Origin of the sequence: Pseudoalteromonas sp. Ld20, assembly GCF_045064175.1 — a bacterium.
GTDB classification, from domain to species: Bacteria; Pseudomonadota; Gammaproteobacteria; order Enterobacterales; family Alteromonadaceae; genus Pseudoalteromonas; species Pseudoalteromonas neustonica.
This window is the reverse complement of record NZ_JBISHB010000043.1, coordinates 346,029-443,942: the sequence shown is the minus strand read 5'-3', so window position 1 is coordinate 443,942 and position 97,914 is coordinate 346,029. Positions and strand designations below refer to the sequence as shown.

At 39.8% G+C, this 97,914-nt stretch carries 88 protein-coding genes, 1 tRNA gene, 1 other RNA gene and 1 pseudogene (1 of these 91 cut by a window edge); 62 read left to right on the top strand and 29 right to left on the bottom strand.

Annotation, left to right across the window (positions count from 1 at the left end; genetic code table 11):
* Nucleotides 1-179 precede the first annotated feature (179 nt).
* The 11 genes from trmJ to nagP all read left to right on the top strand — a co-directional run bounded on the left by trmJ (nt 180) and on the right by nagP (nt 12,579).
* Nucleotides 180-902: a tRNA (cytosine(32)/uridine(32)-2'-O)-methyltransferase TrmJ gene (trmJ, locus tag ACJJVX_RS19115; RefSeq protein ID WP_054204461.1), complete on the top strand. Its 723-nt coding sequence runs from the start codon at nt 180-182 to the stop codon at nt 900-902.
* 204 nt (nt 903-1,106) lie between these two features.
* On the top strand, nt 1,107-1,598 hold the full coding sequence (gene iscR / locus ACJJVX_RS19110) for a Fe-S cluster assembly transcriptional regulator IscR (protein WP_054204460.1): 492 nt from the start codon (nt 1,107-1,109) through the stop codon (nt 1,596-1,598).
* Nucleotides 1,599-1,621: 23 nt separating this feature from the next.
* The gene (locus ACJJVX_RS19105; protein WP_054204459.1) at nt 1,622-2,839 is read left to right on the top strand and encodes an IscS subfamily cysteine desulfurase; all 1,218 of its coding nucleotides are present in this window, start codon (nt 1,622-1,624) and stop codon (nt 2,837-2,839) included.
* A 40-nt stretch (nt 2,840-2,879) separates the two neighbouring features.
* Nucleotides 2,880-3,263: a Fe-S cluster assembly scaffold IscU gene (gene iscU, locus ACJJVX_RS19100; protein WP_054204458.1), complete on the top strand. Its 384-nt coding sequence runs from the start codon at nt 2,880-2,882 to the stop codon at nt 3,261-3,263.
* A gap of 10 nt (nt 3,264-3,273) precedes the next feature.
* Nucleotides 3,274-3,597, top strand: a complete 324-nt coding sequence (gene iscA / locus ACJJVX_RS19095) for an iron-sulfur cluster assembly protein IscA (protein ID WP_054204457.1) — start codon at nt 3,274-3,276, stop codon at nt 3,595-3,597.
* Nucleotides 3,598-3,691: 94 nt separating this feature from the next.
* Entirely contained in the window at nt 3,692-4,219 is a 528-nt protein-coding gene (gene hscB, locus ACJJVX_RS19090) for a co-chaperone HscB (RefSeq protein ID WP_054452812.1), read from the top strand.
* 51 nt (nt 4,220-4,270) lie between these two features.
* On the top strand, nt 4,271-6,133 hold the full coding sequence (gene hscA, locus ACJJVX_RS19085; protein WP_054204455.1) for a Fe-S protein assembly chaperone HscA: 1,863 nt from the start codon (nt 4,271-4,273) through the stop codon (nt 6,131-6,133).
* Between the two features lie 11 nt (nt 6,134-6,144).
* Nucleotides 6,145-6,483 carry an ISC system 2Fe-2S type ferredoxin gene (gene fdx / locus ACJJVX_RS19080; protein WP_054204454.1) on the top strand — a complete coding sequence of 113 codons (339 nt, stop codon included), beginning with the start codon at nt 6,145-6,147 and terminating at the stop codon, nt 6,481-6,483.
* Between the two features lie 329 nt (nt 6,484-6,812).
* Nucleotides 6,813-8,240 carry an NAD-dependent succinate-semialdehyde dehydrogenase gene (locus ACJJVX_RS19075; protein ID WP_405632972.1) on the top strand — a complete coding sequence of 476 codons (1,428 nt, stop codon included), beginning with the start codon at nt 6,813-6,815 and terminating at the stop codon, nt 8,238-8,240.
* Nucleotides 8,241-8,400: 160 nt separating this feature from the next.
* Complete coding sequence (locus ACJJVX_RS19070; RefSeq protein ID WP_405632969.1) at nt 8,401-11,049, top strand: family 20 glycosylhydrolase; 2,649 nt, start codon at nt 8,401-8,403, stop codon at nt 11,047-11,049.
* 234 nt (nt 11,050-11,283) lie between these two features.
* The gene (gene nagP, locus ACJJVX_RS19065; RefSeq protein WP_054204557.1) at nt 11,284-12,579 is read left to right on the top strand and encodes an N-acetylglucosamine MFS transporter NagP; all 1,296 of its coding nucleotides are present in this window, start codon (nt 11,284-11,286) and stop codon (nt 12,577-12,579) included.
* Between the two features lie 766 nt (nt 12,580-13,345).
* Here nagP and ACJJVX_RS19060 read toward each other — a convergent pair.
* Complete coding sequence (locus tag ACJJVX_RS19060) at nt 13,346-13,810, bottom strand: REP-associated tyrosine transposase (protein ID WP_405632967.1); 465 nt, start codon at nt 13,808-13,810, stop codon at nt 13,346-13,348.
* 1,138 nt (nt 13,811-14,948) lie between these two features.
* Nucleotides 14,949-15,024, bottom strand: a tRNA-His gene (locus tag ACJJVX_RS19055).
* Between the two features lie 283 nt (nt 15,025-15,307).
* Between ACJJVX_RS19055 and ACJJVX_RS19050 the strand changes: the two genes are divergently transcribed.
* From ACJJVX_RS19050 to galU, 24 genes and pseudogenes are all read left to right on the top strand, one after another.
* Complete coding sequence (locus tag ACJJVX_RS19050; protein WP_054452804.1) at nt 15,308-16,126, top strand: mechanosensitive ion channel family protein; 819 nt, start codon at nt 15,308-15,310, stop codon at nt 16,124-16,126.
* A gap of 32 nt (nt 16,127-16,158) precedes the next feature.
* On the top strand, nt 16,159-16,935 hold the full coding sequence (locus tag ACJJVX_RS19045; RefSeq protein ID WP_054204449.1) for a YdiY family protein: 777 nt from the start codon (nt 16,159-16,161) through the stop codon (nt 16,933-16,935).
* A 260-nt stretch (nt 16,936-17,195) separates the two neighbouring features.
* The gene (gene rfaH, locus ACJJVX_RS19040) at nt 17,196-17,693 is read left to right on the top strand and encodes a transcription/translation regulatory transformer protein RfaH (RefSeq protein WP_405632959.1); all 498 of its coding nucleotides are present in this window, start codon (nt 17,196-17,198) and stop codon (nt 17,691-17,693) included.
* 798 nt (nt 17,694-18,491) lie between these two features.
* On the top strand, nt 18,492-19,610 hold the full coding sequence (locus ACJJVX_RS19035) for a polysaccharide export protein (protein ID WP_054204447.1): 1,119 nt from the start codon (nt 18,492-18,494) through the stop codon (nt 19,608-19,610).
* Nucleotides 19,611-19,620: 10 nt separating this feature from the next.
* Nucleotides 19,621-20,055, top strand: a complete 435-nt coding sequence (locus tag ACJJVX_RS19030; RefSeq protein WP_169327916.1) for a low molecular weight protein-tyrosine-phosphatase — start codon at nt 19,621-19,623, stop codon at nt 20,053-20,055.
* Between the two features lie 14 nt (nt 20,056-20,069).
* Nucleotides 20,070-22,307 (top strand): polysaccharide biosynthesis tyrosine autokinase, encoded by a 2,238-nt coding sequence (locus ACJJVX_RS19025; RefSeq protein WP_405632956.1) that lies wholly within the window; start codon nt 20,070-20,072, stop codon nt 22,305-22,307.
* A gap of 618 nt (nt 22,308-22,925) precedes the next feature.
* Entirely contained in the window at nt 22,926-24,206 is a 1,281-nt protein-coding gene (gene tviB, locus ACJJVX_RS19020) for a Vi polysaccharide biosynthesis UDP-N-acetylglucosamine C-6 dehydrogenase TviB (RefSeq protein WP_405632953.1), read from the top strand.
* Nucleotides 24,207-24,220: 14 nt separating this feature from the next.
* A complete protein-coding gene (locus ACJJVX_RS19015) occupies nt 24,221-25,177 on the top strand; it encodes a Gfo/Idh/MocA family oxidoreductase (protein ID WP_405632950.1) in 957 nt (318 codons plus the stop codon).
* Between the two features lie 2 nt (nt 25,178-25,179).
* On the top strand, nt 25,180-25,755 hold the full coding sequence (locus tag ACJJVX_RS19010; RefSeq protein WP_405632947.1) for an acyltransferase: 576 nt from the start codon (nt 25,180-25,182) through the stop codon (nt 25,753-25,755).
* A 136-nt stretch (nt 25,756-25,891) separates the two neighbouring features.
* Nucleotides 25,892-26,956, top strand: a complete 1,065-nt coding sequence (locus ACJJVX_RS19005) for a DegT/DnrJ/EryC1/StrS family aminotransferase (protein ID WP_405633002.1) — start codon at nt 25,892-25,894, stop codon at nt 26,954-26,956.
* Nucleotides 26,957-26,973: 17 nt separating this feature from the next.
* The gene (locus tag ACJJVX_RS19000) at nt 26,974-28,209 is read left to right on the top strand and encodes a lipopolysaccharide biosynthesis protein (RefSeq protein ID WP_405632945.1); all 1,236 of its coding nucleotides are present in this window, start codon (nt 26,974-26,976) and stop codon (nt 28,207-28,209) included.
* Nucleotides 28,210-28,232: 23 nt separating this feature from the next.
* Entirely contained in the window at nt 28,233-29,429 is a 1,197-nt protein-coding gene (locus tag ACJJVX_RS18995; protein ID WP_405632942.1) for a hypothetical protein, read from the top strand.
* Entirely contained in the window at nt 29,390-29,890 is a 501-nt protein-coding gene (locus tag ACJJVX_RS18990) for an acyltransferase (protein ID WP_405632940.1), read from the top strand. The genes ACJJVX_RS18995 and ACJJVX_RS18990 overlap by 40 nt, the downstream gene beginning before the upstream one ends.
* Nucleotides 29,884-31,251 (top strand): polysaccharide deacetylase family protein, encoded by a 1,368-nt coding sequence (locus ACJJVX_RS18985; RefSeq protein ID WP_405632937.1) that lies wholly within the window; start codon nt 29,884-29,886, stop codon nt 31,249-31,251. Before ACJJVX_RS18990 ends, ACJJVX_RS18985 begins: the two co-directional genes overlap by 7 nt.
* 14 nt (nt 31,252-31,265) lie before the next feature.
* On the top strand, nt 31,266-32,375 hold the full coding sequence (locus ACJJVX_RS18980; protein WP_405632935.1) for a glycosyltransferase family 4 protein: 1,110 nt from the start codon (nt 31,266-31,268) through the stop codon (nt 32,373-32,375).
* Nucleotides 32,376-32,453: 78 nt separating this feature from the next.
* Complete coding sequence (locus tag ACJJVX_RS18975) at nt 32,454-33,689, top strand: O-antigen polymerase (RefSeq protein WP_405632932.1); 1,236 nt, start codon at nt 32,454-32,456, stop codon at nt 33,687-33,689.
* Between the two features lie 26 nt (nt 33,690-33,715).
* Nucleotides 33,716-34,864 carry a glycosyltransferase family 4 protein gene (locus ACJJVX_RS18970; RefSeq protein ID WP_405632929.1) on the top strand — a complete coding sequence of 383 codons (1,149 nt, stop codon included), beginning with the start codon at nt 33,716-33,718 and terminating at the stop codon, nt 34,862-34,864.
* Nucleotides 34,848-35,444 carry a sugar transferase gene (locus ACJJVX_RS18965; protein WP_405632926.1) on the top strand — a complete coding sequence of 199 codons (597 nt, stop codon included), beginning with the start codon at nt 34,848-34,850 and terminating at the stop codon, nt 35,442-35,444. The genes ACJJVX_RS18970 and ACJJVX_RS18965 overlap by 17 nt, the downstream gene beginning before the upstream one ends.
* Nucleotides 35,437-36,063, top strand: a complete 627-nt coding sequence (locus tag ACJJVX_RS18960; protein ID WP_405632924.1) for an acetyltransferase — start codon at nt 35,437-35,439, stop codon at nt 36,061-36,063. Before ACJJVX_RS18965 ends, ACJJVX_RS18960 begins: the two co-directional genes overlap by 8 nt.
* Nucleotides 36,064-36,101: 38 nt before the next feature.
* Nucleotides 36,102-37,277 carry a DegT/DnrJ/EryC1/StrS family aminotransferase gene (locus ACJJVX_RS18955; protein WP_405632921.1) on the top strand — a complete coding sequence of 392 codons (1,176 nt, stop codon included), beginning with the start codon at nt 36,102-36,104 and terminating at the stop codon, nt 37,275-37,277.
* A gap of 90 nt (nt 37,278-37,367) precedes the next feature.
* Nucleotides 37,368-37,749, top strand: a pseudogene (locus ACJJVX_RS18950) (four helix bundle protein).
* A 193-nt stretch (nt 37,750-37,942) separates the two neighbouring features.
* A complete protein-coding gene (locus ACJJVX_RS18945; protein WP_405632920.1) occupies nt 37,943-39,895 on the top strand; it encodes a nucleoside-diphosphate sugar epimerase/dehydratase in 1,953 nt (650 codons plus the stop codon).
* Between the two features lie 1,447 nt (nt 39,896-41,342).
* On the top strand, nt 41,343-42,509 hold the full coding sequence (locus ACJJVX_RS18940; RefSeq protein WP_405632999.1) for a nucleotide sugar dehydrogenase: 1,167 nt from the start codon (nt 41,343-41,345) through the stop codon (nt 42,507-42,509).
* A gap of 20 nt (nt 42,510-42,529) precedes the next feature.
* The gene (gene galU, locus ACJJVX_RS18935) at nt 42,530-43,438 is read left to right on the top strand and encodes a UTP--glucose-1-phosphate uridylyltransferase GalU (protein ID WP_054452753.1); all 909 of its coding nucleotides are present in this window, start codon (nt 42,530-42,532) and stop codon (nt 43,436-43,438) included.
* Between the two features lie 1,089 nt (nt 43,439-44,527).
* Here galU and ACJJVX_RS18930 read toward each other — a convergent pair.
* The gene (locus ACJJVX_RS18930) at nt 44,528-46,600 is read right to left on the bottom strand and encodes a M13 family metallopeptidase (RefSeq protein ID WP_054452750.1); all 2,073 of its coding nucleotides are present in this window, start codon (nt 46,598-46,600) and stop codon (nt 44,528-44,530) included.
* Nucleotides 46,601-47,263: 663 nt separating this feature from the next.
* Here ACJJVX_RS18930 and ACJJVX_RS18925 point away from each other — a divergent pair.
* Entirely contained in the window at nt 47,264-47,716 is a 453-nt protein-coding gene (locus tag ACJJVX_RS18925) for an REP-associated tyrosine transposase (RefSeq protein WP_082355584.1), read from the top strand.
* 109 nt (nt 47,717-47,825) lie between these two features.
* Here ACJJVX_RS18925 and mutT read toward each other — a convergent pair whose 3' ends face one another.
* The 3 genes from mutT to ACJJVX_RS18910 all read right to left on the bottom strand — a co-directional run bounded on the left by mutT (nt 47,826) and on the right by ACJJVX_RS18910 (nt 51,935).
* Nucleotides 47,826-48,221 (bottom strand): 8-oxo-dGTP diphosphatase MutT, encoded by a 396-nt coding sequence (gene mutT / locus ACJJVX_RS18920; protein WP_054452747.1) that lies wholly within the window; start codon nt 48,219-48,221, stop codon nt 47,826-47,828.
* A 159-nt stretch (nt 48,222-48,380) separates the two neighbouring features.
* Complete coding sequence (gene secA / locus ACJJVX_RS18915; RefSeq protein WP_054204426.1) at nt 48,381-51,089, bottom strand: preprotein translocase subunit SecA; 2,709 nt, start codon at nt 51,087-51,089, stop codon at nt 48,381-48,383.
* Between the two features lie 363 nt (nt 51,090-51,452).
* Complete coding sequence (locus tag ACJJVX_RS18910; protein ID WP_405632915.1) at nt 51,453-51,935, bottom strand: DUF721 domain-containing protein; 483 nt, start codon at nt 51,933-51,935, stop codon at nt 51,453-51,455.
* A 314-nt stretch (nt 51,936-52,249) separates the two neighbouring features.
* On the opposite strand from ACJJVX_RS18910, the gene ACJJVX_RS18905 reads away from it, so the two are divergent.
* The 4 genes from ACJJVX_RS18905 (at nt 52,250) to ACJJVX_RS18890 (ending at nt 58,662) form a co-directional block, all read left to right on the top strand.
* Complete coding sequence (locus ACJJVX_RS18905) at nt 52,250-53,623, top strand: MBL fold metallo-hydrolase RNA specificity domain-containing protein (RefSeq protein WP_405632912.1); 1,374 nt, start codon at nt 52,250-52,252, stop codon at nt 53,621-53,623.
* A gap of 95 nt (nt 53,624-53,718) precedes the next feature.
* Nucleotides 53,719-54,600, top strand: coding sequence for an NDP-sugar synthase (locus tag ACJJVX_RS18900; protein WP_405632909.1), 882 nt, complete (start codon nt 53,719-53,721; stop codon nt 54,598-54,600).
* A gap of 49 nt (nt 54,601-54,649) precedes the next feature.
* Nucleotides 54,650-55,723, top strand: a complete 1,074-nt coding sequence (locus ACJJVX_RS18895; RefSeq protein ID WP_054452932.1) for a phosphotransferase enzyme family protein — start codon at nt 54,650-54,652, stop codon at nt 55,721-55,723.
* A 1,568-nt stretch (nt 55,724-57,291) separates the two neighbouring features.
* Nucleotides 57,292-58,662, top strand: a complete 1,371-nt coding sequence (locus ACJJVX_RS18890) for a Gfo/Idh/MocA family protein (protein WP_169328066.1) — start codon at nt 57,292-57,294, stop codon at nt 58,660-58,662.
* Between the two features lie 95 nt (nt 58,663-58,757).
* On the opposite strand, the gene yjgA is transcribed toward ACJJVX_RS18890, so the two are convergent.
* Nucleotides 58,758-59,285 (bottom strand): ribosome biogenesis factor YjgA, encoded by a 528-nt coding sequence (gene yjgA / locus ACJJVX_RS18885; protein ID WP_054204422.1) that lies wholly within the window; start codon nt 59,283-59,285, stop codon nt 58,758-58,760.
* Between the two features lie 134 nt (nt 59,286-59,419).
* On the opposite strand from yjgA, the gene pmbA reads away from it, so the two are divergent.
* Both pmbA and ACJJVX_RS18875 read left to right on the top strand, forming a co-directional pair.
* Nucleotides 59,420-60,769: a metalloprotease PmbA gene (pmbA, locus tag ACJJVX_RS18880; RefSeq protein ID WP_054204421.1), complete on the top strand. Its 1,350-nt coding sequence runs from the start codon at nt 59,420-59,422 to the stop codon at nt 60,767-60,769.
* A 344-nt stretch (nt 60,770-61,113) separates the two neighbouring features.
* Nucleotides 61,114-61,530 carry a VOC family protein gene (locus tag ACJJVX_RS18875; protein WP_054204420.1) on the top strand — a complete coding sequence of 139 codons (417 nt, stop codon included), beginning with the start codon at nt 61,114-61,116 and terminating at the stop codon, nt 61,528-61,530.
* A gap of 834 nt (nt 61,531-62,364) precedes the next feature.
* Here the strand turns inward: ACJJVX_RS18875 and ACJJVX_RS18870 are convergent.
* Complete coding sequence (locus ACJJVX_RS18870; RefSeq protein ID WP_054204419.1) at nt 62,365-63,021, bottom strand: LiaF domain-containing protein; 657 nt, start codon at nt 63,019-63,021, stop codon at nt 62,365-62,367.
* A gap of 326 nt (nt 63,022-63,347) precedes the next feature.
* Between ACJJVX_RS18870 and ACJJVX_RS18865 the strand changes: the two genes are divergently transcribed.
* Together ACJJVX_RS18865 and ACJJVX_RS18860 are read left to right on the top strand one after the other, a co-directional pair.
* Complete coding sequence (locus ACJJVX_RS18865; protein ID WP_054204418.1) at nt 63,348-63,905, top strand: BON domain-containing protein; 558 nt, start codon at nt 63,348-63,350, stop codon at nt 63,903-63,905.
* A gap of 61 nt (nt 63,906-63,966) precedes the next feature.
* Nucleotides 63,967-64,125 carry a YqaE/Pmp3 family membrane protein gene (locus tag ACJJVX_RS18860; protein WP_064485887.1) on the top strand — a complete coding sequence of 53 codons (159 nt, stop codon included), beginning with the start codon at nt 63,967-63,969 and terminating at the stop codon, nt 64,123-64,125.
* A 566-nt stretch (nt 64,126-64,691) separates the two neighbouring features.
* Here the strand turns inward: ACJJVX_RS18860 and mgtE are convergent.
* The 12 genes from mgtE to ACJJVX_RS18800 all read right to left on the bottom strand — a co-directional run bounded on the left by mgtE (nt 64,692) and on the right by ACJJVX_RS18800 (nt 73,974).
* Entirely contained in the window at nt 64,692-66,050 is a 1,359-nt protein-coding gene (gene mgtE, locus ACJJVX_RS18855; protein WP_054204417.1) for a magnesium transporter, read from the bottom strand.
* A gap of 121 nt (nt 66,051-66,171) precedes the next feature.
* Nucleotides 66,172-66,444, bottom strand: a complete 273-nt coding sequence (locus tag ACJJVX_RS18850; RefSeq protein ID WP_054204416.1) for an HPr family phosphocarrier protein — start codon at nt 66,442-66,444, stop codon at nt 66,172-66,174.
* Nucleotides 66,445-66,458: 14 nt separating this feature from the next.
* Nucleotides 66,459-67,301 (bottom strand): RNase adapter RapZ, encoded by an 843-nt coding sequence (gene rapZ / locus ACJJVX_RS18845; protein WP_054204415.1) that lies wholly within the window; start codon nt 67,299-67,301, stop codon nt 66,459-66,461.
* A gap of 20 nt (nt 67,302-67,321) precedes the next feature.
* Nucleotides 67,322-67,774 (bottom strand): PTS sugar transporter subunit IIA, encoded by a 453-nt coding sequence (locus ACJJVX_RS18840; RefSeq protein ID WP_054204414.1) that lies wholly within the window; start codon nt 67,772-67,774, stop codon nt 67,322-67,324.
* A 4-nt stretch (nt 67,775-67,778) separates the two neighbouring features.
* A complete protein-coding gene (hpf, locus tag ACJJVX_RS18835) occupies nt 67,779-68,066 on the bottom strand; it encodes a ribosome hibernation promoting factor (protein ID WP_054204413.1) in 288 nt (95 codons plus the stop codon).
* Nucleotides 68,067-68,095: 29 nt separating this feature from the next.
* Complete coding sequence (locus ACJJVX_RS18830; RefSeq protein ID WP_054204412.1) at nt 68,096-69,592, bottom strand: RNA polymerase factor sigma-54; 1,497 nt, start codon at nt 69,590-69,592, stop codon at nt 68,096-68,098.
* A gap of 66 nt (nt 69,593-69,658) precedes the next feature.
* On the bottom strand, nt 69,659-70,384 hold the full coding sequence (gene lptB, locus ACJJVX_RS18825) for an LPS export ABC transporter ATP-binding protein (protein WP_054204411.1): 726 nt from the start codon (nt 70,382-70,384) through the stop codon (nt 69,659-69,661).
* Nucleotides 70,381-70,914, bottom strand: a complete 534-nt coding sequence (lptA, locus tag ACJJVX_RS18820; RefSeq protein ID WP_054452733.1) for a lipopolysaccharide transport periplasmic protein LptA — start codon at nt 70,912-70,914, stop codon at nt 70,381-70,383. Before lptA ends, lptB begins: the two co-directional genes overlap by 4 nt.
* On the bottom strand, nt 70,904-71,458 hold the full coding sequence (lptC, locus tag ACJJVX_RS18815; protein WP_054204409.1) for an LPS export ABC transporter periplasmic protein LptC: 555 nt from the start codon (nt 71,456-71,458) through the stop codon (nt 70,904-70,906). Before lptC ends, lptA begins: the two co-directional genes overlap by 11 nt.
* Nucleotides 71,455-72,006 carry a 3-deoxy-manno-octulosonate-8-phosphatase KdsC gene (gene kdsC, locus ACJJVX_RS18810; RefSeq protein ID WP_054204408.1) on the bottom strand — a complete coding sequence of 184 codons (552 nt, stop codon included), beginning with the start codon at nt 72,004-72,006 and terminating at the stop codon, nt 71,455-71,457. The genes lptC and kdsC overlap by 4 nt, the downstream gene beginning before the upstream one ends.
* Nucleotides 72,006-72,977, bottom strand: a complete 972-nt coding sequence (locus ACJJVX_RS18805) for a KpsF/GutQ family sugar-phosphate isomerase (protein ID WP_054204407.1) — start codon at nt 72,975-72,977, stop codon at nt 72,006-72,008. Before ACJJVX_RS18805 ends, kdsC begins: the two co-directional genes overlap by 1 nt.
* Before the next feature lie 25 nt (nt 72,978-73,002).
* Nucleotides 73,003-73,974 carry a calcium/sodium antiporter gene (locus ACJJVX_RS18800; RefSeq protein WP_405632899.1) on the bottom strand — a complete coding sequence of 324 codons (972 nt, stop codon included), beginning with the start codon at nt 73,972-73,974 and terminating at the stop codon, nt 73,003-73,005.
* Nucleotides 73,975-74,217: 243 nt separating this feature from the next.
* On the opposite strand from ACJJVX_RS18800, the gene mlaF reads away from it, so the two are divergent.
* From mlaF to murA, 7 genes are read left to right on the top strand one after another with little or no spacing between them, the layout of a single operon-like run.
* Nucleotides 74,218-75,033, top strand: a complete 816-nt coding sequence (mlaF, locus tag ACJJVX_RS18795; RefSeq protein ID WP_054204405.1) for a phospholipid ABC transporter ATP-binding protein MlaF — start codon at nt 74,218-74,220, stop codon at nt 75,031-75,033.
* The gene (gene mlaE / locus ACJJVX_RS18790; protein ID WP_054204404.1) at nt 75,033-75,812 is read left to right on the top strand and encodes a lipid asymmetry maintenance ABC transporter permease subunit MlaE; all 780 of its coding nucleotides are present in this window, start codon (nt 75,033-75,035) and stop codon (nt 75,810-75,812) included. The genes mlaF and mlaE overlap by 1 nt, the downstream gene beginning before the upstream one ends.
* Before the next feature lie 14 nt (nt 75,813-75,826).
* A complete protein-coding gene (gene mlaD / locus ACJJVX_RS18785; protein WP_054204403.1) occupies nt 75,827-76,375 on the top strand; it encodes an outer membrane lipid asymmetry maintenance protein MlaD in 549 nt (182 codons plus the stop codon).
* A 6-nt stretch (nt 76,376-76,381) separates the two neighbouring features.
* Entirely contained in the window at nt 76,382-77,056 is a 675-nt protein-coding gene (locus ACJJVX_RS18780; protein WP_054204402.1) for a phospholipid-binding protein MlaC, read from the top strand.
* Nucleotides 77,049-77,342, top strand: coding sequence for a lipid asymmetry maintenance protein MlaB (locus ACJJVX_RS18775; protein ID WP_054204401.1), 294 nt, complete (start codon nt 77,049-77,051; stop codon nt 77,340-77,342). Before ACJJVX_RS18780 ends, ACJJVX_RS18775 begins: the two co-directional genes overlap by 8 nt.
* A gap of 5 nt (nt 77,343-77,347) precedes the next feature.
* Nucleotides 77,348-77,605, top strand: a complete 258-nt coding sequence (locus ACJJVX_RS18770) for a BolA family protein (RefSeq protein WP_007378312.1) — start codon at nt 77,348-77,350, stop codon at nt 77,603-77,605.
* Between the two features lie 12 nt (nt 77,606-77,617).
* Nucleotides 77,618-78,877: a UDP-N-acetylglucosamine 1-carboxyvinyltransferase gene (gene murA / locus ACJJVX_RS18765; RefSeq protein ID WP_054204400.1), complete on the top strand. Its 1,260-nt coding sequence runs from the start codon at nt 77,618-77,620 to the stop codon at nt 78,875-78,877.
* Nucleotides 78,878-78,914: 37 nt separating this feature from the next.
* Here the strand turns inward: murA and ACJJVX_RS18760 are convergent, their stop codons facing one another.
* The 3 genes from ACJJVX_RS18760 to ACJJVX_RS18750 all read right to left on the bottom strand — a co-directional run bounded on the left by ACJJVX_RS18760 (nt 78,915) and on the right by ACJJVX_RS18750 (nt 82,361).
* Nucleotides 78,915-79,997, bottom strand: a complete 1,083-nt coding sequence (locus ACJJVX_RS18760; RefSeq protein ID WP_054204553.1) for a trypsin-like peptidase domain-containing protein — start codon at nt 79,995-79,997, stop codon at nt 78,915-78,917.
* Between the two features lie 102 nt (nt 79,998-80,099).
* A complete protein-coding gene (locus ACJJVX_RS18755; RefSeq protein WP_054204399.1) occupies nt 80,100-81,452 on the bottom strand; it encodes a DegQ family serine endoprotease in 1,353 nt (450 codons plus the stop codon).
* Nucleotides 81,453-81,917: 465 nt separating this feature from the next.
* A complete protein-coding gene (locus ACJJVX_RS18750; RefSeq protein WP_054204398.1) occupies nt 81,918-82,361 on the bottom strand; it encodes a YhcB family protein in 444 nt (147 codons plus the stop codon).
* A 143-nt stretch (nt 82,362-82,504) separates the two neighbouring features.
* Here ACJJVX_RS18750 and zapE point away from each other — a divergent pair, with 143 nt between their 5' ends.
* From zapE to ACJJVX_RS18710, 8 genes are all read left to right on the top strand, one after another.
* Nucleotides 82,505-83,593 (top strand): cell division protein ZapE, encoded by a 1,089-nt coding sequence (gene zapE, locus ACJJVX_RS18745; RefSeq protein ID WP_054204397.1) that lies wholly within the window; start codon nt 82,505-82,507, stop codon nt 83,591-83,593.
* 408 nt (nt 83,594-84,001) lie between these two features.
* Nucleotides 84,002-84,430 carry a 50S ribosomal protein L13 gene (rplM, locus tag ACJJVX_RS18740; RefSeq protein WP_007378318.1) on the top strand — a complete coding sequence of 143 codons (429 nt, stop codon included), beginning with the start codon at nt 84,002-84,004 and terminating at the stop codon, nt 84,428-84,430.
* 11 nt (nt 84,431-84,441) lie between these two features.
* Complete coding sequence (rpsI, locus tag ACJJVX_RS18735; RefSeq protein WP_054204396.1) at nt 84,442-84,831, top strand: 30S ribosomal protein S9; 390 nt, start codon at nt 84,442-84,444, stop codon at nt 84,829-84,831.
* Nucleotides 84,832-85,514: 683 nt separating this feature from the next.
* Nucleotides 85,515-86,105 (top strand): ubiquinol-cytochrome c reductase iron-sulfur subunit, encoded by a 591-nt coding sequence (gene petA, locus ACJJVX_RS18730; protein ID WP_054204395.1) that lies wholly within the window; start codon nt 85,515-85,517, stop codon nt 86,103-86,105.
* Complete coding sequence (locus ACJJVX_RS18725; RefSeq protein ID WP_054204394.1) at nt 86,105-87,370, top strand: cytochrome b N-terminal domain-containing protein; 1,266 nt, start codon at nt 86,105-86,107, stop codon at nt 87,368-87,370. The genes petA and ACJJVX_RS18725 overlap by 1 nt, the downstream gene beginning before the upstream one ends.
* Entirely contained in the window at nt 87,367-88,110 is a 744-nt protein-coding gene (locus tag ACJJVX_RS18720; protein ID WP_054204393.1) for a cytochrome c1, read from the top strand. The genes ACJJVX_RS18725 and ACJJVX_RS18720 overlap by 4 nt, the downstream gene beginning before the upstream one ends.
* Nucleotides 88,111-88,189: 79 nt before the next feature.
* Complete coding sequence (sspA, locus tag ACJJVX_RS18715) at nt 88,190-88,816, top strand: stringent starvation protein SspA (protein WP_054204392.1); 627 nt, start codon at nt 88,190-88,192, stop codon at nt 88,814-88,816.
* Nucleotides 88,816-89,259: a ClpXP protease specificity-enhancing factor gene (locus ACJJVX_RS18710; RefSeq protein ID WP_054204391.1), complete on the top strand. Its 444-nt coding sequence runs from the start codon at nt 88,816-88,818 to the stop codon at nt 89,257-89,259. The genes sspA and ACJJVX_RS18710 overlap by 1 nt, the downstream gene beginning before the upstream one ends.
* Nucleotides 89,260-89,595: 336 nt before the next feature.
* Here ACJJVX_RS18710 and dolP read toward each other — a convergent pair whose 3' ends face one another.
* The 4 genes from dolP to ACJJVX_RS18690 are packed head-to-tail and all read right to left on the bottom strand — an operon-like array spanning nt 89,596 to nt 93,041.
* Nucleotides 89,596-90,162 (bottom strand): division/outer membrane stress-associated lipid-binding lipoprotein, encoded by a 567-nt coding sequence (gene dolP, locus ACJJVX_RS18705; RefSeq protein WP_405632890.1) that lies wholly within the window; start codon nt 90,160-90,162, stop codon nt 89,596-89,598.
* Nucleotides 90,162-90,749 (bottom strand): SIS domain-containing protein, encoded by a 588-nt coding sequence (locus ACJJVX_RS18700; protein ID WP_054204389.1) that lies wholly within the window; start codon nt 90,747-90,749, stop codon nt 90,162-90,164. Before ACJJVX_RS18700 ends, dolP begins: the two co-directional genes overlap by 1 nt.
* Nucleotide 90,750: 1 nt before the next feature.
* Entirely contained in the window at nt 90,751-91,122 is a 372-nt protein-coding gene (locus tag ACJJVX_RS18695) for a YraN family protein (protein ID WP_054204388.1), read from the bottom strand.
* A gap of 41 nt (nt 91,123-91,163) precedes the next feature.
* Complete coding sequence (locus tag ACJJVX_RS18690; protein WP_405632887.1) at nt 91,164-93,041, bottom strand: penicillin-binding protein activator; 1,878 nt, start codon at nt 93,039-93,041, stop codon at nt 91,164-91,166.
* A 61-nt stretch (nt 93,042-93,102) separates the two neighbouring features.
* On the opposite strand from ACJJVX_RS18690, the gene rsmI reads away from it, so the two are divergent.
* The 3 genes from rsmI to ACJJVX_RS18675 all read left to right on the top strand — a co-directional run bounded on the left by rsmI (nt 93,103) and on the right by ACJJVX_RS18675 (nt 96,401).
* Nucleotides 93,103-93,960, top strand: a complete 858-nt coding sequence (gene rsmI, locus ACJJVX_RS18685; RefSeq protein WP_405632886.1) for a 16S rRNA (cytidine(1402)-2'-O)-methyltransferase — start codon at nt 93,103-93,105, stop codon at nt 93,958-93,960.
* Between the two features lie 41 nt (nt 93,961-94,001).
* Nucleotides 94,002-94,381: RNase P RNA component class A (gene rnpB, locus ACJJVX_RS18680), an RNA gene on the top strand.
* A 127-nt stretch (nt 94,382-94,508) separates the two neighbouring features.
* The gene (locus ACJJVX_RS18675; RefSeq protein WP_405632883.1) at nt 94,509-96,401 is read left to right on the top strand and encodes a DUF3258 domain-containing protein; all 1,893 of its coding nucleotides are present in this window, start codon (nt 94,509-94,511) and stop codon (nt 96,399-96,401) included.
* Between the two features lie 22 nt (nt 96,402-96,423).
* Here ACJJVX_RS18675 and ACJJVX_RS18670 read toward each other — a convergent pair whose 3' ends face one another.
* Together ACJJVX_RS18670 and ACJJVX_RS18665 are read right to left on the bottom strand one after the other, a co-directional pair.
* The gene (locus tag ACJJVX_RS18670) at nt 96,424-97,017 is read right to left on the bottom strand and encodes an SLATT domain-containing protein (RefSeq protein ID WP_405632880.1); all 594 of its coding nucleotides are present in this window, start codon (nt 97,015-97,017) and stop codon (nt 96,424-96,426) included.
* A gap of 159 nt (nt 97,018-97,176) precedes the next feature.
* A protein-coding gene (locus ACJJVX_RS18665) for a reverse transcriptase domain-containing protein (protein ID WP_405632878.1) crosses the window boundary here: on the bottom strand, nt 97,177-97,914 show its 3' portion. The gene runs 651 nt beyond the window's last position; 738 of the gene's 1,389 nt are visible here — the last part of the coding sequence; its start codon lies off the right edge, out of view; its stop codon occupies nt 97,177-97,179.

The following is a 97,914-nucleotide window of genomic DNA, read 5'->3' as shown; positions in this document are numbered from 1 at the left end:
TGATAGCTGATAGCTGATAGCTGATAGCTGATAGCTGATAGCTGATAGCTGATAGCTGATAGCTGATAGCTGATAGCTGATAGCTGATAGCTGATAGCTGATAGCTGATAGCTGATAGCTGATAGCTTTTCTCTATGTTATAATCCGCGCAATTTTGGTATGAGTTAAGTGGCATAGTAATGATCTTAGATGACATCCGTATTGTTTTAGTAAACACCTCACATGCTGGTAATATCGGCTCAGCGGCACGCGCAATGAAAACCATGGGTTTATCAAAACTTTATTTAGTTGACCCAGCGTGTGAAGTCGATAGTCATGCCAGTGCATTGGCTGCAGGTGCAACAGATGTACTTGGTAACGCTGTGATTGTTGATACGGTTGCAGATGCAATTGCGGGTTGTGCACTAACGATTGGCACGAGTGCGCGTTCGCGTACATTATCTTGGCCGATGGTAGAGCCACGCGAGTGTGGAGAAAAGTTAGTTGCAGAAGCCGTAAATGGTCCTGTAGCACTTGTCTTTGGTCGTGAAAACAGTGGTCTAAGTAATGAAGAACTGCAAATGTGTAATTATCATGTATGCATTCCCGCTAACCCAGAATACAGTTCACTTAACCTTGCAATGGCCGTTCAAACGCTATGTTATGAAACACGCATGGCATTTTTAAATGAGCAGCCAAAAAAAGTCGAGCAAGATGACGCAGTATACCCAAGTTCAAAGCAAACAGAGTTGTTCTACGATCATTTAGAGTCAACATTGTTGGATACTGGTTTTATTATCAAGCAGCATCCTGGCATGGTGATGACGAAATTACGTCGTTTATTTAACCGTGCTCGCCCAGAGGATGCAGAACTAAATATTCTACGCGGTATTTTAACTTCAATAAATAAGTCTACTAAATAAGCGAAAGTTATAAGGCAATATACCCACTAATACTTGACTAAATTACTCAAGTAATTACAATGAGCACAATACCTGACTAAAACAGTCGGGTATTGAAGAATATTGAAGGCTCTAAGCTCACGGCTCTATAGCTGATTCGATATAATACTTGATTATTTTACTCTGGTAATTAAAATTTGCACTCTTTAGTAGTGCGGGGGCTCTATGAAGTTAACATCAAAAGGCAGATATGCCGTCACAGCGATGCTAGATGTTGCACTACATACAAGTGTAGGGCCAGTTCCCCTTGCCGATATTTCAGAACGACAAGAAATTTCGTTGTCGTATCTTGAACAATTATTTGCCCGATTACGTAAAAATGGTTTAGTAAGCTCAGTGCGCGGTCCAGGTGGAGGTTATCTACTTGGTCGAGATCCAAGTGCAATCTCGGTGGGCGATGTAATAAGCGCCGTCGACGAATCAGTTGATGTAACGCGCTGTCATGGCGCAACAGGCGGTTGTCAAAGCGGTATGCGTTGTTTGACACACACTTTGTGGTCAGATTTAAGTGCCCGCATAGAAGATTTTTTAAATGGTATTACCCTTGCTGAATTGGTGGAAAAGTCAGATGTGAAAGAAGTCGCATCTCGCCAAGATAACAGCGTTAATAATGCAATTAAGCAATTGGAAAATATTCAAGTAAGCTGTCAACTTTAGGTTGGCGTCCAGCGGAGAAAGAAATGAAGTTACCGATTTATTTAGATTACGCAGCAACCACGCCAGTTGACGAGCGTGTTGCAAAAGAAATGATGCAATGCCTAACAATGGACGGCAATTTTGGTAACCCTGCATCACGTTCACACCGTTTTGGTTGGCAAGCTGAAGAAGCGATCGATCAAGCACGTACTGATATCGCAGATTTAATTAACGCAGACCCACGTGAAATCGTTTTCACATCGGGTGCGACAGAATCAAACAACCTTGCAATCAAAGGTGCAGCACAGTTTTATAAAAAGAAAGGTAAGCATATTATTACCGCTAAAACTGAGCATAAAGCGGTTATAGATACATGTCGTGAATTAGAGCGTCAAGGTTTTGAAGTCACTTATATGGACGTTGAAGAAAACGGCCTACTTGATCTGCAAAAACTAGCTGACACAATGCGTGATGACACCGTATTAGTGAGCATTATGCACGTTAACAACGAGCTAGGCGTAATTCAAGATATCGCAACGATTGGCGAAATGTGCCGTGAACGTAAAATTATGTTTCATGTTGATGCAGCGCAAAGTGCAGGTAAAGTATTAATCGATATTCAACAGCTTAAAGTTGATTTCATGTCGTTCTCAGCACATAAAATGTATGGCCCTAAAGGTATTGGCGCATTATATGTACGTCGTAAACCACGTGCACGCCTTGAAGCGCAAATGCACGGTGGCGGCCATGAGCGCGGTATGCGCTCTGGAACTCTAGCGACTCACCAACTTGTTGGCATGGGTGCTGCGTTTAGAATCGCAAAACAAGATTTCGAAAAAGATTACGCCCATATCGCAGCGCTACGTAAGCGTTTGATTGATGGCATTATGGCTGATATGGAAGAAGTGTACTTCAACGGTACACCTGATCAATCAGTACCAGGAATTGTTAACATCAGCTTTAATTTTGTTGAAGGTGAATCGTTATTGATGGCTGTTAAAGATATTGCTGTGTCATCAGGTTCTGCCTGTACATCAGCAAGCTTAGAGCCTTCTTATGTATTACGTGCGCTTGGTCGTAACGATGAATTAGCACACAGCTCAATTCGTTTTAGTATTGGCCGTTTTACCACCGAAGAAGAGATTGATTATACCGTCAATTTAATGAAAAACTCTATCGGTCGCTTACGTGAGATGTCGCCTCTTTGGGAAATGCATCAAGAAGGTGTTGATTTGGATTCAGTTGAATGGGCACATCATTAATTGATGTGCACATCCGCTAGCAGGTAGTGAGGATAGTATTATGGCGTATAGTAATAAAGTAATCGATCATGTTGAAAACCCACGTAACGTAGGTGTTTTAGACAAAAATGACCCATCAGTAGCAACGGGTATGGTTGGCGCACCAGCATGTGGTGACGTTATGAAGCTGCAAATTAAAGTATCAGCTGAGGGCGTAATTGAAGACGCTAAATTTAAAACATACGGTTGTGGTAGCGCAATAGCTTCATCATCACTTGTAACAGAGTGGGTTAAAGGTAAGACGTTAGATGAAGCATCTATGATCAAAAACACTGATATCAGTGCTGAGCTTGAATTACCACCAGTGAAAATTCACTGTTCAATTTTAGCTGAAGATGCAATCCAAGCGGCAATTGCAGATTACAAAAGTAAACAAGCGAAGTAAGAGATAAATCATGGCAGTGACATTGACAGAAGCGGCAGTAAACCGCGTAGAATCATTTTTAGCAAATCGCGGAAAAGGCCTTGGCTTACGCGTAGGCATTAAAACGACGGGCTGTTCAGGTCTTGCATATGTTCTTGAGTTTGTAGACGAGTTATCTGATGGCGATGAAGTATTTGAATCCCAAGGGGTTAAAGTAATCGTTGATGCTAAAAGTTTAGTTTATATCGATGGTACTGAGCTTGATTACACCAAAGAAGGTTTGAACGAAGGGTTTAAATTTATTAACCCAAATCAAGCTGACGAGTGTGGTTGTGGCGAAAGTTTCACAGTATAAACAATAAAGTGATTGTATTTTTAAGCCCTGCACCTGTAGGGCTTTGTTCTATCTGAATTTTAAGCCAATATGTTAATTTGGCATGGTTGGAATTATGCGCTATTTTGAGTTATTTGCGATACCGGTTGATTACAATGTGGATTTGGTAAAAGTCAGTAAAAATTACCTAGATCTTCAGCGTGCTGTTCACCCTGATCGTCATGCTAATGCCAGCAGTCGTGATAAGTTATTAGCTGTCCAAAATGCCGCAGAAATTAATGACGCACTACAAATTTTAAAGCATCCGGTAAAACGTGCCGAGTACATGCTCAGTGAATTAGGTGTTGATATTCGTGCTGAGCAGCAAACACTGCAAGATCCGCTGTTTTTAATGCAGCAAATGGAATTACGCGAAGAGCTTGAAGAGTTAAGCACAAGTCACGATCCTGATACCGCGATTGCCCATTTTGAACAACAAATAAAACAACTTGATAGCCAATATAGTGCGCAGCTTGCGGAGCAACTAGCAAGTAATGATGAACAGCAATGGCAGCTTGCCGCGGATAACATTCGTAAATTAAAGTTCGTGTATAAATTGCGTGATGAATTAGAACGTATTGAAGACAGTTTATTCGACGATTAATTATCTAACTTACTGAACCATTGGTAAGTCAAACAAGAGTTAAAGAGCATTATGGCATTATTGCAGATTGCTGAGCCGGGGCAGAGCGCGGCACCACATGAACATAAGTTAGCAATAGGTATTGACCTTGGTACGACCAACTCATTAGTTGCGACAGTACAAAGTGGCGAAGCCCGTACATTAACCGATGTTAATGGCGCAGCCATGTTACCGTCTGTTGTACGTTATACCGCTGATGGTATCACAGTGGGCGAACTTGCTGCTCAAGCTGCAACACAAGACCCTGTAAATACTTTAATTTCAGTTAAGCGTTTTTTAGGTAAAACTCAAGCTGAAATAGAGCAAAGCTACGGTCAATTGCCGTATGATTTTTGTCAGCACGATGGCGCATTAGCGATTACCACCGCAGCTGGCAACATCAGCCCAATTACAGCTTCAAGCGACATACTAAAAGCATTAAAGCAACGCGCCGAAGAAAGCTTTGCAGGGCAAGATATTTTAGGTGCGGTGATCACGGTGCCAGCTTATTTTGATGATGCACAGCGCCAAAGCACCAAGGATGCCGCAGAACTTGCTGGCATTAATGTACTGCGATTATTAAATGAACCAACAGCCGCCGCGGTTGCTTATGGTTTAGATTCTGGCCAAGAAGGCATTATCGCTGTTTATGATTTAGGCGGCGGTACGTTTGATATTTCAATCCTGCGTTTAAACCAAGGTGTGTTTGAAGTATTAGCAACGGGTGGAGATTCAAGCCTCGGTGGCGATGATTTTGACTCATTATTAGTCGATCACTTTAAGCGTGAAACTGGTGTGATGACGTTATCTCCATCAGTGTTGCGCTTGTTCATTAATAAAGCAAAAGCCTGTAAAGAAGCGCTCAGTAAATATGCCAAGGTAAATGTTGGGCTAGAGTTTGACGATGAAAAACACATGGTTGAAGTCACTCGCGAAAAGTTTGAAGAACTAGCCATGGTACTGGTTAAAAAAACGCTTCGTTCGTGTCGCAGAGCAGTTAAAGATGCTGGCATTACAAATGATGAAGTACTGCAAGTCGTGATGGTGGGTGGTTCAACCCGTATGCCAATTGTACGCAGTCAAGTTGCCGAGTTTTTTAATAAAGAGCCACTGACTTCTATCGACCCTGATCGCGTAGTTGCACTGGGCGCGGCATTACAAGCTGATGTATTAGTAGGTAATAAGCCTGATTCAGACATGTTATTACTTGATGTATTACCATTGTCCCTAGGCTTAGAAACAATGGGTGGTTTAGTCGAAAAAATCATTCCACGTAATACCACAATACCGGTTGCTCGCGCACAAGAATTTACGACCTTTAAAGATGGTCAAACGGCGATGTCGTTGCATGTATTACAAGGCGAACGTGAGCTGGTTGATGATTGCCGTTCTTTAGCTAAATTTAGCTTAAAAGGTATTCCACCAATGGCAGCCGGTGCTGCGCATATTCGTGTTACCTTCAAAGTAGACGCCGATGGTTTACTTAGCGTATCAGCCATGGAAAAATCAACGGGCGTACAAGCTGAAATTCAAGTTAAACCATCGTTTGGCTTGTCAGATGACCAAGTTGCTAACATGCTTAAAGAGTCAATGACCAATGCTAAAGGTGATATGCAAGCGCGTATGCTCAAAGAGCAGCAAGTTGAAGCATTACGTGTTATTGAAGCACTTTATGCATCATTGGCAACCGATAGCGCTTTACTTGATGAAAAAGAATTAACTAACTTGAATGCTGAAATTGCTAAACTGGTAACAGTTCGTGAGACAGCCATCGAGCCAAATGAAATAAAAGCAGCCATTGAGAAAGTTGATAACGCCAGTAGTAAATTTGCTGAGTTAAGAATGGATGCATCGATTAAAAAAGCACTGCAAGGGCAGTCAGTAGACAACGTTTAAAAGAGGTTAGAATGCCACAAATTATTTTTCTTCCCCATCCGGAATTATGTCCTGACGGCGCTGCAATTGATGCACCAAGTGGTGAAACAGTACTTAATGTTGCACTTAAAAACGGGATCAGTATTCCGCACGCGTGCGAAAAGTCATGCGCATGTACCACTTGCCATTTAGTTATCCGTGAAGGGTTTGACTCACTTGATGAAAGTGACGAGCTTGAAGACGACATGCTAGATAAAGCATGGGGCTTAGAGCCTGAATCACGCTTAGGTTGCCAAGCAATCATCCGTGATGAAGACTTAATAGTTGAAATACCAAAGTACAACCTCAATATTGTTAATGAAGATCATTGATTTTGAGCTCAGCTATAAGCTGTAAGCCTTAAGCTGTATAGAAAACACCGCGCTCAATTTGAACGCGGTGTTTTTGTTTCTAGATATGAAAAACCAGCGCGAGATAAATGCCCGCCTACGGGTTGGCATTGGTGTTTGGACTCGCTTAGGCGGGGCTTTACGCCGCGCGGTTTAGGTCCTTGCAATGCCAAGAGCTGCGCGAGGTGCTGTGGTTAAGTAATTCCGCCTACGGGTTGGCATTGGACGGGGTGTTTAACTACTTATAACTTACAACTTACAACTTATAACTTATAACTCAATTTTTATAGCTAATTACCGGAGAGATTTCTATGTCACATCTACTATTTAACGACTCTTTCATTAACGGTGAATTTTACTCCACCGATAAAAACTTCAGTGTTGATGACCCCGCCACACAGCAAAGCATCATCATGGTGAGTGACGTAGATGATATTGGGGTTCATAAAGCAATTAATACCGCTCACGATGCATTTATTAAACTCAAATTAACCAATGCAACAACGCGTAGCAATGTGCTAATGCGTTGGTATGATCTAGTAATGCAAAATAAACAAACGCTTGCTGAGTTAATGACTAAAGAGCAAGGCAAGCCTCTAAAAGAAGCACTTGGTGAAGTTGACTACGGGGCTGCGTTTATCAAATGGTACGCTGAGCAAGCTAAGCGTAGTTATGGTGATGTCATACCTGCAACAGATAATAACCACCGTTTAACCAGTTTTAAGCAACCAGTTGGTGTAGTTGCAGGAATAACACCATGGAACTTCCCGATTGCAATGGTGACACGTAAAGTAGCACCAGCCTACGCAGCTGGTTGTAGCTTTGTTCTAAAACCTTCAGAACACACGCCTTTATGTGCACTCGCATTAGCATATTTAGCTGATCAAGCTGGTTTTGAAAAAGGTGCATTTAATGTATTACTAAGCGAAGGTGCGCCGCGTGTTGGTAAAATTATGACGGAATCAAACATCGTGCGTAAGTTCACTTTTACCGGCTCAACCGGTGTTGGTAAGCAGTTGCTTACTCAGTGCGCCTCTACAGTCAAACGCACATCAATGGAGTTAGGCGGTAATGCACCCTTTATTATTTTTGATAATGCCGATTTAGATGAAGCCGTAACAGGTTTGATGGGCGCTAAATTTAGAAATGGCGGGCAAACCTGCGTTGCCGCTAATCGTATTTTTGTACAGCGCAGCATACTAGATCAAGTTGTCGATAAATTAGCTAAAAAAGTTGCAACATTAAAAGTGGGCAACGGCTTTGACGAAAATACCAACATTGGCCCACTTATTTACCCTAAAGCCAAACAAAAAGTGCAAGAGTTAGTGGCTGATGCAAAAGCAAAAGGCGCAATTCAAATAAGTGATGATGTGCAGCTAGTGGGTAGTTTTCAAGCGCCACTTATTTTAACTGGCGTTAATCCAAAGATGGATATTTATCACCAAGAAGTATTTGGCCCCGTAGTTAGTATTATTGTATTTGATGAAGAGGCTGAAGTGCTCGCACTTGCCAATGATGTTCCTTATGGTCTTGCCGCGTATTTTTATAGTCAAAACATCAAGCAAATTTATCGTGTAAGTGAAGCGCTGGAATACGGAATGGTTGGTATTAACGAAGGACTAATTTCAAACCCTGTGGCTCCATTCGGTGGTGTAAAACAGTCAGGCCTTGGGCGTGAAGGGGGGTATCAAGGGTTAGACGAATACCTCGAAGAAAAATATGTGTGCATCAAGCTCTAAGCTGCAATTTACGCTATATTTTTCTGAAGAAAACCTGATTAAGTTAATTATTGATAGCGCTGTCATTGCGGTTTTTATATGATGGTGTTGAATAAATAACAAAAAGAAGGGCTACGCTGGGGACAATACGTAGCCTTAAGGTTTAAACGAGGAGAGAGCAATGGATTTCAAAAAGCGCGCTTTAGCCAGTCTAATCGCTGCACTGCCACTTATGGCCCAGGCCCAGTTTTCACAAAACGACGTTAATAGTTTTGCAAAAGAAACCACACTGACATTTGCAGTGGTTGATAACTTTCACAATAAAGATGCGGGCTTTTTAGGTAAAATCATACTTAATAACCAATCTGATGTTGCACTTGCTGCAGGTGAAAGCGATTGGCAGCTTTATATTCACTCCGTACGTAAAATAAATACTGAGCATGTTGCAGGTTTAAACATTGAACATGTGAATGGTGATTTACACCGCATAGTACCAACCAAAGACTTTAAAGGTTTGCCTGCAGGTAAAAGTTTAGAGATAGAATTTGATGCTCAAGTATGGGTTGTTGCTTATACCGACTTTATGCCGCGTGCCTTTTTTGTGTCAGGTGATCACAAACCGGCTATTTTCGCTAACACAGATAGCGAAGACATGAGCCAGTTTGTAGCCCCGTTTGACCGTGAAAACCAACTTCGCCGTTATAACGAGCCAAAAGACCGTACAGTACTAATCACGCCAGAAGTGCGTTTTGAACGAAACCAACAAACAACTACAAAAGTATCTCAAGAAGATGCGCTAAAACGCATCATTCCAAAGCCACAAAAAGTTGAGTTTAACCGTGGTGTTGCCAAGCTGGATAATAGCTGGCAAATACGTTTTCAAGGTCAGTTAAAAAATGAAACCATGGTTTTCATGCAAGACCTACAAAATGATTATGGCTTAACCTTAAAAGCAGAGCCTGATCACATAAAAGCAAATAAAGAAAAGCTGATCAGCCTAAAGGTAAACCCACAATTAGCTAACGGTAAAAGCGAAAGCTATACCTTAGAAATTGATGACGACCGTATAGATATTGTTGGTAGTGACAATGCCGGTGTGTTTTATGCAATGCAAAGCCTGCTTAATTTATTACCAGCAAACAGCCAAGGTGCGATTGAAGTTCCGCAGCTAGAGCTTGAAGATAGTCCGCGTTATGGCTGGCGTGGTATGCATTACGATAATGGTCGTAACTACCATGGTAAAGACGCAATGTTCAAACTTGTTGAACAAATGGCGCGTTATAAAATGAACAAACTACACTGGCATTTTTCTGAAGATGAAGGCTGGCGTTTAGAAATTCCAGGCCTACCAGAGCTAACAGATATTGGTGGTTATCGCTGTTTTGATCTTGAAGAAAAAGAATGTCTATTAACTCAGCTAGGTACCGGGCCATTTAAATCAGGCTCAGGTAACGGCTACCTTACACGCAGCGAGTTTGTTGAACTGCTCACATTTGCCAGAGACCGTCATATTCAAATCATTCCTGAAATTGAAGGTCCAGGCCATGCGCGTGCATCAATAAAAGCAATGGAAGCGCGTTACCATAAGCTTGCCGATGAAGCTCAAAAAGTAGCTAAAAATAATCTTATTAATAAAAAGAATACTAAAAAAGAAGCGCAGCAAGTTGATATTAGCGCCGCAACACAGTATTTGCTAAGCGATCCAAACGACACGTCAGTTTATATGACGGTGCAAAACTACAAAGATAACTCAATGAATGTGTGTATGGATTCAACTTACGCATTTTTAGATAAAGTAACCTACGAGCTACAACAAATGTACCGTGAAGCGGGGGTTCAACTTACTAACCTTCACTTTGGTGGTGATGAAGTAGGTGCGGGGTCTTGGGTAGATTCACCAATATGCCAAGCGATGTTTGCCGACCCTAACAACGGCGTTGCAGGCGCAGGTGATTTAAAGCCTTACTTTACCCAGCGCGTTGCCAAACTACTTGAAAAGCGCGGTATTTCACCAGGGGCATGGGAAGATGGGTTAATGTATGATCGCACAAACCCATTTAAGCGTGATGAATTTCCAAATAAAACCTTTACAGCAAATGTATGGGATAATATTTGGGAGTGGGGCGTAGCTGATAGAGCCTATCGCCTAGCAAATGCAGGTTACCAAGTGATTTTATCGCACGGTACACACCTATACTTTGATCACCCTTATGAGGCTCATCCAGAAGAGCGTGGTTACTACTGGGCAACGCGTTATACCGATACCAAAAAAGCATTTAACTATATGCCTGATGATGTGTATGCGAATGCCGATTACACACGCACGCGTGAGCCAATTGAAAATCTAGAAGCGTTAGTTGGTCGCCCGTTACCACAACTTGAAAAACCTGAGAATATTTTAGGTATGCAAGGGCAGGTATGGTCAGAAACCATTCGTACTGAAGATCAAGTATTAGCGATGATCTTCCCACGTATATTGTCTGTGGCTGAACGTGCATGGCATAAAGCACCATGGGAAGGCGAAAAGGTTGATACAAAAACCCAAGAAAAAGATTGGGCGCAGTTTTCTGCCGCTGTTGGTTTGAAAGAGTTAACAAAACTCGTAAATGCGGGTGTTAATGTGAATCTGCCAGTACCTGGTGGGATAGTGAATAACGGTAAGTTACAAGTTAATACCCCGTTTGCTTATTTACAAACAGAATATAGTTTAGACAATGGGGCAACGTGGCTTGCGTATACAGCTCCGATCAGTGTTTCTAAAGAGCAATCTATTGCACTTAGAAGTAGCTTAAACGATAAAAGTAAAAGTAGAATTACGTATATAAATTAATGTTTTAGTAATAAATATGTATTTGAAAGGGCCGCAAGGCCCTTTTTTTGTATGCTTGTAAAGTAAATAGTTACTAGTAATATGGCTACAATTGACGTAATGTTTTATGGCAGCGCTGTCATTTTTGTTGCGATAATGTTATTTTTATCTCGCAAAAGTGTTATACAATACAGCAACGCTAATCGTCGAATTAAGTTAATAATTATAACGATAGATCGCAACAAGAAGATGTTAATGGAAGCCACTGTGTCAAAATCAAATAATCAAAGTAATTTTATACCCATGGCCATTGTCGCCACTCTATTTTTTATATTAGGGTTTGCAACGTGGTTAAATGGCTCTCTTATGCCCTACTTAAAGCAGGTATTGCAGCTAAGCCCATTCCAAGCTTCTCTTATTTTATTCTCATTTTATATAGCGGTCACATTTACAGCTGTACCCTCGGCGATGATCATACGTAAAGTGGGCTACAAAAACGGCATGGCGCTAGGCATGGCGACTATGATGGTTGCAGGTTTATTGTTTATTCCTGCCGCAAAAACACAAGTGTTTGCACTGTTTTTATTCGCACAATTAGTGATGGGTGCTGGCCAAACATTATTACAAACAGCAGTTAATCCATATGTTGTGCGTATAGGGCCTGAAGAATCAGCCGCGGCACGCGTAAGTGTAATGGGTATATTGAATAAAGGTGCAGGCGTTATTGCACCAATCGTATTTACAGCATTAATCCTAAGTGACTTTACTGGTTTAGTAGGTAAAGAGTTAACGCAATTAGAAATTGATGCAATGGCAAATAGCTTAATTTACCCTTATTTAGGTATGGCTTTATTTATAGGTGCATTAGCATTTGCAGTAACAAAAATGCCATTACCTGAGTTACAAGATGATGAAGATCAAGGTGCCAAAGGGCAAGTAAAAGAAGCGCTTTCTCATCCAAGTCTTGCATTAGGTGTATTAGCATTATTTGTGTATGTTGCGGTAGAAGTGATAGCAGGTGACACAATTGGCACCTTTGCGTTATCACTAGGTATTGAACAATATAGCATAATGACTTCTTACACTATGGGCTGTATGGTACTAGGCTATATTTTAGGTATTGCACTCATTCCACGATTTATTTCACAACAAGTCGCATTAAGTGCATCAGCGATTTTAGGCTGTATATTAACGCTGGCAGTTGTATTTAGCGATACTAGTTCTGTAGTTGTTGCAACAGCACTTGGTTTAGAAGTACAGTTACCTGATACCTTACTAATGATTGCAGTGTTAGGTTTTGCTAATGCAATAGTTTGGCCTGCAGTTTGGCCGCTAGCCTTGTCAGGTTTAGGTAAGTTAACAAGTGTTGGCTCTGGTTTATTGGTAATGGGTATTGCCGGTGGTGCATTTGGCCCATTATTCTGGGGTTTAGCAAGTGGTGGTGTTGATTCGGCAGAGGCACAACAAGGTGCTTATATTGTAATGCTTCCTTGTTATTTATTTATTCTTTTCTATGCTGTTAAAGGGCATAAAATGAAGAGCTGGAAATAAATGACTTCCTAGGCACTATGAAAGTGTGCAATGGATATTTAGCTTTACAGAATTGAAGAACCTAGAACCTAATTTTTGAAAAGAATTTCTATAATGTAGAAATAATCCCGTGTGTAATGCCACCGAAAGGTGGCATTTTTTTGCCTGAAATAAAATGGTAAAGCCATAAGTTTAAATGTAGGAACAGGCTTTAGCCGTGATTGGCTTCATTGAATCACAACAAGGAGCGGGTTATGTGCAAAACCATTCGGCGCTAAAGCGCACTCCTACGTGTGGTGTGTAGGTGGCTTGTTTTGTAGGAACAGGCTTTAGCCGTGATTGGCTTCATTGAATCACAACAAGGCTCGGGTTATGTGCAAAAACCATTCGGCGCTAAAGCGCTCTCCTACGTGTGGTGTATGTGTTTTTTGTAGGAACCGGCTTTAGCCGGACGCGGGTTATGTGCAAAAACCATCGGCGCTAAAGCGCACTCCTACGTGTGGTGTGTAGGTGGCTTGTTTTGTAGGAACAGGCTTTAGCCGTGATTGGTTTCATTGGATCACAACAAGGCTCGGGTTATGTGCAAAAACCATCGGCGCTAAAGCGCACTCCTACGTGTGGTGTGTAGGTGGCTTGTTTTGTAGGAACAGGCTTTAGCCGTGATGTTTTATGACGCGGGTTATGTGCAAAAACCATCGGCGCTAAAGCGCACTCCTACAACGGCTTTAAACACCAAACCATCACGTAGGAACAGGCTTTAGCCGTGATGTATTACGCCCTAGTTGTGTTAGTTATTCAGAGGGGGCAAATAAATACAATCCCAATGGGGGTAATCACCAAGTTGCTCAACCATTCTCGCTCTAATTGGGTTGGCAGCTATGTATCTTGATTGATGCAATAAATGTTTTTCATGTCTAATTAATGAATCATAGAAACCAGATTGCCAAATTTTCTCACTTTTATTTTTGTGCATTGAAAATGATGTACGTCCTTTTACTTTGGCTACTACTGAAGAGAGTGGAGTGTGCGTTTTAAGTTGAAATAACCAATGCACATGATCGGGCATTACTACAAAGCATATTGTTTTTGTTAAACCATTTAAGTCTGATTTTTTTAGTGAATTTATTAGAGCTCGTGCATTGTTAAATTCTGCAAAATATTTAATCCGTTGATTTGTGCACGTCGTCACAGAGTAATAGTGGTTAATAGTTGAGTAGCGATGTTGGCGTAATTTGTATGAATGAGGTTTCATTTTAATCCTTTAAATATAAAACTATTTAATAAAGTATAGATTAAATTATGCATTCGGCGCTAAAGCGCACTCCTACGTGTGGTGTATAGGTAAATTATTCTGTAGGAACAGACTTTAGCCGTGATTGGCTTCATTGAATCACAACAAGGCTCGGGTTATGTGCAAAAACCACTCGGCGCTAAAGCGCACTCCTACAACGGCTTTAAACACCAAACCATCACGTAGGAACAGGCTTTAGCCGTGATTGGTTTCATTGAATCACAACAAGGCTCGGGTTATGTGCAAAAACCATCGGCGCTAAAGCGCACTCCTACAACGGCTTTAAACACCAAACCATCAGGTAGGAACAGGCTTTAGCCGTGATGTTTTATGACGCGGGTTATGTGCAAAAACCATTCGGCGCTAAAGCGCACTCCTACAACGGCTTTAAACACCAAACCATCACGTAGGAACAGGCTTCAGCCGTGATGTTTTAAGCTCGGGTTATGTGCAAAAGCCATTCGGCGCTAAAGCGCTCTCCTACGTGTGGTGCATAGGTAAATTATTTTGTAGGAACAGGCTTTAGCCGTGATGTTTTAGGCTCGGGTTATGTGCAAAAACCATCGGCGCTAAAGCGCACTCCTACGAGGGCTTTAAACACCAAACCATCATGTAGGAACCGGCTTTAGCCGTGATTGGTTTCATTGAATCACAACAAGGCTCGGGTTATGTGCAAAAACCATCGGCGCTAAAGCGTACTCCTACGTGTGGTGTGTAGGTGGCTTGTTTTGTAGGAACAGGCTTTAGCCGTGATGTTTTATGACGCGGGTTATGTGCAAAAACCACTCGGCGCTAAAGCGCACTCCTACGAGGGCTTTAAACACCAAACCATCACGTAGGAACAGGCATCAGCCGTGATGTTTTAAGCTTGGGTTATGTGTAAAAGCCATTCGGCGCTAAAGCGCTCTCCTACGGGTGGGGTATGTGTTTTTTTGTAGGAACAGGCTTTAGCCGTGATGTTTTATGGCTCGGGCAATGTACAACAGCCAATCGATGTTAAACATAAAAATGTTCAGCCAAGGAAATTAAAAGATTAAATTGAATCTAAAAGGGTTTTATAAAAAATGAAGGATATACTTTGAAATAAGAAAGGAAAAGATGGGGCGATTGACGGGGCTTGAACCCGCGACAACCGGAATCACAATCCGGGGCTCTACCAACTGAGCTACAACCGCCACAACACACCTTGTTTGGTGTGGCGCGGATAATACATAAAATTATAATAGTTGTGAAGGCCTAGCAGTAAAAAAAATTAAAATAATTACAAAAATCGCTGCATTAGCTTAAAAAACGATCTCAACTGCTGTTTTTATATAGTTAATTCAGATTATATCGCCAAAGAGCTTTAATCATTAAGGCTCTGTTTTATTTATTACGCTATAAATTAATAAAACAATAATGTTAAATAAGATATAATTTATGCAGCATAGTGCTCAACAATGAATATCAGGAGTGAATATGGATACAATAATTAACTGGCTAAACGAAAACTCAGGGCTAATTTTGCATTACGGCATTCAAGCGGTAATAGCATTAGTAATCTTTTTACTGGGTGGTCGTGTAGCTAAATTTTGTTCAAACTTAACAGAAAAAGCATTCGATAAGAAAAAAGTAGATAAAGCGGTTGGTTCGTTTGTATCAAGCATTGTATACGCTATCGTATTCATGGCGACGATCTTAATGGCGCTTTCGCAAATTGGTATCGAAACCACGTCATTTATCGCTATTTTAGGTGCTGCAGGCTTAGCGGTAGGTTTAGCGCTTCAAGGCTCACTGTCTAACTTTGCATCTGGCGTACTAATTATTTTACTTCGCCCATTTAAATCAGGTGATTATGTTGAAGCTGGCGGTAAAGCAGGAACAGTTAAAAAAATTGAAATTTTCTCTACTGAATTTCGCACACCAGACAACAAAGTAATCATCATGCCTAACTCAGCAATCATGTCAGGCCCAATTGTTAACTTCTCTCGTGAGAGCACGCGTCGTATTGATTTAGTGATTGGTGTTGGTTATGACGCCGACTTACGTAAAGCAAAAGAAGTGCTTAAATCAGTGCTAGATAAAGAGCCTCGGTTACTAAAAGATCCAGCGTATACAGTTGCAGTATCTGAGCTTGCCGATTCAAGTGTTAACTTTGTAGTGCGTCCTTGGGTTAACTCTGGTGATTACTGGCCAACGTATTTCGATTTAATGGAAAATATCAAAATCTCATTAGATGAAGCTGATATTACAATACCATTCCCGCAAATGGATGTTCACTTTCACAAGCAAGATTAATCAACCAAACAAGTAGCAAAGGTTATTTTTTAATGAAATTAAAGCTTTTATCAATTTTAGTTGCAGCATCTGCTGCAACTAACGCATTCGCTGAAGAAACTAAAACATGGGATGTTACCAGTGAGTTAGGCGCTATTATTACAAGCGGTAACACTGAAACAACCACTTTAAAAGGTGGGATCAAGGCACTCCATAACCTTGAAAGCTGGAACAACGAATATAGAATTGACGGTCTTTATAAAGAAGATGAAGTTGAGAACAGTGCAGGCGTAAAAGAAACACAGCGCACAAACGAAAAATATTCGTTATCAGCACAAGGTAACTATAAATTAAATGAAGATCACGCTCATCTATTTATTTATGGCTCACATGTGTCAGATTACTTTGGTGCGTTTCGCAACGAATCTGTAATTTCAGCAGGTTATGGCCAACGTTTGTTAGATCGTTCAGACATGTGGTTAAACGCAGAGATAGGTCCTGGTTATAAGTATTTTAAATACCCAGCAACAAGTACCGCCGTTGATAGTGATGGCGTATCACTTGCGGGTGAATACGAAGGTGAAGTAATTGCCCTAGGTAAACTTGATTACACCTGGAAAATATCAGACAACGCAAAGTTCACTCAGCTAGTGGGTATGGAATACGGCGATACAAATACCAAAACGCGCTCAGAAACAGCGCTATTAGCTAAAATTAACGGCTCGTTACAAATGAAGGTTGCGTACAACATTACGCACAACTCAGATGTGGCTAATGATAAAGAAAATACAGATACCGAAACCTCATTAACGCTAGTTTACAGCTTTTAATATTGTTTTAGTTAAAGTGTTTTGCATAAAGGGACTTAGGTCCCTTTTTATAAGCGTTAAAAAGAACTTTTGTAATAATTTGTAGATGAATTCTTTTGTAACTAATTAAAAGCTATAAAGTAACTAAAAGCGAATGCTTATATGAAAAGTTTTAATGGGGTTTTATATAGACAGCCCCCCGAATCAACGCGTATAATCCCCGAGCTTAAATAGAAGTTGGCAGTTTTTTAAGTTAGTAAGCTAGTGTTTTAGGGATTGATATGGATAGTTGGTACTTATTATTTTGTAAGCCTCGCCAAGAAGCGCGTGCGCAGGTTAACTTACAAAACCAGGGAATGGAAGCGTTCTTCCCCCTATTAAAAACAGAAAAGCTGGTTAAAGGTCGTCGTACTTTTAAAGAATCAGCATTATTTCCTAATTACCTATTTGTACGCTTAAACTCACAGCAATGCAATTTTTCTGCGGTAAAAAATACCCGCGGCATCAGTGGCTTTGTATCGTACGGATCGTCATACCAGATAGTCCCCGATTTGCTCATCAGCGAACTGCAAAAATTTCAACCTAATATTGATTCTCAAAACCTGCCTAGCTCAGGTGATTTAGTCTATTTAAGTAATGGATCATTTAATGGTGTTCAAGCAATTTACCAAGAACCTGATGGCGATATGCGCAGCATATTACTGGTTAATCTACTCAATCAAAAAATAAAAATGAGCGTAGATAACCGCGATATCAAAAAGCAGGATAAATTTGCGTAGGCGGGGCTTTACGCCACGCAAATGTAAGGTTAGATAAATGCTAAACCTGCGCGAGGTAAACTCCCGCCTACGGATTAGCATTGGTGTTTAATTTGCGTAGGCGGGGCTTTACGCCGCGCAAATGTAAGGTTGGATAAATGCTAAACCTGCGCGAGGTAAACTCCCGCCTACGGATTAGCATTGGTGTTTAATTTGCGTAGGTGGGGCTTTACGCCGCGCAAATGTAAGGTTGGATAAATGCTAAACCTGCGCGAGGTAAACTCCCGCCTACGGATTAGCATTGGTGGTTAATTTGCGTAGGCGGGGCTTTACGCCGCGCAAATGTGAGGTTGGATAAATGCTAAACCTGCGCGAGGTAAACTCCCGCCTACGGGTTGGTATTGGTGTTTAATTTACGTAGGCGCCCGCTTTAGCTGCGATTTATTATCTCAGCGCTAAACAATTTAAAATGTATTTATCAGTACGTAGGAACTGCAACCTAGGGGCGGAAGCGTGTCCGAAGTACCATTAAGCATTAAAAGTTAGGTTAACTGTACTATGAGTACCTATTTTAAGTATCGAGTCAGTTTGTTTTCAGGTTTAAGCGTTTATATTAAGTAAGCTATTTTGCGTGATAAAATACCGAATGGGCACTCTTTGTTAATCAAATTACAAAAAAGTTAATTGCACGCGCGATAACTGTACGGCCGACCTTGCGAAGCGGGTAGAGCCATGGTTTAATTAGCCTGCGAAAAATAGCAGCAATTACCTTAAAATACGCTGAAAGTTTTAGAATTTAATAATATTTGGGAATTAATAATGGCGCTAAGCTGTAAAACACTTGTGGCATCGTTCACTTTGCTCACAATGACAGGTTGTACAATCATCCCCGGTAGCCATTTCGAAGGAATCGAATCGGGTGAGAAAACACGAAACCTAGAGCAAGATCTTGAAAAAGTAAATATTCAAATTATTGACTCATCATTAATTTATCAGCAAAAGCAGGCGAGTAAAAAAATCAAGCCACCATCAAATCTCGATGGTATAGATACGCATGATTATGAATATAAACTTGGTGTTGGTGATGTATTAACTATAGGTGTATGGGATCACCCAGAATTAACAATACCAGCAGCGGTACAACGTACAGCAGAATTTGATGGTTTTAGGGTGCAAGCTGATGGCACCATTACCTACGCGTACGCACCAAATATTCCTGCTGCAGGTAAAACAGTTGGCCAAATCCATAAAGAATTAGTAAAACGATTAAGCCGCGTAATAGAAGACCCACAAGTTGATATTAAAGTGGTTGGTTTTAGAAGCCAAAAAACCTACATAACAGGTGAGGTTACTAAACCCGGCGTATACCCAGTAACAGAAATACCACTCACATTAATTGACGCACTTAATCAAGCTGGCGGCTTAACCGAAGCGGCAGACTGGCGCACAGTTACTTTTACCCGTGGCGAAAAAACAGAAGTTATTAAACTTGATGACTTTTATGCGCATGGCGATATTTCACAAAACCGTTTATTACAACATGGCGATATAGTGCATGTTAATCGCAACGATCTACAAAGTGTATTTGTACTTGGTGATGTTAAAAAAGCAGGCTCGGTAGACGTAAACCGTTATGGTTTAAATTTAGCTGAGGCACTCAGTGAGTCTGGTGGCTTAAACGAAAACACAGCAAACGCAAACGGTGTTTTTGTATTACGTAAACGCGATTTAGAAAAAGACGGCATTATTGCTGATGTATACCAATTACATGCCAAAAATGTTGCCGCACTAGTATTAGCTGAGCAGTTTGAATTGCAACCGCACGATATTGTGTATGTAACCTCTGCGCCATTGGCTCGTTGGAACCGCGTAATTAGCTTATTACTACCATCTATCGCGACAGTTGACTCGATTGATGATTTAGCTACAAGACAATAAAAGGAATACGATGTTTGATTCTATCTTAGTGGTATGTGCAGGGAATATATGCCGCAGCCCAACTGCTGAATACGTCTTAAAAAGCAAGCTAGCAGGTAAGAATATACATGTTTCGTCGGCAGGGTTAACAGCTCTTGAAGGTAAGCCTGCTGATGCAACGGCAAAGCAAATTGCTGTAAGTCATGGTATTAACATGGATGAACATCAAGGCCGTCAGTTAAGCTCTGCACTAGTGGCACAAAATAGTGTGATTTTAGTGATGGAACAGCGGCATTTAACCGATTTATGTAATCGCTATCCAGAAGCGCGCGGTAAGGCTTTTTTATTGGGTAAGTGGCTAGGCGATAAAGAAATCCCCGACCCTTACAGGCAAAGTCTAGAAGCGTTTGAACACGTATACGAATTAATCGACAGCGCCTGTAGCGCTTGGCAAAAGTATTTATAAGGATAGGCTAGTACATGAATGCTCAGCCCACTGCATTAGCAGCAAACAAACAAAACACAGCACAACAAGCAAGCCAAGAAATAGACCTAATGGCACTATTAGGTGCATTAATTGATCGTAAATATTTTATAATCGCGCTAACAGCCGCCTTTATGTTTATTGGCGTAGTCTATGCCGTACTTTCGACCCCAGTATACCAAGCAACCGCGATGATCCAAGTTGAAGACGGCAGCGGCTCAGTCCCTGGTTTTGACGATATGGCCGGCATGTTTGAAAGCACATCAGCCGCTGTAACTGAGATTGAGCTATTAAAATCGCGTTCAATTATTGGTGAAGCAGTTGATAGCTTAAAACTCGATATTATAGTTGAACCAAAACTTTACCCATTTATTGGCGGCCGTTCATTTCGCAAATTTACACCAATAGCTGAGGGTGACTTAGCTGAGCCTAGCTTTGGCGCAAGCTCGTATGCGTGGGGCGGCGAGAGCATTGATGTCTTTAGGTTTGATGTACCACGCTCAGCAATAGGTTTTGAGTTTATTTTAGTTGCGCAAGCAAATAACAGTGTTGCTTTACTAAATGGTGACGGCGAACAAGTTTTAGCGGGTAAAGTAGGGCAAGAGCTTACTAATGGTCAATTTAATTTAACTATTCGCAGTTTAAATGCCCGCGCAGGTACTGAGTTTACAATTTTACGTAAAGACCGTTTAAATACTATTTTAGACTTGCAAGCCGCAATCGGGGCAAGCGAAAAAGGCAAAGATTCAGGTATTATAAATTTAAGCTTACAAAGTACTAAGCCAGCCTACGCTGAAAAAGTGCTTAATAAAGTAGCGGGTATATATGTTCGCCGTAATGTTGAGCGTAACAGCGCTGAGGCTAAAAAATCGCTCGATTTTTTAGAGGTACAACTACCTGAAATCAAAAAGCAACTTGAATTTGCTGAACAGCGCTTTAACGATTACCAAATAAAACGCCAGTCAATTAATATTACCTTAGAGACTCAAGGCGTATTAGAGCAAGTAGTAAAGCTTGAAACTAAATTACAAGAGCTAGAGCTTAAACGCTTAGAAATGAGCCGTAAGTTTAAAAGAGATCACCCAACGTACCAAGGTTTAATTGAGCAAATTAGTGCTGTTAATGGGCAGAAAAAAGAATTAGTGGGTGAGGTAGGTAACCTACCAGAAACTCAACAAGAGCTATTACGCTTAAAGCGTGATGTTGAAGTAAGCAACCAAATTTACACCTTACTACTAGGTAAAACGCAAGAGCTAGATATTGTACGTGCAGGTACGGTAGGTAACGTGCGTATCATTGATTCAGCCGAAGTTAATACGTCAAAGCCTGTTAAGCCTAAGAAAGCTCTTATTGTAATTGTTTGTATTTTAATTGGAGGTATGCTTGCAGTAGCTATTGTATTAGTACAAAAAGCCATGCATAAAGGGGTTGAAGACGCTAATGAAATTGAGGCAATTGGCCTGCCAGTATACGCCAGCGTACCGTACTCAGATTATCAAGATAAGCTAACTGGCTTTAGTAAAGCACTTAAAAATAAAGTAAATAAGCCCAAGTCAGTATTGGCGCTTGATAACCCAGCAGACTTATCAATAGAGGCACTGCGTAGTTTACGCACCAGTCTGCACTTTGCGATGATGGAAGCTAAAAATAATATTATAGCAATATCAGGCCCAAGCCCAGGTGTAGGTAAATCATTTATATCAGTAAACTTGGCCGCAGTACTGGCACAAAGTGGCAAAAAAGTATTGATAATAGATGCTGATATGCGTAAAGGCTATTTGCAAACTCAGTTTGGATTAAAGTGGAATGATGGATTAAGTGATTACCTATCAGGTCGCTTAAACTTAAGCCAAGTAACTAAACCAACAACAGTTGCAGGACTAAGTGTAATTACGCGTGGGCAAATACCACCAAACCCATCAGAGTTATTAATGCATAGCAACTTTAGCAAATTGGTTGCAGAGGTCAGTGCTGAGTACGATATTGTTATTATAGATACCCCACCAATTTTAGCGGTAACTGATCCTGCCATTGTAAGTGCGCACACGGGCACTACATTATTGGTAACACGCTTTGGTCAAAACCACATTAAAGAAATAGAGCTAACCCGTAATCGTTTTGAGCAAAACGGCATAGACGTAAAAGGTGTAGTATTTAACGGCGTACTTAAAAAAGCCAGCAATGCTTACGGTTACTACGGTTACTATAACTATGAGTATAAATCGGATAAGTAAGAGAGAGGTGCTAGGGAAGTAACTAGGGCCTAGTTCCTAAAACCTAGCTCCTATGTATTAAACGTAGGAGTCGGCTTTAGCCACGAGTTGTTTCTCGGTATAGCGAAGCGCTTCGGCGACCTCGGTGGTAAAAATGTTTTGTAGGCGGGGCTTTATGCCGCGCACTTGTAATAAAAGTAAAATATTAACCACAGAGAACATGTAGGAGTCGGCTTTAGCCACGATGGTTTTCTCTGTATAGCGAAGCTACTCGGTGACCTCGGCGGTAAAAATGTTTTGTAGGCGGGGCTTTATGCCGCGCACTTGTAATAAATGTAAGATATTAACCACAGAGAACATGTAGGAGTCGGCTTTAGCCACGATGGTTTTCTCTGTATAGCGAAGCGCCTTGGTGACCTCTGTGGTAAAAATTGTTTTCGTAGGAGCTAGCTTTAGCTGCGAAAGGTTTGACCTTTCATCTTTTACTTTAAAGCTGATTAACCTAGAACCTAGAACCTAGAACCTAGAACCTAGAACCTAGAACCTAGAACCTAGAATCTAGAACCTAGAACCTAGAACCTAGAATCTAGAACCTAGAACCTAGAACTAATTTAAATTTAACATCAAGAGAGTATTAAAATGCACGATTCATTAACGGACCTAAAGATTGGCGTCATAGGTTTAGGTTATGTAGGTCTTCCATTAGCGGTTGAGTTTGGAAAAAAATACTCGGTATTAGGTTTTGACATTAACCAAAAACGCGTTGATGAATTAGAGGCTGGTCATGATGCTACATTAGAAGTAAGTGATAGCGAGCTTGCTAATGTAAAAAACCTAATTTTCTCTTGTAACAAAAAAGATTTAGCTGAATGTAATGTTTATATTGTAACTGTGCCAACTCCTATTGATGACAGTAATGCGCCAGATTTAACGCCACTTCGTAAAGCTTCAGAGTTACTTGGCGAGTTTGTTAAAAAGGGGGATGTTGTTATTTATGAATCTACAGTATACCCAGGTGCAACAGAAGAAGTCTGCTTACCTATTATAGAAAAAGTATCAGGCTTAGTGTTCAACCAAGACTTTTTTGCAGGCTATTCACCAGAGCGAATTAACCCGGGTGATAAAGTAAATACGCTAACAAAAATAATGAAAATTACCTCAGGATCTACTCCTGAAATTGGCCAGTTTGTAAATAATTTATATGGCTCAATTATTACTGCAGGTACGCATTTAGCTGGTTCATTAAAAGTGGCTGAAGCTGCAAAAGTGATTGAAAACACCCAGCGTGATTTAAATATTGCCATTATCAATGAGTTTGCAAAAATATTTAACCGCCTAGGTATTGATACAGAAGAAGTACTTAACGCTGCTGGTACAAAATGGAATTTCTTAAAGTTTAAACCGGGTCTAGTTGGTGGGCATTGTATTAGTGTTGATCCTTATTACCTAACCCATAAAGCACAAGAAGTTGGTTACCGTCCAGAGGTTATTCTGGCGGGTCGTCGTATTAATGATGGTATGGGAGAATATGTTGCAACCCAGTTAGTTAAAAAACTATCAAGCCAAAAAATCCATGTTGATGAGGCAAAAGTATTAGTATTGGGTTTTACTTTTAAAGGTGATTGCCCTGACGTACGTAATACTAAAATCATCGACATTGTAAACGAGCTTAATGATTTCAATATGAGCGTTGACGTGTATGACGGCTGGGCAAATCCAGCTGAAGTTGAGCATGAATACGATTTATCACTTATTAGCTCATTAAAAGAAAACCACTATGATGGCATCGTGTTAGCGGTAGACCACAGTGAATTTAAAAACATGGGTGTAGAGGCTATCCGTAAACTGGGTAAAAGCAAGCACGTACTATACGATGTAAAGCATGTATTTGGCCCTAAAGACTCAGACATTAGATTGTAATAAAGGATTTTAACATGAAAAATTTCGCCCTTATCGGTGCCTCTGGTTACATTGCTCCACGTCATTTAAAAGCAATTAAAGAAACAGGCCATAACCTGTTAGTTGCAATGGATATTAATGATTCTGTTGGTATTATGGATAGCCATTTTCCTGATGCTGAGTTCTTTACTGAGTTCGAAGACTTTACCGCCTTTGTAGAAGATTGTGCAATGAAAGGCCAAAAGCTTGATTATATCGCTATATGCAGCCCTAATTACTTGCATGCACCACATATGAAGTATGCACTTAAAAATGGTATTGATGTTATTTGTGAAAAACCATTAGTGCTTCATTCAGAAGACATGGATATCCTAAAAGAGTATGAAGAAAAATACGGTGCAAATGTAAACTCGATTCTGCAACTAAGATTACATCCTTCAATAATTGCCTTAAAAGAAAAAGTGGCCGCAGCGCCTGCTGATAAAGTGTTTGATGTTGACTTAACATATATGACATCGCGCGGTAAATGGTACATGAAATCATGGAAAGGTTTTGACCATAAGTCTGGCGGTGTAGCTACTAATATTGGTGTGCACTTTTACGATATGTTGCATTTTATTTTTGGTGATCTTAAGCATAATGAAGTTCATTTTAGAGATGAAAAAACATCTAGTGGCTATCTTGAATATGAGCGCGCACGCGTTAAGTGGTTCTTGTCAATTGATTCGAATAACTTACCTGAAAATGCAGTTAAAGGTGAAAAGCTTACCTATCGTAGTATTACTATTAATGACGGCAATAATACCGAAGAGCTAGAGTTTTCGGGTGGTTTTACCGATTTGCACACTCAGAGCTATCAAAATATTTTAGCCGGCAATGGTTTTGGTATAGATGAAAACCGTGTTGCGATTGAAACAGTCGAAAAAATCCGTGAAATGCCACTTGCCCAAGCTGGTAGCAAAGCACACCCGTTACTTTCAAAGGTATTATAATCATGAACTACCATGTGCATGAAAGCGCTATTGTTGATGCTGGCGCAAAAATAGGCAATGACACACGTGTTTGGCATTTTGTGCACGTGTGTAGTGGCGCTCAAATTGGTGACGGTTGTTCACTAGGCCAAAATGTATTTATCGGTAATAAAGTCACTATTGGTAATAACGTTAAAATACAAAATAACGTATCGGTTTACGATAACGTACATATCGAAGATGATGTATTTTGTGGGCCAAGCATGGTATTTACCAATGTGTATAACCCACGCTCATTCATTGAACGAAAAACGGAATACCGAGACACATTAGTAAAAAAAGGCGCAACATTAGGTGCTAATTGTACCATTGTATGTGGTGTGACGATTGGTGAGTATTCTTTGGTAGGTGCTGGTGCCGTTATTAATAAAAGCGTACCTGCATTTGCGTTAATGGTTGGTGTGCCTGCAAAGCAAATTGGTTGGATAAGCAAATATGGTGAACAACTAAGCTTACCGCTTACTGGTAAAGCAAGTACAGCGTGTGAGCACACCGGTGAAGAATACGTTTTAGATGGGGACGTGTTGTTTATAAAATAATACAAGCTTTTATGTAATCATCGCCAGTTATTAATTATAGATCTTTAAGCCATCAAGTCCTCAGGGTTGATGGCTACAATTTAATAAACTTATATAAACCACAAATACAGCCTAATTTAAAGAATTTAAAATGACTATACAATTTATTGATTTAGCTGCGCAATACCAGCATTTAAAAACAAAAATAGACGCACGAATTAAAACTGTTTTAGAGCACGGCAACTATATTATGGGGCCAGAAGTGCAAGAGCTTGAAAGCGAGCTTGCAAAGTATGTTGGTGTTAAACATGCCATAACCTGTGCAAATGGCACTGATGCACTCACACTTGCGATGATGGTGCTTGGTATTAAAGAAGGCGATGCAGTTTTTTGCCCAACCTTTACGTTTTTTGCAACAGCAGAAGTTATCGCTTACGAAGGTGCAACGCCTGTATTTGTGGATTCAGATGAAGCCACCTTTAACATCTGCCCAATCGACCTAGAAAAACGTATTCAAGCAACAATTGCAGAAGGTAAACTCACACCTAAAGCAATCATAGCGGTTGATTTATTTGGTTTACCAGCGAACTACCCTGAAATCCAAAAAATTGCCGATAAATATAACCTAAAGCTGGTTGAAGATGCAGCACAAGGTTTTGGTGGCAGTATTGATGGTAAGCGCGCTGGTAGCTTTGGTGATATAGCTACAACCAGCTTTTTTCCAGCAAAACCGCTGGGTTGTTATGGTGATGGTGGGGCTGTTTTTACTAACAATGACAAATACGCAGAGCTATTAAAATCCTACCGTGTACACGGTAAAGGTAAAGATAAATACGATAACATCCGCATTGGTATGAACAGCCGCTTAGATACTATTCAAGCTGCGATATTACTTGAAAAACTAGCCGAGTTTCCGACAGAGCTTATAAACCGTAATAAAGCGGCTGATAATTATGAAAAAAAATTATCAGGGAAATACCAAACGCCACAAGTCCCTAACGGGTATGTAAGCTCATGGGCACAATATACTCTGGTATCAAAAAACCGTGATGCAGATATGAGCGCTTATAGAGAGCAAGGTATACCAACCATGGTTTATTACGCTACTTGTATGCATGAACAGACTGTATTTAAAGAATTAACATATAAAAGTGGTGGATTTCCAGTCGCAGAAAATTTAGCAAAATGTGTATTTAGTTTACCTATGCATGGATATATTTGAGGTTATGTGTAAATTTTATGAAAGGTAAATACTTTAATAACATAGTAACCTTGATGACAGGAACCATATTTTCTCAGGCATTGCCGATAGTAATAACCCCAATACTCACTCGACTATATTCTCCAAGTGAATTTGGTATATTATCAATTTTTTTATCGATTACATTAATATTAGGATCTATTATAAATGGTCGATATGAATTAGCTATTATGCTACCTAATGAAAATGAAGATGCAATTAATATAGCTGCTCTCTGTATGATAATTTGTACGTTTCTATCCTTGTTTATATTGTTCGTTATATTAATAATACCTGTCGAGTTAAGTACTTCAATGAATTTTCATCTTTTAGGTGGTTGGATTTATGCTGTGCCTATATTAGTCTGGTGTATTGGTTGGTTTAATGTCTTAAATTATATGAACAGCAGAGAAGAAAGTTATAAGTTAATCTCTAACTCTTTGATATTTAAAACTGTTATAGGAAATTCAATTCAACTCATTGCTCCTTTTTTTAAAGCTGGAGCATTTGGCTTAATGTTAGGGTATTTTCTGTCCAACTTACTTGGAACTTTATTGCTATATAAAACCACTAAAGTCAACTGGCATGTTAGCTTAATTAAAATAAAGGAGTTAGCAGTTAGATATAAAAAATTTCCAATGTTTTCATTGTGGGCGATACTTGCTAATAATTTATCTGTACATGCAATTAATATTTTAATAGGTTTATTCTATTCAGTTTCAACGCTTGGTTATCACTCTTTAGTTCAAAGAGTTTTAGGTTTACCTATAAGTGTAATAGGTAACAGTGTCGGGCAAGTTTATTATAAAGAGGCAACGAAAGAAAAAAATAATACAGGGGCGGCAAGAAAAATTTTCGCTCTTACGTTAAAAAAATTGTCGTTACTATCTTTAATAGTATTTCCATTAGTTTATTATTTTTTACCTATTATTTTTTCATTTGCCTTTGGTTCTGAATGGGCCATTGCAGGGCATTATGCGCAAATTTTGACACCTTTATTTGCAGTCAGATTTGTAGTGTCGGCATTAACGTTGACTAACAGTGTATTCGAAAAGCAAGGAATATCATTAGTCTGGCAAATATTACTTTTAGCTATATCTTTATTTGTAATTATTTCGAGCTATTCAAATAATTACACGTTTGAGTCGTTTTTATTTATATATAATTGGACTCTAACTTTACATTATCTTATTTTACTTTTCATACTTTATAAAGTAGCTAATGGAAAACTATAATTACATTCAGAAGGGGTTACATTGTGGAAGAGCGTACTGGAGCTGTAGCACTTATACTTGGTGGGCATGTAAATGGCTATGCAATAGTGAAAGAACTAAATTTTCACGGTGTAGAAGAGATAGTTCTATTCCAAAAAAAAAGAAGCTTAGCTAGCTTTAGTAATAAAGTGAAAAAAACTTACAATATTACTTGTACTGAAGCTAGTGTACTTCATGCTCTTGAAAGTATGAAAAGTAAGTATTCAAAAATTATATTATACCCAACAGATGATGCTTACTTAGAGGTTTTACATAAAATATACTCCTTAATATCATCTTATTGCTACATACCATTTAATAATGAACACCTATTAGAACAGCTAGATAAATTTCATCAGTATGATGTTTGCTCTAAGTCTGATATTCCTTACCCTAAAACCTTAAAAGTCGATAGTAATGTATCATTAGCCAAAATGGTAGAGCTTAAGCTTCCCTTGATAGTTAAGCCCTCAAAGAGGCTTGATTTAACAACTAGTGTTTTTAGAGCTAAGTATTTTGAAACTGAGGAGGATATTAGAAACTCTTTCGAAGAGTTAGAAGGCTACTTAAATAGTGGTGTCGAATTTATAGCCTCAGAGTTTATACCTGGGGATGATACTAATATATATGCATATACTTGTTTTAGAAGTAATGATGGCGAGCTAGTCTCTGGTTGGGGAGGGAAGAAGTTAACTCAATATCCTGACGAATTTGGAGTCGTTTCGAGTGCAAGTAATACTTGTCCCGCGGTTGTTATTGATCAAGGGCGTAATTTAGTTGAGGCTCTAAATGCATTTGGGATTGTTGAACCTGAATTCAAATTTGACAGTAGGGATGGAAAATATAAATTAATGGAAACAAACCTAAGATCCATGATGTGGCATAGAGTTGGCTTTGTGTCTGGTGTTTCATTGCATTATTTAATGTATCTTAAGGCGCTAGGAAAGGTATACGATACAGATTTTAAAGTGAGCAATAAAAAAATACATCTTGTTTTGATGCTGCATGAGATACCGAACTTGATAGCTCGAAAAAGTTACTTTAAACACTTTAGATATAATGTTTTTGGTGGTGAGAAAAGGGAGTGGGCTATTTATGAGAGAGGAGATCTCAAGCCATTCTTTTTTAGTCTTTTATTATTATTTAAAATGAGCTTTAGTGCATGCCTAAATCGATTAAAGAAAAAATTAAATTTTTTCTAAAGAAAAAAAAGCTGAAAAAGAATGGTGTCGTATTACATCACCATGCATATATAGCAAAAACAATATTTTTAGGTAAGGCTGTTATTGAACCTTATTGCCGTTTTATTGGGGCTGATAAAATTACGATTGGAGAAAGGTTTTATGCAAACGTTGGTTGTCATTTCTTAGGTAATATTACTATAGGGAGTGATGTTATGATCGGACCTAAAACAGTTATTTGGGGGAGGGATCATGGAACTGCAACAACTATGGCTATGAATCAACAGAAACATATTTCGGAAGATATTAAAATTGAGAATAATGTTTGGATTGGTGCAAATGTTACTATTTTGAAAGGGGTTAGAATAGGAACCGGGGTGATAATCGGAGCTGGTTCTGTGGTTGTAAATGATATAGATGACAATTGCATTGCTGTTGGTAATCCGGCTAAGGTAATAAAAAAGCGTAGTGAAATATGTTAATACTTAAAGTTACAGAAGATTATTTTATAGAGAAAAAATATATAGCTTATGTTTTTTTTAATGAAATTTTAGGTGTAAATTGTAGTGTTGAAGTAGATTCAAAAATTAAAGGATATAAATTAATTTTACCAAATGGTGCCTCAATAAATGCGCCAGATCTTTTTTTTGATAAGTTCAATCTTTCTACTTTGAGTCCTATCTCATTAATACCCAATTCAATAGATTTTTTAGATTGTCAGCTTTTGGGGGAGGATGTTAAATTACCTGTGCTTTTTGGTGGCACCCAAGTTGAAAGTGGTGCAGAAACGATTACTCTAGACTATGATTTTTTAGGCAGTGCTTTCTTCACAATAACTTGTATGGAGGAGTATTTAAATGACCAAAGGGATAAGCATGGGAGATTTCTCGGTGAATTTTCAATCGCTAATAAGTTTAAATACCTTGAGCAACCAATAGTAGATCAAGCTGCTGAATACATATGGCAATTATGTTTATCTTTAGATTATGCATTGTTGAAGCCTTCTAAAACAGGATCAACCTATGTCACTTGTGATGTGGATTGGCCATATGACCCTAGGTTAAATGATTTTAATAGTGCGCTAAAATATATTGGTTATGCTTTAATCCGTAAGAAATCTTTAAAAAGTGCATTTGGGTGCTTATCAAGATTTATTTTGTCAAAACTAGGAGGGGGGAAAGATAATAATCGAAAAATGGTATCTTGGATTATGGATGTTAATGAGAAGGCAGGAAATAAGGTTTTATTTTATTTTATTCCGATAAAAACATCGCCATTTGATAGTAATGATTCTCTTGAAAAAAGCGAAAAGATTAGTGAATTGTTACAAGAAATAAATACAAGAGGGCACTCTATTGGTATTCATCCCGGTTATGAATGTGTATCTTCTATACCTGTCTTTGAAAAATCTATAAATACTTTTCAGTCTAGACTTTTGGCTGAGGGAATAAAACACGAACCATTTCATAACCGAACTCACTTTTTAAAATGGGATATTGAAACTACAGCATCTTTTTTAGAGAAAAATAATATTAATTATGATTCGACTCTAGGGTTTGCAGATAAGGTTGGTTTTAGATGTGGAACAGCACATGAATTTACTATGTTTGATATTAAAAGAAGAGTTGTTTTAAAAATAAAGCAAAGACCATTATTATTTATGGAAGGTTCTTTACTAAATGAGCAATATGAAAATGTTGTTGAGAGAGACCTTGCTTTTGAGAAAGTGAAATTAATTAAAGATCGAGCCTTATTATACGGTGGTAATTTCACTATGTTATGGCATAACACCTATTTAGAAAGCGAATATGATAAGTTGCTTTATCTAAAAGTCATTAAATAAAAGAAGGGTACGCTGTGAAAGTTGCTTATTTATTAGAGTTAGACTTAGTTAATCATTTAGGTGTTAAGAAGAAAGTTTTTTCTCAAGTAGAAAATTTGAGACGATTGGGTTGTGAAGTAGAAATATTTTGCATTACACCTAGTAAAGAAAGTGATGATAACGTAAAAGTTTTTAACTCAATTAATATTAGTGGTGAATTTGGTATTACCTCTCAACTGTTTAGGTATTTAAATAGAATTTTGGTAGTGAAAAAGCTAAGAAAAGCTTTAAGTGACTATAGTCCAGAACTTATATATATGAGAGAAGGTGTGTATTACCCAGGGCTAAATAGTATTCTCGATAAGAAGAATGTAGTTATTGAAGTTAATCATGTATATGGAAATATAGAAAAGAGTAAAAGTAAGCTACTTGCATTTGGCTTCCATTTTTTAAGAAAAAAGACGTTAGAAAATGCAAGTGCTTTTATTGCTATTTCTAATGAGGTGAGCACCTCTTTAGGTAAGGTTTTTCCTAGTAAGCCAACTATTGTTATCTCGAATGGGATAGCTAAAATAAATAAGCTCACTAAGCTCACTAAGCTTTCTAATAATAAAATTAATATACTTATGGTCGGCTCACCCAATCAACCATGGCAAGGGTACGATCAATTATTAAACTTCGCAGAGGAACTTGAGTTTTCTCATCCAAAAATCCACTTTACAATAATTGGACCCAGCTCTTCAGAGTTAGTCGCAAAAAGCCAAAATGTTCGATTTTGCGGTTATTTAGATGAAAAAGATTTAACGGAACATTTTATTTCTGCTGATATAGCTATTGGTACTTTAGCTGCGTATAGAAAAAATATTAATGAGGTCTCATCTCTCAAACATAGAGCCTATGGCTCATATGGAATACCATTTATTACTTCTGTATATGATACTGATTTTTCAAAGCTTGAGGAAGTGCTAACTATTCCTAATATAGATAATTCTATTATTATAAATAAAAATATAGTAATTGATTTTATAATAAGCATGGCCGGAAAAAGAATCGACAGGAAAAGTTTGGAAGGTATTACTGAAAATAACAAATCAATAAGTCGTTTGAGTTTCTTTAATAGTATTGTAGATAGAGTAGGTAGTTAATTGTTTATAATTTACTTAATTTCTTTGTTTGTTGTATTTATTATTATGCATCACTCATTAAAAGGAACTGACTTCGAGTTGAGCCTTAAAAAGGGAAAAATATGGCCTTTATTGTTTTACAAGGAAATATTGTTGATTCTCTTACCTATGGTGTTGATTAGTTTATATGGAGTTTCATTTTTTAAATCTTCACTTTTTTATGCGAACAATGAAAGCATTCCTTATACCAATTTGCTCATTCTTTTTAATGTCGTGTTTTTTTTATTATGCTTAGCTATCTCTTCTCGCTTCTTTATAGTATCTAAAATAAGTTATAATACTATTGACATTGAAAAAAACGCGATGATTTTTTTGGTTTCTGCGATGCTTTTAGGTATTATAATACTGGTTTTTTCTCTATTGTTTCTTGGTTATAAGCATGCATTCATAAGCACAATACTGTCCGGAGAAAATCTATTGGTTGCTAGAATTAGTAATAAATACTCAACCTCTCTACCGTCACAGTTTATGAGGCTAATTACAATTTCTTTTTGGATGAGCTCTGTTTTAGCTGGAGTTTATTATTATAGTAAAAAAACACGATTAGCATTTGTTTGTTTGTTGGTATCTCTATTTTTAGCTTCAGCGGATGGTGGTAAGGCTCCTATTGTAATATCAATAGTTTTATTCGTATCTACAGTATTATACCTTTCTAAAGACAGAATAAATTTCAAAAAATATTTAGCATTTTCACCTTTTTACTTTTTATTTATATTTTCATTTATTTATTATATTACTTCATTACAGTTGAGTAATCTAAGTTTTACATCTTTTATAGAGTATTTAGTGAATAGAATTGGTGTTGGTCAAATGTCAGGTGTATATGAAACGTTTGCAATACCCGAATTAAAAGGTGATTATTATTTGCATTCGATTCCCTTTGCTAGTTATTTTTTTGAATATCCAACCTATGATAAAGATTTGATGGTTTATGTAGAGAATTTAGATCCCTCTAAAACAGGTGTGAAGAACTCATTTTTTCTATCTGAAAGCTTTGGTGCATTCGGTTGGTTTGGGGCTTTTATTTTTCCATTTTGGATTGGTATTGTTTATCCAATTAATTATTATCTAATACATAAATTTCTTAGTACCTTTGCATCACATCAAGTTGCAATGTTAATTGCTCAGCCTTTTTTCTTTATGTCTTTCTCTTTGAATGGTGGAGTGTCTTCTTTATTATTATTTAAAGGGTTGATCTTTAATTTAATATTGTTAACTATTTTTATATTGAATTTCTATTTATTTAAAATTGTTCGTGGTTTTATTTTTAAATGATTAGATATTTAAAAAAATGAGGTTTTATGAAAAAATTAGTTATTATAACTACAATTCCATTGACTATTGAGACGATGCTTTTAGAGCAAGTGAAGTATCTTTCTAACCATTATAAAGTTATTTTAGTTACAAGCTCTGGGTTGAATTCAGCTCTTTTTGATAGTGATTTAAATATAGACATTCATACCGTCGAAATGGCAAGAGGAATTGATTTGTTTAGAGATTTTGCCTCACTATTTTCAATGATTAGACTGTTAAAAAAAATTAAACCTAATTTAATACATTCGTTTACACCTAAGGCGGGCTTGATTTCGATGTTGGCAGGCTTTTTCTTAAGAACACCTGTCCGAGTTCATACATTTACAGGTTTAGTTTTCCCTACGGAATTAGGTCTGAAAAAGAAGCTGTTAATGTTTATGGATAAGATTATTTGTTTTTCTTCGACAAAAATCATTCCTGAAGGGGTGGGTGTGAAAAATGACTTATATACATTTGGTATAACTAAAAAGACTTTAAATGTTATTGGACATGGAAATATCGCAGGTGTTGATACATCATTTTATAGCCGTCAAAAAGTTGCGGCTAGTTCAGATGTTACTTTTCTTGTAGAGAAAATAAAGTTACCCAAAGATTCATTTGTTTTTTGTTTTGTTGGGCGGTTTACTGAAGATAAAGGAATAAAAGAGTTATTGGAAGCATTAGATGGTTTACCTTCTAATTGCTACTTACTGCTTGTTGGTGAGCAAGATGGAAGGTGTCCATTAAATGATGAGTATATTAATAAAATATATAAGAATGATAGAATTATAGATTTAGGTTGGTTATCAGATATTAGGCCAGCATTATACCTTTCGGATGTACTTGTTTTGCCAAGTTATCGTGAAGGTTTTCCTAACACCCCACTGCAAGCTGGGGCGATGGAATTACCTTGTATCGTCACAGATATAAATGGTTGCAATGAAATCATTATACCAAACTATAATGGTTTTATTGTGCCACCTCGGAATGTTGAAAAACTCAAGGTTGCAATGTTAAATAGCATGGATCCAGAAAGAGTAAACTCAATGGGAATCAATGCAAGGAAAAGCATAGTTGAAAAATTTGAACGCAAAACCCACCTTAAGAATATGCATAATTTTTATGAAGGAGAGTTAACAAATGAAGCGACTGTTTGATTTTTTAGTTGCACTGGGTGTATTGCTTACATTATTACCTGTTATTGCTATTGTTGCTGTTCTAATTCGGTTCAAATTAGGCTCGCCTATTTTATTTACCCAAGACCGCCCTGGTTTGAATGGTAAAATTTTTAAAATGATGAAGTTCAGAACCATGCTTGATGGTAAAGATAAGCAGGGTAACTTGCTGCCAGATAATGAGCGTATGACTAAATTTGGCTCATTTTTACGCTCTACCAGTTTAGACGAACTACCTGGTTTATTTAACGTATTAAAAGGGGATATGAGTTTAGTTGGGCCACGCCCTTTACTTATACAATATTTACCTTTGTATAGTACGGAGCAAGCGCGCCGCCATAATGTGCGCCCGGGCATTACTGGTTGGGCACAAGTAAATGGCCGTAATGCAATTAGCTGGGATCAAAAGTTTAAATTTGATGTTTGGTATGTAGATAATCAAAGTTTTTTACTCGACTTTAAAATATTATTATTAACCGTAAAAAAAGTGTTTGTTCGTGAAGGTATTAGTGCTGACGGACATGTAACTATTGAGCCATTTAAAGGCTCTAATAATGACTAAAAAGTTAGCAATTGTGGGCGCAAGCGGCCATGGTAAGGTTATTGCCGATATTGCCGAGCAGCTTGGTTTTACTGTCAAATTTTATGATGACGCTTACCCGACTAAAACACATATTGAGCATTGGTCTATAAATGGCACTTGTGCTGATTTAATCGCGTTAAATAATACAAGTACTGCATCTAGCGACGTTGTTGTGGCCATTGGTAATAATGATATTCGCTTGCAAAAAATACAATTATTACAACAAAATAATTTTAACCTAATTACCCTAATTCACCCAAGCGCAGTGATAAGCCAATACGCCGTGGTAGCAATGGGCACCGTAGTTTTTGCGGGTGCTGTTATTAATGCATTTGCAAAAGTTGGTGTGGGTTGCATAATCAACACAGCAGCAGTTGTTGAACATGATTGCTGCATTGGTGATTTCACTCATATTTGCCCTAATGTTGCTTTAGCGGGCGGCGTTGTTGTTGGTACTCAAAGTTGGGTTGGTATTGGTAGCCAAGTAAAACAGTTAGTGTCAATTGGCGATAAATGTTTGATTGGTGCTGGTAGCACCGTTGTAAAAAATATACCTGATAACGTTACAGCATTTGGCTCTCCTGCAGTAGCAAAATAAATTAGACCTCATTTCTATATGGAATTAATAGGAACATCATGTTAAATACCCCATTTTCTCCTTGGCCAAGCTTCACTCAAGACGAGGCTGATGCTGTAAGTCGTGTAGTTTTGTCAAACAAAGTTAACTACTGGACGGGTACTGAAGGCCGTGAATTTGAAAAAGAATTTGCCACTTGGGCAGATAGCGAGTACGCAATCGCACTTGGTAATGGCACTTTAGCGCTTGATATCGCGCTTAAAGCGTTAAATGTGGGTGCTGGCGATGAAGTTATCACTACACCGCGTACTTTTTTAGCGTCTGCCTCTAGTATTGTTACTGCTGGCGCAGCACCTGTATTTGCCGATGTTGATTTAAATAGCCAAGCAATTACTGCTGAATCTATTAAAGCGGTACTTACACCAAAAACGAAAGCAGTTATTGTTGTACACTTAGCCGGTATGCCTGCTGAAATGGACGAGATAATGGCACTCAGTAAAGAGCATGGTTTTTATGTAATAGAAGACTGTGCACAAGCGCATGGTGCTAAGTATAAAGGCCGTTCTGTGGGCAGTATAGGCCACATTGGGGCGTGGAGTTTTTGCCAAGATAAAATAATGACTACCGGCGGTGAAGGCGGCATGGTAACCACTAACTCTAAAGAGTTATGGTCCGCTATGTGGAGCTATAAAGATCACGGTAAAAGCTTTGATGCAATTTATAATCGTGAACACCCACCAGGGTTTAGATGGTTACACGAAAGCTTTGGTACTAACTGGCGCATGACCGAAATGCAAGCTGTACTTGGTCGAATTCAATTAACCCGCATGACAGAGTGGACAGCTAAACGCCAAGCGTATGGTTTGCAGCTAGACCAAGCTGCAAGTGATTTTGACTGTATTCGCTTAGTTGTAGTGCCTGAGTATAGTGAGCACGCTGAATATAAACATTATATGTTTATTAAACCTGAGTGTTTAGCCGAGGGTTGGGATCGTGACCGTATAGTAAACACCATTGTAGAGCACGGCGTACCTTGTTTTCAGGGGAGTTGTTCTGAAGTGTATTTAGAAAAAGCGTTTGATAACACCCCGTGGCGTCCTGAAACTCGCCTACCAAATGCTGTTGAGCTAGGTGAAACGTCAATTATGTTTTTAGTCCACCCGACTTTAACTGAAGCTGAGATAGCAAAAACAACCCAAGTTATGAAAGAAGTGTTTGCATTAGCGAGTAAGTGAAAGGTTGCTAGGGAAGAAGCTAGGTGCTAGAAGAGGCTAGGACCTAGACTCCTAGCAACTAGAATCTATATTTCAAAGGAAGGGACCTCAATGCAATTTGAAAAACTGGATGTTTGGAAAAGAGCTTCACGGTTAGCTTGTAATATATAAAGTTACTAAAGATTGTAAAGATTATGGCTTTAAAGATCAGGTAACGCGTTCAGCGGTTTCGATTCCTTCAAATATTGCAGAGGGGCTTGAAAGAGGGAGCACTAATGATGAATCTAGATTTTTATATTACGCTAAAGGTTCTGCTGGTGAATTAGTTACACAACTTTACATTGGCATTGAAATTGGATTTATAGAAAAAGGTCATGGATTAAAGCTAATATCTGAAGCTAAAGAAGTTGCAGCGATTATTGCGGCGTTAATTAAACGCAGAAAGGGATTTGTGAAAGAGCAAGAGTCCAACTATGGTACTGATAGCTCCTAGCTCCTAGCTCCTAGCTCCTAGCTCCTAGCTCCTAGCTCCTAGCTCCTAGCTCCTAGCTCCTAGCTCCTAGCTCCTAAGATCTAGCTAATTTAGGCTATCTGCTCTATAATTCATGAAATTTTAACAAGTAAACGCACTATTTTGTGTACTTTATTTTTTAAATCAATCAAATACAAGAAAAAGGGAACTTGTTGTGGATAGCTACATCAGATCTATTTTAAATGCATCGCGTGGTACAAAGCGTGTCATCACGTTATTTATAGACTCGCTCTTTATTGCGGCAGCATTTTGGCTGGCTTTAATTGTACGCTTAGATAGCCTTGCCCCCTTTAGAAATCTTGATAATTGGCTGCTTTTAGCTTTATTAATCCCCACTGCATTATTTGCATTTATTAACTTAGGCTTATATCGAGCTGTACTTAGATACATGAATGCACAAGCATTATGGGCAATTGTACTAGGCACCGTTATAACCACCGTTAGCTTGGTGTTATTGTCGTTTTTTGTTGGTATTACTATCCCGCGCACTATGCCATTTATTTTTGCTTGGTTATGCTTATTAACAGTTGGTGGTTCGCGTGTATTGGTACGAGCCATGATTGGTAAAATGGCAACGGCAAATAAAGAGTCGATTATTATTTATGGGGCTGGATCTGCAGGGCGACAATTAGCCACTGCGTTAGGTGCTGGACCTGAATATTATGTACGCGCATTTATTGATGACGATGAGACAAAGCAAGGTTCAATCATTCAAGGTATACCAGTAATTAACTTTAAAGGTATTTACGAACTAATTAATAAAGGTAAAGCGACTAAAGTTTTACTGGCCTTACCAAGTGCAACTCGAGCAAGGCGTAAAGAAGTGTTAGCGCAATTAGAGCCGTTAACTATTAAAGTGTTATCAATCCCTGGTATGGCCGATGTGGTTGAAGGTAAAGCTAAGCTATCAGAGTTTCGTGATGTTGAAATTGAAGATTTATTGGGCCGAGACCCAGTAACACCTAAACCTGAATTAATGGCTGCTAATATTACCGGTAAAGTGGTAATGGTAACAGGCGCTGGCGGTTCTATTGGGTCTGAGCTTTGTAGGCAAATAGTTAGGCAGCAACCTAAAAAATTAGTGTTATTTGAAATATCAGAATTTGGTTTATATTCAATAGAAAAAGAGCTAAATGAGTACATTATTAATAACAGTATTGATTTAGAGCTAATACCAATAATGGGCTCTGTGCAGCGCATTAATCGTATTGAAACAGTAATGATAGCATTTGGTGTACAAACGGTTTATCACGCTGCGGCTTACAAGCATGTTCCATTGGTTGAGCACAATGTTGTTGAAGGTGTACGTAATAATGTATTTGGTACATTTTATGCTGCAAAAGCGGCTGCAAATGCGGGTGTTGAAACTTTTGTATTAATTTCGACCGATAAAGCAGTTCGTCCAACAAATGTAATGGGTGCGACTAAGCGCATGGCTGAGCTAGTGCTACAAGGTTTAGCGCAAACGAAAGGTAAAGGCCATCGTACACGTTTTTGCATGGTACGTTTTGGTAATGTACTTGGCTCGTCGGGTTCGGTTGTGCCGCTATTTCGTAGGCAAATTAAAGAAGGCGGACCTATTACGCTTACCCACCAAGATATAACCCGCTTTTTTATGACAATACCAGAAGCAGCGCAGCTTGTAATACAAGCCGGCTCTATGGGCAAAGGTGGTGACGTATTTGTGCTTGATATGGGCGAGCCAGTTAAAATTAAAGATTTAGCAAGTAAGATGATTCGTTTATCTGGCTTTGAAGTAAAAGACAAAACTAATCCACATGGTGATATTGAAATTCAATGCACAGGCCTTCGCCCAGGTGAAAAGCTATATGAAGAGCTGTTGATTGGTGACAATGTTGGCCAAACCACTCACGAGCGTATAATGACTGCAAGTGAAGTAATGCTGCCATTACCTGAGTTAAATGTATTTTTAGAGGCACTCGACATAGCTTGCCATAACTTTGATCACCAAGTGATTCGCCAGTTATTGTTAGATGCACCAACAGGGTTTAATCCAACAGACGGTATTTGTGATTTAGTGTGGAATGCTAAGCATGAATCACCTAACGAAGTGACCACTGCCAAGGTAGTCAATTTAAAAAATTGATAGGCGTTTTAATGTGTTGTAACCAAGGACGGTTATGAACCACATATTTATTACGGCTAAAGCCGGTTCCTACGATATACCTACAGGTAGGAGCGCGCTTTAGCGCCGATGTGTTGCGCCTCGCGTTTAAAGCCCACCATTCGAGTTATTATCAAAGCCGTCACTATAACATTATCATGGCTAAAGCCGGTTCCTACGATATACCTACAGGTAGGAGCGCGCTTTAGCGCCGATGTGTTGTACCTCGTGTTTAAAGCCTACCATTCGAGTTATTATCAAAAATTGCTGTTATAACCACTATCACGGCTAAAGCCGGTTCCTACGATATACCTACAGGTAGGAGAGCGCTTTAGCGCCGATGTGTTGTACCTTGTGTTTAAAGCCCATCATTCGAGTTATTATCAAAAACTGCTGTTATAACCACTATCACGGCTAAAGCCTGTTCCTACGATATACCTACACGTAGTAGGACGGTTTAGCGCCGATGTGTTGCGCCTCGCGTTTAAAGCCCACCATTCGAGTTATTATCAAAAATTGCTGTTATAACCACTATCACGGCTAAAGCCTGTTCCTACGATATACCTACAGGTAGGAGCGCGCTTTAGCGCCGATGTGTTGCGCCTCGCGTTTAAAGCCCACCATTCAAGTTATTAGAATTACTGTTATAACCACTATCACGGCTAAAGCCTGTTCCTACTGTGTATTTACACGTAGGAGTGCGCTTTAGCGCCGATGTGTTGCGCCTCGCGTTTAAAGCCCATCATTCGAGTTATTATCAAAGCCGTCACTATAAACATTATCATGACTAAAGCCGGTTCCTGCGGTGTATTTACACGTAGGAGTGCGCTTTAGCGCCGATGTGTTGCGCCTCGCGTTTAAAGCCTACTATTCGAGTTATTATCAAAAATTACTGTTATAACCACTATCACGGCTAAAGCCGTTTCCTTCGGGGTAGGGGGGCGCTTTAGCGTCGGTGGTTTACACCGTGTTTAAAGCCAGTCATTCAAGCTATTATCAAAATTGCGGTTATAGCTGTTATAACGACTATCACGGCTAAAGCCGGTTCCTACTATATACCAACACGTAGGAGCGCGCTTTAGCGTCGGTGTATTGCATAAACTCCATACAAAAAGAGATGCTTTCGGAGTATCTCAAAAATTATATTTTGCACAAATTTGAATCAAATATAACAAAAATATTTGAAAGAGCTATGCTTAAGAAAACGTATTTACCTAATATAAAATGTTTAGATCTGCTTCGCTCTACAATGATTAGAGAAAAAGCAGATAAGAGTCTGCAATTTCTGTATCAGTTACTATTATAAGTACGTGGATTAACGGCTCTGTATTTGGGTATGAATACAAGAAGGTTAAATTTGGAAACTGTAAGCACTGAAGCAATAGGTAAGGTGCTAGGAAGCAATAATTTAGAGATTGAAGGAGTTGAAATGAATGTTGCTGTTGTTGGTACGGGTTATGTTGGTCTATCAAACGCTATGCTACTTGCACAAAATAATAAGGTTGTTGCACTCGATATTGATGAAAATAAAATTTCGTTATTACAAAAGAAACAATCGCCTATTGATGATGTTGAAATAAATAATTTTTTACAAAATGACAAGCTCAACTTTGTAGCGACTACTGATAAAGATCTTGCTTTGATTGACGCTGAGTTTGTAATTATTGCGACCCCTACAGATTATGACCCAGTAACAAATTACTTTAATACTGGTTCGGTTGAGTCGGTTATTCAGGATGTTATAAAAATTAACCCAACTGCGACCATGATCATTAAATCAACAGTACCTGTTGGATTTACCGAATCAGTAAAACAAAAATTTAATACAAACAACATATTGTTTTCACCTGAGTTTTTACGTGAAGGTAAAGCGTTACATGATAATTTACATCCCTCTCGTATTATTGTGGGGGAGCAAAGTGAGCGAGCAAGAACGTTTGCGAACTTATTGGCGCAAGGTGCAATAAAGCAAGATATAGCTATTTTGTTTACAGAATCAACTGAGGCTGAGGCTATTAAGCTTTTTTCTAACACTTATTTGGCTATGAGAGTTGCTTACTTTAATGAACTAGATAGCTACGCAGAGAGTTTAGGGTTAAGCGCAAAACAAATTATAGAAGGTGTGGGTTTAGATCCACGCATAGGTAATCATTATAATAACCCATCGTTTGGTTATGGCGGTTACTGCTTACCTAAAGATACTAAGCAATTATTGGCAAACTATAAGAACGTACCTAATAACATGATTGCTGCGATTGTTGATGCTAATACTACCCGTAAAGACTTTATTGCGTTTTCAATTATCAACCGCAACCCTAAGGTTGTGGGGGTATATCGTTTAGTCATGAAAACTGGCTCTGATAATTTTAGAGCGTCTGCAATTCAGGGGATCATGAAGCGTATAAAAGCGAAAGGTATTAAAATTGTAGTGTATGAGCCGTCCTTACGAGAAGATGCTTTTTTTAATTCGCGGGTAATAAAAGATCTAAGTGAATTTAAAGAAGTGTCAGATGTAATAATTTCAAACCGTATGGTTAAAGAGTTGGACGATGTGGTTGGTAAAGTTTATACGCGCGATTTATTCGGAAGTGATTAAAGTTAAATGAAGGACTAACTATGAAAGCTGTTATCCCAGTTGCAGGCCTTGGTACGCGTATGCTCCCAATGACTAAGGCTATTCCTAAAGAAATGCTCCCATTGGTCAATAAGCCTCTTATTCAATACATTGTTAATGAATGTGTTGCTGCGGGAATAAAAGAAATTGTGTTAGTAACCCATAGCTCAAAAAATGCGATCGAAAACCATTTTGATACAAGTTTTGAGCTTGAAGCTACGTTAGAAAAGCGTGTTAAGCGTAAGCTTTTAGATGAAGTGCGATCAATTTGCCCGTCGGATGTTACCATTTTACATGTACGCCAGGGCGAGGCTAAAGGATTAGGCCATGCAGTGTTATGCGCCAAACCAATTATTGGTGAAGATGATTTTGTTGTGGTATTACCCGATGTAATACTTGATGCCTACACAGCAGATCAAAAAACTGAAAATTTAGCTGCAATGATAGCTCGTTTTAAAGTAACAGCAGCCAGTCAAATTATGCTTGAGCCTGTGCCACTTCAAGATGTTAGTAAGTATGGAATTGCAGATATTGGTGGTGTAGCTATTAGAGCTGGTGAAAGCGCTAAAATAAAAACGATGGTTGAAAAACCGAGTATTGAAGATGCACCATCAAATTTTGCTGTTGTGGGTCGTTATGTTTTATCAAAAACTATTTGGTCGCTATTGGCTAAAACTCCAGTAGGTGCTGGTGGTGAAATACAGTTAACCGATGCAATCGATATGCTTCTGGAAAAAGAAGTTGTAGAGGCATTTCATATGAGTGGTCGTGCTCACGATTGTGGTGACAAACTTGGTTATTTGAAAGCGATTGTTGAGTACAGCATGCGCGATGAAAACTTAGGTGAAGAGTTTTCAAGCTTTATTGCAGGTTTAGTGCAATCAGATAATAAACACTTAAAGGCTATTTAAAATAGCTTTAGACTCGCTGCTTTATAAAAAGATGGCTTATGTCACCGTTTTTGTAAATTATAAAGCAATCACGGCTAAAGCCTGTGCCTACGGGTTACTTACACGTAGGAGAGCGCTTTAGCGTCGATGGTTACGCTGTATTCAAACGAATTATCATAGCCAAAAATAACCATTCTCACGGCGGAAACCGGTTCCTACGGTATTACTTACAAGTAGGAGGGCGCTTTAGCGCCGATGGTTTTACGCTGTATTCAAACGAATTATCATAGCCAAAAATAAGCATTCTCACGGCTGAAGCCTGTTCCTACGGTATTACTTACACGTAAGAGAGCGCTTTAGCGCCGATGGTTTTACTGTATTTAAACGAATTATCATAGCCAAAAATAAGCATTTTCACGGCTAAAGCCTGTTCCTACGGGTTACTTACACGTAGGAGAGCGCTTTAGCGCCGATGGTTTTACGCTGTATTCAAACGAATTATCATAGCCAAAATAACCATTCTCAGGGCTGAAGCCTGTTCCTACGGGTTACTTACACGTAGGAGAGCGCTTTAGCGCCGATGGTTTACGCTATATTCAAACGAATTATCATAGCCAAAAATAAGCATTTTCACGGCTAAAGCCTGTTCCTACGGGTTATTTACACGTAGGAGAGCGCTTTAGCGCCGATGGTTTTACGCTGTGTTCAAACGAATTATTATAGCTAAAAATAAGCATTTTCACGGCTAAAGCCTGTTCCTACGGTATTACTTACACGTAGGAGAGCGCTTTAGCGCCGATGGTTTTACGCTGTATTCAAACGAATTATCATAGCCACAAATAAGCATTTTCACGGCTAAAGCCTGTTCCTACGGTATTACTTACAAGTAGGAGGGCGCTTTAGCGCCGATGGTTTTACTGTATTCAGACGAATTATTATAGCCCAAAATAAGCATTTTCACGGCTAAAGCCTGTTCCTACAACTACTTTTGTTTGGGCAATAAAAAGCCACCTATTTTAAGGTGGCTTTTTTGATCGCAAGAATGGTGATGTTAATTCTATTGAAACATTACTACTCTAACGAGCTAAATAACTTACAGTGTAATCGGTATTACCAGATCTTTACGCGATCTTCTGGTTTGATATACATTTTATCGCCTTCTTTTACGTCGTATGCTTTATAAAATTCAGGCATGTTCGATAAAATACCAATTACACGGTAATGGCTTGGCGAATGTGAATCTGTCATTAGGCGATTACGTAACTCTTCGTCACGATATTTACGACGCCAAATTTGTGACCAACCCATAAAGAAGCGCTGGTCGCCAGTGTAGCCATCAATAATCGGTGCTTTATCATTTCCTAAAGATAGCTGGTACGCAGTGTGGGCAACGGTTAGGCCGCCTAAATCACCGATGTTTTCGCCTAATGTAAGCTCACCATTAACGTTCGCATCTTCAAATGGCTTATATTCGTTATATTGTGCGACTAACTGACCTGTACGTTCACCAAATTGCTTAAGGTCTGACTCACTCCACCAGTTACGTAAATTGCCGTCACCATCGTATTTAGCGCCTTGATCATCAAAGCCATGACCAAGTTCGTGGCCAATTACAGCGCCAATTGCGCCATAATTTACTGCATCATCAGCGTCTAAGTTAAAAAATGGTGGTTGTAAAATCGCGGCTGGAAATACAATTTCATTATTAACCGGGTTGTAATAGGCATTAACGGTTTGTGGTGTCATGTGCCATTCAGAACGATCTACTGGTTTACCTAATTTTGCAATCATATCTGCGTATGACCATTCGCTATGGCGAATATAGTTGCCTACGAGCTCATCAGCATTAATACTTAGCGCTGAGTAGTCTTTCCAGTTGTCAGGGTAGCCAATTTTTGGTGTGAATTTATCGAGCTTTTCTTTTGCAGCAAGTTTAGTTTCTGGGCTCATCCATTCAAGGTTTTCAATTGCTACGCCATAGCCTTTGATCACGTTATCAACGAGTTCTTCCATACGCGCTTTAGCTTCAGGCGGGAAGTTTTCTTTAACGTAGACTTTGCCTAAAATTTCACCTAGCACACCATTTGACGCATCAACAGCTTGCTTCCAAAGTGGGGCTTGTTCTTCTACGCCGCGTAATGTTGTGCTGTAAAAGTTAAAGTTTAAGTCAACAAGGTCTTTATTTAGTAGGCCTGCATAGTTGCTTACAAAGTGAAACTTAAGGTAATTTTGCCATGTTGTTACATCGGTTTTTGCGTAAATATCGGCAAATTTTTCAAAGTAACTTGGTTGACCCACGATGATATCAGTAGTATTCACGCCAGATGCTTTAAAATATTCAACAAGGTCAAAGCTTCCTGTTAATTTACTGGCATCAGCTACACTCATTTTATTGTATGTTTTAGTTGCATCACGCTGCTCTACACGACTCCACTGCGCTTGTGCAATATTGGTTTCAAGTGCAACAATAGCTTTTGCTTGTTGCTCTGGTTTTTGTACACCAGCACGCTTTAATACTTCAGTTACGTAGGTATTATAAGCCGCGCGGATTTTAGTGAATTTTTCATCGTCTTTTAAGTAATAATCACGATCAGGCAAGCCTAAACCTGATTGGTAAGCATACAGGGCATATTCGCTTGAATTTTTTGCGTCATTATTTACATACCAACCAAATGGAGCGCTGCCGCCTTGCATGCGAAGTTGCGCCATTAATGTAACGAGGTCAGACTTGTTTTTTACTGCGTCAATCGTATTTAGCTGTGTCATTAGCGGTGAAATGTTAAGTTCTTCACGCGCATTTTCGTCCATGTAGCTTTTAAAGAAAGCGCCAAGTTTGTACTCATCACTGCCTGGTTTTGCTGTTGTACTTGCTGCTGCTTTTTCAAGTACTGTTTTCATGGCTTTTTGTGATTCGTCATATAGCTGTGAAAATGAGCCGTAGTTAGATTTATCACCTGGGATTTCTGTCGTTGCTAGCCATTGGCCGTTTACGTGGTAGTAAAAATCATCCTGAGCACGGACTGATTTATCCATGTTCGCTAATTCAATGCCTGAATTTAATTGTTCAACCGGTGCGCTAACCGCCGCTGTTTCTGGGGCTTTTGTTTGTTCTTGTTTATCGCCACAGCCGACTAGTCCCAAAGCAAGTGCAATACTTGCTGCAGTAAGAGTTACTTTTTTCATGAGAGTCTCGTTTGTTAGTTGTTGTATGAATAATCAGTTAACCGAATAAATAAAGTATTTCGATAGGATATTCTCTGACCCCATCTTAAACCTGTTCGTAACAACAATAAACCAGTTACACGCAACGATAGTAGCTAATATGTAACAAAGTTTATCGAAGAGCAGAATCAAAGTTGTTGAAGCCGATGTAGGCGGGAGTTTACCTCGCGCAGTTTGGTGTTTTTGTTAATTTGCGCGGCGTAAAGCCCAGCCTACGGCAAATTTAAGAATGGATGTTTGGTTTATTTGTAGGCGGGAGTTATCTCCACAGTTTGGTTTTTTGTTAATTTGCGCGGCGTAAAGCCCCGCCTACGGCAAATTTAAGAATGGGTGTTTGGTTTATTGGTAGGCGGGAGTTTACCTCGCGCGGTTTGGTGTTTTTTTTAATTTACGCGGCGTAAAGCCCCGCCTACGGCAAATTTAAGCAATGGGTGTTTGGTTTATTTGTAGGCGGGAGTTTACCTCGCGCTGTTTGGTGTTTTTTGTTAATTTGTGCGGCGTAAAGCCCCGCCTACGGCAAATTTAAGCACTAGTATTTTGTGTATTTGTAGGCGGGAGTTATCTCCACAGTTTGGTTTGAATTTTTATCTGCTATGTTTAAATAAACACTAAATCGTATTCACAATGAAAAACTCTCATAACTTAAGAAAAGGCCGTATATCTTTAGCTAATCATTATTATTGTGTAACTATTGTGACCTACCATAGAGAGGCGCTACTGATGGATTTATATCTAAATAGAGCCTTTATATGTGAAATGAAAAGACTAGAAGAAGAGGGCGCAGCAAAAACAATTGCATTTGTTTTTATGCCAGATCATATTCACTGGCTTTTTCAGTTGCAATTAAAAATGGAATTAAGTGGGGTTATTCGAACGTTTAAAGGACGAACAACTAAAATTGCCAGAATGAATGCTCAACTTAATAAGTTTTGGCAGCCTGACTATTATGATCATTTAATAAGAAATGAAAGCGATTTAATCAATTATGCGCGTTACATAGTCGCTAACCCGCTAAGAGGGGAGTTAGTAAAAAATGTATCGCTATACCCTTATTGGGATTGCATTTATATCAATTAATTTGCGCGGCATAAAGCCCCGCCTACGGCAAATTTAAGCACTGGTATTTTGTGTATTTGTAGGCGGGAGTTTACCTCGCGCAGTTTGGTGTTAATGCGCGAGGTGGAGTTTAAAATTGTGTTTTTATTTTTTCGATGATTTCTACATTGGCGGCGGGGAAGTTGTATTCGCTTAGCTTATCAATTGCTACCCATGCGCTTAATTGGCCTTCGGCGCCATGTGCATCGCCGCTGAAGTCGGTGACAACATGCACGTCTAGTTTTACACATTTATCGCCATAATCATGCTCTATGACCATTAGCTGGCTTGAGCTGTGAATCGTTAATGCTACTTCTTCAATAAGTTCGCGTTTTAGTGCCTCAAATACGGTTTCGCCGCTTTCTACTTTCCCACCCGGAAACTCCCATAAACCGCCTTGGTGTTTATCGTCTGGGCGTTTGCAAATAAATAATGTGTTGCCAGCTTTGATAACGCCAACGGCTACGTGGATTATTTTTTTTGTCATATTTTAATCTCTATTTTTAATTAATCTGCGCGGCGTAAAGCCCCGCCTACGGTAAATATAAACGCCAAAGCCAGCTTATATCGGTTATTGTCACCTAATTATTTTCATAAAAAAAGCGACGCAGGCGTCGCTTTTTAATTATTACTTAACAATATATGGTTACTTTAATTTACCGCAACACTGTTTAAATTTTTGACCTGATTTACAAGGGCATGGTTCGTTACGGCCAACTTTTGGCTCCGCACGAGCTGCGACTACGGCACCTTGTGGTGTTTCGCCGCCAACGTGCTCAACTTCTTCGTGTTGATATTCGCGAGGTGCGCTTTCGCTTTTGCGATGTTGCTCTTCGATTTTTTCAACGTCTTCTTCAGCGCGCACTTGTACTTTACTTAAAATACTTACTACGTCGATTTTAAGGTTTTCAAGCATCTCTGAGAACAATTCAAACGATTCACGCTTGTATTCTTGCTTAGGGTTCTTTTGTGCATAACCGCGTAAGTGAATACCTTGGCGTAAATGGTCCATTGCAGCAAGGTGATCTTTCCAATGTTGATCAAGGCTTTGCAGCATAATTGCTTTTTCAAACTGGCGAAGTACTGGCTCACCAACTTGCTCTTCTTTTTGCTTGTATGCGGTATTGATCTCTTCTTCGATTCGTTCACGCAGCTTTTCTTCGTAAAGCTTGTTGTCGTCTGCTAGCCATTGTGTGATTGGTAGCTCGATCAAGAAATCTTGTTTTAAGCGTTCTTCTAGGCCTGGGATATCCCACATTTCAGCAAGGCTTTGCGGTGCAATATATTGGTCAATTGTGTTACCAAGTACATCGCCACGAATAACCGTGATGGTTTCTGAAATATCGCCTTCAACAAGTAGCTCATTACGTTGTGCGTATACAACACGACGTTGGTCGTTTGCTACGTCATCGTATTCTAGTAATTGTTTACGAACGTCAAAGTTACGTGCTTCTACTTTGCGTTGTGCGTTTTCAATTGCGCGGTTAACCCATGGGTGCTCGATGGCTTCGCCGCGTTGCATGCCGAGTTTACGCATCATGTTAGTCATGCGTTCACCAGCAAATATACGCATTAATGCGTCATCCATTGATAAGTAAAAACGGCTTGACCCAGCATCACCCTGACGACCAGAACGACCACGAAGCTGATTATCAATACGGCGAGATTCATGACGCTCGGTACCAATAATATGTAAACCGCCAGCTGTAATTACTGCATCGTGACGTATTTGCCATGCCGCTTTGATTTCAGCTATTTTTTCATCACTTGGGTTATCAAGTTTTTCAAGTTCGCTATTCCAGTTACCACCTAACACAATATCGGTACCACGACCGGCCATGTTAGTTGCAATGGTTACTGTGCCAGGTAAACCTGCATCAGCAACGATGTCGGCTTCTTGCGCATGGAACTTAGCATTAAGTACGTTGTGCTTAATTTTTTCTTTACGTAAAAATTGCGATAAGTACTCTGAGCTTTCAATTGAAATAGTACCCACCAATACTGGTTGGCCGCGCTCTTGGCAATCTTTAATATCGACTAAAATTGCTTCGTATTTTTCTTCTTGCGTTAAGTAAACTAGGTCAGCACGGTCATCGCGGATCATTGGCTTATTAGTTGGCATAACAACAGTATCAAGGCCGTAGATTGACTGGAACTCAAATGCTTCAGTGTCGGCAGTACCTGTCATACCTGCAAGGGTTTCGTAAATACGGAAGTAGTTTTGGAATGTGATTGATGCCAACGTTTGGTTTTCGTTTTGAATTTTTACACCTTCTTTAGCTTCAACAGCTTGGTGTAAACCTTCAGACCAACGACGCCCTTCCATTGAACGGCCTGTATGCTCATCGATAATGATTACTTCGTTTTCTTTTACAACGTAATCAACATCTTTTTGATAGAGCTTGTGAGCGCGTAATGCAGCATAAACATGGCTTAGTAAAGTGATACTACCTGCAGAGTAAAGCGAATCGCCTTCTGCTATTAAACCGCGCTCGGTTAGTAATTCTTCAACTTTAATTTGGCCGCGTTCAGTTAAATGAACTTGCTTAGATTTTTCATCGATTGTGAAATCGCCATCGCCTTCAATACCTTCTTCGTCTTCTTTTTCTTGTAGTTCAAGAGTAGGAACGATGGTATTGATTTCAGTGTAAAGCTCAGAGCTATCTTCAGCTGGGCCTGAAATGATAAGCGGAGTACGCGCTTCATCAATTAAAATTGAGTCAACTTCATCCACTACTGCGTAGTAAAGTGGACGTTGTACGCGTTCGTTAATGCTAAACGCCATGTTGTCACGTAGGTAATCAAAACCAAACTCGTTATTTGTACCGTAAGTAATATCGGCAGCGTAGGCTTCTTTTTTCTGCTGCGGCATCATACCTGGTACGTTGCAGCCAACTGTTAAGCCTAAAAATTCAAATAGTGGACGGTTTGTTTCAGCATCACGTTTTGCTAAGTAGTCGTTTACGGTAATAACGTGGACGCCTTTACCCGTTAAGCCACGTAAGTAGGCCGGTAAACTTGCAGTAAGTGTTTTACCCTCACCGGTGCGCATTTCTGCAATACGCCCTTGGTTTAGTACCATACCGCCAAGAAGCTGTACGTCAAAGTGACGCATGCTATTAACACGCTTTGATGCTTCACGTACCACAGCAAAGGCCTCTGGCAGAATGTCATCAAGGCTTTGTCCGTTATCGTAACGTTCTCTAAACTCTGCTGTTTTGGCTTTTAAATCTTCGTCTGAAAGCGCTTCTAGTTGCGTTTCAAGTGCGTTGATCAGCGCGACCGTCTTTCTTAAATTTTTAATAGTGCGGTCATTGCGACTACCAAAAATCTTGGTAAATAAATTAGATATCATGATAAAACCGTTACAATATATTCTTTGTTAGCCGATTATCAGCTAACCCATTTTGATATGCCCAAGCGTTTTGGGGTCATTACTAATTAATATACTGCTCATAAAAAGAACATATTAATTAGCAATTTTAATAAACGCTGCAAAATGCATCATTTATTACGTGCGTTACTATACCAGACTCTGCGAAACAACGAACCACCTGTTCATCAAGATGCCCATTTTTAACTGAAAAATTTCGTAAATACCGTAAAGATAACTTTAATCTTGCTCATTTATTACATTAACGATGAATATATGGAGGTGGATAAAATAAAATCAAGGGTGAAAACAAAGCAATCGGCTGGCTTATTATCAATGAGGTACTTACTTTTTCCCGTGCCGTGCGAGTCGCTCTAGTTTTGCTTTAAGCGAAGGGGGGGCGTTTGAGGCAATTGCGGTGAGGTAATCTGCTGTTTGTTCGCTCATGGGGGGGGGGTTAGCTGCGGGTGCGTTGTTATTCATTTTTGTCGTGGTGTTAGGGCTCAAGCGCTGCGTAGTTTGTGGATTTGCAGTAATTTTTATTTGCCCAAGCTCAGCCATACCAGCAGCTCGAAAATGTGAAAGCATATCCATTTTTAAATAATTTAAACGTAGTGCGATAGGCGCTGATACCGCTTCGATCATAAGTGTGCCATCGCGATAGTTACTTACGCGACATTTACCGCCTAAATTAGCGCCTAAAAAATCACTCAGTAAAGTTTGCTGCTTATCGAGAGCTTGGCTTTTGCCTGCATATGACGCCAATCTGCCGCTGAGGCCCGCCATAATATCGTTTAAAGGCTTTGGTGCGAACCTGTCTTTAGCCATGAAAACACCAGTATTTAGAACGAAGAAATTTATTTTAAATGATTGCAAATACAAAGCAATGATTAATGCTGGCATTTCAAATTAAGTAACCCCATCGGCGCTAAAGTGCTCTCCTACGTGCGGGTATATCGTAGGAACAGGCTTTAGCCGTGAAAATAGTTATGTTTGACTGTGATGATTCTGTTTGAATACTTGTGCGAAATCCACCGGCGCTAAAGCGCTCTCCTACGTGTGGATATTATGTTTATCTCTTTTATTTTGTGCTGATATATTTTAATCTCGCTGTACATTGTTTAAACATATAAGGATATATTATGAATATTACACACCATGGAGCGGTGAATGGGGTGACAGGCTCTTGTCATCAACTCGACTATACAAGTACTGAATCGGTGCTGATTGATTGTGGTATTTTTCAAGGTGAAGACGCGGGGCCAGATTTAGCAATCGATTTTGATATTTCTACCGTTACGGCATTAATCGTGACTCATTGCCATATTGATCATGTTGGCCGTATTCCTTATTTGTTTGCTGCTGGTTTTAGTGGACCCATTTTTACCTCAAAGGCATCAGCAAGCTTGTTGCCCTTGGTGATTGAAGATGCTCTTAAAGTGGGTGTAACGCGAGATCAAAAAATCATAGATGCCTGCTTAAGTTTACTTGAAAAACGTATTGTCGCTGTTGAATTTAATCAGTGGTTTGAGTTACCTGGTAGTAATGAGTTACCACCCCTTACAAAGGCTCGGTTTCAGCGTGCTGGGCATATTCTTGGTTCAGCTTATGTTGAAGTTGATGTAGGGGTAAAACCTAATCTTCAGCGTGTGGTGTTTTCTGGTGATTTAGGCGCGCCCTATACGCCGCTGTTACCAAGCCCCAAAGCGCCTTATAAGGCTGATGTGCTCGTGATTGAATCAACCTACGGCGATAAAAACCATCAAGGGCGAAAAGAGCGAACATCAACGCTTAAAAAAGTGATTGAAAAAGCGGTTGCAGACAACGGCGTTGTATTAGTGCCTGCTTTTAGCATTGGGCGTACGCAGGAGTTACTCTACGAGTTAGAGCAAATTATTCACAGCGCCCGTAAAAACCCATCTTGGCAAAGTATTAATGTAATTGTTGATTCACCTATGGCGGCTAATTTTACGAGTAAATATCGAGAGTTTAAAAGTCTATGGGATGATGAAGCTAAAAAGCGTTTAGCGAACGGCCGTCACCCGTTAGATTTTCAACAACTACATACTGTTGATAGTCATAAAGAGCATCTTGCAGTGATTGAGTATTTAAGTAAGCGAGATGAAGCTGCAATTGTTATTGCCGCGAGTGGCATGTGCACAGGTGGCCGAATTGTGAATTACCTGAGCCGATTTTTGTCAGATAAAACAACGGATATAATTTTTGTTGGTTACCAAGGCCGTGGAACACTTGGTCGAGACATTCAAACATATGGCCCACGTGGGGGTTATGTGCATATTAACGACAGTAAAGTGACTATACGCGCTAAAATTCACACAATTAGTGGTTACAGCGCTCACGCAGATCAAAAAGGCTTAGTTAAGTTTGTAACAGGAATGCGCAAAAAGCCTGCTTTGATTAAAATTGTGCACGGCGATGAACAAGCAAAGCAAGCATTAGCGCAAAAGTACAAGGCTATTTTAGGTAATGCGACAAGCGTTGAAATTGCAAAATAGTTGTTATTTAGATAACTATATTTGGGTATAGAGACAAGTGCTAAAACTGATACACTTAGGTCGTTAAGAATCGAGAATAATAAAAATGGTTGAAAATGAATATTAAAAAACATGATTTGAGTTTAGTTATATTGGCGGGCGGCTTAGGCAGTCGCTTTGGTGGCAACAAGCAAATTGCTGAAATATCAGGATTAGGCTGTACCATCATGGAGTTAAGTATTGCAGATGCATATGCTGCAGGTGTGACTCAAGTGGTTATTATAATCAACCAGGCTGTTCGCAGTGAAATAGAGCAGGTTATTTTACCGCGTCTGCCTTTAGATCTTGATGTGGTGTTGGTTGAGCAGCGAATTGATTTAGTGCCAGTGCAATTTAAATCACTGGTTGATGAACGTGTAAAGCCTTGGGGCACGGGTCATGCATTATTGTGCGCAAAACAGCATGTACATAACCCTTTTATTGTGATTACTGCTGATGATTATTATGGAACTTCGTCATTTAATTTATTGGCTGAACATTTTAAATTACACTCAGATTGGGCGATGGTTGGTTACCCAATTATCAATACTTTATCTGATCAAGGAGGCGTTAATCGAGGTGTTTGCAAGATCCAAAATAACCAGCTTATAAATGTTATTGAGTTTTTAAACATAAGCATAGAAAACAACTCCCTTATGGGTGAAAACCCACAGCAACAGCGGGTTCACATTGCTGATGATGCGCTAGGTTCAATGAGTTTTTGGGGGTTAACGCCTTCATTTTTCAATAGATTAGAAACCGGTTTTGATAACTTCCTGCAAAAATATGACAACGGTGTCAAAATGGAGTATTATTTGCCTGATCAAATTCAACAAATGATCACAAATAATCAACAAAGTGTCACCGTTTATACTGCGCAAGAGTCCTGGTATGGAGTGACCTATAAATCTGAATTACAGGATGTTGCGGGTAAATTATATGAATTACGTCATGGATGAAATAGCACCGATCTTGCCTTTTTCTGGGCACAAAAATAGCGAAGTAAGTATGAAGTCAAATCCCACTGCGGTTTACTTGTCTGAGAATTTTGGTCTAGGCAATGAACGTGTCAGCATGAAGCCGATTGGAAGTGGCCATATTAACAGCACTATGCTGTTAAGCGTGCCTAGCAAGTCGTTAGTAGTCCAAAAACTCAATACCGACGTTTTTCCTGAACCAGATATGCTGGTTAAAAACGCACGTTTAATTGAATCCCATTTAACGCAAAAGCATCAAGTAGGCGAATATAATTTAGATATTATTCGTCATGTTGCGACGGTTGGCGATGATTATTTAGTTGAATGTGAGCAAGGCTTATGGCGTGCGCTCGAATTTATTGGCGGCAGTTATAGTGAAGATGTAGTGGCAAATACTTCACAAGCAGAAACTGCGGCCAATGCATTTGGCCAGTTTGCTGTTGCGTTAGAAGATTTTGATGCGAAGCAGTTACACCATGTTATTCCTGATTTTCATAATTTAGCAATGCGCGCTGAAAAATTAACAGACGTTATCAAAGCCGATCCTGAAAACCGTTTAGCAAGTTGCCAAGCAGAGGTTGATTTTTGCTTATCTCAATTTGGTTTAATTGATGAATTAAAAGCATTGAAAGGGGTTGTACCAATTCGCCCTTGTCATAACGATACTAAAATTAACAACATGTTGTTTTGTAATAAATCACATGGTGCAAAAGCCGTTATTGATTTAGACACCTGCATGCCAGGTTATTGGCTTTATGATTTTGGTGATATGGTGCGAACTTTTTGTTCTCCAGAACAAGAAGATTCAACAAATTTAGCAAACGTGCGTGTGCGTGAAGACATTTTTGAAGCGGTTGTTAAAGGGTATGTGGAACCTTTAAAAGACCTCATCACTGAACAAGAAAAGCAAAGTTTTTGGTTAGGCACAAAGGTAATGACGTTTATGATTGGTTTACGTTTTTTAACTGATTACATTGATGGTGATCATTATTTCTCGATCAAACATGCAAATCATAACCTTGAACGTGCGCAAAATCAGTTTGCGTTATATCGTGATATTCTAGCTAAAAAAAGCACGCTTAAAGCTATGTTAAGTGATGTTTAACTAGTTTTCATTGAATCACAACAGATAACCCTTAAGAGCCGCATTTGCTCTTAAGGGGTTGTATTTTGATAAACCCTATCGGCGCTAAAGCGCTCTCCTACGTATAGGTATATCGTAGGAACAGGCTTTAGCCGTGATAATGGTTATGTTTGGCTGTTAATATTCTGTTTGAATACCTGTGCGAAATCTATCGGCGCTAAAGCGCTCTCCTACGTATAGGTATATCGTAGGAACAGGCTTCAGCCGTGATAATGGTTATGTTTGGCTGTTATGGATTCGGTTTGAATATCGTGCGAAACCCTATCGGCGCTAAAGCGCTCTCCTACGTGCAGGTATATCGTAGGAACAGGCTTTAGCCGTGATAATGATTATTTTTGGCTGTGATGGTTATGTTTGGCTGTTAATATTCGGTTTCAATACCTGTGCGAAATCTATCGGCGCTAAAGCGCTCTCCTACGTGTAGATATATCGTAGGAACAGGCTTCAGCCGTGATAATGGTTATGTTTGGCTGTTAATATTCTGTTTGAATACCTGTGCGAAATCTATCGGCGCTAAAGCGCTCTCCTACGTGCGGGTATATTGTTGAAACAGGCTTTAGCTGTGATAATGGTTATGTTTGGCTGTTAATATTCTGTTTGAACACCGTGCAAAACCCATCTGCGCTAAAGCGCTCTCCTACGTGCAGGTATACCGTAGGAACAGGCTTTAGCCGTGATAATGGTTATGTTTGGCTGTTAATATTCTGTTTGAATACCTGTGCGAAATCTATCGGCGCTAAAGCGCTCTCCTACGTGTAGGTATATCGTAGGAACAGGCTTCAGCCGTGAAAATAGTTATGTTTGGCTGTGATGGTTTTGTTTGACCGTTAATATTCTGCTTGAACATCGCACGAAACCCTATCGGCGCTAAAGCGCTCTCCTACGTGTAGGTATATCGTAGGGACAGGCTTTAGCCGTGATTGCACTCTCTATTTTGATTTAATCTTATATTGTGTGATTTCCCCCATCGGCGCTAAAGCGCTCTCCTACGTGTAGATATATCGTAGGAACAGGCTTTAGCCGTGATAATGATTATTTTTGGCTGTTAAGGTTCTGTTTGAATACCTGTGCGAAACCCTATCGGCGCTAAAGCGCTCTCCTACGTGCAGGTATATCGTAGGAACAGGCTTCAGCCGTGATTGCACTCTCTATTTTGATTTAATCTTATCTTGTGTGATTTCCGCCATCGGCGCTAAAGCGCTCTCCTACGTATAGGTATATCGTAGGAACAGGCTTTAGCCGTGATAATGGTTATGTTTGGCTGTTATGGATTCGGTTTGAATACCTGTGCGAAATCTATCGGCGCTAAAGCGCCCCCCTACGTGTAGATATATCGTAGGAACAGGCTTCAGCCGTGGTAATGGTTATGTTTGGCTGTTATGAATTCGGTTTGAATACCTGTGCAAAACCCATCGGCGCTAAAGCGCTCTTCTACATTAATCTCCTTTTTCTGCTATCTATCCCTATCAGCTTTACCTATTAACCTGTTTTAGGTAAGTTAAAAACAGGTTAATTCAAGGATAATAATAATGAAGCAGTTTAATCGTCGAGACTTTTTAAAAGCGGCCAGTGCAGCGGCTGCAGCAAGTGTTGTGGCAGGGTGTGCAAGTGGTGTTAATGGCGGAGCAGTTACGCCAGCACAACAAGGGCGTTCAGTTATTGGTTTAATTGCACCAAAAATGGATGTTGTACGGGTGGGCTTTATAGGTGTAGGCCAGCGTGGTTATGGCCATGTAAAACGCATGAGTCATATTGCGGGTACTAAGATAACAGCCATTTGTGATACGCATACAGAAGTACTCGAACGTTCAGCAAAATTCTTAACAGATAAAGGCCTTCCAAAGCCTGCGCTATATTCAGGAGCTGATAACGCCTATCAAGAAATGCTTAATCGCGATGATATTGATATTGTTATTATTTCAACCCCCTGGGCATGGCATGCTCCGATGGCGATTGATACTATGAATAGCGGTAAGCACGCATTTGTTGAAGTACCACTGGCATTAACAGTTGAAGAAATGTGGCAAATTGTCGATACCGCAGAGCGCACCCAAAAGAACTGTATGATGATGGAAAACGTCAACTACGGCCGCGATGAGTTAATGGTATTGAATATGGTTCGCCAAGGTGTATTTGGCGAGTTATTGCATGGTGAAGCGGCGTATATTCATGAGCTACGTTGGCAGATGAAAGAGCTTGAGCATAAAACGGGCTCTTGGCGTACTGCGTGGCATGCTCAGCGTGATGGTAACTTATACCCAACACATGGCTTAGGGCCGGTATCACAGTATATGAATATTAACCGTGGCGATCGTTTTGATTTTTTAACGTCGATGAGTTCACCCGCTTTAGGGCGCAGTGCTTACGCTAAAAAAGAGTTTCCTGCAGATCATCAACGAAATCAACTTAACTACATCGCTGGTGACATGAACACCACGCTTATCAAAACAATCAAAGGGCGCAGTATTATGGTCCAGCACGATACGACTACACCAAGGCCTTATTCTCGTCATAATTTAATTCAAGGCACTAATGGTGTGTTTGCTGGTTTTCCAAATCGTATCGCGCTTGAAGAAGGCGGCTCTAAGAGTTTTCATGAGTGGGATTATGAAATGGAAGGTTGGTATAAAAAATATGATCATCCGTTATGGACTAAAATGGGTGAAGAAGCGCAGCGTAATGGCGGGCATGGCGGCATGGACTTTTTAATGTTTTGGCGCATGATTTATTGTTTACGCAATGGCGAAGCTTTAGATCAAGATGTATACGATGGCGCAGCATGGTCGGTTATATCGCCGTTATCGGCGCAGTCAGTCAGCAACCGAAGTGCATCAATTGATATCCCTGATTTCACTCGGGGTGCTTGGAAAAATGCGCAACCATTAGGTATTGTTAGCTAGGGCGTGTGCCAGTGTTAAGCGCTTTAGTGTACAAATAAAAAAGCCTATTAATACGTTGTATTAATAGGCTTTTTTAATATCAATAATATTTAATATTATGACATTATTGTTTCTTTTAAATACTGAAAAAGCTCTTTATAGCCTCGTGCTGGCTTTTCTGCTTTAGCTTCTTTGGCAGCATTACGCACTAATTGACGCATTTTTTGACGCTCTAGTGCAGGGTAATCTTCAATTGTTTGATTAATTAAATCATCACCTTGTGCTATTAAGTCACTACGTAATTGCTCAATTTTTTTAATCATAACTTCAGCCTGATTATTTTTATTAAGCATGATGTCGATAATCGCTTTTATGTCTTCGATGTTTTCAACAGTACGTAATGTTTTTGCTATGTAGTTTAGGTGGCGACGGTATGCATCGCTCTTGTTGCTGATTTTATCAGCAACAACCATTGCAGCTTTTAAATCGTCATTTAAGGGTAAGCGTTCGCGTTGCTTTTTCCCCATTTTGGCAATTTCGGAACCTAACTGATGAAACTCTTGCGCTTCGCGTTTGAGTTCACTTTTTGATACATAGATAATTTCTTCTTCAATTTCAGCAGGCTTGCCTTTTTTCTTCGCCATGGGGTGCTCATATAATAACGTTAACTGTCGGCATTATACGCGATTCTTTTAATGATTAATATTAGCTGATGCAATGCGATGAGTGTGTTAGCATTTAAGTATATTGTAAGCGTTACAAGCTCAGGACCTAAAATATGAAAAGCCAACAGCAAGATCCTATTTACACTCAGATTTCTCAAGTCAAAGATGCCGTGGCAGAAGTGCTAGAGCATGCAAAAAAACTTGGTGCAACTGGAGCCGAAGCGGCGATGTCGAGCACATCAGGTTTATCGGTAAGCACACGTATGGGTGAGGTCGAAACAATTGAGTTTAACCAAGACGGTGGATTGGGGATCAGCGTTTATGTTGGCAATCATAAAGGGTCTGCATCAACGGCTGATTTAAATCCTAAAACGTTACGTACCGTCGTCGAAAAAGCAATTGATATTGCAAAGTTCACATCTGATGACCCGCATAATGGTGTTGCCGATAAGGAATTACTTGAATTTGCTCCACTTGATTTAGATTTATACCACCCATGGGATGTGAGCCCTGAAGAGGGTATCGAGTTATGTCATGCGGCAGAACAAGCTGCACTCAATGCTGATGAGCGCATTGTGAATTCTGACGGCGCTAGTTTTTCATCACATCAAGGCTTACGAGTATACGGTAATAGCCATGGCTTAATCACTGGTTACCCGCGCACACGTCATAGCATTAGCACTATGGTGATAGGTAAAGATGGCGAACAAATGCAGCGTGATTCTGCGTACACTGTAGCACGTGACCAAGCAGGGCTAAATGATGCGGCTTCAGTTGGCCTGGAAGCTGCCACTGAAACGTTAGCAAAACTTAATAGTCAAAAGTTAGGCACTATGAAAGTCCCGGTTGTTTTTAGAGCTGATATTGCCAACTCATTGTTTGGGCATTTAGTGTCGGCTATTGGCGGTGGTGCACTATATCGTAAATCGAGTTTTTTATTAGACAGCTTAGGTAAACAAGTATTTAGCAATTGCGTTAATATTTCAGAACGTCCGCATATTTTAAAAGGCTTAGCGTCATCTCCTTTTGATAGTGAAGGTGTAAAAACAATTGATCGTGAGATCATTCAAGGTGGCCAGTTACAAACTTATTTATTAGCGAGCTACGCTGCACGTAAGATGAATATGACACCAACAGGCCATGCTGGTGGCATTCATAATTGGTTGGTTGAGCAAACTCATGCTGACTTAGCTGCATTATTAAAAACAATGGGCACAGGCTTATTGGTTACAGAGCTAATGGGCCAAGGTGTTAACACAGTAACGGGTGATTACTCTCGTGGCGCAGCGGGTTTCTGGGTTGAAAATGGTGAAATTCAATATCCAGTGAGTGAAATTACCATTGCCGGTAAGTTACAAGATATGTTTAAGGCAATTAGTGGAATTGGTGGCGATATAGAGCGTCGTGGTGGTATTCAAACAGGCTCGGTATTGATTGAACAAATGCAGGTTGCGGGAAGTTAGGTTAAAGCTTGAAGTTGTAAGCCGTCAGTCATAAGCATAACATTGCGCGGGGTAAACTCCCGCCTACAGGTATGATTAACTCAGATATTTGGGTTTGTTGTAGGCGGGGCTTTACGCCGCGCAAATTCAGTTATTATAACCCCTCATAAATTATCAAGCCTGCGCGAGGTAAACTCCCGCCTACAGGTATGATTAACTCAGATATTTAAATTTGCGTAGGCGGGGCTTTATGCCGCGCAAATCGGTTATCTTTTTATTATCCAATTTTAAATAAAAACACTTTACCTCAACTATTGTTGAGGTTTTATTGTGACTTAAATTATTTTAAATAAAGGGTATTTATTATGTATTTAGAGCACGTAAATTTGGTCGTGAGTAATGTTGATGAGATGCTACATTTCTATAAGGCCGCTTTTCCACATTGGTCAATCAGAAGCGAAGGGCGAGGTGATTGGCATGGAAAACCACGTAAATGGTTGCACTTTGGAGATGATCGCCAGTATCTAGCACTTAGCGATAATGGTGAGCAACCTAATCGTAATCTAACAGGACACCAAGTTGGCCTTGCGCATTTTGCTTATGTGACTAGTAATATAGCTGCGGTTATTTCGCGTTTAGAAAATGCGGGTTATAGCATTGCTAAACCAGGTGCAGATAATCCATTCAGGAAAAATGTGTACTTTATTGATCCTGCTGGTTTTGAAGTAGAGTTTGTTGAGTATTTAAGTGATATTCCCAGTGAGCGAAATAACGATTTATGATTTGGGACAAAATTCAAACCGAATCATCACAGCCAAACACAACTATTATCACGGCTAAAGCCTGTTCCTACGATATACCCGCACGTAGGAGGGCGCTTTAGCGCCGATGGGTTTCACGCTATTCAAATAAAATATTAACAGCCAAACCGAATCATCATAGCCAAACACAACTATTATCAAGGCTGAAGCCTGTTCCTACGATATACCCGCACGTAGGAGCGCGCTTTAGCGCCGATGGGTTTCGCATGCTATTCAAACAAAATATTAACAGCCAAACATAATCATCATCACGGCTGAAGCCTGTTCCTACGATATAGCTACACGTAGGAGATCGCTTTAGCGCCGATGGGTTTCACGCTATTCAAATAAAATATTAACAGCCAAACATAATCATCATCACGGCTGAAGCCTGTTCCTACGATATAGCTACACGTAGGACAGCGCTTTAGCGCCGATGGGGTTCACGCTATTCAAACAAAATATTAACAGCCAAACCGAGTCATCACAGCCAAACACAACTATTATCACAGGCTGAAGCCTGTTCCTACGATATACCTGCACGTAGGAGCGCGCTTTAGCGCCGATAGGTTTCATGCGATGTTCAAGCAGAATATTAACGGTCAAACCGAATCATCACAGCCAAACACGACTATTATCACGGCTAAAGCCTGTTCCTACGATATACCTGCACGTAGGAGCGCGCTTTAGCGCCGATAGGTTTCATGCGATGTTCAAGCAGAATATTAACGGTCAAACCGAATCATCACAGCCAAACACGACTATTATCACGGCTAAAGCCTGTTCCTACGATATACCTGCACGTAGAAGGGCGCTTTAATACTTATCTTTTCCTTGCCAGCTTGTTTTTAGGCTGTTGGCAAAGCTGACAAACTTTTCTTTTATTGTGCGTTTAATTTTTATTTCAACTGAGCCAAGCACCACTTTGCCTTCAATGGTAATTGTTGGCCCTTGATGTTTATTGAGCGACACCGATTTATTTTCGACACTACCAACAACACTGAATATTTTAGAAACCACGTTAACGTGCTCAGGTACATAAATTTCGTCACTGCCTAATAAGCAATTTACATGGATAGTAATGTGTTGGTGCTGAAAAATAGCATCTGTAAAATCTAATTCTATTGAACCAAGTAGGTTAGTAAGATGGATCACCTTTGGCACAACCCACTGGCCACTGCGTTCGTTTGACCCAAGAATACTACGTAGGTGCAGTCCTTCATCACTAGTGTTGTTACTGTAGTTAGGAGAAAACTGGGCACGTTTTTCAGATTGATAGCTACTGTCGGCTTTTAATTCTAAGTCACTCACCAGATCGATTAGAGTTTGGTTGTTTGTGGCTTCCATTGCTTGGTCCAATCGACGCTCAAAGGCTTCTGCAGAAATAACCGCGTGGCTGTAGTTATAGATTAATTGATCAATAACTTGTTCACGCACTTGTTCAATTGGGCGATCTTCTAATTTTACAGTCATGAGTTTTCCTTTGAGTGACTTTGTTGTTTTGTAATGGCTCTTTTGTAAAGCAAAGCTTAGGCCATTTTTTTAGTTGTTAAAAATCAGCTGTTTATTTATTTCAAAGATACTTTACCTTTTTAAATTAATGAAATATTAACGAACAACACTATTAATTGGTTTATTTAACAACCATGAGAACAAATTACTTAATAGCCTGTAAATTATTACCACATGTTGAAAGAGAGATAAATCAGGCTCCACTTAAGTTGTTGATATTAAAAGTTTAAAAAGTTGGCCTGATGTTCGCATTACTCTAATTGTCTTAAATCAAAAGGAAAAAGATTATGAAAACATTTAACAAATCTATTATTGCCGCTTTAGTTCTTGGTACAACTGCTATGAGTGCTCAAGCAAGTAGCTGGGAAAATGAAAGTAAAGATGCTTGGATTGATGGAAAGGCGGAAACAGTTCTTTTAATGAACACTAACCTAAACAATTTTGACATTAACACAGATGTAAAAAATGGCAAGGTTGTACTGACAGGTAAAGTTGAAAGCGAGCTTGATAAAGAGTTAGCTGAAGAACTAGTACTAAGTCTTGATGGTGTACTGGGCGTAAATAATGAGCTTACCGTTGTAAAAAATGCTGAAATCAAGCACAACGATAACGATAGCGTTGAAAGTGACTTAACTGACGCAAAAATTAGTACTGTTATTACTACACGTTATTTATTCAACTCAGAAGTTGGCGGTACAGATATTGATGTAGATACTGACAAAGGTGTTGTGACACTCAATGGTACAGTAGACTCTGATGCTGAAAAGCAACTAGCGGTTAAAATTGCTAAAAATGCTGAAGATGTACGTGATGTAGTTGATAATTTAACTATTATCGCAGAGTGATTTTAGTTAGAAACGCCCAGCTAGGCTGGGCTTTCTACTCTTATAACAAGGAGTGTAAACAATGGATTTAATACGTATTTTATTATCGGTTTTAATTCCGCCTTTAGGTGTGTTTTTACAAGTTGGTCTAGGTGCACAATTTTGGATTAATATTTTATTAACGCTATTAGGTTATTTTCCAGGCCTAATACATGCAATATACATTATTGCGAAACGTTAAATTTATTAGTTAGCGACAAGGAATGAACAGCAAGGACGGTAGCATATTCAAACCATTTCAAAATATGAGTTTCTGTATCTTGAGGTTGTTTGGGTATATAAAGCGTAGCAGGAGATCTTTATGGAAAAGGTAGCGCAACACAATCAGGAAGAAAAAACACGTCTCCCAAAAGCGTTATGGACAGCGCAACAGTGGAAGCGAGTTATTGATATGACCCAAGGAATGAACAAATAATCAAGTTGATTAGTTAAGGATAATAAAAACTACAAGGATTGGCTCAGGAGTTAAAAGGAGATTTATATTTATACGGACATTTTTGGAACTGCCTATTTCAGGTATGTGTTTGCACAAGGATCAAAAAGGATTTTAGCTAGGATGGTTACATTCAAATTATAAGTGCATGCTATTTATTAATAGAGAGCATGCACTTATGACCCACCAGAATTCTTCAGTATTAACTTACGTCCCAAATTTTAAGAAAATCCGCGCGAGGTAAACTCCCGCCTACTGTTACCAGCAATGCAAGTATGATTAACTCAGGTGTTTAAATTTGCGTAGGTATGCTTTTAGACGAGCAGCCAGGTTGCGGTTCCTAAGAATGCGAATATGCCGACAATGTCTGTAACGGTTGTCAGTACTACGCTACCAGCAAGGGCGGGATCTATTTTCATTCTTTTCAAGATCAGTGGGATACTTGCACCAGCGATGCCCGCAGCAACTAGGTTCATAAACATTGCAAATGCGAGTACGCCACCAAGTTTAAAGTCCCACTGCCAAATTGCGACTACACCTGCTATCAGAATTGACCAAACAATACCGTTAATCGCGCCAATAGCGAGTTCTTTCATAAGTAAGAAACGTTGGTTAGTTTGGTTTATATGACCAACGGCAATACCACGTATTACAAGTGTTAATGTTTGGCTACCCGCAACGCCACCCATTGAAGGCACTATGCCATTCAATACAGCAAGGATAGGTAGGATTGCTAAGGTGTTTTCAAAAAAGCTGGCAACAATAGCCGCCATAAGTGCTGTTAATAAGTTAACTCCCAGCCAAATAGAGCGTTTTTTAGAGCTTTTTAATACGGGAGCAAAGGTGTCTTCTTCATCATCAAGACCCGCCAAGCTTAACAGGCTATGCTCGGCGTCTTCTCGGATAACGTCAACGATATCATCGATTGTAATACGACCAAGTAGATGGTCGTTATCATCAACAACAGGTGCTGATATCCAGTTATGGCGCTCAAATAGTTGGGCTACTTCCGTTTCATCCATTGAAATAGGAATGGACTCACAATCTTCATCCATAAAATCACGAATGATCTTATCCGGCGAATTAGTCAATAATGTGGTTAGTGACATGGCACCTATAAAGCAGTTGTTTTTATCAACGACATAAAGGTCATCGGTGCCCTCTGGTAGTTCACCTCTTAAGCGTAAATAACGAAGTACCACGTCGATAGTGACATCTGGACGAATGGTCACGGTATCTGTATTCATCAGCGCACCAGCAGAGCGCTCTTGATATGAAAGAGCTTGCGTTGCGCGTTCTCTGTCTTGGCTATCCATTGCGCTAACAACGTCTTGATAAACTGTGTCAGGCAGGCTTCTTAGCACTTCACCTAAATCATCATGCCCCATGTCTTCAGTGGCCGCAGCAATATGCTCCGGTTCCATTTGGGCGATAATACCTAAACGAACATCTTCTGAGAGTTCTTCGAGTACGTCACCTTGAACATCAGGGTCAACTAGTTGCCATAGTTGGGTACGAGTTTTATGGGGGGATGACTCAAGCAGTAATGCGGTGTCACATGGAGCTGTTTTTGCCAACATACGCCTAACTTGAACAAACTGACCACTGTTAAGTGACTTTGTCACTTGTTTTAGTTGTTGTAGTGGGTAATCTTGTTCAAAAGCTTCAGGCATTGGCGTCCTTAAATAATTAATACACTTTTAGGGTAGGGTAGACTTCGATAATTAAGCAGGCTGATTGTTATAACCAACATGCTTATTCAGTTTATCGCAATTTGTAAAGCGATACTACGAGCTATTCTTGCTCGTTAAATTTCTGTGCAATAAGTTGTCCTATTGCCGCTAGTGCGGGTTCTGCATCGGGGCCTTCGCACACTACTTTTACTTCTTTTCCTTGGCTACTTTCAAGTAACATTAAGCCTAATACGCTATCTCCAGCGGCTTCTTTGTTATCTTGATGAAGCGTAATACTGGCATCGAACTGCACGGCTAGTTGCGCTAATACACTGGCTGCACGGGCGTGTAAACCAAGCTTATTTTCTATTAAAAATGTATCTTCTAAACGCATTGGTTTCTCTTCGTTTATTCTTGTTCGCGATGGCGAATCTTCACATTACTATGGCTCATTGCAAAGCTTTCGCCAATGGTTTGTGCTAAATACACTGAACGATGTTGTCCACCGGTACAGCCGATTGCAATTGTTAAGTAGCTACGATTATTGCGTTCAAGGTGTGGTAACCATGTTTGCATAAAAGTTTGAATTTGCCATGTGAATTTTTGCACTATGCTGTGACTCGCTAAATAATCTTTTACCGGTTGATCAAGCCCTGTTAGTGGCTTTAATTCAGGTTCCCAGTGTGGGTTTGGTAAAAAGCGCGCATCAAATACATAATCAGCTCCCTTAGGAATGCCATGCTTAAAACCAAATGACTCAAATGTAATGATCAGTTTTTTATCTTTTTTGCCTAAGATTTTTTCGCGAATTGATTCAGCCAGCTGGTGGACACTTAAATCGGTTGTATCAAGAATAAAGTCGGCGCGGGTAATGAGTACATCTAATAGCACTTTTTCTTGTTTAATGGCTAAATCAAGTGGCAGTGAATCTAAAGAAAGTGGGTGTAAACGGCGTGTTTCAGAAAAGCGCTTAATGAGCGTTTGGTCGTCACTGTCTAGATAAAATAGAGTTGGGTTTGCAAACCCCGGAAGATACTCAAGAATATCATTAAACTCTTGCTGTTCTTTGGGTAAGTTACGCACATCAATACTGACGGCAATCTTATCGTAGTTATCAGATACACTACGCACTAACGACGGTAATAAGTTTACAGGGATATTATCAACACAATAATAGCCAAGGTCTTCTAATACACGCAAAGCGACAGATTTACCTGACCCTGAGCGCCCACTGATGATAATTAATTCCATGTAAACTCTCCTTCTTTTAACTACGACTGTTCAACAATTACTTGATATAGATCTTGGTCTGTTTTTGCGCTACGTATTTGTTTACAAAACTCTTTGTCGTTGAGTTTATCAGCAATTGTAGCCAACGTCTTTAAATGAAGTTCACTGTCACCGTCAGGTACGATGAGTGCAACAAAAATATCGACGGGGCGATTATCAATGGCATCAAAATTGATTGGTTGTTCGCTTACTAAAATTAAAGCGAGTGGTTCTTGTGCGCCACTCATGCGACCATGCGGGATCGCGATACCACGGCCAATACCTGTACTACCTAATTTTTCTCTATTTAATAGAGCACTCAATATGTCTTGTTGTGATAAGTGAGGAAGCCGTTCATGAGCCAATTGGCTGATAAATTCGAGGATACGTTTTTTGCTATTAAAAAGGACCGCAGCTTTACTGCAGTCCTGACAAGTAAGTGAACTTAGTTTCATAGTGTTAGTGTCGAGCGTGCTTCTCTTTGTGTTTGATAACTTGACGGTCGAGTTTATCGATGAGCCCGTCAATCGCGGCATACATGTCCTGGTGCTGCGTTGAGGCAAATAGCTCTGCGCCACTGACATGTAATGTTGCTTCTGCTTTTTGGTTGAGCTTTTCTACGTCAAGAATAACATGGACATTGTTGATGTGATCAAAATGCCTCTCAAGCTTCGCAAACTTATTGTTTACATAGTCTCTTAATGAATCAGTAATTTCTACGTGACGACCAGTTAAATTTAGTTGCATAAGCATTTTCCTTCTTGTGGTTTTACGCCTTAAATCAAGCTTTTACGTTGATTTGACGGTGGAATAGCTAGCGATTCACGGTACTTTGCTATTGTTCGTCTAGCTACTTTGATACCTTGCTCTGCCAATATATCTGCAATTTTACTATCACTCAATGGTTTAGCTGAGTTTTCTGCTGCAATCAATTTTTTTATGAGTGCACGAATTGCTGTCGATGAGCATTCTCCGCCATTTTCGGTACTGACATGGCTTGAGAAAAAATACTTTAACTCAAAAATACCACGTGGTGTATGCATGTACTTCTGGGTTGTTACCCGGGAGATTGTTGATTCATGCATTTCAACCATTTCAGCAACATCGTTTAATACCATAGGTCGCATAGCCTCGGGGCCATGCTCAAAAAAACCTTGCTGCTGTTTAACAATGCAGTTAGTTACTTTGAGTAATGTGTCATTACGACTTTCTAGGCTTTTTATAAACCATTTAGCTTCTTGTAAATGAGAGCGAATAAATTGGCTGTCAGTGCTCGATTTTACTGAGCGCGACATCGCCGCATATTGGCTGTTAACTCTAATTTTTGGCATGCTATCTGGGTTGAGCTCTACCACCCAGCGGCCTTTAATTTTTTTCACTGACACGTCGGGAATAACGTACTCTGACTCTTCTCGAACTATGGTATCCGCAGGCTTTGGATTAAGGCTGTGGATGAGTGTCATTACTTCTTTTAGTTCATCTTCCTTTAGCTTAGTCTTTTTCATCAAAGTACGATAGTCGCGACTAGCTAATAAATCGATATGATCAGTTAAAATCATTTTTGTTTCGGCAATCCAAGGCGTTGCAGGATCAAATTGATTTAGCTGAATACATAAACATTCAGGTAGGCTGCGTGCAGCAATACCGACCGGATCAAATAACTGAATACGCTTTAATACCGCTTGAACTTCATCAAGTTCAATTTCTTCTTCGTTATTACCTTTGTTTAGGCTTTCAGCAATGTCTTCACAGCTTAGTGTAAGAATACCTGAGTCATCAACCGCTTCGACAATGGCTATCGCGATAGCTTCGTCAGTCGGACTAAAATGAGTCAGCTGTAGTTGCCACATAAGGTGATCGTGGAGGGTTTCAGATGAAGCGCCTTGATAAATAGATTCATCTTCAGGCATTGGCCCTGATGAAGAGCTTGGTGCGGCGCTCATGTATTCATCCCATGTAACATCCATCGCCATTTCGTCGCTTACGGTATCTTTTGCTAGCGCTTCACTGCTTTCTTGTTCGTATTCACTTGGCGTGTCATCAGCTGAGGCACTGACAGTTTGATCATCAGTATCTTGTTTTTGTTCGTTCTTACCACCTGATTCATCACCAAAGTCATTTTCATCGACCTCAAGTAATGGATTGCTATCTAGTGCTTCTTGGATCTCTTGTTGAAGATCTAATGTGCTCAACTGTAACAAACGAATAGCTTGTTGTAGCTGTGGTGTCATTGTAAGTTGCTGGCCCATGCGCAGCTGGAGTGATTGCCTCATGTATCTCTAACAATCCTTTTATTGTTGTCATAATTAAGTCTAGCAGAACCTTAGCCGGGCGTGGCTTTATAGCCTAAATTGCTCACCCAAATAAACGTCGCGGACTGTTTGGTCGGCAAGTACATGCTCAGGAGTGCCTGATGCAATTAACTCCCCATGAGAAACTATGTAGGCTTTTTCACAAACATCAAGGGTTTCTCGTACATTGTGGTCGGTAATAAGTACGCCTATCCCACGGTTTTTAAGATGTTCAATAATCTTCTTTATATCTAACACCGAAATAGGATCAACGCCAGCAAAAGGCTCATCTAACAGAATAAATTTAGGGTTTGCGGCTAAAGCGCGAGCAATTTCAACGCGACGGCGTTCACCACCAGATAATGCCATACCTTGACTATCGCGGATGTGCTGAATGCTAAATTCATCAAGTAAGCCATCAAGCGCTTCTTCACGAGCTTGTTTATTTAGCTCTTTACGGGTTTCGAGTATCGCCATCAGGTTTTGGTAAACGGTCAGTTTGCGAAATATCGAAGATTCTTGCGGTAAATAGCCAATCCCTAAACGTGCACGGCTGTGCATTGGTAATAAGGTGATGTCGTTATCATCTATGCTTATTTTACCTTTGTCGCTTGGCACTAATCCTACAATCATGTAAAAAGTGGTGGTTTTGCCTGCGCCATTAGGGCCAAGTAAGCCAACAATGCTACCAGCGCTGACTTCTAAGCCTACATTTTTTACGACTTGGCGGCCTTTATAACTTTTTGCTAAAAACTCAGCTTTTAATGTGCTCATGGCTGACCTTTTTCGTTATCTTTTTTAGTGTTTACTGGGACTAATATTGTATGCACTCGTTCGTCTGAATTTTCATCTTTTTCAGCGCTAATTAATTGTTGGTCCATGTCGTATGTAATACTTTTGGCATTAATCTTTTGACCTGCTTGAGTGACTTGGGCGTTACCGATTAAAGTTAAATAGCGTTTATCAACATCGTAACGAACCTCATTGGCGCTGGCGCTCATAATTGTGCCATCTGTTTGTTTTTCTTCAAAGTATGCAGGGCTTCCAGTGGCAACAAGCAGCTGCTTATTATCACCTAAATCTTCACGTTTGTGCACTTCTAGGTGATCAGCTGTGATACGACGATTACCATGGATTATCTCTACGTTTTTTTCAAAAATACCGACATTTTTTTTCAGCTGTGCAAGCTGTTTATCAGCGCTTATCGATACTTGGTCTGCAAGTGGAAGAGTACCTTCAGCAAAGCTTGAAAGGGCAATGAACAAGCTAGGTATTACAAGTAAGTGAGCAAATTTATTGGTCATAATATATGGTTCGCGTATGGTTAATAAGTTCTACCACTTCGGCTTTTAAGTCGGCTCTAAGGCCGCGTCCGGTGGTCTTTAAATTTGGTCCGATTAATTCAACAGGCTGTTCTGAACTCATGGTTTGTTGTTCAATATCAACCAAGATATTATCGGCATTAATATGCTTAATCATTGCGTTGTTTGTGAGATTTTTAGCAACAACATTGCCTTCTAAAATCAACTGGTTATTTTCATATAATGTGGCTTCTTGCGCATTGATTTGCCACGTTTGCTGTTGATTATATAAAGTAAAAATAGGCTTTTCAAAGTAAGTAAATCCTAACTGCTGATAAAGTTCCATTTTTGCTGCGGTTACTTTGTGGCTAATTTTACCTTGCTCATCAAATGCGGTTTGCTTTAATTCGACCGCGGTATAATCAGGTTTTGCTATCACATCTTCTTGATTTTTTACCGTGGTCGTTGTTTGGCTAAAGTACGGGAGCCACAACCACGCCATAAAACCTATAAATAATACGCTTAATATTAAACGCGCACTATTCATGAGCTAGTCCCTTCACTGGTCAATGGTTTTCCATTAACTAGCATTAATAGGTCGGTAAGCTCGCGTACTGCACCAAAGCCACCGGGTAGCATTGTTGTGTAATGTGATAGTCGCTTAATTAGCGGGTGTGCGTCATTTACAGCAACTGCAAAGCCAACCAGTTCCATGACCGGTAAATCAGGGCCGTCATCGCCGATATAGGCAATTTGTTCGTCACTTAACTGGAGTTTATCTTTTAGCTCTTGATAAGCGTGCAACTTGTTTTCTTGGCCTTGGTAGATATGCGGTACAGTTAGGCTAGTCATTCGTTGCTGAACTATCTGTGAATGACGGCCTGTGATCACGGCTACTTCAAAACCACTATTGATAAGCGCTTTGATACCAAAACCGTCTTTAGTATTGAAGGCTTTTAGTTCTTCACCTTGGTTACCAAGATAAATACGGCCATCAGAGAATACCCCGTCAATATCACAAATAAGTAATTTAACTTTTTTGGCGCGGGTTTGCGCATCGTCTGAAAGTGGTTGGTATAAGTCTGCAAATTGCATTATAAAACTCCTGCTTTTAGCAAATCCTGCATGTTAAGTGCGCCAATAGGGTGGTGATTTTCATCAATGACAATTAAGCCATTAATGCGTTTATTCTCCATGATATTAAGCGCCTCGGCTGCTAGCATATCGGCTGTAGCGGTTGTGCAAGAACGGGTCATTACGTGACTAATTAAAGTGCTGTGAATATCAATTCGTTGCTCTAAAATTCGGCGCAAATCACCATCTGTGAACAAGCCAGCAAGTTGACCCGAATCATCAACTATGGCGGTCATGCCCAAGCCTTTAGCCGACATTTCAATTAACGCGTCTTTAATACATTGCGTGTCTTTGATGATAGGCGTTGTATTGCCAGTATGCATAATATCTTTTAAGCACAGCAATAAACGTTTACCTAAACTTCCACCAGGGTGTGATAGTGCAAAGTCGTCAGCAGTAAAGCCTCGCGTTTCAAGTAGGGCAACTGCCATTGCATCCCCCATAGCTAGCGTGGCTGTTGTGCTTGCTGTTGGGGCAAGGCCAAGCGGGCATGCTTCTTGGCTTACTTTAACGCATACGTGAACATCAGCCCATGTAGCCATTGATGAGTCAGGATTACCGGTCATTGCGATCATTTTTGCACCAAGGCGCTTTATGACCGGGATAATGTTTAATACTTCACTGGTTTCACCTGAATTAGAGATAAGAATAACCACGTCATCACGTGTGATCATACCTAAATCGCCGTGGCTTGCCTCTCCTGGATGCACAAAAAAAGCAGGGGTGCCTGTGCTGGCTAACGTTGCCGCTATTTTATTACCAATATGGCCAGATTTACCCATGCCTACGACAATAATCCGACCGCTGCATTGATACATTAGTTGGCAGGCTTGATTAAAATTATGATCAAGGTATTGAGCAATATCAGCAAGGGCTTGACGTTCTATTTCAAGGACTCGTTTACCTTGTTCAATAAAATTTAACTGCGTCATTGTGTTATCCATTTTATGAGGTGTATTAAGCAACTTGGCTGAAAATATAACCTTGGTATACTAAAAATGAGACCAGTAATATGCCACCTTCTACTCGAGTAATACGTCGTGACCCTCTAAAACTCAAGGACATGGCAATTAATGCGATGGTTGCACCAATCATTATTAATGCATCGCGGTTTGCTGCCGAAGGGTCAATGATCGATGGGTTTATAATACCAGCCAGTGGCAATACGGCTAATATGTTAAATAAGTTTGAACCAACGATATTACCTAAAGCTAAGTCATCTTCTTTTTTAAGGACACCAGCAATACATGCTGCAAGTTCTGGCAAGCTTGTACCAATGGCAATAATTGTTAGACCGATAACTAAGTCACTCAAACCAAAGTACTGTGCTATGTCAACGGCTGAACCAACTAAAAAATGCGAACTTACTGGCAGTAATATCATGCCAATGACTAACCAAAAAAGCGCCGACTTAGTTGTTACATTGTCTGGCACATCTTCACATGCTTCGCTTACAAACGGGTCATCTGCTTCGTTTTTTGCTCGAATAGATACAAGGATAAGACCGGCAATAAAAACAACAAAGCCAATAACTAGCGCAATACCTTCAAAAAATGAAAAATAGTTATCAGAAAAAATGTACCAAGCGGCAATTGATACTAACAACACAAGGGGCATTTCACGTTTTAAAGTCGTTGAAGAAACAGATAAAGGTCTGAATAATGCTGTAATACCAAGTACTAAAAGAATATTGGTGATATTTGACCCTACAGCATTACCCACTGCAGTGTCAGTTTTACCCGCGAGTGCAGCAGAGGCTGACACCATCATTTCAGGTGCGGATGAGCCCATTGCAACAACCGTTAAACCGATAATTAAAGTAGGGATCCCTAAGTTTTTAGCTAATGCAGCAGCACCGTAAACAAAGCGATCAGCACTCCAAACCAGAGCTGCAAAACCAAGAATTAAAATGACAAATGAAGTCACCATTATATTACGCCAATTATTCAAAATGAGATGGCTGCAAATAGTAACAAAAGCCAACCTGAAAGTATAAATAAAAGAATCAGGTCAACTTGTTAGATTTGCCTTTAAAAGTAACGTAGTAAGGAGGTATTTAGAGGTGAATATGTAAGCGAGGTTACTTTTACATTAAATATTACAAAATTTTACGATTTGTTTTTTCCATCTTGGTGGAAAAACCCTTAAAATAGCAAAACTAGGAAAATAGTAATGGAGAGCGACTTGTCGCAACCAATAGTAGAAATCAAGGATGTGAGCTTTTCACGGGGCAACAGAAGCATATATAAAAATATGAGTTTCAGTGTTCCAAAAGGCAAAATAACGGCGATTATGGGCCCTAGCGGCATTGGTAAAACGACGATGCTACGTTTGATTGGCGGTCAGTTGAAACCAGATAATGGCACTATTTTGTTTGAAGGCGATAATATCCCGACCATGTCGCGTAAAGAGCTTTATGCTGCGCGAACCAAAATGAGCATGTTATTTCAAAGTGGAGCATTGTTTACCGATATGTCCGTGTTTGACAATATCGCGTTTCCACTACGAGAACATACCCGCTTAAGTGAAGATTTAATTCGCCTTGTTGTATTAATGAAGTTGCAAGCTGTGGGCTTGCGTGGCGCACAAGATCTTATGCCTTCAGAATTATCAGGTGGTATGGCACGCCGAGCAGCGCTGGCACGTTCAATTGCGCTTGATCCTGAGTTGATAATGTATGACGAGCCATTTGCAGGGCAAGATCCAATCTCAATGGGAGTATTGGTGAAATTGATTAAGTCGTTAAATCAGGTGTTAGGTTTGTCATCGTTGATAGTGACTCATGACGTTACTGAAGTGATGAGCATTGCTGACCACGTGATCATTATTGCTGATCAAGGCGTAATAGGGTGTGGCACGCCTGATGAAATGCGTAATCATGAATCACCGTTAGTGCAACAGTTTTTAAAAGGCTTGTCAGATGGTCCAGTGCCATTTCATTTTCCTGCTCAACCATACGATGAAGAGTTACTCGGAGTGCATAGCTGATGTTTGATTTACTTCAAAAGCTAGGCCATAAAGCTTTAGGTCGTTTTGCGGCGTTAGGGCGTTCAACGCAAATGTTAGTTGGTGCCTTGTGGAATATACCTAACTTTAGAAAAGGTACCCCACTATTAATTCGTCAGTTATACATGATAGGTTCGCAGTCACTGCTGATTATTATGGTGTCAGGGCTATTTATAGGTATGGTGCTTGCGCTGCAAGGTTATACGGTTTTGGTGGGCTACGGTGCAGAAGATAGCTTGGGCCCGTTAGTGGCATTGAGCTTATTACGAGAATTAGGCCCGGTAGTGACCGCATTATTATTTGCTGGGCGCGCAGGTAGTGCATTAACTGCCGAAATAGGGTTGATGAAAGCGACAGAGCAATTATCGAGCCTTGAAATGATGGCAATTGATCCGCTTAAACGTATTATTGCGCCGCGTTTTTGGGCTGGCTTTATCAGCATGCCATTACTGGCATTAATTTTCTCTGCGGTAGCAATAATTGGTGCGCATCTTGTTGGTGTTGATTGGCTAGGCGTAGATACCGGTAGCTTTTGGTCAATTATGCAATCTCAAGTATCGTTCCAACAAGATATTTTAAATGGCATGATAAAAAGTTTTGTATTTGCCATCGTCGTTACTTGGATAGCACTTTATAAAGGATATGACTGCATACCGACTTCAGAGGGGATCAGTAAAGCAACGACAGAAACGGTTGTGCACTCATCGTTGGCTGTTTTAGGGTTTGATTTTATTTTGACTGCGGTAATGTTTACCAACTAATAAAGGTATAAATAATGAATTCACGGAAATTAGAAATTTTAGTTGGCTTTTTTGTAGCGTTAGGAATTGCTGCATTTGCCATGTTGGCATTAAAGGTCGCAAACGCAGGGATTAGCGGTAGCGGTGAAACCTATCAGTTAAAAGCTAAATTTGAAAATATTGGCTCATTAAAAGCACGTGCACCAATCAAGGTCGGTGGTGTTGTTATTGGCCGTGTTGAAGCTATCTCGGTTCATCCTCAGGAGTTTTTACCTGTGGTAGATATGACAATAGATGCCCTATATCAGTGTCGCTTTTCAGATACCAGTTCGGTTTCTATTTTAACGTCAGGTATTTTAGGCGAGCAGTATTTAGGTATTAACCCAGTGATAGCGCCTAAATCTGCAGAACAGCGCTGTATGGGTCAGGAAGTAACCAGTAACGATCAAGATTTAGGATTAGATGAATTATTTGGTGTCGAAAGTAAGGCACTAAATGATGGTGATTACATCACTGATACTAAGTCAGCATTAGTGCTTGAAGAGTTAATTGGGCAGTTTTTATTCAATCAAGGTGGCGAGTAATTTATTATGTTTAAAAAGTTTTTAATGGTTTTAGCGTTGACCGTCAGCGCCGTTAGTGTAGCCAGTGATGCAGTTGATTTGAAAGACCCATATAAAATGGTCCGCCAAGTATCTGATAACACTTTTCAGCGTATTACGCGCGATCAGGCTTTAATTAAACAAGACAACGAGCACCTGCGTGTGATTGTTAGTGAAGAGCTTATGCCTTATATAGATTACAAGTATGCGGCATTACGTGTACTAGGCAGTCATGTATCAAAAGTGCGTGCAATTAAAGATCCAGCAGAGCAAAAGCAAGCAGTTGAAGACATTAAACGTTTTATTGATGTTTTTCAGCAGTATTTAGTAGCGACTTATGCGGGGGTTTTTACTCAATACACTAATCAGCAAGTTGAGTTTGGCCAAAGTAAGGCGTTTGCAGGACAAGACGTCGTATTAGTTAAAACTAAAATTGTTGAGCCGGGTAAGCCAGAAATCAAAATAGATTTCAAAGTACGTGAAGATCGAAGTGGTGAATGGCGTGCTTATGATATGGTTGCTGAAGGTATTAGCTTACTAGATGCCAAGCAAAGTGAATTTCAAGGTATCTTGCGCCAGCAAGGTATTGAGCATGTAAGTAACTTACTAGAGCAAAAAAGCACATTACCAGTGCAGTTTAGAGGTGAAGGTGGTGATGAGTAAAGTCACCGTCACGAAACTCAGTGATGCGCAGTTTCGGGTCAGTGGAGAATTGACCCGAAATTCAATTTCAGCTGAACCACTTGTTAATAAACACTCACAAAGTAACCATAAAACATGGTATTTTGACCTTTCTGAGGTATCTAGGGTTGACACGGCGGGCTTAGCTTGGTTAATTCACTCTTTCGCAGAATTAAAGCAACAAGGCATACGCCTTGAATTGCAAAATATCCCTGAACAATTGCAAAAATTAATGCAGTTGGGGCAGGTCACAAACCTATTTGAGTGAGAGTTATGGAAACTAGCCAAGTTGAAACTTTATTGCGCGACGAACTGCAATTAGCCGAAGTACATGTTAAAGCCAACGGTAGTCATTATGAAGTGATTGCTGTAGGTGAATGTTTTGACGGGTTAAGCCGTGTAAAAAAACAACAGCTAGTTTATGGCCCGTTAATGAATACGATTTCTGACGGCACGATCCATGCGGTATCGATTCGGGCTTTTACCCCGACAGAGTGGAAGCGCGAACAAAAATTCATTTTACCTCAATAAAAAGGTTTCCTCATGGATCAATTTGTAATTCAGGGTGGAACCGGGCTTGCCGGTGAAGTCACTATTTCAGGCGCTAAAAATGCAGCTTTACCTATTTTATTTGCTGCATTGTTAGCACAGGGTAAAAGCACATTTAACAATGTCCCTCGCTTACGTGATATCGGCACTACTGAAGCGCTATTAAAAACGCTTGGCGCAGAAATACAATGGCATGGCGATCAGCTTATAATTGATGGTGGCAAAGTTGATAAAACACTTGCCCCTTATGAGCTTGTTAAACAAATGCGTGCATCAGTGCTTGCACTTGGACCTTTGGTTGCTCGTTTTGGTCAAGCGCAAGTATCATTGCCTGGTGGTTGCGCTATTGGTGCGCGCCCAGTTGATATTCATATTCAAGGTTTAGAGCGCATGGGCGCGACGATTAACGTTGAAAATGGTTATATCAATGCCACCGTTGATGGGCGACTCAAAGGCGCTGAAATTTATATGGAAATGGTTAGCGTCGGAGCCACTGAAAACTTATTAATGGCGGCAACGCTTGCTGATGGTAAAACAGTATTAGAGAATGCGGCTCGTGAACCTGAGATTGTTGATTTAGCTACTTGCTTAACTGCAATGGGTGCAAAAATCACCGGAGCAGGCACTAGTCGTATAGAAGTTGAAGGTGTCGAAAAGCTAAGTGGGTGTGAGCACCGCATTTTACCTGATCGCATTGAAACCGGTACGTTTTTGGTTGCCGCAGCGATGGCTGGCGGCGAAGTGTTATGTAAGTTAACAGATTTTCATAGCCTTGAGCCAGTCATTGAAAAATTACGCGCCGCTAATGCATTAGTTGAAGTTCATAGCGATAGCATTTATTTAGATATGCGTGGCCGCGAGTTAAAAGCAGTTAATATCAAAACCATGCCTCATCCGGGTTTTCCAACTGATATGCAAGCCCAGTTTACCGCGTTAAATGTGGTTGCAAATGGCAGCGCAACAATCACAGAAACGATTTTTGAAAACCGCTTTATGCATGTCCCTGAACTGCAACGTATGGGCGCTAATATTCGCTTAGAAGGTAACACTGCAATTTGTGGCGACACTAAAAGCTTGAGCGGCGCACAGGTAATGGCAACTGACTTACGTGCATCTGCAAGCTTAATTTTGACCGGTATTGTTGCGCAAGGTGAAACGGTTGTTGACCGTATTTATCATGTAGATCGTGGTTATCAGCGTATCGAAGATAAGCTGAGTGCGTTGGGTGCAAATATTAAACGTAGAAGTAGTTAAATGGTTCTAGGTCCTAGGGTCCTAGGACCCTAGGTTTTTATAACTTGGTTTCTAGCTCTGCAACTGTCAGCATTACTTTTTGAATTTTTCCGTCACGATAAAGCTCAAACTCAATTTTTTCACCGGGTTCTGAGTTTCCTATGGTACTCAATGTTTGTTGTGGGTTAGATACGCTCACCCCCGCAATTTTAATAACAATATCTTGCTCTTTGATGCCCGCTTGCCATGCTGGACCTAACGGGTCTAAATTAGTAATACGCAGCCCTGAAACCGGTGTAAAGTTATCACTTACTTCTTTGCCAGTCGTATCTACGGCAGTACCCGTAAAGCCTAAGTAACCTCTAACAACACGACCATGGCGGATCAGTTTATCCATAACTTCTTTCGCCAATGAATAAGGCACAGCAAAGAAAATACCCTGAATATCTAAATTCTCACGGGTTTTAAATTGTGCGGAAGTAATGCCTACCAAGTCGCCATTAGAATTAACCAGTGCACCACCTGAATTACCGACATTAATCGCAGCATCCATTTGTAGCAGGTTATTATAGGGACTATCGGTGATTTTTTGCTTACCTGTAGCACTTATAATCCCTTGGGTAATTGTTTGGCCAAGGTTTAATGGGTTACCTATTGCGAGCACTACATCACCAACGCGGGGCGAGAATCGCTCACTGATTGGAATAACAGGCAAATGCTCTACATTAATTTTTAATAGCGCTAAATCAGTAATGGTATCAAAGCCAATTAACTGCACATCAAAAAAGCGTCGGCCATCGGTTAAAATTACAATAATTTGATCAGCATTATTAATGACATGATAGTTCGTTAAAATGTACCCGTCACTAGACATTATTACCCCTGAACCTAACTCCCTTACGGTATTTTGGCGCTTATAACGAGGTTGGCTAGAAATGCTTTCTGAAAAGATAGTGACAACAGAAGGTGCAGCACGTTGCACTGCATCAGCAAAGCTAAGATGTTGTGCACTCATTGCGCTGGGCAAGGGGACGTTAGGTAGTAGTGACGCTCGCATGTTAGGGCTAAAAAACACCACTAAAAACGCAATCCCAAGGCCTGCAAAAAGTGGTGGAAGGACAAACTTAAAGAATTTCAGCACGGTTTTCTTATTATTAGTGGGCATTCCCTTTATGATGGCACAAAAAAAATAACAGCGGCAAGTGCCACTGTTATTTTTTATGTTATTAAATGTGTTTATTGCTTACTGAATGAGTACAAATACAGATTCGCGGCCTCGTTTTACGCCAAGCACAATATTTCCCTTGGTGTTTTCGATGATTTTGTTCATATCACGAATCGATTCGACGCGTTGACGATTCACTTGCATAATAATGTCGCCTTCCTCAAGTCCCACTCTTGCTGATGGAGAACGAGGATCGACAGATGTTAATTCAATTCCTTTAGCGCCATTTTTCTGTACGCTTTCGAGAGTTGCACCTTGGAATGCAGGATGTAGTTCATCACCAGCGGCTGTTAGACCTGCTGCACCATCAAGAGTTACTTTTATCGTTTTGATTTTACCATCGCGATAAATTCCCAATTTAACTTTTTTACCTTCGCCCAGAGTCGCAATTTTACTGCGTAGCTCATGGAAGCCACTTATATCTGTGCCATCTATACTAACAATTACATCACCTGCTTGGATCCCTGCTTTACTTGCAGCTGAATCATCAGTGACCTTCATCACATAAGCACCTTGTTTTACATCTAGCTTTTGCGCTTTGGCAAGGCCTGCATCGAGAGGGCGGCCAGATATACCTAATGAGCCTCTACGTACTTCGCCATGTTCAACAATTTGATCGACGAGGTTTTTCATCATATTGGAAGGAATTGCAAAGCCAATCCCTACATTGCCACCAGATGCGCCTAAAATAGCGGTATTAATACCAATCAACTCGCCATTTAAGTTAACCAATGCGCCACCGGAATTACCTTGGTTTATAGCTGCATCAGTTTGAATGAAGTCTTCGTAGCCTTCTATATTTAAGCCGCTGCGGCCAAGAGCGCTAACGATTCCTGATGTTACCGTATGACTCAAGCCAAATGGGTTACCAATCGCCACCGCAAAGTCACCAACGCGAAGTTGATCAGAGTTAGCAAGTTTCACTTCGATTAAGTCTTCAGCGTCTATTTGTAAAAGGGCGATATCGGATTCTTTATCGCTGCCAATTTTCTTCGCTTCATATTCGCGGCCATCTTCAAGCGTAACAAGCATGGTTTGCGCATCTTGTACTACATGGTTGTTTGTAACAACGTAACCTTCTTTGGCGTCAATAATTACACCGGAGCCTAAACCGCTAAATTGGCGCTTTTGGCTGCGCGGTTGTGGATTGCCAAAAAAGAAGTCGAGCGGGTCACCGCGACGGCGCACTTCTTTTGAACCAGAAACTTGGATACTGACAACACCAGGCGTTATTTGTTCTAGCATGGGCGCTAAAGTTGGTAATTGTTGACCATTTACTGCGATAGGCATTTTAGCCACTGAGATTGCAGGGGTTAATAACAAGCTGGCAGATACCATAGCTGCACTGATTAACGATAATTTCATTTTCATAGTCAGGGTTTACTCCACTTTACAGAAAAAGCACACACAAAAAAGGCTGCAAATGCAGCCTTTTATCAATGTTGCATCTAATGCACTGGAAAATATATTTCAGTGTCTTTAGGTATGCATATAAAACATAAGCTGCTCTATCTACAGACTATGGGGTCAAATAAAAGTTCATCAAGACACTTTAGAATATTTGAAATTACTAGGGCGTGTTGACCTTTGTGGATTGAAATTTGTTCAATCTAGGGGCGATTTAATCGCGGCGCGAGGTTTGTAACCTAGCGGGCTAAGTAAAAACCGAGCAACAAAGAGTCAATCGCCCCTAGGAAGAACCCTTTGGGCAGCGCATGTTTGGCATTTATACTGCGTTATCGCTTATTTATGGGGAACAACCACACTGCATAGGCGCTGCCTTGTCTAAATACCAAACATACTGCTGCAAAATCAATCACGAAAGGTCAACGCGCCCTAAGACGCTTTCGCTGATTCAGGCTCTTTATTCTCGCCTGCAAATAACCCTGACTCACCTGATACATAGTCAGCTGGTTGTGCATGAGCAGATGAGCGATCGCTCTGACGCTCTTTTAATGAGCGTTGTAATTGTTCTGTGGTTTCTTTTGAGAAAAATGGTTCAGCAGGGTGCTGCTTTTTATCATTAACGAGTAATTTGTTTGTTTCTTCAACGTGATCAAGTAGCTGATCATAATTGTCTTTCATCTTATTAACGAGCTTACCTGTACTTGCTAGATGATCGGCAACATCTTGACGATATTGCTCTAGTGCATTTTTTGCCTGTTCAGCCTGTTGTTCTAGCTCATCTTGTTTAAATTGCTTTTTAGTTACAAATGCGCCGAGGAAAAACGCCGCAACTGCCACAATAATAATAATGCCGATCCAAGTAACTGTACCCATAAATTCTACCCCTTTGGGAAAATAACTAAAATTACGCATAAAGCGTATATTCAAAAATAATTTCTGCTGCGGATAATATACCCCGAGTTACGATGCGTGTTAATATATTGCGCAAATTAAACCGTGTTTTATTGTAATAATCTATGACTCCTTGGCAAAAATACCAACAAGATCTACAGCGTGATGACTTTGTTTATGATGCCGCACAAGAAAATGCAGTGCGTCACCTACAAAGGTTATACGATGATTTAACGACTCAAAAACCTGCGACTCAAGGTTGGTTTGCGAAGCTATTTAGTAAAGATAGCACGGCTCCTATAAAAGGTTTGTACTTTTGGGGTGGTGTGGGTCGCGGTAAAACCTATTTAGTCGACACCTTTTATGAGGCGCTACCGGGAACACGGAAAATGCGCGTGCATTTCCATCGCTTTATGCACCGTGTTCACGATGAGCTTAAAAAGCTCAATAAAACGGCTGATCCACTTGAAGTGGTGGCTGATATTCTCAAAGCTGAAACTGACATTATCTGCTTTGACGAATTTTTTGTACAAGACATCACAGATGCCATGCTACTTGGCGGTTTAATGGAAGCATTATTTGCTCGTGGTATCGTTTTAGTGGCAACGTCCAATATTGTGCCTGACGAATTATATCGCAATGGCCTGCAGCGAGCTCGTTTTTTACCAGCAATAGCACTCGTAAATGCAAACACTGAAATTGTGAATGTGGATTCGGGTATTGATTACCGATTACGTACTTTGGAGCAGGCTGAGATATTTCATAGCCCGTTGGATGAGCAAGCTGATAAAAACTTGTTTGAGTATTTTGATAAGCTATCGCCAGAGCCTGGCAAGCTCGATACTTCTATACAAATAGAAGGGCGAATGATCAAAACCCGCAAAGTATCCGATTGTATTGTGATGTTTGATTTTGCTGAGCTGTGTGAAAGCGCACGTAGCCAAGTTGATTACATGGAAATAAGCCGATTATATAATACGGTGATTTTATCGAACGTAAAACAACTCGGGCAAAGTAATGATGATGCAGCACGTCGCTTTATTGCATTGGTCGATGAGTTTTACGAGCGCCACGTAACATTGATCATCTCAGCAGAAAAACCAATCACTGAGTTATACACGCAAGGAAATCTTAATTTTGAGTTCAAGCGTTGTATTAGTCGATTGCAAGAAATGCAGTCGTTAGAGTATTTAGCAAGAGAGCATTTGGCGTAGTCTGAGCCGTCAGCCGTCAGCCGTCAGCCGTCAGCTGTCAGTTAAGGCAAGCTTTTCTTGACACGTAAGTTAATACGAACAAAATTTATAGCTTATAGCTTATAGCTTATAGCTTATAGCTTATAGCTTATAGCTTATAGCTTATAGCTTATAGCTTATAGCTTATAGCTTATAGCTTATAGCTTATAGAACAAATTTCTTGCGGAAAAAACAACCGTTGAGTAGCAATGTGGTAAAAGTGCTGGTATACTCCCGCGTCTGCCACGTTGCGTTCTATTGCCTTCATTAGATTAGCCTCTTTTGAATGGCGCACAAGTCTTAAACTCGAAGGGGTTGGAGCAAACATTTAGAGCGGTAATTAATAATAATTACCTGTGGTTTTAATTGAAAAACATTGGATTTTTATAAATGAAAACGTTTGTTGCTAAACCGGAAACAGTAAAACGTGACTGGTATGTAGTTGACGCTGAAGGTAAAACTTTAGGTCGTATCGCTACTGAAATCGCTCATCGCCTACGCGGTAAGCATAAAGTTGAATATACACCGCACGTAGATACTGGTGATTATATCATCGTTATCAACGCTGAAAAAGTTACTGTAACTGGTAACAAATTCAAAAACAAAGTGTACTATTCACACTCTGGTTTTCCAGGTGGTCTTAAGTCTACTACTTTTGATAAACTTCAAGCTGCAAAGCCTGAAATGATCATCGAGAAGGCTGTTAAGGGCATGTTGCCACGTGGTCCTTTAGGCCGCGCAATGTACCGTAAACTTAAGGTTTACACTGGTACTGAGCACAACCATGCTGCACAACAGCCTCAGGTTCTAGACATTTAAGGAGCACTAACATGGCAAATCAATACTACGGTACAGGTCGTCGTAAAAGTTCAAGTGCTCGCGTATTCTTACGCCCAGGCACTGGTAACATCGTAATCAACAATCGCTCTTTAGAAGAGTATTTTGGTCGCGATACAGCACGCATGGTTGTTCATCAAGCTCTTGGGCTTGTTGATATGACTGAAAAGTTTGATCTTTACATCACCGTTTCTGGTGGTGGTACTACTGGTCAAGCTGGTGCTATCCGTCACGGTATCACTCGTGCACTTATGGAGTTTGACGAGTCATTACGTCCACAACTTCGTAAAGCAGGTTTCGTTACACGTGATGCACGTAAAGTTGAGCGTAAGAAAGTGGGTCTTAAGAAAGCGCGTAAGCGTCCACAGTTCTCAAAACGTTAATATTTACGTTATCAAGAATTCAAAAACCCAGCTTATGCTGGGTTTTTTGTTTTTTGAGCTATAAAAGCTAGCGAGAGTAAAGTTAGCGAGTAGTACAGTGTCAACCAATACACCGTAGCGTGGGTTGGGTATCACGAAACCCATGGGTAAAAGAACGCCACGAACACTTCAAAGCTCAGTGTACCCTTTGAAACAGAAATCTACAGTATTCGAAAACTCGCACTTTTTATAAGTAACCAGCAAACTCGTATTAAATATACGCCTAATAATTAACCTACTACTGCCTTTCCTGCGTATAACTCTAAAAAAAGTTCAATAATTATCATAATTAGTGTAAATCCGTCAGTTAATTGATGAATTTTTTTGCTACAATTGTCTGGCAAGTAATGTGAGTGAGTTCAACAGCACCATGTGCAGTTTTTCTGCTTCCTCTTAGTGAGGTTGATCTTGGTCAGTATATTGTTTTTGTAAAAGTCATATCATAGAGACGGCTCTATGCTCGAGCTAACTTAGTCAATTAGTTGATAAAGTCGGGATTATTCGAGCATGAGGCTGTTAATAACCTTGTTTTAGTCAGGGGTTTTAATTATGATCGCTTCTATTTTAAAATTTCGAAAAATTAACCTGCTGTAACTGATGTTCTCAATATGGCAAGTGTTGAGAATCATAGTGGAGATAAGTGGATGAGCAATGCGCCTGTAGACAATGGCCGACGTCGCTTTTTAACCATAGCTACCTCTGTTGTAGGTGGTGTTGGTGCGGCTGGGGCTGCTGTTCCTTTTATTGCGTCTTGGAATCCAAGTGAGCGAGCTAAATCTGCGGGTGCGCCTGTAGAAGTAGATATCAGCAAACTTGAGCCTGGACAATTAATACGTGTCGAGTGGCGTGGTAAACCTGTATGGGTTGTATCACGTACCCCAAAAATGCTTGAGCAGATGAAAGAACATGAAGGTCAACTTCGTGATCCGCAATCGCAAGAGCCACAACAATTAGAATCATCAACAAATGATTACCGTTCATTACGTCCAGAGATATTTCTCGCTGTAGGTATTTGTACGCATTTAGGATGTTCACCGCAGTTTTTAAGTGGTGGATTTGGTGAAAAGGTAGAAGGAACTGATGACGGTTTCTACTGCCCATGTCATGGTTCTAAATTTGATATGGCTGGCCGTGTATTCCAATCGGTACCTGCTCCATTGAACTTAGAAATACCACCTTATACTTTTCTAGATGAGACCACTATTTTAGTGGGTGAAGAAAGAGGGGTAGCCTAATGTTTGGTAAAATTATTGGTTGGATCGACGATCGTATCCCAATGACACGTGTTTGGAACATGCATATAGCACAGTATCCTGCACCTAAAAACTTTAATTTCTGGTATTTCTTTGGCTCGTTAGCCATGTTAATGCTAGTAAACCAAATCCTTACAGGTATTTGGTTAACCATGAACTATGTTCCGTCTGCTGAGGGCGCGTTTGCGTCAGTAGAATACATCATGCGTGATGTAGAATACGGCTGGTTATTACGCTATTTGCACTCAACGGGTGCGTCAGCGTTCTTCATCGTTATTTATCTGCATATGTTCCGTGGTATGATCTATGGTTCTTATCAAAAACCACGTGAATTACTGTGGTTGTTTGGTATGTTTATTTTCTTAGCACTTATGGCTGAAGCTTTCATGGGGTATTTATTACCTTGGGGGCAAATGTCGTTTTGGGGTGCACAGGTAATCATTTCACTATTCGGTGCTATTCCGGTTATTGGTGATGACTTAACGCTTTGGATCCGTGGTGATTATGTAATATCTGGTGCGACGCTTAACCGCTTCTTTGCACTGCATGTAATTGCATTGCCATTGGTTATCGTGATCTTAGTGTTCTTACATATTGTGGCACTTCACGAAGTGGGTTCAAACAACCCTGACGGTGTTGAAATCAAGCGTAAGAAAGGCTCTGTAGCTGAAGAAGATAAGCCTAAATTTAAATTCCATGAGTATTACACTGACAAGAAAGATATTGTTGATGCGATACCGTTCCATCCTTACTACACAGTAAAAGATATTGTGGGTGTGGTTGGTTTCTTAATTTTCTTTTGTTGGGTTGTGTTCTTTATGCCAGCGATGGGTGGGTTCTTTTTAGAAGCGCCAAACTTTGAGCCAGCAAATCCACTTAAGACTCCTGAGCATATTTTCCCAGTGTGGTACTTTACGCCATTCTATGCAATCTTACGTGCAATCCCTGATAAACTTATGGGTGTTGCTGCGATGGGCGCATCGATTGTAGTACTTGCGTTATTACCTTGGCTTGACCGTGGTACAGTTAAATCTGTTCGTTATCGTTGTGGCTTCCATAAATGGAATATTGCAGGTTTTGTGGTTACTTTCGTTCTATTAGGTTGGGTGGGTGCAACTCCTCAAACTGATATGAAAACGATTATCTCGCAAGTCTGTACTGTGACTTACTTTATGTTCTTCGTGCTGTTGTTTGTATACAGTAAGAATGAAAAAACTAAGCCATTGCCAGAGAGGTTGACGAAATGATGAAAAAGCTAATTATCGGTTTATTTGCTTTATCAATAAACGTATTGCCGGCAATGGCGGCGGGTCCTTCGGTTCCATTAATGGAAGCTGGAAATGACCTAACTGATCAGCCTTCGTTGCAACGTGGTGCTAAGTTGTTCATGAACTACTGCCTTGGTTGTCACCAAATGGAGTATCAGCGTTATGAACGTACTTTTCGTGATATCGGGATTCCTACAGAAGTAGGTCTTGAACAATTAATTTTTGATGGTTCAAAAGTCGGTAGTCACATTACCAATGCAATGGAAAAAGATGATGCAGCAAAATGGTTTGGTGCGGCTCCGCCGGATCTAACTCTAATTGCACGTGTAAAATCTCCGGATTATATTTACACGTATTTAAAATCATTTTATAAAGATGAATCTCGTCCGTTTGGCGTAAACAATATTGTTTTCCCATCGGTAGGTATGCCTCACGTTCTTCAAGAATTGCAAGGCTTACCAACACCTATTACTGAACAGGTTGAAGAACATGGTCACACTGTGACTAAAGTTATTGGCACTGAAACAGATGGGTCGGGCGAAATGAGTGTGGATGAATACGACCAAGCGGCTCGTGATTTAACTAACTTCCTCGAATACGTGGGTGAACCTTCACGTCTTGATTCAGAAGCGTTAGGTCTTAAGGTAATCGGATTTTTAATTATCCTGTTTATCTTGGCATTCATGCTTAAGAAAGAATACTGGAGAGATGTTCATTAAGTTTGAACATATTTAAAGGTAATTTTGCAATAGGGGCTTAAGCCCCTATTGCTGTTTTTGTTATTTAATGGAGGTAGGCATGGCCGTAGCTGCCAATAAGCGCCCTGTAATGACCCTTTTTTCTGGTGCTAACTGTATGTATAGCCATCAAGTACGTATTGTACTTGCTGAAAAAGGCGTAAGTGTAGATATTCATCTGGCTGAAAAGGACAACCTGCCAGAAGCACTTCATGAAATTAACCCTTACGGTACAGTGCCAACACTGATTGACCGTGAGTTAGGTTTATATCAGGCAAACATCATCATGGAATACCTTGATGAACGTTTTCCTCATCCTCCACTAATGCCTGTATATCCGGTAATGCGTGGCCGTAGCCGTCTAATGATGCATCGTATCGATACGGACTGGTATAGCCTTGCTGCAAAAGTTTATGGCAATGGCGCAGATGCTGCTCAAGCACGTAAAGAGCTGACAGAAGCATTACTAGCTGTTGCAGCAATCTTTACTGAAGCTCCTTACTTTATGAGTGAAGAATTCAGTTTAGTTGATTGCTACTTAGCACCACTACTATGGCGTTTACCTGAACTTGGTATTGAGCTTAATGGTGCTGGTTCTAAAGAAATGAAAGAATACATGATCCGTTTATTTGAGCGTGAATCATTCCAAGCTTCTTTGACTGAAGCTGAGCGTGAGATCCGTTTGTAATGACGTCTAATCGTCCTTATTTACTCCGCGCTTTTTTTGATTGGATTGTTGATAATCAGTGTACGCCACATTTAGTGGTAAACGCTGATTTTCCTGCAGTGCAAATACCAACACAGTTTATCCAAGATGGTCAAATTGTGCTTAATATTAGCCCTTCAGCCGTCACGCAGTTTTCGATGGATAATCAGCAATTAAGCTTTAGCGCCCGATTTGGTGGTCAGCCAATGCAAGTATATGTGCCAATTGGTGCAGTGCTTGCTATTTATGCCCGCGAAAACGGAGAAGGCACAGTGTTTACCGCAGATGAGTTTTTAGAGGACGAAGACGATTTTGTAGGTGAGCTAGAAAGTGTTGATTTAGACGATGGGTTCACCCCTGATGATGAACCTACACCGCCTAAGCCAGATAATAAAAAAGGCTCGCATTTACGTGTTGTAAAATAATATGTAAATTGACAAAAAAACCGCTAAGTAGCGGTTTTTTTATGTCAGTATAAAAGCGCATTAAAGGTAAAAATCAAAGGTGCTAGGGAAGTGACTAGGTGCTAGGTAAACTCCCTGCTGCGGGCGCATAGGGATTTATGTTTGCGTAGACGGGGCTTTATACCGCGCAGGTGGTGTTAAAGTTCATAGGCGACGAGCTGCTAGAAGCCGGGTTAAGGTTGATTGTTTACCCCGCGTTTTTTAGTGAAGATGCGCGAGGTAAACTCCCGCCTACAGGAATTAAAAAACCTTGCGATATTAACTGCAAGGCTTTTAAACTCCTCGAACCTGATACCTTTACAAATACTCAAACACTTTAATTACACGTTCAACACCAGATACGTTACGGGCAACGCTTACAGCCGTGTTAGCCTCGGAGTTGGAGACTAAACCCATTAAGAAAACTTCGCCATTTTCAGTAATTACTTTGATGTTATTACTACTAATATTATCGGTAGTAAGTAGCTTTGTTTTTACTTTTGATGTTAACCACGAATCGTGTGTTTTTGTGCTAATGCTAATATTAGAACCGATACGAATCTGATTATGGATTTTACGTATGCCTATTACTGTCTCAATCGCACGATGGGCTTCATTTTTCATTTCTTGATTGGCAACTTGCCCTATCAATAAAACAATGCCATTAACGCTTACAGCGCTTATATTGGCATGATCTGCTAAGTGTGGTATCTCATTTATAGATAAGTTAGCTTTGATCTCGATGTTGTTATCATCAATTTGCGAACCCAAAGTTCGGCGATCATTCGCTGCAGTTACTGCGCCAGCAGTTCCTGCAACAACGGCAACGGCGCAACCTTGTAAAAATAAAACGGTACTGATAATAATAAGTGAGTGCTTGAGCATTAACTTTCATCCTGTGGAAATAGGGTTAAATCGATTAGCTCACTTAGGCAATGAAGGTTAACTAAGTGTGACTCTATAATGCGACTAGGGCGCTTTGATGGTACGCGGATCTCAACATCATTTGCGCCAAGCAAGCCTGCTAATTCACCACCATCATCACCCACTAAAACGATCACTTTCATATCTTTAGTTAACGCAGCCTCAACCGCAGAAATAATATTCTTTTCATTACCATTAATGGCCAGTACCAACAATAAATCACCTTGTTGTGCAAACGCACGCACTTGGCGAGCAAATGTATCTTGTTCGTCACTTTGGCTCGTTTGACCTAAGTTAATATGCTCTTGCGATAACGCAATTGCAGGTAAGCACGGGCGTTCTGTTTCATAAAAATTAATCAACACACCAGCCATGTGTTGAGCCAGCATATGACAGCTTGCTGTGCCGCAAAAAATCAATTTATTACCATTGATTAAGCTTTGCGCAATTGTGAATGCGGCGCTTTCTAACGCACTAGGCAAAACTTCACCCGCAGCAATCTGCACTTGAATACTTTCTGTAAAAATTTCTTTTATTGTATCTTGCATATTAAAATACGTTTTTTATCCAATTAAGTTGTTGCGGCACTTCGCCGGTTATTGCGACAAAGTCAATTCTGAGCGCTTGATTACTCAGTTTTTTAAATGCTAAATAATGATAAATTGTACGTTTTAAACGTTGCTGTTTTTGTTTACCAAGTGCATGCAGCGCGCCGCCTTTTATGTGGCTACTGCGAAACTTCACTTCAACAAATACTAATGTATCACCATCACGCATTATCACATCTAGTTCGCCGTAGGGGCAGTTATAGTTGCGCTCAATGGCTATTAAACCTTGCTCTTCTAAATACTTTTGCGCTTGTAACTCGTAATACTGACCTTTTTCACGGCTATTTTGCCATAGTTGTTTAAACCAAGACATCACAACATCCTTATTTTGCTGGCCTCAAATCAGGATTATAGCTACTCACTCCCCATTTGGTCACTTGCTGTTTGCATAAATAATGGGATCGGTGCATGTGTTTTAAGTTGCACGGCGCTAATTTGCTTGTTTTTGTATTGAGCCCAATTCAAATGACGGTTAATTTGGCCATCGCTAGTAATGCTTAATTGGCCTGTTAAACCACCGAACTGCTTACCAGGGATCATACTCAACTGTGTAATATCACTAAGCATTGCTACGGAGTCATAGGCCATCGCAAATAATCGTTGGCTTATATCAGCTTGATCAGGCCATAAAGTATTATATTGCTGACGTAAGGCTTGCTTTGGTATTTGGTCACTTAGCATCCACGGTAACTCAGTAAAGTACAAACCATCTAGGTCGCCTTTATCAGTTTTATCAATTTGTTTACTATGACTTTTTGAACTTGCGTAAAGTGGGATCCGTTCAGCAAAGGTACTTACATTTACATCTAAATAAGGTTTGAGCAAACGGGTTTCCATGGCATCACCTAGGATATAAATAACATCAATATCACGACGAGATCGAGTTTCGCTTTCAACTTCTTGTTTAAATAATGATTTTACTGTGCTGATTCGCTCCTTCGATTTATCCACTTCGAGTAAGCTGGTTATCGTTGTAGGCATGTCCTTTTTATCATCGTATAAACCGACTTCTGGTTTTGTTTCACTATAGCGTTGCCACTGAACATTAAAGTACTCAACTAACCGTTGACCAGCACCGTTATTTGGCGCAAGCAACATCGGTTTTTGGTAACCCATTGCTAAAAAGTGTTCCAGCGCTTGCTGAACTTCATGCTCAGGATTAAGTGCAAAGAAATAATGCTGAGTTGATGTGCGTTCGCCATCAAATGAATTTAAATGTAAAGTTGGATAGCTTTGCAGAGCTTGATTAGCCACAAGTTTATCAATGTTACCTTTGAGTAATGGGCCAATCACAAAGTTTGGTTTAATCTCGCTAAGCTTAGCTGTTATTTCTGAGGGACTAAGCATTTCATCAATAAAAATAGTCTCTTGAATCGGTGAGCTATCTAGCGCACCTAAAATACCTGCTTTTAATGCATCACCTAATCGTTCATTTGCACCTGACTGAGGAATTAGCACTACTAAACGTTCAATATCTAAGGGGGCAATAGCTATAAGTGCGGCCGCTTTCTTAGGCAATACATCTATCGCAGGGTGAGTTGGATAGCGTCGCTGCCAATTATTAATTGCCTGATCCAATTCAACAGGCGCGCCTAAATACACTAAATGATATAAAGCTAAATTAACCCAACCTTGTTGAACAACAGAGCCGCGGTTAAAGCGTTCAAGCGCGTAAGATGAAAGCTGTTTTAAGTTTTCCCATAATCCTTTGTTTAACTGCGGTATGGTTAAGTTATTTTTACTTGCAGTCTCTGACGCCCTAAAAAAGTAAGGCATCGCGTCTTTAGGTAAATTTTGTGATGCGTAAATACTGGCTGTTAGATATTGGTGCCATGCAAAGTGTTCGGGCTGTGTTAGTTGTGAATCTAAACTGGCGAGGATTTCAAGCGCCAAAGTGTTCTTGTTTTGCTGCTTTTGTGCAAATGCGATGTAAAGCTTGTTTTGTACCTGATCAACACTCGGAGTACGCTCAAGTTCGATACACACTTGTTCCAATAGTGGCCAGCTTTGTTCAGTTATTGCTGCGTCACGAGCACTGTACAGTAGCTGAATTTTATCAGCACCTTGGCGATTCAAAGCAATTTGGTACATAGATTGTGCATCAGTCGCTTGAATTTGTGTGGTGCTATTAGCTGAACTGAGGTTTTCAGTGGTTTTAGTCGGTTTTTCGGTTGTACTACAGGCCGATAACCCTGACAATATGATTAATAGACTAACAAGTTTAAGTCGCACAATGATTTCCCAATACGTTAACGCGATTTGCTTATATTACTGACTGACGCAGGAGACCTCAATGTTAAATGAGGAGAATTCACAGAAAATCGGCACTCTTTACATTGTAGCCACCCCAATCGGCAATTTTGACGATTTAAGTCAGCGCGCAATCGCGACATTATCGCAAGTTGACTTAATCGCTGCTGAAGACACTCGCCACACCGGCAAGTTGCTCAGTCATTTTGGGATTAAAGCAAAAACGTTTGCTTTGCATGACCATAACGAAAAGCAAAAAGCGCAACAAATTATTGATCAACTAAATCAAGGTTTAAATATTGCGTTGGTATCGGATGCCGGCACACCGCTGATTAGTGATCCAGGTTATGCCGTGGTTAACTTATGCCGAGAGCAAGGTGCGCATGTCACGCCAATTCCAGGTGCGTGTGCTGCAATTACGGCCGTATGTTGTTCAGGCTTACCAACTGATCGTTTTCAGTTTATTGGCTTTACACCCGCTAAAAGTAAATCGCGACAAGATTTTTTCATTGATGCGGTTAATTCCAACATCACCAGCATCATGTACGAAAGCACGCATCGTATAATGGCCAGCCTTGACGATTTAGAAGCTGCGCTTGGCAGCGATCAGCAGGTTGTATTTGCTAAAGAGCTAACCAAAACATTTGAAACCTTTTTTAATGGCACAGTAAGCGAGCTTAAACAGTTTTTAACTGACGACCCAACCAAGCAGCGCGGTGAAATAGTACTCATGTTGCCAGGTAAAGCAAAGCTTGTTGATGATGTACCACCAGAGGCGCGTAAAATGCTGGCGCTCCTTGAGAATGAAATGCCAATGAAAAAAGCCTGCGGTATTGTGGCTGATTACTTCGGCATGAAGAAAAATGCCTTATATAAAACAATTATCGACGAAAAAGAATAAATCTTACTGCACATACTGCTTAGCTCAGGTATAATGCGCGCCGAGTCAGCCAAGATGATCGCTGCCTGTGACGAAAATGATCAGGGGGAGGAAAGTCCGGGCTCCATAGGGCAGGGTGCCAGCTAACGGCTGGGGGGCGCGAGCCCACGACAAGTGCAGCAGAGAGGAGACCGCCAATCTTCGGATTGGTAAGGGTGAAAGGGTGCGGTAAGAGCGCACCGGGCCACTAGTAATAGTTGGTTGCAAGGTAAACTCCACCCGGAGCAAGACCAAATAGGGTTCTATCATTTTAAATAATGAACGCGTGGCCCACGTGAGAACCGGGTAGGTTGCTTGAGCCATAGAGCGATTTATGGCCTAGACGAATGATTATCACTTTCTTCGGAAAGGACAAAACCCGGCTTATAGGCTGACTCAAACTCAAGCGTAAGCATCTAATTTATTAGGTGCTTACGCTTGAACCACTAATCTCATGGCACAAAATTTCAAAAGTGTGCCAAATAGTGTGCCAAATAAACTCAATACGTTACTTACACATAGGTAACTTAATGAGACATATCAAACTCCCCGAACACCTCATACTACGAAAAGAACGTTACTATTTTCGTTATGTTTTCCCTCGTAAATTTATCGGCTCCGATATACGCATTTCACTTAAAACCAAACACCTTCATCATGCTTTAAACTTCCTTGAATTAATCAAACCCGAATTAGATAAACTAAAAATACTTGCGAGTGAACGACACAATCTAGATACTGAATCTTTAATCACTCAAGCTAAAAGTATTTTAAATCATATGAAGCAAACACTTACTCACGAGCTAAGTAAAAAAATAATAGCCAAAGAAGAGCAAAGCTATGCTTCAACCGCACATTCGATAAATGGCATTAAAGCGAAACCGTTAAATAATCACTCACCAACTCATTTAAGAGCTGCGGCAAAGATAATGCTTTCTATTGCAGATGGTGAAACGGGCGAATTGTTGGTTGAAGCTCTAAAAAGTAATGATTATGAAGTACTTAATATTTTTGTTTTGGTCATTCAGTACATTGCGCTTAAAAATACTGGTTTAAGTAATGCAGAGATTATTGCTAATAAGCAGATTCAAACAAGTGTGCGTCAATTCGCTCGACAATTAGAGATGTTTTTATTCGCTGGTATGTTTGATGATCCTGAGGTTGAAACAGATGAAGACTTGTTTAATGACTGCGATGAAAACGACAACTTTTATGCCGATAATATTGATGCAATAGATACTTTAAACAAACACAGTGTCGAGTTTGAGCATGGTTCACTCGAATATTTGAAGTTTAAAAGTATGCTAGATAGCTCAAGGAATTTACAGGTTAAATATTTAGCGTCATGCTTAACTAAAGACGCAGAACAACAGCACTTATTAGATTCAATACTTAATAAAAGCTCACAAGCGATAACTGAGAGTCAGCCGCGACAAGAAGAACCACAAAATAATGGCCCACTATTTTCAGAAGTCTATGCTGAGTTTTTAGCTCTCAAAGGAAGATCTGGGTTAAGTGATAGGATTCTAAAAGAATATGCTCGCTATTATGAAATATGGTGTTTACTGACTGAAGATAAACCAATTGAAAGTTACAAAGCGAGTGATATAGGCCGGTTTATAGACCGTTGTTATCAGCTACCTAAAAAGAATCGCGCACCATACAGTAAAATGAGCCTGAAAGAGTGCCTAGACTTTGATGTGCCAGAAGTTGACTTAGTTACACCTAAAACAGTTCAAGGCTATTACAAGTGGTTACAGGGGATTTTCTCGTATGCTAAAAGAGATACTGTTGAATATATCCAGCATTCACCATGTACTATAAAACGAGACTTTAAGCAGCGTATACGTGGTGTTTTTAATAGTGAAGAACTTACTAAGTTTGAAGCATTCGCAATGCAAACAAAACACTCGTGGCAAAAGTGGTCATTATTATTAGCTATGTACACAGGCGCAAGGCGCACAGAAATTTATCAGTTAAGAAAAACAGATATCCGTGTTGAAGATGGTATTAACTACATACTAGTTACTGATGAACACGAATCACAACGCCTTAAAACTAATAACGCAAAACGTAAAATCCCTATCCATAAGCATTTAATCGAGCTTGGCTTTTTAGAGTATGTAGATCAAGCTCAAGAACGTATTCTATATGAAATAACATCGGCTGAGAGTATTACTAGTTGGTTCGGTCGTTTGGTTGTAGAGCTTGAAATACCTAGCGTTAATGAGCTAGACGAACTTCGTAGCTATCACAGCTTTAGGCATACGTTCATAAGTAACATAAGAAATAACCACTCGTTTGATCTTTCATTGATACAACAAGTAGTTGGTCATGAAATTTCAAAAGGTGGGATAACAGATAAATATACGCATGGTGGAGCTAGTTTGAATAGATTGGCAGAAGTAGTGAATTCTTTTTAAGCAAAAGATATTTCTAAACTTATCAACAAAGCATTATTATTAATGATATGAGTACTGGGATTATTACAAATAGAAACCCGATAATAGCGTCATAATATTTATAAGTTAGTTCTATTTTAAGTTTTCCAAATGTACTTACTTTCGCTATATCTGGAAAATCAACAGGGTTTTGTAGCTGAAAATAAAGGTCATCTATTGTTTCATGGTTTAGTAAATATTTTGCAGTTATTTGGTTATACTTATCAGCTATAGCTGTAACTTTTTCTATTTCATCGACCTTAATGAATTGTAACTTTGAATAACAGCCGTCGAGCTCAATTCCACAAGAATGGTGCCTTTCAGATTTTAGACCATGCTCTTTGCCATTTTCATATAAACCATAAGCCAAAATAATAATAGATATTATAATTGATATGAAACTGAGCCATTGTGATTGGTTTGCAGATATAGTAACTAGATTGGTCAGTTGAAGAATGCTAATGGCTAGTAAATGTATTGATGAACATGAAGTGACAAATGTTAAGGTGCTATTTTTCTTCGCTAGCCTTCTGTAAGCATTAAACCTAGAACCCTTTGTTCGCCAAATTCTATTGTTTAGTAGTTCTTTATTATCCATAATATTTTTTCCAAATAGTGAGGGTACCCCTCTAGTGATTCAAGTAGTTATTCTCTAACGATAAGTATAAGTTAGAAACTAGAGACAGCTTAAGCCGATATTATTACCTTAGCCCGTTATCTTAAGATAGGGACTTGCACATTCGTACAAGAGGGGTACCTAGGATATGTTACCAATATCTTCTTCTAATTTCACTAGTCTTGTACTTTTAGCTATTTCAAACTTTCTTGCAATTTCTTCTTCTGTAAAGTTCTTTGTATCTTGCTCATTGAGATAACCAAATTTAACTAAAAAACGAACTTTTTCAATTGTTGATGTGTAAACGCCGTAGTTATGTATATAGCCATCAAAAGTAGAGTATTTAGCAGAATAATGACTTTTAACAAGTGATTTTAGCTCTTTAGGGGGTTGCTTGTTGAACATCTCTAATCTTGAAAACTGTTTACTAATAATTGAGTCCAGTTTATGTAATCTATGAATATCTGTTATTTCTATAAAATAAAAGATCCACCCATATCTTTTCGTTTCAGTAATAGCTCCTGTAATTTTTTCATTAATATTTAATAAAAAAAGAGTTTTCATATGATCAGCTGTTAACCACTTCGAATTTTCGACCCTATAATGAAAGTTTAACTTGAAGTCTGTAAACATAGCGATAATAGAATTAATAAACCTATCAATGGTAGACTCCCTGACAGATATTTTTTCGGATGAGATTTTATAACCCAAGTAATCAAATGGCTTTGAAATTAAACCTTTTTCAGTTTTGTCGTTTGTTTCTAAACCTATTTTATTTAAAGCTTTATCGATTTTTTCCTCTATGGCTAATATTTCATATTCGTGAGCAAATATTAAAATATCATCCACATATCTTAAATATTTAATACCTATTTTAGA

Excerpts from the sequence above, each read along its gene's own strand:
- trmJ (WP_054204461.1), top strand. The coding sequence starts at position 180 with ATGATCTTAGATGACATCCGTATTGTTTTAGTAAACACCTCACATGCT.
- iscR (WP_054204460.1), top strand. The coding sequence starts at position 1,107 with ATGAAGTTAACATCAAAAGGCAGATATGCCGTCACAGCGATGCTAGAT.
- ACJJVX_RS19105 (WP_054204459.1), top strand. The coding sequence starts at position 1,622 with ATGAAGTTACCGATTTATTTAGATTACGCAGCAACCACGCCAGTTGAC.
- iscU (WP_054204458.1), top strand. The coding sequence starts at position 2,880 with ATGGCGTATAGTAATAAAGTAATCGATCATGTTGAAAACCCACGTAAC.
- iscA (WP_054204457.1), top strand. The coding sequence starts at position 3,274 with ATGGCAGTGACATTGACAGAAGCGGCAGTAAACCGCGTAGAATCATTT.
- hscB (WP_054452812.1), top strand. The coding sequence starts at position 3,692 with ATGCGCTATTTTGAGTTATTTGCGATACCGGTTGATTACAATGTGGAT.
- hscA (WP_054204455.1), top strand. The coding sequence starts at position 4,271 with ATGGCATTATTGCAGATTGCTGAGCCGGGGCAGAGCGCGGCACCACAT.
- fdx (WP_054204454.1), top strand. The coding sequence starts at position 6,145 with ATGCCACAAATTATTTTTCTTCCCCATCCGGAATTATGTCCTGACGGC.
- ACJJVX_RS19075 (WP_405632972.1), top strand. The coding sequence starts at position 6,813 with ATGTCACATCTACTATTTAACGACTCTTTCATTAACGGTGAATTTTAC.
- ACJJVX_RS19070 (WP_405632969.1), top strand. The coding sequence starts at position 8,401 with ATGGATTTCAAAAAGCGCGCTTTAGCCAGTCTAATCGCTGCACTGCCA.
- nagP (WP_054204557.1), top strand. The coding sequence starts at position 11,284 with ATGGAAGCCACTGTGTCAAAATCAAATAATCAAAGTAATTTTATACCC.
- ACJJVX_RS19060 (WP_405632967.1), bottom strand. The coding sequence starts at position 13,810 with ATGAAACCTCATTCATACAAATTACGCCAACATCGCTACTCAACTATT.
- ACJJVX_RS19050 (WP_054452804.1), top strand. The coding sequence starts at position 15,308 with ATGGATACAATAATTAACTGGCTAAACGAAAACTCAGGGCTAATTTTG.
- ACJJVX_RS19045 (WP_054204449.1), top strand. The coding sequence starts at position 16,159 with ATGAAATTAAAGCTTTTATCAATTTTAGTTGCAGCATCTGCTGCAACT.
- rfaH (WP_405632959.1), top strand. The coding sequence starts at position 17,196 with ATGGATAGTTGGTACTTATTATTTTGTAAGCCTCGCCAAGAAGCGCGT.
- ACJJVX_RS19035 (WP_054204447.1), top strand. The coding sequence starts at position 18,492 with ATGGCGCTAAGCTGTAAAACACTTGTGGCATCGTTCACTTTGCTCACA.
- ACJJVX_RS19030 (WP_169327916.1), top strand. The coding sequence starts at position 19,621 with ATGTTTGATTCTATCTTAGTGGTATGTGCAGGGAATATATGCCGCAGC.
- ACJJVX_RS19025 (WP_405632956.1), top strand. The coding sequence starts at position 20,070 with ATGAATGCTCAGCCCACTGCATTAGCAGCAAACAAACAAAACACAGCA.
- tviB (WP_405632953.1), top strand. The coding sequence starts at position 22,926 with ATGCACGATTCATTAACGGACCTAAAGATTGGCGTCATAGGTTTAGGT.
- ACJJVX_RS19015 (WP_405632950.1), top strand. The coding sequence starts at position 24,221 with ATGAAAAATTTCGCCCTTATCGGTGCCTCTGGTTACATTGCTCCACGT.
- ACJJVX_RS19010 (WP_405632947.1), top strand. The coding sequence starts at position 25,180 with ATGAACTACCATGTGCATGAAAGCGCTATTGTTGATGCTGGCGCAAAA.
- ACJJVX_RS19000 (WP_405632945.1), top strand. The coding sequence starts at position 26,974 with ATGAAAGGTAAATACTTTAATAACATAGTAACCTTGATGACAGGAACC.
- ACJJVX_RS18990 (WP_405632940.1), top strand. The coding sequence starts at position 29,390 with ATGCCTAAATCGATTAAAGAAAAAATTAAATTTTTTCTAAAGAAAAAA.
- ACJJVX_RS18985 (WP_405632937.1), top strand. The coding sequence starts at position 29,884 with ATGTTAATACTTAAAGTTACAGAAGATTATTTTATAGAGAAAAAATAT.
- ACJJVX_RS18970 (WP_405632929.1), top strand. The coding sequence starts at position 33,716 with ATGAAAAAATTAGTTATTATAACTACAATTCCATTGACTATTGAGACG.
- ACJJVX_RS18965 (WP_405632926.1), top strand. The coding sequence starts at position 34,848 with ATGAAGCGACTGTTTGATTTTTTAGTTGCACTGGGTGTATTGCTTACA.
- ACJJVX_RS18960 (WP_405632924.1), top strand. The coding sequence starts at position 35,437 with ATGACTAAAAAGTTAGCAATTGTGGGCGCAAGCGGCCATGGTAAGGTT.
- ACJJVX_RS18955 (WP_405632921.1), top strand. The coding sequence starts at position 36,102 with ATGTTAAATACCCCATTTTCTCCTTGGCCAAGCTTCACTCAAGACGAG.
- ACJJVX_RS18940 (WP_405632999.1), top strand. The coding sequence starts at position 41,343 with ATGAATGTTGCTGTTGTTGGTACGGGTTATGTTGGTCTATCAAACGCT.
- galU (WP_054452753.1), top strand. The coding sequence starts at position 42,530 with ATGAAAGCTGTTATCCCAGTTGCAGGCCTTGGTACGCGTATGCTCCCA.
- ACJJVX_RS18930 (WP_054452750.1), bottom strand. The coding sequence starts at position 46,600 with ATGAAAAAAGTAACTCTTACTGCAGCAAGTATTGCACTTGCTTTGGGA.
- ACJJVX_RS18925 (WP_082355584.1), top strand. The coding sequence starts at position 47,264 with ATGAAAAACTCTCATAACTTAAGAAAAGGCCGTATATCTTTAGCTAAT.
- mutT (WP_054452747.1), bottom strand. The coding sequence starts at position 48,221 with ATGACAAAAAAAATAATCCACGTAGCCGTTGGCGTTATCAAAGCTGGC.
- secA (WP_054204426.1), bottom strand. The coding sequence starts at position 51,089 with ATGATATCTAATTTATTTACCAAGATTTTTGGTAGTCGCAATGACCGC.
- ACJJVX_RS18910 (WP_405632915.1), bottom strand. The coding sequence starts at position 51,935 with ATGGCTAAAGACAGGTTCGCACCAAAGCCTTTAAACGATATTATGGCG.
- ACJJVX_RS18905 (WP_405632912.1), top strand. The coding sequence starts at position 52,250 with ATGAATATTACACACCATGGAGCGGTGAATGGGGTGACAGGCTCTTGT.
- ACJJVX_RS18900 (WP_405632909.1), top strand. The coding sequence starts at position 53,719 with ATGAATATTAAAAAACATGATTTGAGTTTAGTTATATTGGCGGGCGGC.
- ACJJVX_RS18895 (WP_054452932.1), top strand. The coding sequence starts at position 54,650 with ATGAAGTCAAATCCCACTGCGGTTTACTTGTCTGAGAATTTTGGTCTA.
- ACJJVX_RS18890 (WP_169328066.1), top strand. The coding sequence starts at position 57,292 with ATGAAGCAGTTTAATCGTCGAGACTTTTTAAAAGCGGCCAGTGCAGCG.
- yjgA (WP_054204422.1), bottom strand. The coding sequence starts at position 59,285 with ATGGCGAAGAAAAAAGGCAAGCCTGCTGAAATTGAAGAAGAAATTATC.
- pmbA (WP_054204421.1), top strand. The coding sequence starts at position 59,420 with ATGAAAAGCCAACAGCAAGATCCTATTTACACTCAGATTTCTCAAGTC.
- ACJJVX_RS18875 (WP_054204420.1), top strand. The coding sequence starts at position 61,114 with ATGTATTTAGAGCACGTAAATTTGGTCGTGAGTAATGTTGATGAGATG.
- ACJJVX_RS18870 (WP_054204419.1), bottom strand. The coding sequence starts at position 63,021 with ATGACTGTAAAATTAGAAGATCGCCCAATTGAACAAGTGCGTGAACAA.
- ACJJVX_RS18865 (WP_054204418.1), top strand. The coding sequence starts at position 63,348 with ATGAAAACATTTAACAAATCTATTATTGCCGCTTTAGTTCTTGGTACA.
- ACJJVX_RS18860 (WP_064485887.1), top strand. The coding sequence starts at position 63,967 with ATGGATTTAATACGTATTTTATTATCGGTTTTAATTCCGCCTTTAGGT.
- mgtE (WP_054204417.1), bottom strand. The coding sequence starts at position 66,050 with ATGCCTGAAGCTTTTGAACAAGATTACCCACTACAACAACTAAAACAA.
- ACJJVX_RS18850 (WP_054204416.1), bottom strand. The coding sequence starts at position 66,444 with ATGCGTTTAGAAGATACATTTTTAATAGAAAATAAGCTTGGTTTACAC.
- rapZ (WP_054204415.1), bottom strand. The coding sequence starts at position 67,301 with ATGGAATTAATTATCATCAGTGGGCGCTCAGGGTCAGGTAAATCTGTC.
- ACJJVX_RS18840 (WP_054204414.1), bottom strand. The coding sequence starts at position 67,774 with ATGAAACTAAGTTCACTTACTTGTCAGGACTGCAGTAAAGCTGCGGTC.
- hpf (WP_054204413.1), bottom strand. The coding sequence starts at position 68,066 with ATGCAACTAAATTTAACTGGTCGTCACGTAGAAATTACTGATTCATTA.
- ACJJVX_RS18830 (WP_054204412.1), bottom strand. The coding sequence starts at position 69,592 with ATGAGGCAATCACTCCAGCTGCGCATGGGCCAGCAACTTACAATGACA.
- lptB (WP_054204411.1), bottom strand. The coding sequence starts at position 70,384 with ATGAGCACATTAAAAGCTGAGTTTTTAGCAAAAAGTTATAAAGGCCGC.
- lptA (WP_054452733.1), bottom strand. The coding sequence starts at position 70,914 with ATGACCAATAAATTTGCTCACTTACTTGTAATACCTAGCTTGTTCATT.
- lptC (WP_054204409.1), bottom strand. The coding sequence starts at position 71,458 with ATGAATAGTGCGCGTTTAATATTAAGCGTATTATTTATAGGTTTTATG.
- kdsC (WP_054204408.1), bottom strand. The coding sequence starts at position 72,006 with ATGCAATTTGCAGACTTATACCAACCACTTTCAGACGATGCGCAAACC.
- ACJJVX_RS18805 (WP_054204407.1), bottom strand. The coding sequence starts at position 72,977 with ATGACGCAGTTAAATTTTATTGAACAAGGTAAACGAGTCCTTGAAATA.
- ACJJVX_RS18800 (WP_405632899.1), bottom strand. The coding sequence starts at position 73,974 with ATGGTGACTTCATTTGTCATTTTAATTCTTGGTTTTGCAGCTCTGGTT.
- mlaF (WP_054204405.1), top strand. The coding sequence starts at position 74,218 with ATGGAGAGCGACTTGTCGCAACCAATAGTAGAAATCAAGGATGTGAGC.
- mlaE (WP_054204404.1), top strand. The coding sequence starts at position 75,033 with ATGTTTGATTTACTTCAAAAGCTAGGCCATAAAGCTTTAGGTCGTTTT.
- mlaD (WP_054204403.1), top strand. The coding sequence starts at position 75,827 with ATGAATTCACGGAAATTAGAAATTTTAGTTGGCTTTTTTGTAGCGTTA.
- ACJJVX_RS18780 (WP_054204402.1), top strand. The coding sequence starts at position 76,382 with ATGTTTAAAAAGTTTTTAATGGTTTTAGCGTTGACCGTCAGCGCCGTT.
- ACJJVX_RS18775 (WP_054204401.1), top strand. The coding sequence starts at position 77,049 with ATGAGTAAAGTCACCGTCACGAAACTCAGTGATGCGCAGTTTCGGGTC.
- ACJJVX_RS18770 (WP_007378312.1), top strand. The coding sequence starts at position 77,348 with ATGGAAACTAGCCAAGTTGAAACTTTATTGCGCGACGAACTGCAATTA.
- murA (WP_054204400.1), top strand. The coding sequence starts at position 77,618 with ATGGATCAATTTGTAATTCAGGGTGGAACCGGGCTTGCCGGTGAAGTC.
- ACJJVX_RS18755 (WP_054204399.1), bottom strand. The coding sequence starts at position 81,452 with ATGAAAATGAAATTATCGTTAATCAGTGCAGCTATGGTATCTGCCAGC.
- ACJJVX_RS18750 (WP_054204398.1), bottom strand. The coding sequence starts at position 82,361 with ATGGGTACAGTTACTTGGATCGGCATTATTATTATTGTGGCAGTTGCG.
- zapE (WP_054204397.1), top strand. The coding sequence starts at position 82,505 with ATGACTCCTTGGCAAAAATACCAACAAGATCTACAGCGTGATGACTTT.
- rplM (WP_007378318.1), top strand. The coding sequence starts at position 84,002 with ATGAAAACGTTTGTTGCTAAACCGGAAACAGTAAAACGTGACTGGTAT.
- rpsI (WP_054204396.1), top strand. The coding sequence starts at position 84,442 with ATGGCAAATCAATACTACGGTACAGGTCGTCGTAAAAGTTCAAGTGCT.
- petA (WP_054204395.1), top strand. The coding sequence starts at position 85,515 with ATGAGCAATGCGCCTGTAGACAATGGCCGACGTCGCTTTTTAACCATA.
- ACJJVX_RS18725 (WP_054204394.1), top strand. The coding sequence starts at position 86,105 with ATGTTTGGTAAAATTATTGGTTGGATCGACGATCGTATCCCAATGACA.
- ACJJVX_RS18720 (WP_054204393.1), top strand. The coding sequence starts at position 87,367 with ATGATGAAAAAGCTAATTATCGGTTTATTTGCTTTATCAATAAACGTA.
- sspA (WP_054204392.1), top strand. The coding sequence starts at position 88,190 with ATGGCCGTAGCTGCCAATAAGCGCCCTGTAATGACCCTTTTTTCTGGT.
- ACJJVX_RS18710 (WP_054204391.1), top strand. The coding sequence starts at position 88,816 with ATGACGTCTAATCGTCCTTATTTACTCCGCGCTTTTTTTGATTGGATT.
- dolP (WP_405632890.1), bottom strand. The coding sequence starts at position 90,162 with ATGCTCAAGCACTCACTTATTATTATCAGTACCGTTTTATTTTTACAA.
- ACJJVX_RS18700 (WP_054204389.1), bottom strand. The coding sequence starts at position 90,749 with ATGCAAGATACAATAAAAGAAATTTTTACAGAAAGTATTCAAGTGCAG.
- ACJJVX_RS18695 (WP_054204388.1), bottom strand. The coding sequence starts at position 91,122 with ATGTCTTGGTTTAAACAACTATGGCAAAATAGCCGTGAAAAAGGTCAG.
- rsmI (WP_405632886.1), top strand. The coding sequence starts at position 93,103 with ATGTTAAATGAGGAGAATTCACAGAAAATCGGCACTCTTTACATTGTA.
- ACJJVX_RS18675 (WP_405632883.1), top strand. The coding sequence starts at position 94,509 with ATGAGACATATCAAACTCCCCGAACACCTCATACTACGAAAAGAACGT.
- ACJJVX_RS18670 (WP_405632880.1), bottom strand. The coding sequence starts at position 97,017 with ATGGATAATAAAGAACTACTAAACAATAGAATTTGGCGAACAAAGGGT.